Origin of the sequence: Aquibacillus salsiterrae, from assembly GCF_028416595.1 — a bacterium.
Classification (GTDB): Bacteria; Bacillota; Bacilli; order Bacillales; family Amphibacillaceae; genus Aquibacillus_A; species Aquibacillus_A salsiterrae.
Genome location: NZ_JAMQKC010000008.1, coordinates 1 through 115,343 on the forward strand (window position 1 = coordinate 1; position 115,343 = coordinate 115,343).

The 115,343-nt window shown below is 37.0% G+C and carries 114 protein-coding genes, 18 tRNA genes, 2 rRNA genes and 1 pseudogene; 97 read left to right on the forward strand and 38 right to left on the reverse strand.

Features of this window, described 5'->3' with window-relative positions; translation table 11 throughout:
* The 24 genes from NC799_RS10325 to copZ form a co-directional block, all read left to right on the forward strand.
* Window positions 1–153: ribosomal RNA gene (locus tag NC799_RS10325) — 23S ribosomal RNA — on the forward strand; the annotation flags it as partial.
* Window positions 154–499: 346 nt separating this feature from the next.
* Window positions 500–615: ribosomal RNA gene (rrf, locus tag NC799_RS10330) — 5S ribosomal RNA — on the forward strand.
* Window positions 616–630: 15 nt separating this feature from the next.
* Window positions 631–705 (forward strand) — tRNA-Glu (locus tag NC799_RS10335).
* 39 nt (window positions 706–744) lie between these two features.
* A tRNA-Val gene (locus tag NC799_RS10340) sits at window positions 745–820 on the forward strand.
* A 19-nt stretch (window positions 821–839) separates the two neighbouring features.
* Window positions 840–916 (forward strand) — tRNA-Met (locus NC799_RS10345).
* 72 nt (window positions 917–988) lie between these two features.
* Window positions 989–1,062, forward strand: a tRNA-Asp gene (locus NC799_RS10350).
* Window positions 1,063–1,068: 6 nt separating this feature from the next.
* A tRNA-Thr gene (locus NC799_RS10355) sits at window positions 1,069–1,144 on the forward strand.
* A 168-nt stretch (window positions 1,145–1,312) separates the two neighbouring features.
* A tRNA-Lys gene (locus tag NC799_RS10360) sits at window positions 1,313–1,385 on the forward strand.
* Window positions 1,386–1,430: 45 nt separating this feature from the next.
* Window positions 1,431–1,505: transfer RNA gene (locus tag NC799_RS10365), tRNA-Gly, on the forward strand.
* 23 nt (window positions 1,506–1,528) lie between these two features.
* A tRNA-Leu gene (locus NC799_RS10370) sits at window positions 1,529–1,617 on the forward strand.
* Between the two features lie 55 nt (window positions 1,618–1,672).
* A tRNA-Arg gene (locus NC799_RS10375) sits at window positions 1,673–1,749 on the forward strand.
* 5 nt (window positions 1,750–1,754) lie between these two features.
* Window positions 1,755–1,831: transfer RNA gene (locus NC799_RS10380), tRNA-Pro, on the forward strand.
* A 24-nt stretch (window positions 1,832–1,855) separates the two neighbouring features.
* A tRNA-Ala gene (locus NC799_RS10385) sits at window positions 1,856–1,928 on the forward strand.
* Window positions 1,929–2,023: 95 nt separating this feature from the next.
* A tRNA-His gene (locus tag NC799_RS10390) sits at window positions 2,024–2,099 on the forward strand.
* Window positions 2,100–2,108: 9 nt separating this feature from the next.
* A tRNA-Gly gene (locus NC799_RS10395) sits at window positions 2,109–2,182 on the forward strand.
* Window positions 2,183–2,188: 6 nt separating this feature from the next.
* A tRNA-Ile gene (locus tag NC799_RS10400) sits at window positions 2,189–2,262 on the forward strand.
* An 11-nt stretch (window positions 2,263–2,273) separates the two neighbouring features.
* Window positions 2,274–2,348: transfer RNA gene (locus tag NC799_RS10405), tRNA-Asn, on the forward strand.
* A gap of 2 nt (window positions 2,349–2,350) precedes the next feature.
* Window positions 2,351–2,441: transfer RNA gene (locus NC799_RS10410), tRNA-Ser, on the forward strand.
* Window positions 2,442–2,445: 4 nt separating this feature from the next.
* A tRNA-Gln gene (locus NC799_RS10415) sits at window positions 2,446–2,521 on the forward strand.
* Between the two features lie 16 nt (window positions 2,522–2,537).
* A tRNA-Ala gene (locus NC799_RS10420) sits at window positions 2,538–2,610 on the forward strand.
* A 217-nt stretch (window positions 2,611–2,827) separates the two neighbouring features.
* On the forward strand, window positions 2,828–3,877 hold the full coding sequence (locus NC799_RS10425) for a TAXI family TRAP transporter solute-binding subunit (RefSeq protein WP_272446375.1): 1,050 nt from the start codon (window positions 2,828–2,830) through the stop codon (window positions 3,875–3,877).
* Between the two features lie 100 nt (window positions 3,878–3,977).
* Window positions 3,978–4,505 (forward strand): DUF1850 domain-containing protein, encoded by a 528-nt coding sequence (locus NC799_RS10430; protein WP_272446376.1) that lies wholly within the window; start codon window positions 3,978–3,980, stop codon window positions 4,503–4,505.
* A complete protein-coding gene (locus NC799_RS10435) occupies window positions 4,498–6,522 on the forward strand; it encodes a TRAP transporter permease (protein WP_272446377.1) in 2,025 nt (674 codons plus the stop codon). Before NC799_RS10430 ends, NC799_RS10435 begins: the two co-directional genes overlap by 8 nt.
* Before the next feature lie 220 nt (window positions 6,523–6,742).
* Entirely contained in the window at window positions 6,743–6,949 is a 207-nt protein-coding gene (gene copZ, locus NC799_RS10440; protein ID WP_272446378.1) for a copper chaperone CopZ, read from the forward strand.
* A gap of 151 nt (window positions 6,950–7,100) precedes the next feature.
* Here the strand turns inward: copZ and NC799_RS10445 are convergent, their stop codons facing one another.
* Window positions 7,101–7,232: a YpzI family protein gene (locus tag NC799_RS10445; protein ID WP_272446379.1), complete on the reverse strand. Its 132-nt coding sequence runs from the start codon at window positions 7,230–7,232 to the stop codon at window positions 7,101–7,103.
* Window positions 7,233–7,447: 215 nt separating this feature from the next.
* Between NC799_RS10445 and NC799_RS10450 the strand changes: the two genes are divergently transcribed.
* From NC799_RS10450 to sspO, 3 genes are all read left to right on the forward strand, one after another.
* Window positions 7,448–9,271, forward strand: a complete 1,824-nt coding sequence (locus NC799_RS10450; RefSeq protein ID WP_272446380.1) for a MotA/TolQ/ExbB proton channel family protein — start codon at window positions 7,448–7,450, stop codon at window positions 9,269–9,271.
* Window positions 9,264–9,956: an OmpA family protein gene (locus NC799_RS10455; RefSeq protein WP_272446381.1), complete on the forward strand. Its 693-nt coding sequence runs from the start codon at window positions 9,264–9,266 to the stop codon at window positions 9,954–9,956. The genes NC799_RS10450 and NC799_RS10455 overlap by 8 nt, the downstream gene beginning before the upstream one ends.
* Window positions 9,957–10,079: 123 nt before the next feature.
* The gene (gene sspO, locus NC799_RS10460; protein ID WP_272446382.1) at window positions 10,080–10,238 is read left to right on the forward strand and encodes a small acid-soluble spore protein O; all 159 of its coding nucleotides are present in this window, start codon (window positions 10,080–10,082) and stop codon (window positions 10,236–10,238) included.
* 31 nt (window positions 10,239–10,269) lie between these two features.
* On the opposite strand, the gene NC799_RS10465 is transcribed toward sspO, so the two are convergent.
* From NC799_RS10465 to NC799_RS10480, 4 genes are read right to left on the reverse strand one after another with little or no spacing between them, the layout of a single operon-like run.
* A complete protein-coding gene (locus NC799_RS10465; protein WP_272446383.1) occupies window positions 10,270–11,337 on the reverse strand; it encodes a GerAB/ArcD/ProY family transporter in 1,068 nt (355 codons plus the stop codon).
* A complete protein-coding gene (locus NC799_RS10470) occupies window positions 11,334–11,552 on the reverse strand; it encodes a hypothetical protein (protein ID WP_272446384.1) in 219 nt (72 codons plus the stop codon). Before NC799_RS10470 ends, NC799_RS10465 begins: the two co-directional genes overlap by 4 nt.
* Window positions 11,553–11,556: 4 nt before the next feature.
* Window positions 11,557–12,717 (reverse strand): Ger(x)C family spore germination protein, encoded by a 1,161-nt coding sequence (locus tag NC799_RS10475; RefSeq protein ID WP_272446385.1) that lies wholly within the window; start codon window positions 12,715–12,717, stop codon window positions 11,557–11,559.
* A gap of 11 nt (window positions 12,718–12,728) precedes the next feature.
* Window positions 12,729–14,264, reverse strand: a complete 1,536-nt coding sequence (locus tag NC799_RS10480) for a spore germination protein (RefSeq protein WP_272446386.1) — start codon at window positions 14,262–14,264, stop codon at window positions 12,729–12,731.
* A gap of 168 nt (window positions 14,265–14,432) precedes the next feature.
* Here NC799_RS10480 and NC799_RS10485 point away from each other — a divergent pair, with 168 nt between their 5' ends.
* The 7 genes from NC799_RS10485 (at window position 14,433) to NC799_RS10515 (ending at window position 21,525) form a co-directional block, all read left to right on the forward strand.
* Complete coding sequence (locus NC799_RS10485) at window positions 14,433–14,834, forward strand: hypothetical protein (protein WP_272446387.1); 402 nt, start codon at window positions 14,433–14,435, stop codon at window positions 14,832–14,834.
* A complete protein-coding gene (locus NC799_RS10490; RefSeq protein ID WP_272446388.1) occupies window positions 14,831–16,108 on the forward strand; it encodes an ammonium transporter in 1,278 nt (425 codons plus the stop codon). Before NC799_RS10485 ends, NC799_RS10490 begins: the two co-directional genes overlap by 4 nt.
* 142 nt (window positions 16,109–16,250) lie before the next feature.
* Entirely contained in the window at window positions 16,251–16,919 is a 669-nt protein-coding gene (locus tag NC799_RS10495) for a reverse transcriptase-like protein (protein WP_272446389.1), read from the forward strand.
* 445 nt (window positions 16,920–17,364) lie between these two features.
* On the forward strand, window positions 17,365–18,159 hold the full coding sequence (locus tag NC799_RS10500; RefSeq protein ID WP_272446390.1) for a sulfite exporter TauE/SafE family protein: 795 nt from the start codon (window positions 17,365–17,367) through the stop codon (window positions 18,157–18,159).
* A gap of 192 nt (window positions 18,160–18,351) precedes the next feature.
* Window positions 18,352–19,119, forward strand: coding sequence for a SurA N-terminal domain-containing protein (locus tag NC799_RS10505; protein WP_272446391.1), 768 nt, complete (start codon window positions 18,352–18,354; stop codon window positions 19,117–19,119).
* A gap of 370 nt (window positions 19,120–19,489) precedes the next feature.
* Window positions 19,490–20,521, forward strand: a complete 1,032-nt coding sequence (locus NC799_RS10510; RefSeq protein ID WP_272446392.1) for an acyltransferase family protein — start codon at window positions 19,490–19,492, stop codon at window positions 20,519–20,521.
* Between the two features lie 284 nt (window positions 20,522–20,805).
* Complete coding sequence (locus tag NC799_RS10515) at window positions 20,806–21,525, forward strand: 3-ketoacyl-ACP reductase (RefSeq protein ID WP_272446393.1); 720 nt, start codon at window positions 20,806–20,808, stop codon at window positions 21,523–21,525.
* Window positions 21,526–21,690: 165 nt separating this feature from the next.
* On the opposite strand, the gene ytaF is transcribed toward NC799_RS10515, so the two are convergent.
* A complete protein-coding gene (gene ytaF, locus NC799_RS10520; RefSeq protein ID WP_272446394.1) occupies window positions 21,691–22,362 on the reverse strand; it encodes a sporulation membrane protein YtaF in 672 nt (223 codons plus the stop codon).
* A 168-nt stretch (window positions 22,363–22,530) separates the two neighbouring features.
* A complete protein-coding gene (locus tag NC799_RS10525; RefSeq protein ID WP_272446395.1) occupies window positions 22,531–24,087 on the reverse strand; it encodes an ABC-F family ATP-binding cassette domain-containing protein in 1,557 nt (518 codons plus the stop codon).
* 182 nt (window positions 24,088–24,269) lie between these two features.
* On the opposite strand from NC799_RS10525, the gene NC799_RS10530 reads away from it, so the two are divergent.
* The 3 genes from NC799_RS10530 to NC799_RS10540 all read left to right on the forward strand — a co-directional run bounded on the left by NC799_RS10530 (window position 24,270) and on the right by NC799_RS10540 (window position 26,946).
* The gene (locus NC799_RS10530; RefSeq protein WP_272446396.1) at window positions 24,270–25,076 is read left to right on the forward strand and encodes a YitT family protein; all 807 of its coding nucleotides are present in this window, start codon (window positions 24,270–24,272) and stop codon (window positions 25,074–25,076) included.
* 131 nt (window positions 25,077–25,207) lie between these two features.
* Window positions 25,208–25,405, forward strand: coding sequence for a hypothetical protein (locus NC799_RS10535; protein ID WP_272446397.1), 198 nt, complete (start codon window positions 25,208–25,210; stop codon window positions 25,403–25,405).
* A 326-nt stretch (window positions 25,406–25,731) separates the two neighbouring features.
* On the forward strand, window positions 25,732–26,946 hold the full coding sequence (locus tag NC799_RS10540; RefSeq protein ID WP_272446398.1) for an EAL domain-containing protein: 1,215 nt from the start codon (window positions 25,732–25,734) through the stop codon (window positions 26,944–26,946).
* Between the two features lie 163 nt (window positions 26,947–27,109).
* Here the strand turns inward: NC799_RS10540 and NC799_RS10545 are convergent, their stop codons facing one another.
* Complete coding sequence (locus NC799_RS10545; RefSeq protein WP_272446399.1) at window positions 27,110–28,291, reverse strand: site-2 protease family protein; 1,182 nt, start codon at window positions 28,289–28,291, stop codon at window positions 27,110–27,112.
* A gap of 217 nt (window positions 28,292–28,508) precedes the next feature.
* Here NC799_RS10545 and NC799_RS10550 point away from each other — a divergent pair, with 217 nt between their 5' ends.
* The 3 genes from NC799_RS10550 (at window position 28,509) to NC799_RS10560 (ending at window position 31,821) form a co-directional block, all read left to right on the forward strand.
* On the forward strand, window positions 28,509–29,687 hold the full coding sequence (locus NC799_RS10550; protein ID WP_272446400.1) for a DHH family phosphoesterase: 1,179 nt from the start codon (window positions 28,509–28,511) through the stop codon (window positions 29,685–29,687).
* Between the two features lie 348 nt (window positions 29,688–30,035).
* Window positions 30,036–30,815 (forward strand): enoyl-ACP reductase FabI, encoded by a 780-nt coding sequence (fabI, locus tag NC799_RS10555; RefSeq protein ID WP_272446498.1) that lies wholly within the window; start codon window positions 30,036–30,038, stop codon window positions 30,813–30,815.
* 190 nt (window positions 30,816–31,005) lie between these two features.
* Window positions 31,006–31,821, forward strand: a complete 816-nt coding sequence (locus NC799_RS10560) for a ZIP family metal transporter (RefSeq protein ID WP_272446401.1) — start codon at window positions 31,006–31,008, stop codon at window positions 31,819–31,821.
* A gap of 174 nt (window positions 31,822–31,995) precedes the next feature.
* Here NC799_RS10560 and NC799_RS10565 read toward each other — a convergent pair whose 3' ends face one another.
* Entirely contained in the window at window positions 31,996–32,328 is a 333-nt protein-coding gene (locus NC799_RS10565; protein WP_272446402.1) for an ArsR/SmtB family transcription factor, read from the reverse strand.
* Window positions 32,329–32,991: 663 nt separating this feature from the next.
* Here NC799_RS10565 and NC799_RS10570 point away from each other — a divergent pair.
* A complete protein-coding gene (locus NC799_RS10570; protein ID WP_272446403.1) occupies window positions 32,992–34,329 on the forward strand; it encodes an ABC transporter substrate-binding protein in 1,338 nt (445 codons plus the stop codon).
* 82 nt (window positions 34,330–34,411) lie between these two features.
* Here NC799_RS10570 and NC799_RS10575 read toward each other — a convergent pair whose 3' ends face one another.
* Window positions 34,412–35,068 (reverse strand): haloacid dehalogenase type II, encoded by a 657-nt coding sequence (locus NC799_RS10575; RefSeq protein ID WP_272446404.1) that lies wholly within the window; start codon window positions 35,066–35,068, stop codon window positions 34,412–34,414.
* A 198-nt stretch (window positions 35,069–35,266) separates the two neighbouring features.
* Window positions 35,267–36,049, reverse strand: coding sequence for an HAD family hydrolase (locus tag NC799_RS10580; protein ID WP_272446405.1), 783 nt, complete (start codon window positions 36,047–36,049; stop codon window positions 35,267–35,269).
* 171 nt (window positions 36,050–36,220) lie between these two features.
* Here NC799_RS10580 and NC799_RS10585 point away from each other — a divergent pair, with 171 nt between their 5' ends.
* The 3 genes from NC799_RS10585 (at window position 36,221) to NC799_RS10595 (ending at window position 39,375) form a co-directional block, all read left to right on the forward strand.
* Window positions 36,221–36,889, forward strand: coding sequence for a potassium channel family protein (locus tag NC799_RS10585; RefSeq protein ID WP_272446406.1), 669 nt, complete (start codon window positions 36,221–36,223; stop codon window positions 36,887–36,889).
* Window positions 36,890–37,049: 160 nt separating this feature from the next.
* Window positions 37,050–37,961 carry an AEC family transporter gene (locus tag NC799_RS10590; RefSeq protein ID WP_272446407.1) on the forward strand — a complete coding sequence of 304 codons (912 nt, stop codon included), beginning with the start codon at window positions 37,050–37,052 and terminating at the stop codon, window positions 37,959–37,961.
* Between the two features lie 247 nt (window positions 37,962–38,208).
* The gene (locus NC799_RS10595; RefSeq protein WP_272446408.1) at window positions 38,209–39,375 is read left to right on the forward strand and encodes a serine hydrolase domain-containing protein; all 1,167 of its coding nucleotides are present in this window, start codon (window positions 38,209–38,211) and stop codon (window positions 39,373–39,375) included.
* Between the two features lie 291 nt (window positions 39,376–39,666).
* Here NC799_RS10595 and NC799_RS10600 read toward each other — a convergent pair whose 3' ends face one another.
* The gene (locus NC799_RS10600) at window positions 39,667–41,214 is read right to left on the reverse strand and encodes an MDR family MFS transporter (protein WP_272446409.1); all 1,548 of its coding nucleotides are present in this window, start codon (window positions 41,212–41,214) and stop codon (window positions 39,667–39,669) included.
* Window positions 41,215–41,339: 125 nt separating this feature from the next.
* Between NC799_RS10600 and NC799_RS10605 the strand changes: the two genes are divergently transcribed.
* The 10 genes from NC799_RS10605 (at window position 41,340) to NC799_RS10650 (ending at window position 50,207) form a co-directional block, all read left to right on the forward strand.
* Window positions 41,340–41,732: an acyl-CoA thioesterase gene (locus NC799_RS10605; RefSeq protein ID WP_272446410.1), complete on the forward strand. Its 393-nt coding sequence runs from the start codon at window positions 41,340–41,342 to the stop codon at window positions 41,730–41,732.
* Window positions 41,733–41,748: 16 nt separating this feature from the next.
* Window positions 41,749–42,495 carry a sulfite exporter TauE/SafE family protein gene (locus tag NC799_RS10610; RefSeq protein WP_272446411.1) on the forward strand — a complete coding sequence of 249 codons (747 nt, stop codon included), beginning with the start codon at window positions 41,749–41,751 and terminating at the stop codon, window positions 42,493–42,495.
* A gap of 39 nt (window positions 42,496–42,534) precedes the next feature.
* Complete coding sequence (locus tag NC799_RS10615) at window positions 42,535–42,705, forward strand: hypothetical protein (protein ID WP_272446412.1); 171 nt, start codon at window positions 42,535–42,537, stop codon at window positions 42,703–42,705.
* A gap of 11 nt (window positions 42,706–42,716) precedes the next feature.
* Window positions 42,717–43,097 carry a hypothetical protein gene (locus NC799_RS10620; RefSeq protein WP_272446413.1) on the forward strand — a complete coding sequence of 127 codons (381 nt, stop codon included), beginning with the start codon at window positions 42,717–42,719 and terminating at the stop codon, window positions 43,095–43,097.
* On the forward strand, window positions 43,082–44,026 hold the full coding sequence (locus NC799_RS10625; protein ID WP_272446414.1) for an alpha-L-arabinofuranosidase C-terminal domain-containing protein: 945 nt from the start codon (window positions 43,082–43,084) through the stop codon (window positions 44,024–44,026). Before NC799_RS10620 ends, NC799_RS10625 begins: the two co-directional genes overlap by 16 nt.
* 34 nt (window positions 44,027–44,060) lie before the next feature.
* Window positions 44,061–45,593, forward strand: a complete 1,533-nt coding sequence (locus NC799_RS10630) for an alpha-N-arabinofuranosidase (RefSeq protein WP_272446415.1) — start codon at window positions 44,061–44,063, stop codon at window positions 45,591–45,593.
* Between the two features lie 408 nt (window positions 45,594–46,001).
* A complete protein-coding gene (gene treP / locus NC799_RS10635) occupies window positions 46,002–47,438 on the forward strand; it encodes a PTS system trehalose-specific EIIBC component (RefSeq protein WP_272446416.1) in 1,437 nt (478 codons plus the stop codon).
* A gap of 83 nt (window positions 47,439–47,521) precedes the next feature.
* Window positions 47,522–49,201, forward strand: a complete 1,680-nt coding sequence (treC, locus tag NC799_RS10640; RefSeq protein WP_272446417.1) for an alpha,alpha-phosphotrehalase — start codon at window positions 47,522–47,524, stop codon at window positions 49,199–49,201.
* Between the two features lie 17 nt (window positions 49,202–49,218).
* Window positions 49,219–49,932, forward strand: a complete 714-nt coding sequence (gene treR / locus NC799_RS10645) for a trehalose operon repressor (RefSeq protein ID WP_272446418.1) — start codon at window positions 49,219–49,221, stop codon at window positions 49,930–49,932.
* A 131-nt stretch (window positions 49,933–50,063) separates the two neighbouring features.
* Window positions 50,064–50,207 (forward strand): hypothetical protein, encoded by a 144-nt coding sequence (locus NC799_RS10650; RefSeq protein WP_272446419.1) that lies wholly within the window; start codon window positions 50,064–50,066, stop codon window positions 50,205–50,207.
* A 173-nt stretch (window positions 50,208–50,380) separates the two neighbouring features.
* On the opposite strand, the gene NC799_RS10655 is transcribed toward NC799_RS10650, so the two are convergent.
* Window positions 50,381–50,581 carry a cold-shock protein gene (locus NC799_RS10655; protein WP_272446420.1) on the reverse strand — a complete coding sequence of 67 codons (201 nt, stop codon included), beginning with the start codon at window positions 50,579–50,581 and terminating at the stop codon, window positions 50,381–50,383.
* A 257-nt stretch (window positions 50,582–50,838) separates the two neighbouring features.
* Between NC799_RS10655 and NC799_RS10660 the strand changes: the two genes are divergently transcribed.
* The 6 genes from NC799_RS10660 (at window position 50,839) to NC799_RS10685 (ending at window position 57,443) form a co-directional block, all read left to right on the forward strand.
* Entirely contained in the window at window positions 50,839–52,077 is a 1,239-nt protein-coding gene (locus NC799_RS10660) for an L-lactate MFS transporter (RefSeq protein WP_272446421.1), read from the forward strand.
* Between the two features lie 127 nt (window positions 52,078–52,204).
* Window positions 52,205–55,192, forward strand: coding sequence for a formate dehydrogenase subunit alpha (fdhF, locus tag NC799_RS10665; protein WP_272446422.1), 2,988 nt, complete (start codon window positions 52,205–52,207; stop codon window positions 55,190–55,192).
* Complete coding sequence (locus NC799_RS10670; RefSeq protein ID WP_272446423.1) at window positions 55,167–55,664, forward strand: helical membrane plugin domain-containing protein; 498 nt, start codon at window positions 55,167–55,169, stop codon at window positions 55,662–55,664. Before fdhF ends, NC799_RS10670 begins: the two co-directional genes overlap by 26 nt.
* A gap of 8 nt (window positions 55,665–55,672) precedes the next feature.
* On the forward strand, window positions 55,673–55,882 hold the full coding sequence (locus NC799_RS10675; protein WP_272446424.1) for a heavy-metal-associated domain-containing protein: 210 nt from the start codon (window positions 55,673–55,675) through the stop codon (window positions 55,880–55,882).
* Between the two features lie 28 nt (window positions 55,883–55,910).
* Window positions 55,911–56,042, forward strand: a complete 132-nt coding sequence (locus tag NC799_RS10680) for a hypothetical protein (RefSeq protein WP_272446425.1) — start codon at window positions 55,911–55,913, stop codon at window positions 56,040–56,042.
* 915 nt (window positions 56,043–56,957) lie between these two features.
* Window positions 56,958–57,443, forward strand: coding sequence for a hypothetical protein (locus NC799_RS10685; protein WP_272446426.1), 486 nt, complete (start codon window positions 56,958–56,960; stop codon window positions 57,441–57,443).
* An 81-nt stretch (window positions 57,444–57,524) separates the two neighbouring features.
* Here the strand turns inward: NC799_RS10685 and NC799_RS10690 are convergent, their stop codons facing one another.
* Window positions 57,525–58,553, reverse strand: a complete 1,029-nt coding sequence (locus tag NC799_RS10690; protein ID WP_417006676.1) for an LLM class flavin-dependent oxidoreductase — start codon at window positions 58,551–58,553, stop codon at window positions 57,525–57,527.
* A 284-nt stretch (window positions 58,554–58,837) separates the two neighbouring features.
* Here NC799_RS10690 and rlmN point away from each other — a divergent pair, with 284 nt between their 5' ends.
* The 3 genes from rlmN to NC799_RS10705 all read left to right on the forward strand — a co-directional run bounded on the left by rlmN (window position 58,838) and on the right by NC799_RS10705 (window position 62,451).
* On the forward strand, window positions 58,838–59,911 hold the full coding sequence (gene rlmN / locus NC799_RS10695) for a dual-specificity RNA methyltransferase RlmN (RefSeq protein ID WP_272446428.1): 1,074 nt from the start codon (window positions 58,838–58,840) through the stop codon (window positions 59,909–59,911).
* A gap of 608 nt (window positions 59,912–60,519) precedes the next feature.
* On the forward strand, window positions 60,520–60,900 hold the full coding sequence (locus NC799_RS10700; protein ID WP_272446429.1) for an IDEAL domain-containing protein: 381 nt from the start codon (window positions 60,520–60,522) through the stop codon (window positions 60,898–60,900).
* 285 nt (window positions 60,901–61,185) lie between these two features.
* Window positions 61,186–62,451, forward strand: a complete 1,266-nt coding sequence (locus NC799_RS10705; RefSeq protein ID WP_272446430.1) for a glycosyl hydrolase family 18 protein — start codon at window positions 61,186–61,188, stop codon at window positions 62,449–62,451.
* A gap of 122 nt (window positions 62,452–62,573) precedes the next feature.
* Here NC799_RS10705 and NC799_RS10710 read toward each other — a convergent pair whose 3' ends face one another.
* Window positions 62,574–62,984: a hypothetical protein gene (locus NC799_RS10710; protein ID WP_272446431.1), complete on the reverse strand. Its 411-nt coding sequence runs from the start codon at window positions 62,982–62,984 to the stop codon at window positions 62,574–62,576.
* A gap of 285 nt (window positions 62,985–63,269) precedes the next feature.
* Between NC799_RS10710 and htpG the strand changes: the two genes are divergently transcribed.
* The 4 genes from htpG (at window position 63,270) to NC799_RS10730 (ending at window position 68,649) form a co-directional block, all read left to right on the forward strand.
* A complete protein-coding gene (gene htpG, locus NC799_RS10715) occupies window positions 63,270–65,141 on the forward strand; it encodes a molecular chaperone HtpG (protein WP_272446432.1) in 1,872 nt (623 codons plus the stop codon).
* A 199-nt stretch (window positions 65,142–65,340) separates the two neighbouring features.
* Window positions 65,341–66,261, forward strand: coding sequence for an aldo/keto reductase (locus tag NC799_RS10720; RefSeq protein ID WP_272446433.1), 921 nt, complete (start codon window positions 65,341–65,343; stop codon window positions 66,259–66,261).
* A gap of 208 nt (window positions 66,262–66,469) precedes the next feature.
* Window positions 66,470–67,636, forward strand: a complete 1,167-nt coding sequence (locus NC799_RS10725; protein ID WP_272446434.1) for a TraB/GumN family protein — start codon at window positions 66,470–66,472, stop codon at window positions 67,634–67,636.
* Between the two features lie 296 nt (window positions 67,637–67,932).
* Entirely contained in the window at window positions 67,933–68,649 is a 717-nt protein-coding gene (locus NC799_RS10730; protein ID WP_272446435.1) for a YebC/PmpR family DNA-binding transcriptional regulator, read from the forward strand.
* A 181-nt stretch (window positions 68,650–68,830) separates the two neighbouring features.
* Here NC799_RS10730 and NC799_RS10735 read toward each other — a convergent pair whose 3' ends face one another.
* From NC799_RS10735 to NC799_RS10745, 3 genes are all read right to left on the reverse strand, one after another.
* Complete coding sequence (locus NC799_RS10735) at window positions 68,831–69,682, reverse strand: DegV family protein (RefSeq protein WP_272446436.1); 852 nt, start codon at window positions 69,680–69,682, stop codon at window positions 68,831–68,833.
* A gap of 132 nt (window positions 69,683–69,814) precedes the next feature.
* Window positions 69,815–70,636, reverse strand: a complete 822-nt coding sequence (locus NC799_RS10740; RefSeq protein ID WP_272446437.1) for a hypothetical protein — start codon at window positions 70,634–70,636, stop codon at window positions 69,815–69,817.
* A 236-nt stretch (window positions 70,637–70,872) separates the two neighbouring features.
* On the reverse strand, window positions 70,873–72,069 hold the full coding sequence (locus NC799_RS10745; RefSeq protein WP_272446499.1) for an MFS transporter: 1,197 nt from the start codon (window positions 72,067–72,069) through the stop codon (window positions 70,873–70,875).
* A 248-nt stretch (window positions 72,070–72,317) separates the two neighbouring features.
* On the opposite strand from NC799_RS10745, the gene NC799_RS10750 reads away from it, so the two are divergent.
* A complete protein-coding gene (locus tag NC799_RS10750) occupies window positions 72,318–73,340 on the forward strand; it encodes a glutathione S-transferase family protein (RefSeq protein WP_272446500.1) in 1,023 nt (340 codons plus the stop codon).
* A 15-nt stretch (window positions 73,341–73,355) separates the two neighbouring features.
* Window positions 73,356–73,856 carry a GNAT family N-acetyltransferase gene (locus NC799_RS10755; RefSeq protein WP_272446438.1) on the forward strand — a complete coding sequence of 167 codons (501 nt, stop codon included), beginning with the start codon at window positions 73,356–73,358 and terminating at the stop codon, window positions 73,854–73,856.
* A gap of 254 nt (window positions 73,857–74,110) precedes the next feature.
* Here the strand turns inward: NC799_RS10755 and NC799_RS10760 are convergent, their stop codons facing one another.
* Complete coding sequence (locus NC799_RS10760; protein ID WP_272446439.1) at window positions 74,111–74,389, reverse strand: Parvovirus coat protein VP1-like protein; 279 nt, start codon at window positions 74,387–74,389, stop codon at window positions 74,111–74,113.
* 103 nt (window positions 74,390–74,492) lie between these two features.
* Between NC799_RS10760 and NC799_RS10765 the strand changes: the two genes are divergently transcribed.
* Window positions 74,493–75,026, forward strand: a complete 534-nt coding sequence (locus NC799_RS10765; RefSeq protein WP_272446440.1) for a methylated-DNA--[protein]-cysteine S-methyltransferase — start codon at window positions 74,493–74,495, stop codon at window positions 75,024–75,026.
* A gap of 36 nt (window positions 75,027–75,062) precedes the next feature.
* A complete protein-coding gene (locus NC799_RS10770; protein WP_272446441.1) occupies window positions 75,063–75,872 on the forward strand; it encodes an AAC(3) family N-acetyltransferase in 810 nt (269 codons plus the stop codon).
* A gap of 197 nt (window positions 75,873–76,069) precedes the next feature.
* On the opposite strand, the gene NC799_RS10775 is transcribed toward NC799_RS10770, so the two are convergent.
* From NC799_RS10775 to NC799_RS10785, 3 genes and pseudogenes are all read right to left on the reverse strand, one after another.
* The gene (locus NC799_RS10775) at window positions 76,070–76,210 is read right to left on the reverse strand and encodes a hypothetical protein (protein ID WP_272446442.1); all 141 of its coding nucleotides are present in this window, start codon (window positions 76,208–76,210) and stop codon (window positions 76,070–76,072) included.
* Window positions 76,211–76,518: 308 nt separating this feature from the next.
* Window positions 76,519–76,767 (reverse strand): annotated as a pseudogene (locus tag NC799_RS10780) (OsmC family protein); the annotation flags it as partial.
* A 21-nt stretch (window positions 76,768–76,788) separates the two neighbouring features.
* Window positions 76,789–76,989 (reverse strand): hypothetical protein, encoded by a 201-nt coding sequence (locus NC799_RS10785; protein WP_272446443.1) that lies wholly within the window; start codon window positions 76,987–76,989, stop codon window positions 76,789–76,791.
* Between the two features lie 252 nt (window positions 76,990–77,241).
* On the opposite strand from NC799_RS10785, the gene NC799_RS10790 reads away from it, so the two are divergent.
* Window positions 77,242–78,336, forward strand: a complete 1,095-nt coding sequence (locus NC799_RS10790) for a PRK06851 family protein (protein WP_272446444.1) — start codon at window positions 77,242–77,244, stop codon at window positions 78,334–78,336.
* A 303-nt stretch (window positions 78,337–78,639) separates the two neighbouring features.
* The gene (locus NC799_RS10795) at window positions 78,640–78,762 is read left to right on the forward strand and encodes a YjcZ family sporulation protein (RefSeq protein WP_272446445.1); all 123 of its coding nucleotides are present in this window, start codon (window positions 78,640–78,642) and stop codon (window positions 78,760–78,762) included.
* 164 nt (window positions 78,763–78,926) lie between these two features.
* Here the strand turns inward: NC799_RS10795 and NC799_RS10800 are convergent, their stop codons facing one another.
* Window positions 78,927–79,322, reverse strand: a complete 396-nt coding sequence (locus NC799_RS10800) for an SLAP domain-containing protein (RefSeq protein ID WP_272446446.1) — start codon at window positions 79,320–79,322, stop codon at window positions 78,927–78,929.
* A gap of 15 nt (window positions 79,323–79,337) precedes the next feature.
* Window positions 79,338–79,988: a hypothetical protein gene (locus NC799_RS10805; protein ID WP_272446447.1), complete on the reverse strand. Its 651-nt coding sequence runs from the start codon at window positions 79,986–79,988 to the stop codon at window positions 79,338–79,340.
* Window positions 79,989–80,136: 148 nt separating this feature from the next.
* Between NC799_RS10805 and NC799_RS10810 the strand changes: the two genes are divergently transcribed.
* Window positions 80,137–81,291: a DUF5667 domain-containing protein gene (locus tag NC799_RS10810; protein WP_272446448.1), complete on the forward strand. Its 1,155-nt coding sequence runs from the start codon at window positions 80,137–80,139 to the stop codon at window positions 81,289–81,291.
* An 80-nt stretch (window positions 81,292–81,371) separates the two neighbouring features.
* Here NC799_RS10810 and NC799_RS10815 read toward each other — a convergent pair whose 3' ends face one another.
* Window positions 81,372–82,769, reverse strand: a complete 1,398-nt coding sequence (locus NC799_RS10815) for an NAD-dependent malic enzyme (RefSeq protein WP_272446449.1) — start codon at window positions 82,767–82,769, stop codon at window positions 81,372–81,374.
* Window positions 82,770–83,605: 836 nt separating this feature from the next.
* Between NC799_RS10815 and NC799_RS10820 the strand changes: the two genes are divergently transcribed.
* Window positions 83,606–83,740, forward strand: a complete 135-nt coding sequence (locus NC799_RS10820) for a hypothetical protein (RefSeq protein WP_272446450.1) — start codon at window positions 83,606–83,608, stop codon at window positions 83,738–83,740.
* A 63-nt stretch (window positions 83,741–83,803) separates the two neighbouring features.
* On the opposite strand, the gene NC799_RS10825 is transcribed toward NC799_RS10820, so the two are convergent.
* Entirely contained in the window at window positions 83,804–84,217 is a 414-nt protein-coding gene (locus NC799_RS10825; RefSeq protein WP_272446451.1) for a hypothetical protein, read from the reverse strand.
* Window positions 84,218–84,382: 165 nt separating this feature from the next.
* Here NC799_RS10825 and NC799_RS10830 point away from each other — a divergent pair, with 165 nt between their 5' ends.
* The 7 genes from NC799_RS10830 (at window position 84,383) to NC799_RS10860 (ending at window position 87,093) form a co-directional block, all read left to right on the forward strand.
* Window positions 84,383–84,820 (forward strand): Hsp20/alpha crystallin family protein, encoded by a 438-nt coding sequence (locus NC799_RS10830; RefSeq protein ID WP_272446452.1) that lies wholly within the window; start codon window positions 84,383–84,385, stop codon window positions 84,818–84,820.
* 21 nt (window positions 84,821–84,841) lie between these two features.
* Window positions 84,842–85,066, forward strand: a complete 225-nt coding sequence (locus NC799_RS10835; protein WP_272446453.1) for a hypothetical protein — start codon at window positions 84,842–84,844, stop codon at window positions 85,064–85,066.
* A 2-nt stretch (window positions 85,067–85,068) separates the two neighbouring features.
* Window positions 85,069–85,539 (forward strand): hypothetical protein, encoded by a 471-nt coding sequence (locus tag NC799_RS10840; RefSeq protein ID WP_272446454.1) that lies wholly within the window; start codon window positions 85,069–85,071, stop codon window positions 85,537–85,539.
* Window positions 85,540–85,553: 14 nt separating this feature from the next.
* A complete protein-coding gene (locus NC799_RS10845; RefSeq protein ID WP_272446455.1) occupies window positions 85,554–85,796 on the forward strand; it encodes a hypothetical protein in 243 nt (80 codons plus the stop codon).
* Between the two features lie 22 nt (window positions 85,797–85,818).
* A complete protein-coding gene (locus NC799_RS10850; RefSeq protein WP_272446456.1) occupies window positions 85,819–86,031 on the forward strand; it encodes a hypothetical protein in 213 nt (70 codons plus the stop codon).
* Window positions 86,032–86,209: 178 nt separating this feature from the next.
* Complete coding sequence (locus tag NC799_RS10855; RefSeq protein WP_272446457.1) at window positions 86,210–86,470, forward strand: hypothetical protein; 261 nt, start codon at window positions 86,210–86,212, stop codon at window positions 86,468–86,470.
* A gap of 119 nt (window positions 86,471–86,589) precedes the next feature.
* Window positions 86,590–87,093 (forward strand): Hsp20 family protein, encoded by a 504-nt coding sequence (locus NC799_RS10860; RefSeq protein WP_272446458.1) that lies wholly within the window; start codon window positions 86,590–86,592, stop codon window positions 87,091–87,093.
* A gap of 116 nt (window positions 87,094–87,209) precedes the next feature.
* On the opposite strand, the gene NC799_RS10865 is transcribed toward NC799_RS10860, so the two are convergent.
* Together NC799_RS10865 and NC799_RS10870 are read right to left on the reverse strand one after the other, a co-directional pair.
* Window positions 87,210–87,452: a hypothetical protein gene (locus NC799_RS10865; protein ID WP_272446459.1), complete on the reverse strand. Its 243-nt coding sequence runs from the start codon at window positions 87,450–87,452 to the stop codon at window positions 87,210–87,212.
* Between the two features lie 113 nt (window positions 87,453–87,565).
* On the reverse strand, window positions 87,566–87,724 hold the full coding sequence (locus tag NC799_RS10870; RefSeq protein WP_272446460.1) for a hypothetical protein: 159 nt from the start codon (window positions 87,722–87,724) through the stop codon (window positions 87,566–87,568).
* 226 nt (window positions 87,725–87,950) lie between these two features.
* Here NC799_RS10870 and NC799_RS10875 point away from each other — a divergent pair, with 226 nt between their 5' ends.
* The gene (locus NC799_RS10875; RefSeq protein WP_417006677.1) at window positions 87,951–89,558 is read left to right on the forward strand and encodes a ribonuclease J; all 1,608 of its coding nucleotides are present in this window, start codon (window positions 87,951–87,953) and stop codon (window positions 89,556–89,558) included.
* 96 nt (window positions 89,559–89,654) lie between these two features.
* On the opposite strand, the gene NC799_RS10880 is transcribed toward NC799_RS10875, so the two are convergent.
* Window positions 89,655–89,990, reverse strand: coding sequence for a winged helix-turn-helix transcriptional regulator (locus NC799_RS10880; RefSeq protein WP_272446462.1), 336 nt, complete (start codon window positions 89,988–89,990; stop codon window positions 89,655–89,657).
* A 168-nt stretch (window positions 89,991–90,158) separates the two neighbouring features.
* Here NC799_RS10880 and NC799_RS10885 point away from each other — a divergent pair, with 168 nt between their 5' ends.
* The 3 genes from NC799_RS10885 to NC799_RS10895 are packed head-to-tail and all read left to right on the forward strand — an operon-like array spanning window position 90,159 to window position 92,494.
* Window positions 90,159–91,103, forward strand: a complete 945-nt coding sequence (locus tag NC799_RS10885; RefSeq protein ID WP_272446463.1) for an aldo/keto reductase family protein — start codon at window positions 90,159–90,161, stop codon at window positions 91,101–91,103.
* A 28-nt stretch (window positions 91,104–91,131) separates the two neighbouring features.
* Entirely contained in the window at window positions 91,132–91,539 is a 408-nt protein-coding gene (locus tag NC799_RS10890; RefSeq protein ID WP_272446464.1) for a VOC family protein, read from the forward strand.
* Window positions 91,540–91,573: 34 nt separating this feature from the next.
* Entirely contained in the window at window positions 91,574–92,494 is a 921-nt protein-coding gene (locus NC799_RS10895; protein WP_272446465.1) for an aldo/keto reductase, read from the forward strand.
* A 330-nt stretch (window positions 92,495–92,824) separates the two neighbouring features.
* Here the strand turns inward: NC799_RS10895 and NC799_RS10900 are convergent, their stop codons facing one another.
* Together NC799_RS10900 and NC799_RS10905 are read right to left on the reverse strand one after the other, a co-directional pair.
* Window positions 92,825–93,178, reverse strand: a complete 354-nt coding sequence (locus tag NC799_RS10900; RefSeq protein WP_272446466.1) for a hypothetical protein — start codon at window positions 93,176–93,178, stop codon at window positions 92,825–92,827.
* A gap of 59 nt (window positions 93,179–93,237) precedes the next feature.
* A complete protein-coding gene (locus NC799_RS10905) occupies window positions 93,238–93,762 on the reverse strand; it encodes a CBO0543 family protein (protein ID WP_272446467.1) in 525 nt (174 codons plus the stop codon).
* Between the two features lie 216 nt (window positions 93,763–93,978).
* Here NC799_RS10905 and NC799_RS10910 point away from each other — a divergent pair, with 216 nt between their 5' ends.
* From NC799_RS10910 to NC799_RS10920, 3 genes are all read left to right on the forward strand, one after another.
* Window positions 93,979–94,287: a Dabb family protein gene (locus tag NC799_RS10910; RefSeq protein ID WP_272446468.1), complete on the forward strand. Its 309-nt coding sequence runs from the start codon at window positions 93,979–93,981 to the stop codon at window positions 94,285–94,287.
* A gap of 107 nt (window positions 94,288–94,394) precedes the next feature.
* Window positions 94,395–95,891, forward strand: coding sequence for a protein adenylyltransferase SelO (locus tag NC799_RS10915; protein WP_272446469.1), 1,497 nt, complete (start codon window positions 94,395–94,397; stop codon window positions 95,889–95,891).
* Between the two features lie 82 nt (window positions 95,892–95,973).
* On the forward strand, window positions 95,974–96,381 hold the full coding sequence (locus NC799_RS10920; RefSeq protein WP_272446470.1) for a GNAT family N-acetyltransferase: 408 nt from the start codon (window positions 95,974–95,976) through the stop codon (window positions 96,379–96,381).
* A 228-nt stretch (window positions 96,382–96,609) separates the two neighbouring features.
* On the opposite strand, the gene NC799_RS10925 is transcribed toward NC799_RS10920, so the two are convergent.
* On the reverse strand, window positions 96,610–97,065 hold the full coding sequence (locus tag NC799_RS10925) for a CoxG family protein (RefSeq protein WP_272446471.1): 456 nt from the start codon (window positions 97,063–97,065) through the stop codon (window positions 96,610–96,612).
* A gap of 371 nt (window positions 97,066–97,436) precedes the next feature.
* Between NC799_RS10925 and NC799_RS10930 the strand changes: the two genes are divergently transcribed.
* The 5 genes from NC799_RS10930 (at window position 97,437) to trhA (ending at window position 104,354) form a co-directional block, all read left to right on the forward strand.
* Complete coding sequence (locus tag NC799_RS10930) at window positions 97,437–98,726, forward strand: NCS2 family permease (RefSeq protein ID WP_272446472.1); 1,290 nt, start codon at window positions 97,437–97,439, stop codon at window positions 98,724–98,726.
* Between the two features lie 325 nt (window positions 98,727–99,051).
* Window positions 99,052–101,307 (forward strand): S-layer homology domain-containing protein, encoded by a 2,256-nt coding sequence (locus NC799_RS10935; protein ID WP_272446473.1) that lies wholly within the window; start codon window positions 99,052–99,054, stop codon window positions 101,305–101,307.
* A gap of 264 nt (window positions 101,308–101,571) precedes the next feature.
* The gene (locus tag NC799_RS10940) at window positions 101,572–102,381 is read left to right on the forward strand and encodes a glycoside hydrolase family 25 protein (protein WP_272446474.1); all 810 of its coding nucleotides are present in this window, start codon (window positions 101,572–101,574) and stop codon (window positions 102,379–102,381) included.
* 155 nt (window positions 102,382–102,536) lie between these two features.
* The gene (locus NC799_RS10945) at window positions 102,537–103,679 is read left to right on the forward strand and encodes a DEAD/DEAH box helicase (protein ID WP_272446475.1); all 1,143 of its coding nucleotides are present in this window, start codon (window positions 102,537–102,539) and stop codon (window positions 103,677–103,679) included.
* A 36-nt stretch (window positions 103,680–103,715) separates the two neighbouring features.
* Window positions 103,716–104,354, forward strand: coding sequence for a PAQR family membrane homeostasis protein TrhA (trhA, locus tag NC799_RS10950; RefSeq protein ID WP_272446476.1), 639 nt, complete (start codon window positions 103,716–103,718; stop codon window positions 104,352–104,354).
* Between the two features lie 167 nt (window positions 104,355–104,521).
* Here the strand turns inward: trhA and NC799_RS10955 are convergent, their stop codons facing one another.
* Window positions 104,522–105,502 (reverse strand): aldo/keto reductase, encoded by a 981-nt coding sequence (locus tag NC799_RS10955; protein WP_272446477.1) that lies wholly within the window; start codon window positions 105,500–105,502, stop codon window positions 104,522–104,524.
* Between the two features lie 449 nt (window positions 105,503–105,951).
* Window positions 105,952–106,770, reverse strand: coding sequence for a YheC/YheD family protein (locus NC799_RS10960; RefSeq protein WP_272446478.1), 819 nt, complete (start codon window positions 106,768–106,770; stop codon window positions 105,952–105,954).
* A gap of 623 nt (window positions 106,771–107,393) precedes the next feature.
* Here NC799_RS10960 and NC799_RS10965 point away from each other — a divergent pair.
* The gene (locus NC799_RS10965; RefSeq protein ID WP_272446479.1) at window positions 107,394–108,044 is read left to right on the forward strand and encodes a DUF3889 domain-containing protein; all 651 of its coding nucleotides are present in this window, start codon (window positions 107,394–107,396) and stop codon (window positions 108,042–108,044) included.
* Between the two features lie 77 nt (window positions 108,045–108,121).
* On the opposite strand, the gene NC799_RS10970 is transcribed toward NC799_RS10965, so the two are convergent.
* Window positions 108,122–108,532: a VWA-like domain-containing protein gene (locus NC799_RS10970; protein ID WP_272446480.1), complete on the reverse strand. Its 411-nt coding sequence runs from the start codon at window positions 108,530–108,532 to the stop codon at window positions 108,122–108,124.
* 209 nt (window positions 108,533–108,741) lie between these two features.
* On the opposite strand from NC799_RS10970, the gene NC799_RS10975 reads away from it, so the two are divergent.
* Complete coding sequence (locus NC799_RS10975; protein ID WP_272446481.1) at window positions 108,742–111,975, forward strand: DEAD/DEAH box helicase; 3,234 nt, start codon at window positions 108,742–108,744, stop codon at window positions 111,973–111,975.
* Between the two features lie 268 nt (window positions 111,976–112,243).
* Here NC799_RS10975 and NC799_RS10980 read toward each other — a convergent pair whose 3' ends face one another.
* The gene (locus NC799_RS10980) at window positions 112,244–113,392 is read right to left on the reverse strand and encodes a CAP domain-containing protein (protein ID WP_272446482.1); all 1,149 of its coding nucleotides are present in this window, start codon (window positions 113,390–113,392) and stop codon (window positions 112,244–112,246) included.
* A gap of 486 nt (window positions 113,393–113,878) precedes the next feature.
* A complete protein-coding gene (locus NC799_RS10985) occupies window positions 113,879–114,154 on the reverse strand; it encodes a DUF1292 domain-containing protein (protein WP_272446483.1) in 276 nt (91 codons plus the stop codon).
* Between the two features lie 168 nt (window positions 114,155–114,322).
* On the opposite strand from NC799_RS10985, the gene NC799_RS10990 reads away from it, so the two are divergent.
* Window positions 114,323–114,874, forward strand: a complete 552-nt coding sequence (locus tag NC799_RS10990; RefSeq protein ID WP_272446484.1) for an NADPH-dependent FMN reductase — start codon at window positions 114,323–114,325, stop codon at window positions 114,872–114,874.
* A gap of 115 nt (window positions 114,875–114,989) precedes the next feature.
* Here the strand turns inward: NC799_RS10990 and NC799_RS10995 are convergent, their stop codons facing one another.
* Window positions 114,990–115,196, reverse strand: coding sequence for a thioredoxin family protein (locus NC799_RS10995; protein WP_272446501.1), 207 nt, complete (start codon window positions 115,194–115,196; stop codon window positions 114,990–114,992).
* Between the last annotated feature and the right edge of the window lie 147 nt (window positions 115,197–115,343).

The following is a 115,343-nucleotide window of genomic DNA, read 5'->3' on the forward strand; positions in this document are numbered from 1 at the left end:
AAAGCATCTAAGCATGAAGCCCCCCTCTAGATGAGACTTCCCATCATTTTAAATGAGTAAGATCCCTCAGAGACGATGAGGTTGATAGGTCCGAGGTGGAAGCATGGCAACATGTGCAGCTGACGGAAACTAATCGATCGAGGACTTAACTAAAATAAAAAGTGAAGGCGACTGGTTAATAGCGTACGGATAGATAAGACAGCCTGTAGTACTCTGAACTTTGAGTATGAAAGGATGGATTAACTATCCGCTAGCTATTAGGAGCCGGAACTAGATTGAATAAGGAAGCGAAGACGACCGGTTAAATCCGCCGGGATAAGCAAGACCGCGGAAAGGGTGTGAATTTTCACCCTTGGAGAGGTATTGCTTATAACGAGAGGATTTGGGAGTCGTAGCTGAACTGAAAAAAAGTGAAGGCGACTGTTAAATGTCTTGTACCAACTTCTTATCTAGTTTTGAAGGTACATAGGTAATGTTTTACCTTGAACTTCATAAAAGATCTGGTGGCTATAGCAAAGAGGTCACACCTGTTCCCATGCCGAACACAGTAGTTAAGCTCTTTTGCGCCGATGGTAGTTGGGACTTTGTCCCTGTGAGAGTAGGACGTCGCCAGGCTTTTTACATAATAATGGCCCGTTGGTCAAGCGGTTAAGACACCGCCCTTTCACGGCGGTAACACGGGTTCGAATCCCGTACGGGTCACCAAAGTATTTTCATATTTGTCATAATACCTCACAATATCGTGGAGGATTAGCTCAGCTGGGAGAGCACCTGCCTTACAAGCAGGGGGTCGCAGGTTCGAGCCCTGCATCCTCCACCATTCATTTAAATATTGTTATCGCGGGGTGGAGCAGTCTGGTAGCTCGTCGGGCTCATAACCCGAAGGTCGCAAGTTCAAATCTTGCCCCCGCAACCATAATTTTTCTTCGTTAGTAATAGAGAGATAATTATAAGGTAAGATATTTTTTGCTGTCGCAAAAAAATCTAAGGTCCGGTAGTTCAGTTGGTTAGAATGCCTGCCTGTCACGCAGGAGGTCGCGGGTTCGAGTCCCGTCCGGACCGTCATTTGCCGGTCTAGCTCAATTGGTAGAGCAACTGACTTGTAATCAGTAGGTTGGGGGTTCAAGTCCTCTGGCCGGCACCACCGTTTAGCAATATAGTGATCCATTAGCTCAGTCGGTAGAGCAACAAGCATCGCTTCCACCGAATAAGCTACGAGTAACCTCGGAAGCATAAACATCTTTGAATATGCTTGTAGATGCAGAGGTTTTCTTTATGAGCTATCTATAAAAATTAGAGGATTATTCTTTAGGAGCCATTAGCTCAGTCGGTAGAGCATCTGACTTTTAATCAGAGGGTCGAAGGTTCGAGTCCTTCATGGCTCATCAATTTTTTTGCAAAGTGATTCAAAAAAGGTTGAAGAATAAAATGTGGAAGTAGTTCAGTGGTAGAACATCACCTTACCAAGGTGGGGGTCGCGGGTTCGAATCCCGTCTTCCGCTCCACCTGCATTATATTTATATGCCATGCCGGGGTGGTGGAATTGGCAGACACACAGGACTTAAAATCCTGCGGTAGGTGACTATCGTGCCGGTTCAAGTCCGGCCCTCGGCACCAAAGGTTTTTGTGTAAACAAAATACCAAAGGTTTTTTCCTTATAAATAACCCAAATGCGCCCGTAGCTCAATTGGATAGAGCGTTTGACTACGGATCAAAAGGTTAGGGGTTCGACTCCTCTCGGGCGCGCCATTTAACGGGAAGTAGCTCAGCTTGGTAGAGCACTTGGTTTGGGACCAAGGGGTCGCAGGTTCAAATCCTGTCTTCCCGACCATCTTAAATAGTGTTAATGTATCATGGGGCCTTAGCTCAGCTGGGAGAGCGCCTGCTTTGCACGCAGGAGGTCAGCGGTTCGATCCCGCTAGGCTCCATCTTGATTTGGAGGGGGAGTGAACCAAGGACGGTTGTTTACAAATCAAATTCCATCCAGTCCTAGGTTTCTAGTCCTGTCCCTCCACTAGTCTCGGCGGTTGTGGCGAAGTGGTTAACGCACCGGATTGTGGTTCCGGCATTCGTGGGTTCGATTCCCATCAGCCGCCCCAAAAATAGATGCGGGTGTAGTTTAGTGGTAAAACCTCAGCCTTCCAAGCTGATGTCGAGGGTTCGATTCCCTTCACCCGCTCCAAACTGTGGGCCTATAGCTCAGCTGGTTAGAGCGCACGCCTGATAAGCGTGAGGTCGGTGGTTCGAGTCCACTTAGGCCCATTTGTTATTTTTCCACAGTAGCTCAGTGGTAGAGCAATCGGCTGTTAACCGATCGGTCGTAGGTTCGAATCCTACCTGTGGAGCCAGTGGAGAAGTACTCAAGTGGCTGAAGAGGCGCCCCTGCTAAGGGTGTAGGTCGCGTGAGCGGCGCGAGGGTTCAAATCCCTCCTTCTCCGCCATTTATGGGCTATAGCCAAGCGGTAAGGCAACGGTTTTTGGTACCGTCATTTCGCTGGTTCGAATCCAGCTAGCCCAGCCATTTTCATTAAAGATTTGGGGCCTTAGCTCAGCTGGGAGAGCGCCTGCTTTGCACGCAGGAGGTCAGCGGTTCGATCCCGCTAGGCTCCATAAATTGTCTTGTTTGTAAAAATAATTCGAAACATTAATTGCATGCCAGTTAATGTTTTTTGTTGTCTAGAAAACTTCTATCTCTATAAGCTAAAGACCTTACAAAATGAGCCTGCTGGAATGATGCTATCCAGCAATAAATATGAAAAAATTGACATTAATACGGAATAAAGTATAAAATACTCTTGTTAAGAAGAAGTTTTGAAGGGGGTATTTTATGAAAAACAAAAAGTTTTTATTGCTAGTTGGTTTACTTTTCGCACTAGGAATGTTCCTTACAGCGTGTGGCGGTGGGGAAAAGGAAGAAGGAACAGGTTCTGATGGAGGAAATGACACAGGATCTGAAACAGAAAATGATACTGGTGCTGAAGACAATGATGCAGATGCTGGTGATAAACCGGAGTTCTTAAGCTTACTTACAGGTGGAACTAGTGGTACATATTATCCACTTGGTGGTGAAATGGCTAGCATTATAACGGATGAAACAGGAATTCAAACAGATGCTGTATCATCAAATGCATCAGCTGACAATATCGCAGCTTTACAAGCGGGCGAAGCAGAATTGGCATTTGCTCAAACAGATGTTACCGCTAATGCGGTAGAAGGTATCAACTCATTTGATGGCAATCCTGTTGATAATATCCAGGCTATTGCATCACTTTACCCAGAAACAATTCAAATTGTTACGGTAAAAGACTCTGGTATTACTTCTGTGGCAGATTTAGCAGGTAAAACAGTTTCTGTCGGTGCTCCTGGGTCAGGGACATATGTTAACGCAACACAGATTCTGGAAGCTTATGGTTTAAGCATGGACGACATTGATGCACAGAATTTAGACTTTGGTGAATCAACAGGTGGGATCCAAGACGGTAATATTGACGCAGCGTTTATTACTGCTGGTACACCAACTGGTGCAGTCGAAGGCTTAGCTGCTACAACAGATGTAAGCATTGTTCCGATTGAACAAGATAAAATTGACTCACTTATTGAACAGTATCCATATTATGCAGCTGATACTGTAAAAGCTGGTACTTATGATATTGAAGAGGACGTTAATACTGTTGCTGTTCTTGCAATGCTTGTTGTTACAGATAGCCTTTCAGAGGATGTTGTCTATGATATTACAAAGGCAATCTTTGATAATACAGATAAGATCACACATGCTAAAGGAGAATACATTACCAAGGAATCTGCTTTAGATGGTATTGGTATCGACCTCCACCCTGGGGCTAAAAAGTATTTTGAAGAAGAAGGGTTACTTGACTAAACGTATGCTTTAAAAAGGCCGGCTGTTACGCCTATTTATAGGTAATAATGCCGGTCCTTTTATTTGCGATGGTAACCAAGAATTGGTGGGTTGAACACAAATGACTAGAAAAAGATATTTACTTTCCTTAACTTTTCTACTCATTCTTCTTGCTGCCGTCTTATTTGTTCCCTTTAAAACTGCATTGGTCTTTTACGAAGGTAATACAGATACCATGAAAGCTTTTCTTCCTTTAGAGCCTGGGGACACCTTCCAATTGATTTGGAGACATTCGATCCACTTAAAAGATGTTACCGAAAAATATCAGGTAACCAACGATTTAACTATTAAACAATATGAAATTGTTTATGAAGAATTTGGGATTGGAATGCCTTCAAACGCGCAAGAAGGGGAGAAATTCGAGTATAAAGATGGTAAGTACCATATAAGTAACTTAAACAATATCTTTCCCTCGATGAACATTCGGAACGGAAAAACAGTTTCGAAAAATCGACTAGCATGGGGTTCTGGTGATGCCAGTCAAATGGTGTGGTTTAATGATTATTTTAAACCAGGTGCATGGTTTACTGTATTAGTAGAGAGAATAACTCTATGGGAATATTTGAAGGGAGTGAGAATAAGTGAGTGAGAAAGAAATAGAATTGTTAGAAGCAACAAGACAACAGGAATTAATCGAGAAATACGATACTGAATCCAATACGCGAAAATTAACTGGCTTTGCTGGATGGCTTGTATTCTTGATATTAATAGCATTTTCTTTATTTCAGCTATATACGGGTGCTTTTGGAGTATATACAGCATACATTCAACGAACAGTCCACCTTGGATTCGCCTTATCACTTATTTTTTTACTCTTTCCGTCTAGAAGAAAGGGTAAAAAAAATAGTGTCCCTTGGTATGATTGGCTTCTTGTTTTAATAGCCATTATTGTCACGGGGTACTGGCCAATGTATTATGAAACATTAGTACAACAATTTGGTGGTATCGATACCGGTCAAATGATTATTGGGGGAATAGCAATTCTGTTGGTGTTAGAAGCAGCAAGACGCGCTGTTGGTCTACCAATCACAGTTATTGCTCTGTTATTTCTTCTTTATGCAATCTTTGGGCGTCAGATGCCAGGAATGCTTGCACATCGAGGACTTAGTTTGGAACAGTTAATCAAATCGATGTTTTTTACCACAGAGGGTATTTTGGGTACTCCACTACAGGTATCGTCTACGTACATCTTCTTATTTTTATTGTTTGGTGCTTTTTTAGTTCAAACAGGAGTGGGATCCTACTTCAATGATTTAGCTCTTGCAATAGCTGGTCGACGTGTCGGAGGACCTGCTAAAGTGGCGATATTTTCAAGTGCATTAAATGGAACCATTTCAGGTAGTTCTGTTGCTAACACAGTTACAACCGGTTCTTATACGATTCCAATGATGAAAAAACTTGGATATAAACCGAATTTTGCTGGTGCTGTTGAGGCAGCTTCTTCCACTGGCGGGCAAATCATGCCCCCAATCATGGGTGCAGCTGCATTCTTAATGATTGAATTTGCGGGGGTTGGCTATTGGGAAATTGCTAAAGCAGCAGTTATTCCGGCCATTCTATATTTTGCGGGTATTTGGATAATGACACATTTTGAAGCAAAAAGACTAGGACTTTTAGGTCTATCAAAAGATGAAATTCCAAGCAAGATTGAAACGCTAAAGAAAATCTATTTATTGTTACCGATTTTGGCTATTGTCTATTTGCTTTTTACAGGTTTTAGTATCGAAAGAACCGCTATTTACGGGATTATTATTACCATTGTAGTTAGTTTGGTGCGGAAAGATACGAATATGTTTTTAGAAAATGGAAAGTTCACCTTTAGTAAATTAATTGATGCGTTGACAACTGGTGCTCGAACTGCATTAGGTGTGGCTGCAGCAACTGCGTGTGCCGGGATAATTGTTGGAGTAGTTACCAAAACAGGTTTAGGACTAAAGCTCGGTAATGGTCTTGTTGATATCGCAAGTGCGATGACCAATTCACCGCAATTACTCCTTTTGTTGACGTTAGCGTTTACGATGATTACATCTATCATTCTCGGGATGGGCTCACCGACAACAGCAAACTATATTATTACTTCAACGATTGCGTTACCAGCGATTATGGCGTTGAATGATCAATATCAATTTGCCATTCCGGTTCTTGCCGCTCACATGTTTGTTTTTTACTTTGGAATAGTGGCGGACATTACACCCCCAGTGGCACTTGCTGCATTCGCCGCAACAGGGATATCAGGCGGCGAACCTATTCGAACTGGTCTTAATGCATCAAGGCTTGCAATTGCAGCTTACATTATTCCTTATATGTTTGTCTTAAGTCCTCAGTTACTAATGATTGATGCAACCTTTTTTGAAATAACAATTTCATTAATAACGGCATTTTTAGGAATGATATCGATTGGTGCAGGACTTATTGGTTTTTGGTACCGTAAGATAAATTGGATAGAAAGAATAATTACTGTTCTAACAGGGTTGATGCTTGTCTACCCAGAAGGGAATTCAGACTTGATTGGATTTAGTTTATTTATAGTCTTATTTCTCTTCCAGCTAAAGACAAAAGACAAACATAATAAACCAAACAAGAGTGTAACTACAAATGAAGCTTAAAAATTTATGCAAAAACCCTCACTAAGTAAAGTGAGGGTTTTTTTGTCCGAATTCTCATGTAATAAACCATTCTCATAAAATGATAAACGGAGGATAGACTAAATGATGAACCCTTTTGATTGACCGTCAAACAATACCGTGGTAGGGTATAGTAGGGTGGAGTGAAGTATAGATTAAAGCGTGTGAAAATATAAAATAACATTTATAGGAGGTTTTTTAAATGAAAAATATTTCATTAGATGTAAAAGGGATGACTTGTGGACATTGCAAAATGGCTGTCAATGGTGCGCTAAAGGACATTGATGGTATTGAAAATGTTGATGTCAATTTAGAAACTGGTAAGGTAGAGGTTAGTTATGATGAAGCAAAAGTAGATGAGTCAAAAATGAAAGAAGCAATTGAAGACCAAGGATATGATGTAGCATAAAGACGATTACAAGAAAAAGTTGATGTCTAACTTCGAGCAGATTGCCTTGATGTCGGCAAGATAACCGTAACAATGGAAAATAAAAATTAAGCCCCTATAAGGTGAATTACCTTGTAGAGGCTTAATCATTTTCTAAGAGTTGGTTTTTAGCTTACCTTCTTTTTTTACTTGCATGTTCGTCATCTTCTACGCGAGTTGCTCCACCGTAGTGTAATGCTTGATCTCGGTCAGATTCAACCTTTCCTGACTTTCGAAGTTTCTTTTCCTGACGGTCTCGTCCCATCCTTATACCTCCTCGGAGTTAACTTCTCATTTATCTCTCTTTTAATTTTTGTTGTTAACAAGTTATTTATTCATTTAACTTTAAATTTATTGGTCCTTGAACGGTTAATGGGGCTTAATTAATTTAACCAAATCTCTTTCTAAAGCTCATGATTTGGCCAAGCCAAGAATAGACATAAAGAAAGAAGAGTGAAAAAGAAGATAAGGAGGAGCTGAATGTTAGAGACTATTCTCAAACTATTCACAAGTGAACAAAAAGCGGAAGCCATTTTGTCCAATTCAACGATTGAACTTGTCTTTACGATCTTATTTTTAACATTTGTGGTCGCCGTTTTTATTCATTTATCGTTATTTGCGAAATTAAAGAAGATTCGTAACTATTTGAGACACACGAACCGGATGGACGTTGATCCATTGCGTTCGTTTAAAGAAGAATTTGAAAGAAACCAAAAGCAGGAAGCTATTAAAGTGGAGACATTTGTGCAAGACAAATTTTCTGGTTGGCGGATATTCAATGTTCCGGTAGTTAGTCTGATTAAAATGATTCAAGCTACCGTTTCCATCTTTATTTTAATTGGCGTTTTAGGTACGTTTATCGGGTTGACGATGTCTTTAGGTAACATTAGTTCGAGTGGGGACCAATTGGTTGAAAATGTTGCCAATGTATTATCCGGTATTGATGTTGCTTTTTATACTAGTATTGCTGGTATGGGTTTATCGCTTATTATGACCGTGTTAATAAAGGCTTTTAATTCGGAGTATTTATTAACAGATATTATGTTGAAAGTAGAATCTACTTTAAGTGAAGAGGAACAAAATGGGATGGGACGATTAATTACTGTTTCCGAAGCAATTAACCATTCCATCGGAAAACTACAGGAAACAAATCAAGAATCACTCTTAAGTATTGTCACTGCTTTTGATGGTTTTAAGGAATATACAGCGGGACTACAACAATCTGCAGAGGACTTAGCTAAATTTAATGATGGCCTTTCCAAAAACCTCAAGGATTTCCAAGTGTTATTTGACAGTTTAAAAGAGGTGACTAACGGGATTGCAGATGGAACAAATAGGCTGAATGAAAATTTTGGGCAGTTGTTTGATTATTTCAAACAAATGGATAGCCGAAATGAACGGATGGCAAAATTATTTGAAGATACGTATGAGAAGGCAAAGGAGACATCCAAAGCGCAAACGAATACGCTAAAACAATTTGAAGGGTCCGTAGAGGATTTAAAATCTTTCACTGCATCGATCTTAGACAAGCAAGAGGTATCCTCACAATCTTTAGAAAAGATTAATCAAAAGAATTATGAATTAGTCGAAAAGTTGGAAAAGCATAACAAGGAGTTTAAACAAATCTTTGGTTCAGACATTAGTTCAAAACTAGCTGGCATTACTTCTTACCTTAGTGAGCTTTCCGGTGAGTTCAATAAATTTGGCGACTCGATTGTTCATTTACCAGAAGCACTACAAACGATTAATCAAGCTCAACTTGAATATAAACATCTGTTTTCAGACCGTATGGAGGAATTAAAGCAGTTTAATCGTGATTTCCATAATCATTTAAAAGCCCATTCTTCTGACTCGATAGCTTTTGAGAAACACTTACTTGAGGCAACAAATACGTATGAGCAAGTTGGTATAAAAAATAATCAGTTAATACATGAAATCAATGCAACAATCACACAAATGAATCATTCGTTTAATCAAAAGGAAAATCAAATGGAGGCTAGTGTTACGATTCTAAAAGATACACTTTCGAACTATGTGATGAATTTGGAAGGGACACTTGGTGATAAATTGGACAAAGTAGTTCGAAGTTTCCATGATTATATTGACCAGACGAACCAAGGATTAAAGAAGGAATTTAAAGAGTTACGTGTTGTTAATGAGGAAATTCAGCAAAGCAGTAATAGGTATGCCCAACAAACATTTAGTGAACTAAATCAAGAAATCCATAGACTAAATCAACACCTCGAAGGGCTAAGCCGACAAGCAACAGCTACACCAACAGCAAGGTTGGGTCAACATGATTAACAAATACCAAAGGCTTTTTCGTGATGAGCAGGATGAGGGTCACTTTTGGCCATCATTTACCGATCTATTAACGACCATCTTATTATGCTTTATCTTAATTTTTATTACGATGATGGTAATTAAGTCATTGCAAATTGAAGAGATGAATCGAACGATAGATCAACTTATGGGTGTTCGTTCTGAATTGGTCAAAAACTTGAAGCAAGAATTTAGTGATTCTCCACTTGAGATTGAAGTGGATGAAAAAACAGGGGCAATTATCTTTGATACGGAAATATTATTTGAATATGATAAAGCTAATTTAAAGGATCAATCTTTTCAGTTTTTGGATGAATTTGTACCCAAGTATTTAGATGTATTATTAGAAAGCGGATATGAAGAGTATATATCAGAAATTATTATTGAAGGTCATACAGATCGAGATGGAAGCTATCTGTATAATCTTCAATTATCACAGGAAAGAGCGTTTAGTGTTGCAGAATATATTTTAAGTAATCAATTCCCATATAAAAATATTCAACAACAGCTACAAGAAAAGTTAACAGTGAATGGTAAGTCCTTTTCTGACAGCAGAACGGATGAAAACGGCAATTATAGTGCTAGCAGGTCTCGACGTGTTGAATTTAAATTCAGGCTTAAGGATCAAGAGATACTCGAGAAAACAAGGGATATATTAAATAAATAAAATTTCTTAGTATTTATTAAGGGATGGTTAGTCAGTGATGGGCTAACATTTTTTTGCATTCGTGCTAAGGTAGCGGATAACAGATTGAACTTGAGGGAAAATAAAATTGTGGAGGTGTTACTAATGGGAAAGAAAATAAAAAACAGTAAGTTAAACGGTGAATATAGTGATGAACAAGCAGTAAGAAAAGAACTTTCTAGACATTTTGATCACGAATTTGCCAATGAGCCTTTAACAACTAATGAGAAGCACAATAACAAAAAGACAAAAAAAAGACAGTAAATATAAGTAGGGAATAGCTAATCGCTATTCCCTACTCACTATTGTGGCTCGGGAGGTATCTAATGAACAAAATAAACAAAAATATGAATATTTCTAACACAAGACCAATGATCGTCCACGTTAAAAAAGTAAACCTGAGGTGTACCATGCTTGTTTTAAATAATGCCATCGATAATATACCGAGGGTCAAAATAGTTGGAAAAAGAAACATGCTTGTCGGGTTATCCTCTCTCGTTTGAAAAAGGGTTTTATCGATTAAATAAAGGACAATACAAAGTTTGCTTAAAAATACTGGCATCCACAAAATGACGATGACTAAATCTAAACGATCTAGAAAGTCAGTTAAGTGGATCTCTTGGATCATACGATAGTTTGGATAGGTTGTTTTAGAAACGATTTCTTGACCTAAAACAGCAATGTTTAAACTCACTAGGATAGTAAGTAACAAAATGCCAAATCCAACTCCATAGATTGTCATTTTTTTAATGCTCTTGTTACAATTTTTGTTCTCAAGTAACATGATCAAAACGACAAACTCGCCTACCCAAGGAAGTAGTTCAAAAGACGATTTAGTTAAATTAGCAACCATATTGGTTTGGATAATTGGCATATAATTCACCCAGTTTATTTCGTTTGTTAACATTAACGGTAACGATAAAACGATGACACTAAACACAATGAATTGGATAAGCGTAATTCTTGAAATTACTTCTAATCCAGCTGCGCAAATGTAGTACAAGGTTGCTGATATTAACAGCATTGTTACAACAATGGGGGTTTTTGGAAGTAAAGCCTCCATCGTAAAATCAGTAAAAGCACGTAAGTCTCTAATATAAATGGTAATAAGTAGGAAACCAACTGTTACTTTGAGAAGCCGGTGCATCATGGAATGCTGTTTTAATTTTTCTTGCAAAACATTTCCTTTTCCAACTGCAAGTACGACTAATCCCAAAAGGAACGGTGTCACGAGTATAGGTGTTAGCCATGCGTTTTGGTTTGCGATTTGGGTTAAGATTTGCGGCAATGTAATTAATGAAGCTGAGACAATCAAATTCGCAATGAATATCGCTAGTTGAAAGGAAGAGATGACTTGTTTCATTCTGAGATCACCACGCTTGTTAAATCGCCAATTGTGTTGTTAAGGTACTTCGTTAACCATCCAACAGAACTATCTGATAAAAGTAACATGGCAGCCCCTGCACATATGGCAAGGGAAAAGTAAATCCATTTCTTTCTACTATGTTGGTTAATTTGTTTTCTGTTTATAAGTGTGTACAAAAGGACATATACGATGATCCCTATTGTGGCATACATGGAATCACTCCTTAATTGTTATTCCAGGACTTGTGTTACGAATTATTTCTGCATTGATCTTCGTCGTAATTTCAGTATCTTTTAAGATTGTGCGCCAATCATCCGCCCAATATTTATCCCATGTTAAGGAATCAGATTGATATAGATGGTAACCTAATCCAGCTATGTCAATCCCTTCCTCTTGCGAACGATTTAATATAGAAGTTACCTCTTTTTTTATACTGGATTCTAATTTATTAATGGCTAACTCATATTCAGATGGGTTGTCAAAATCTAAATCAGCCTCGTTTTGCTCCACGCGTGCCTCAAGATTAATAGTTATGGTGAACTTTGGTAGATTATTTTTGACTGTATGGTTGATCTTAAGCTTTTCATTTGTCACCCTAATATTCATTTCCTTCGTATCTTTTACTGGATAAGTATAGGTTTGGTCATCCATTTCGCTAATTATCCATTTAATTCCTTTACTTTCTTCAGTTGATGCAAAAAAACCTAGTTGATCATCTTTGAATACTGCAAGCCTACTTATTTCAATTTCTTCTTTTTTGTTTTCTTCGTCATTGTTTTGTGTCATTGATTTCGAGACGATTGGTAAAATAGGGTCTATTCCGGGATTATATATATCATTTATTAGTTCCTTAACCGACCGACGAACACCACCCTTTGCCAGCTCGCGAATCGTTTCAGACGAAAATTGTTCAAAATGTGGGGTGGAGTTTAGAATATCCATGGCTTTTCCTTCGGTAACGAACACAGATGACGATAACCTTGATTGTGGCTGTTCAATAATTACATCCAACGAATCATGAAAGCCATTTCTCGCTAATTCCTCCCCAAAAATAATAATTCTGCGGTGTGAGAAGAATAATTCTCTTGACATTCTGCTCTGAAGATCATCATTACTTTCGCGAATATTCCTACCTTGACCAGAATCTACATAATAAGGAGCACTTCCTCCAGCCCCTCCCCCGCCGCTAGACGATCCGGACTGACCGGAATTACCTGGTAAAGGGACTTGAACAGATGTTCTGTATTTGTTTTTGTCTAACTTGTCAAAACCAGTTCCTAATACAAATGCAAGGTCATTTACTTCTTTTCTGTCCCAGCATCCAGTCAATAACAAAATACAACTTAGAAGAAGAAAAACAAATCGAAAGACTACCATTTTAACGCTCCTCAAGACTTTTTCTTTTCTGAGTAAGGTTTAAAGCTTTTTGCTTTACGTACCGTATTCTCTTTGACGAATTGCTCCGGTCGGCGATCCATCTCCCACCATGGCACGCGGATAAATACATCCTTTAACTCGCTCCAGTCTAATGGTGACAGGGGAGAAAAATACGGTACCCCAAACGATCTTAATCTGCATAAATGTGTCAGTAAAACAATCGACCCTATGACAACGCCAAATAACCCAAAGGTACCGGCCAAAATAAGCATTGGGAATCGCAAAAGTCTAATCGATATGGCCATATTAAATCTCGGGATTGTGAACGAGGCAATACCTGTAAGAGATACGACGATAACCATTGGTGCAGATACAATCCCGGCTTCAACTGCAGCCTGACCAATTACTAAAGCCCCTAATATACTTACGGCCTGACCAATAACTTTAGGTAACCGAATGCCGGCTTCTCTTAATGCCTCAAAGGCAAGTTCCATAATTAAGGCCTCAACCAACACTGGAAAAGGTATTGCCTCCCGACTAGCAGCAATACTTAACAACAAGGTAGTCGGAACCATTTCCTGGTGAAAGGTAGTAACAGCTACATAAAATGCCGGCATTAATAGAGCAAGAAATAAAAGTACTGTTCGCAATAAACGTAGAAATATCGAGATGTGAAATCGTTGGTAATAGTCCTCGCTAGCTTGAATAAATTGCCAAAAGCTTACAGGTAATATTAAAACAAATGGTGTCCCGTCAACGACAATGCAAACTCTTCCCTCTAACAGGTTTGCTGCAGCTGTATCAGGTCTTTCCGTATTCTGAATTTGAGGAAAAAAGCTGAAGGGACTATCTTCTATTAGTTCCTCGATATAGCCACTTTCTAATATCCCATCGATTTCTATCTTATCTAATCTAGCAAGTACCTCTTTAACAAGCTCTGGTGGAGCAAGATTTTCCATATACATGATTGCAACACTTGTCTTTGTTTCTGTCCCGATTTTACGAGATAAAACTTTTAAATTAGACGAATGAATCTTTTGTCTTATTAAAGAAGTATTAACACGTATTGCCTCCGTAAAACCTTCACGTGGTCCGCGAATGACTGATTCTGAATCTGGTTCACCAACACTTCTTTTCGTTGCCCCTTTTGCATCAATAACAATAGCTTTATCAAAAGTATCAACAATTAACACTGTATTTCCGTCTAAAATTTGGTTAATTGTATCTGTCAAAGTAGTTGATTCAGATACGGAATTAATCGATACAATTTTTTCTTCTATCATTTCGGCATCAAGTCGTTGATCGTCTAGGTCCTTAAATAATTGTTCAATTGCATGAAGTTCAATCCGATTAGAATCAACTAACCCATCAATGTAAATGAGATAGGCGTGCCGTTTTCCAACATTTATTTTTCTAAAGATTAAATCAGAAGAGTCCTTAAATTCCTCTTTTATATAATCCACGGTTGTTTCAACATTGGATAAAATGGGTTGCTCGTTGGATTGCTTAGTTTTACTTGTCTCTTTGCCTTTTGTACGAAACCTCATAAAAAAATCCCCTATATCCATTTTTTAATAATTTGCCCTGTTACTGGGTTAATATCCGTGTTAAAGTCAGAAATTAATTTGTTCAGCTTATGAAAGTAGTCTGTACAAATCGTCGAAGTCTTGGTATCATGTTAGGAAACATAACAAACTTACGGCAGGAGAGTTAACATGATTTTACGAGATGAATGGAATCGTCATTTGGATTTAGCTAGTACAGAAATCATTATCATGCTTAAACAGCTCAAGGGTAAGAAAGAAATGGAAATTGAGCAAATAAAAGAAAAAATAAGAAAGTATGAGGACAAACGAAGAGCAGAAGAGGCTTTTTACCAATCGCTATCACCCATTAGAAAACTGTTTGCTAGTCGACAACCAAGTCACCATCAGGCAGTGGAGTATATTGTTCATGTGAAAGAAAGATTAAAGCAAATTGAACGAATAAGACTTAGAATCTATGAATTAAATGGCGCTATCCGTAGATTGCAAGAAGAAAATGCGGACTATATCGAAATTTCTAGTACTTTATTAGATGAGATACTTCTATCACTAAGAGAGGGGAATAGGGCGTGACAATTGATACGTTGAATACGGGGCTTGATACGATATGGATAGTCTTAACAGCTGCCATGATCATATTGATGGAGGGCGGTTTTGCTTTACTCGAAGCAGGATTTGTCCGCCACAAAAATAATGTAAATATAATTATGAAAGTGTTTGCTGACATTACAATAGGTGCTTTAAGTTTTTATCTGATCGGATTTGGATTGATGTGGGGGGCAGATGCGTTTGGTTTGATTGGGACAAATGGATTTACCTTGTCCGGAGATTTGTCGCATTTAAAGTTAAATGTATCCTTAGACACTTTTTGGTTATTTCAAGCAGCGTTTGTTATTGCTGTTATTTCAATTGTTTCTGGTGCTGTTGCAGAACGAATTAATTTTAGAGCGTACCTTCTCTACATCGTCCTTATGACAGCTATTATTTATCCAATTGCTGGGCACTGGGTATGGGGAGGTGGATTTCTTGGTCAACTAGGTATGGTAGACTTTGCGGGTTCCGCTGTCATTCATGGATTAGGAGGATTTGCGGCACTTGCTGCTGCTATTTTTATCGGTCCGAGAAAAGGGAAATTCACTCAAAACGGGACAAGTGCAATAGCACTGCCTAGTAACTTACCATTAGCATCTGTTGGTGCATTTTTGTTGTGGTTTGGTTGGTTTGGCTTTAATGCTGGAAGTACATTAAGCGCAACAGATGGCAGAATTGGCCATATCGCTATTGTTACCATGTTATCTGCTGTCTCTGGTGGGGCGGCGACATTGTTATACACCTTGTTTCGCTATAAACGGTCCGATGCCCCATCTGTCATTAACGGTTCTTTAGCTGGGTTAGTTGGAATTACAGCTGGATGTGCATTTGTTACTGATCAAGCTGCCATCTTAATCGGTGCAATTTCTGGCTTGTTAATGATAGTAGCAACGAATTGGTTAGAATCAAGAAAAATCGATGATCCAGTTGGTGCTTTTCCTGTCCATGCAGTTTCTGGAGTTTGGGGAACGATTGCACTTGGACTTTTTTCGACAGATGGCGGCTTGTTTTACAGTGGAAGCTGGGTACTGGTTGGAACTCAACTTTTCGGACTAGTTGTTTTATGTACATGGGGGTTTGTTGCGACGTGGGGTGGCTTAGCGTTAATCAACAGAATTGTCCCGGTCCGTTCTACCGAGGAGGAAGAAGAGATTGGATTAGACATAAGTTACCACGGAGTTCTAGCTGCATATCAAGAACGTGATTTTATTAACAGTGAAGAACACCTGATTGATTATGACAATAAATATAAATGATTTTTTCATTCATTCAAGCCTCTAAGTAGAAAAACTACAAAGAGGCTTAATTTATTTGAATAACAGAATTCGCTCTCCTTGATAAGACTTAAGTAAAAGGGCATGATAAGATAAAAGATTTCGTAAAAGGAGTAGATTATTCATGAATGTTCGAATCGAATTTACATATAAAACAAAAAAGGGCCTACAGATAAATGCAACTTCAGAGGAAATCAAAGCGGAGGAAGCGATACTCATTGCTGAAGACATGGAGAGAACAGGACGTGTTGGTCAACTTACATGTATTAGCACTCATGATGAGAACGTTTGGACAATCAAAGAGTTAAAAAAAATTCTAGCAGGAATCCAAACAGATCCGCATAATGTAACAGTCTATTTTGATGGTGGTTTTGAAATAGAAAAAAAGAAATCAGGGTTAGGTTGTGTAATTTATTATGAGCAGAATAATAAAAAATATCGATTAAGAAAGAATGCGTTGGTCGAACAATTAAACACGAATAACGAAGCGGAATATGCAGCCCTTTATTTAGCTTTGCAAGAATTAGAATTGTTAGGCGTTCATCATTTGCCAGTGTCGATTGTTGGAGATTCGCAAGTGGTTATCAATCAATTAGAAGGTGAATGGCCTTGTGTGGAAGAAGAGTTAAACCGTTGGGCAGACCGGATTGAAGACAAGATGGAACAGCTCGGGCTTGTTGCCGAATATCGATCAGTTTCGAGGAAAAAGAACCGAGAGGCAGATCAACTAGCGTCACAAGCACTAAATCAGGTAGAGATAATAAGTACGATTGAATTAGAAGAAAAAGCATGAAAGGAAATATTTCATGCTTTTAGCTATTTTCTCGTTTATGACTAAATTGCTTCATTAGCGGTGTTACGATAATATTAGTTGGTGAAAGCATTAAATACCATTCTTATATATTAGTGAAACCAGCGAGCGAGGAGTAAAAAACGTGAGTAATTATCTTACTTATAAAGAAATTCAACAAAAGTGTGAACAATTAAATCAAATCTATCAAATTGATGTGGAAAAACTCTATAGCATAGCTTGAAAAAAGGGCGTATGGGGGCATTAAACGAATTTATGCAATACTTGTATGAAGAAGGGGATACTGCTTTCATTGATTATCCAAACGATGTATATGCACATGATTATTTGTTTAATTGGTGGAAGGAATAATGATCAAATCATGAAATGTTAAATGATTTGTAAGTGTTTTGCTTAAATAAGGATTGTTTACTGAAGAATTTTGGGGATGATAACTATTTTTGTTTTGTATTTTTTTATTGGATTTGTTGCATCAACACTAGGAGCGATGGCGGGTCTTGGCGGTGGTGTAATTATAAAACCTGTATTGGACTTATTTGGTCACTTTGACCTTCCTACCATTGGAGTCTTGTCTTCTGCAACTGTTTTTGCGATGTCGGCGACGTCATTAATTGGGCTTAGGCATACGGAGATAGAAATTGAAAAAACAACAAGTACTCTTTTTGCTATCGGTTCAATAGTTGGGGGCTTTCTTGGGAAAATTATCTTTAACTTCATAGTAATTAACATTGGATTAACCAATGTGATCGGCGCCTTTCAATCTGCCTTTCTTGCTGCTTTACTTATTGTTATTGTTATTTTTGTTAAATACCAAAAGCTATTTACAATGTACGATGTAAAAAGTAAATCAATTATTGTCTTAGTAGCATTTTTTTTAGGTTTGATATCTGCCTTTTTAGGGATAGGTGGTGGACCATTAAATGTCGCGATTTTAACCTGGCTATTTACTATGAATGCAAAAGAGGCCTCGGTAAACTCCATTTTTATTATTTTCTTCTCACAATTAGCATCATTAATTTTAGTGGTAGTTCAAACAGATTTAGCAAACTATAACTTTTCAATGTTAGGCTATATGATAGTTGGGGGGATATTAGGTGGTTTAGTAGGTAGTAAACTAATTACGAGACATTCCAACAAAACAATCCAGCGAATTTTCAATAGTACGATATTAATGATATTGGGGATTAATCTAATTAATTTAGTCAAATTCTTAATCCTATAATCATGTGACAGGCGTTTCACACTTTTTCTATATACATGTAATGTAATTGTAAAATGATGTATTTAAGCCTGCGATGCCAGCGATGCTCGTAATTTTATCCTATTTTCCTCGTTTGCATTCCTTATGGATAGATGTTTAAATGGTCATTACACGCACGCTACAATACAATACAAAGGAAAGAGGGATTTTTTAATGAAACAAAGAATAATGATGATTGCATTCCTATTATTAATCGTAGGGCTTGCAGCGTGTTCTAATGATAAGAGTGAGACGACAGCACCAGAGCAAGAATCAGACTCTGCTAATACTGAGGAAAGTAACGATGAGCAGCAACAGGCCACAGCTGACCAAGAACAGCAGCAAGCCGATATAGAAGAAATTATTTCCAGTAATCAAGTAGACGAAGAAGAAGTTGTTGCTACTGTAAATGGTAAGGAAGTAGCAGGCAGTAAATACAATTTAATGCTTCAACAGACTATCTCAACATTACAACAATATGGACAAGACCCAAGTGATGAAGATCTTGTTAAGGAACAAACGATGAATGCAGTTATTAGTCAAGAAATTCTTGCTCAAGAGTTAGAAAACAAAGGGATTGAAGCAAAAGAAGCGGACATAAATGATCAAGTAGAGAAATTCAAAGGTAATTTTGAAACGGATAAGCAATACAAAGACTATTTGGCACAGTTAAACCTAAGTGAAAGCGAACTACTTGAACAGGTAGCTTATGATATTAAAATCCAACAATATATCGATACTGAAATGGAAAGTGTTGAAGTTTCAGATCAGGATGTTGAAGATTATTACGAGCAATTAAGTAGTCAAGGTGGAGAAGTTCCAGAGTTATCAGAAGTTGAATCACAAATTAGAGAGCAGTTGGCTTCTCAACAAAAGAGTACGAAGTTAAATGAGAAAATAAAAGAGTTAAAAGAAGAAGCGGAAATTGAAACGCTTATCTAACGATAACAGGCAACAGTGAATAAAACGCTTGGGATATCCAGTATCCCAAGCGTTTATTTATTAAAGTGGGCTATTTATTCAAGAAATAAAAATCTAAAGATGGAGTGACATTTTCCTTGTCTAGAAAATTACGAAAATCTGCTTGATTAATAACATGTAAAGTCAGCTACGTTCGATCTGCGCCTATTGCATTTTTATTACATTTAGTTAAATATATTACATAAAATCAACAAGTGCTTACAATTGGTTAACAATGTAGTTAATCGAGCCAAATTTGTCAGTGGATATAATACACTAGTGGTAAGAGAACCATTTGTTTACATGCTTGATAATCAGGGTAAGGAAATAAAAAAATAAAGGGATGAAAAACATGAAACGACGTAATCCATTGATTGACAATGCGAAAGTCGTCTTAATTTTTTTTGTGGTATTTGGTCATGTTATCCAGCCTTTTAAAGCAGAGTTAAAGGAAATAGAGGTATTGTATAACTGGATTTATTTCTTCCATATGCCAGCATTTATTTTATTAAGTGGCTTGTTCGCAAAAGGTATAGCTGATAAAGGCTATTTGGCTAAATTATTTAAACGATTAATTATTCCCTACGTTGTGTTTCACTTCTTTTACACCTTGTACTACTATTTAAGTACTGGGGCAGACGGATGGGAATGGACAGTCTTAAATCCTCAGTGGTCCTTATGGTTTTTGTTGAGCTTGTTCTTTTGGCATTTAATGATTATTGTTTTCAAAAAGATCCCCACAAGTTTAAGTGTCATTATTGCAATTGAAATAGGTTTAATTGCTGGATTTATTAATGAGATAGGGTATACGTTAAGCTTATCAAGAACCTTTGTATTCTTTCCTTTCTTTTTGATAGGTTACTTTCTTACAGATAAACATTTACTTGCTTTAAAGAGAACCTGGATAAAGGGTTTAGCTATACTAATATTAACTAGTGTGGCTGTTGGTCTATTTTTAGCACCGAGTTTTCCACCTGAATGGATTTTGGCGACGACGTCTTATGAACAATTGAATGCAGCAGGTGTAGGTGCATTGGCCCGCTTTGCTTTTTATATACTATCCATTTTAATGATTGGAAGTGTCATTGCCTGGGTTCCGGAAACTAGTAATCGTTTTACCCATATTGGTCAAAAAACAATGTACGTCTATTTATTACACGGGGTATTTATCTATTTATTCAGGTCAAATAACATGTTTAAAATTGATAACGTTATTGACTTATTTGGTCTTGGACTGATTAGTTTCGGTATTGTGCTTCTGTTGTCAAGTAAGCCCGTACGAATGATTACAGAGCCGTTAGTGGAAGCAAAATGGTCGCTAATTAGGCAAAGGTTAAATCAAAATAACCAGAGAAAGACATACTATGAAACAAAATCTAGTTAAAGTAACCGTTGCTGTGCTTGAAGAAAAATATTATTTTTCTTCAAGCTTTTTTTAAAAGACAAGAAAGTAGTATAAAAAAATCCGGCTCTATACTAAATGTGGTGATGCTCTCTATCATAACGGGATTCTAGAGAAGTGCAAAAATATTTATTATGGTGGGGACTAGATGTTAGAATGACATCAGGATTCAAAATCAAGGATCTTTTTGTGATATGAATGGATAGTAATCACGAGGGAAATATTATTAAAGTTTTTGCAAGAGCAAAAAGGAGTGGAAGCAAAAAATGGGACAATCAATTGAGGGTAAAACGGCTTTAGTAACAGGTGCTGGGAAAGGGATTGGTAAGGAAACGGCAATTGCATTAGCTAAAGAAGGTGTAAATATAGCGCTTCTCGCTCGGACAGAAGCTGATTTAAAACAGGTCGCAGCAGAAATTCAATCATTCGGTGTGAAGGTTGCTTATGCAACAGTAAATGTTGCCTCTTTAGATGAAGTAGAAAAAGCAATCGAAAAAGTAACAGGTGAGCTAGGAACGTTTGATATTATTATTAATAATGCGGGTACCGCTAAATTTGGTGGGTTTTTAGAGCTCGAACCAGATGAGTGGAAAAATATCATTGATGTCAACTTAATGGGGGTTTACTATGTGACAAGAGCAGTCCTCCCACAACTTATTGATAAAAAGAGTGGCGACATAATTAATATTTCTTCTACTGCAGGTCAAAAAGGTGCACCAGTAACAAGTGCTTATAGTGCTTCCAAATTTGGCTTGTTAGGTCTGACAGAATCCCTTGCAATGGAGGTTAGAAAACATAATATTCGAGTCACGGCATTAACTCCTAGTACGGTTGCAACGGAGCTCGCGATTAATAATAATTTAACAGATGGAAATCCTGATAAAGTAATGCAGCCCAGTGACTTAGCTGAATTCATTGTTGCTCAGCTTAAGTTAAATCAACGTGTCTTTATTAAATCAGCTGGATTGTGGTCAACGAATCCGTAATTGACAAAATGAATGACAATTGTTACTTAAGATTGACAGGAGTACAAGTGTTTTTGGAGAACGCTTTTACAGAGATTTACCTAATATCCTTTTTAAAAAAGTTATGCACCCTGAAAAGAAATAATTAAAAGAAGTGTCAGGAGATTCAAATCCCTGACACTTCTTTTAATTAATTAATCGTGTAATCCCAATCACAATTAAAATGAACCCCGGTAAAAACGACATAAATCGTAACCACTTGATTTCAGAGAAAATTAAGCCGATTTTCATTCCGGAAAAAATCAGTAAGTAGCTAAAGAAAGTAATGGTTATAGCAGTAATAATTGGTGGGAACCCCATAAATGATGCTCCGATTCCTGCTCCGAAGGCATCAAGTGATAAGGCAATCCCGAGTAATACTGCTTCCCAACCTTTAATTATTCCGGACTTATCAATATCTGCTGCTGAAGGTACTTTCAATATTTCAATAATTAAGCCTAGCGATTGTAAATTTATGCGAATTACTTTACTATTGCTAGTTTTATTGTCAACTTCTTGTTTTGAAGGTTGTTCCTTTTTTTCATTATTTCTAAAATAATTAATTGTTGCCCATAAGCCAATTCCGATTAGGATAAATGCTCCAATTTTATTTGCTATGTCCACACTAGTAAACTTAGTCAACAAGCCTCCAAATTCCATTGCTGCAAAAACCATTACACCGGTACAAATAGTTATAACTAAGATTGATGGTAGAGGAATCTTTATTTTTCTTATCCCATAGCTCAATCCAACCCCAAACCCGTCGAGACTAACAGCTAATCCTAAAATAAACAGATATAAGTAGTCGATACCGATCACTCCTTAATCCTATAGCTAGATTAGGGTATGATAGTAAGCCCGGTTGTGTGCTAAAGGGTAAATGAGAAAAACTCAGGGGCGCTGGAGTTGGATGTAGCTGACTCTACATATTATCCAAAATTAAGCGTATTTGCTAATTTCCTCTGAAAAAAGTGGTAGGCCATCTACTTAAAAGACTTTAGTAGTCCAATCTTCGCAATTCCAAATATCAGTTACAACCCCTTCGTAAAAGTCAGGTTCATGCGAAATCACTAAGACACTTCCTTTGTATTCCTTTATCGCTCTTTTTAATTCCGTTTTAGCATCTTGGTCAAGGTGGTTTGTCGGTTCATCAAGCACTAGCAAATTGGTTTCTTTGTTTATTAATTTACACAACCTTACCTTAGCCTTTTCACCACCACTTAGCACTTGAACCTTGCTCTCTATGTGTTTTGTCGTTAGTCCACACTTAGCTAAGGAGGCGCGAATTTCGTATTGGGTATAGTGGGGAAATTCCTCCCAGACTTCCTCTATACATGTATTCTGACTTACTGTTTTTAATTCTTGTTCGAAGTAACCGATATGCAAATGTTCACCTAACTGCACCGATCCTGAGATTGGTTTAATTTCACCTAAAATACTTCGTAAAAGTGTTGTTTTACCAATTCCATTGGCACCTGAAAGAGCAATCTTTTGACCACGTTCCATTGCTAATGTTAAAGGTCTAGACAAAGGTTCGTCGTAGCCAATGACAAGATCATTCGTTTCAAATAAATACTTACCAGGTGTCCTCGCTTGCTTAAAGTGGAAGGTTGGTTTAGGTTTTTCTGCATCTAACTCAATGACCTCCATTTTATCAAGCTTTTTTTGGCGTGACATAGCCATTTTACTTGTGGCCGCGTTTGCTTTATTTCTGGCCACAAAATCTTTTAGATTAGCAATTTCTTTTTGTTGCTTCTTATAAGCTGCTTCTAGTTGTTGTTTTTTCATTTCATAAACCCGTTTGAATTCTTCGTAGTCGCCAGGATAGCGGGTCAATTGTTGATTTTCCATATGGTAAATTAAATTGATTACACTATTAAGAAACGGAATATCGTGTGAAACAAGAATAAAGGAATGGTCATAGTTAAGTAAGTAATGCTTCAACCATTCAATATGTTCCACATCTAAATAGTTTGTTGGTTCATCCAATAACAAAATATCAGGTTTTTCAAGTAGTAGTTTTGCTAACAGTACTTTCGTTCGTTGCCCACCACTTAGGTCATGAACATCTCGGTCTAATCCATATTCATCTAATCCAAGACCGTTTGCAATTTCTTCCACTTTCGCATCAATCACATAAAAATCATTATTCGTTAATGCATCTTGAATATGGCCAGTTTCCTCCATAATCTTGTCTAATTCATCAGAGTCTACTTCACCCATTTTTAAATAAAGCTCATTCATTTCAGCTTCCATATCATAAAGATACTGAAATGCAGTGCGTAGTACATCACGAATACTCATTCCTTGCCTTAACTCAGAGTGCTGATCTAAATAACCAACACGGGTGCGCTTTGCCCACTCAACCTTTCCTGCATCCGGTTCTAACTTACCGGTAATTATATTCATAAACGTGGACTTACCTTCACCGTTGGCTCCAATCAGTCCGATGTGTTCACCTTGCAATAAACGAAACGATACATCTTCAAAAATTGCACGATCTCCAAATCCGTGACTTAAATTACTTACAGATAGTAAACTCATGTCAAATACACCTTTTCTTTTAAAAAATTAACCCTTTCTATTATATAGATGATTTAGAAAAAACGATAGGTTATTCATCTATGAAAGTGTTGGTAACATGAAAAAGGATTAGTCTTGCAGTATTAAAAGGGGGAGATTTGTCTTATACTAATTTGTATGGTGAAATAGCGGAGGTTTGTTACGTGAAATATTTTATTGTGATTTTAGGTTCCTTGATTATTTCGTTCGCATTTAATTTTTTTCTAGTCCCGTATGGAATCTTAAGTAGTGGAGTTAGCGGCATTGCTATCTTACTAGGCTTAATCACTCCATTTGATATTGGTCCACTTAATTTAGTACTGAATTTACCATTACTTATTTTGGGCTATATGAAGCTAGGTAGAGTTATTGCTGTTAATACAATCACATGTGTTCTCTCACTCTCCATTTTTTTGTATGTGTTGCCAGTTGTCGCGATAACTGAAAATATATTGTTATCGACGATATTTGGCGGCATTATTGGAGGAATTGGAATTGGTCTGATCCTAAAGTATTCTGGTACTTCTGGCGGATTAGACATAATAGCTATTCTAATAACTCGTACGAGCAATATCAGCGTTGGCTTTCTCTTAACAGCGATGAACGGCATTATTGTTTTAATTTCTGGAGCAGTGTTCAATTGGGAAACAGCCTTGTATACGTTATTATCCATCTACATAACAGGTAAAATAATTGATACGATACATACTAATCATATTAAACTTACGATGCAAATTGTCACCACCAATTTACAACCAATAAGAAGCGAATTATTGGAGACTGTATACCGAGGGATGACGGTAATGGAAGGATACGGTGGCTATACAAATGAAAAGAAACAGATAATGATGATGGTTGTAACTAGGTATGAAACACTCCAAATCAAAAAAATCGTTAGGAAACATGACCCAAAGGCATTTATTAATATATTTGAAACAGTCGAAGTAGATGGTGAGTTCGCTAGGAATTAATTAAATCCAGCCAAGACACTTTACTATACGATGCAAGCAACAAATATTTTTGAAAACAAAGATACAGAATAATTAATTCAGGTGTATAATAAAGAAGTAAGCTAAAATTGAATATAGAGGAGAACACTGAAATGTCAACTAATAATGAACAACCTATAGAGCAAAAGAAAAAGTTAAGTACGCAAGAAATCATAAAACAACAATTAGAGAGAAAAAAGCAAGCCCAAGAAACTAGTAAAGGTAAAACTAATGGTGCAAATTCTATGCATCGGATGAAAAGTCAACAATCAAAAAAAACAAGTACAACTAGAAGGAAGATGGGTAGTTAACCACTCTCTTACTACCATTTATAAGAAACGCAAGTGCCTTGTTTACGTCGAGAGAGATAGGCGCTTTGAATTTTTATAAACAAACAGCTCTGTAACAACCTACTGAGCTGTTTTTTAATGGGTAATAAAGTGAAAAAATCAGAAGCAATCTGTTTTGCTTCCTGTGCTACTCCCATATTAGGGAATCAAATAATTCTTCCATACGTGTAAACGTCAAAAAAATCTTACTTTTTTATAATGAGAATGGTACACCATCGTTTATAATAAGATAAGGGAGTAAAATTGAAAGGTTGAAAAAGGCTACTAGGTTAACGAGGTGGGGCATGATGGATCCTTTAGAAATAGTTGGAAATTTACATAATTTAAAGCCAGTATTTCAACCAATCATCAGTGCAATCAGACACGATGTTATTGGTTATGAACTCTTAGGAAGATATAAAAATGGGAAAGAATGGCTTAGTTTGGGAGCGTTTTTCCATGATACGGATGTGCCGGATGAGTTTAAGGTGGACGTCGACCAATATTTGTTGGAATTGGCTTTAGACAATCTGTTAAAAGAAAATAAAGAGGAATTATTATTTATTAACAGAAGTGCTCAACAACTCATGGTTAATGACGGAGAGGACTTGCTTCAATTACTTTTGTTATATGAAGAGAAAGGCTTTTCCTTAAATAGGGTTGTCCTTGAAGTCACTGAGCATGACTTCGACGAAGGATTCGAAGTACTCAGTCATTTACTCTTGTATTATAAAACGTATGGTATACAAATTGCTATCGATCAAGTAGGGGCAAAAAGTTCTAATATCGATCGGATAAGACAATTGGAACCACATATTTTGAAAATTGACACAAGAATTATCCGAAACAACAATCCAGATAGTTTTCAAGATATCATGTATTCCTTATCGATGTTAGCACGAAGAATTGGCGCTGCTATTTTGTTTGAAAACATAGAAGATAATTACCAATTACATTTTGCATGGAAACATGGGGGTAGGTATTATCAAGGCTTTTATCTTGCTAGGCCAGCGTTCGATTTCAAGAGTAAGATCGATTTATCGGTTAATGTTGAGGACAAGGTATCACAGTATATTCAACGAGAAAAAACACTAGTCGAACAACGATTAAAGCATGTTCTTGAGTGGGAAGAAAAAGTGAAACAATTATTACCTCAGTGGGATGGAACGAGGAGAGTCGATTCCTTTATTGAAAATATAACAGCGTCGTTTGAACAAGAAAGTTTTCGTATGTATGTGTGTAACAGTGATGGTCAGCAAGTTTCTGCTAACTTTAGAAAGAAAGATGAAAAGTGGATAATGGAACCGGATAAAAAGGGTTCAAATTGGGCGTTTCGTCCCTACTTTTTAGAGAATATGATGCAGATGAAAACATGGAACAGGGGCACGCTGTCAGACATTTACTCGGATATAGAAACGAGAGAAATGATTCGTACATTTAGTTTTCCTCTTTCGGGCAACCATTTCTTGTTCATTGATATTCAATATTCATTCATCTTTGAGAATGAGTCACTCCTGATTTGAGTTTAAACAAGCTTGCGAGTGGAAAGAAACTTGGCTAACGCTAAAGATACAGACCAATTGTTTTAATCTGTATCCATGGCGGCTTTCTAAGTGTTGATGGCTAAAAGTAAGAGTTCAGAAAAAGACCAAATCGTGTAATTGATTTGGTCTTTTTTGTTTAGACCTATCGAATGATTGGATTTGAACCATTGAGGATGTCCATCGCAAATACTAATAGTAAAGCTAATACGATAGCAAGACCAATATATAAGATAAGAGCTTTTATTTTTGCAGAAATCGATGATTGATAATACGTATTTATTCGCTTTATTTCTGTTTTAAGCTCTTTTAGTCTTGTTTTATTGTTTTCAAAACATTTATCAATGTCAATCCTTAGATTGTTCTCCCCGTAAAACTCGTTTACCTTGCCAAGCTGATTCAACGTATCAGTAATCAGCTCTTTTTCGATTATCCATTTTTTCTTTTGTAACCGTTTCGTATTCGAAAACAAGCTTGATCCTTTTAGGTTTTGCAATCGTTGATTGACGATAGATTTGCGTTTAGTTAATTGATCAAAAAAAGCAGAATATGCATAAACACTTGCATAGTAGCCGGTACTGTACAGCTGGCCAAGCTCACCTTTTGTATAGTCTCTAAGTGTTTGTAAGTCTCTTGTTATTTCGGATAAAACCTTTTCTTCGTATCTCAATACCCCAATTTTTTCATTATCTTTTAAACGGTCCCACCAAGTGAATAATCCAAACAGAAAAATTAAGATTAGTATCGGGTCACGCGACAGAAAGAACATAGGGATTAGTGCAACCAATCCAATGAACCAAATTTTGGTGGACAACACTCCTACAATACGTCCGCCATCCAATGGAGAAACTGGAAATAAATTAAAAAGATTAATTAACGCCCCTAATTGCGTTACGAGTGCCCAATAAGGATCACTTGTCAGAAAATAAAGTCCAATCGCGGGTAGTATGGATAACAAACCGGCAAGCGGTCCGCCATAAGCAATAAAAAACTCAGTTTCTGCGTTTTTTATTTTTTTTGGATCTATCCCGATTGTAGCGCCTAAAAAAGGAATGAAAACTGCAGGACTAGTTGGTATTTTTTTTATTTTTGCTGCTACGAGGTGTCCCATTTCGTGAACAAAAATTAGATATATGATGGCAGCAGCAAACTTCCATCCGTAGAAAAGCGCATAGGCACCGAGTGAAATGAACATAGAAATAAGAGTCGCAAATTTTCCTAACTTTAATAATGTTAGTAACCATTTCATTTTAGATAATAAAAAAACCCCGACGACTGCTATCCAGCCTAAAGCCCCTCTGGAGTTGTTTTGCTTTGATTGGGCCATAAGTTCCCCTCCATCTTAGTTGGTAGGTTATATTTTGATTGTACCATTAATAGCCGATTAAGAGAAAAAACAAGATTCACATCAGTTACATGCCTCAAACAATTAACATTAAACAGAGTCATTTTCTTGCATGCCTTAGGCTGGGCAAGGCGCGACTTGCGCTTTTCTTAATAAAAATGACGGTCTCTACTCATACTAGTTTTGAGGTGAAGAAAATATGTATAAATTACTATCACATAATGATTTGGATGGTGTTAGTTGTGGCATACTTGCTAAATTGGCATTTGGGAACAATGTAAATGTTCGTTACAACTCCATAGCAAGTTTAAATCGAGAGGTTGAATATTTCTTAGCAAACGAGGCTAACGATCAATCATTACTTATCACAGACTTATCAGTTAACGAAACAAATGAAAAAAGGTTAGATGATTTTTACCAATCAGGAGGCAAGGTTCAACTATTGGACCACCATAAAACAGCGATTAGTTTGAATCATTATGATTGGGCAAACGTAACCGTTGAAGATGAACTTGGGCAACTGGCGTCAGCTACATCTTTACTGTATGACTATCTTGTAACAGAAAACCATTTAGAACCCACAAATGTGATAGCTGATTATGTAGAGCTTGTTCGTCAATATGATACGTGGGATTGGGAAAAGACAAATAACCTTCGGGCAAAACGATTAAACACTTTATTTTTCCTTTTCTCTATTGATCACTTCGAACAAAAAATGTTGAACCGTCTAATAAGAGGTGATGTCTTTGAATTTGATGCATTTGAACAGCAAATAGTTGAGATGGAAGAAGAGAAAATAGAAAGATACATACGAAGAAAAAAGCGGGAAGTTTATCAAACAGAGGTAAATGGTTTTTACGTTGGAGTAGTTTACGCAGAGTCTTACCACTCTGAGCTAGGTAATCAATTAGGAAAAGAGTTTCCGCATCTTGATTATATTTTAATCGTCAATCCGGGCTCAAAACGAATTGGCTTTCGTACCATTCATGACCAAGTAGATGTTTCGCAAGTAGCAAGTCATTATGGTGGAGGGGGGCACGAAAAAGCTTCAGGTGGAACATTGACCGAAGAAGCGTATAATCAATTTATTGCAAAGACCTTCCCGATGCAACCACTTCATGAAGATGCAAAACGAAACAAGTTTAATATAGTTAGAAATCAATTTGGAACCCTTTACCAAACCCGTGAGGAAGCTATTTTGCTAATTCGACAAAGTGATAAAGGCTGGTTGTTAGAGGAGAATAAGCGTCCAATAAAGGTTTTCAAGCGGTTTGAAGATGCTGAACACTATATAAAAAGAAAACACCAAGCATGGTTGGCGAAAGACGAATTTTTTGTGCAATATTTGATTAATCAAATAAACCCAAAACAAAAATGATCGATAAGAAAAAGCACAGGTGCCAAAGCTAGATAGCTTCTGGAATTTTAATTCATTAAGTCTCCCCCTTGAAAAAAGCCCTTGAGGTATTTAAGGCAAAAAAAAGCCCCTTCTACTAAAGGGGCATTGGGGGAAGGTTTAATAGTAGTATTATCGAGCGAACTATAATTTATACCTACTGATTGGATTTTAGCAAGCTGATGATTGTTTGTAGCAATTCTCAATTTGCTTAAAAGACAGTAAAAGAAATAGTGAATGATAAACCATAAAAATTTAGCACAATGCTCTATCTATGATAGAATTTACTCATAACTGTGAAAATAAACAATTACTAAGACAATGGAGGCTATCATGGATTTAGTTCAATTAGAAAACAAAATTATCGTAATTATGGGGGTTGCCAATGAAAGAAGTTTAGCTTGGGGAGTAGCAAAATCTTTAGACGCTGCGGGTGCAAGACTAATTTTTACCTATCGCAAAGAACGTTCCAAGGCGAAATTAGAAAAATTACTTGAAGAATACCAGCTAAAAACAGAACTTATTGTTCCGTGTGATGTAAATGATGATGACAGTATTAAGAATTGCTTTGATACAATTGGTGAAAGAGTTTCGGAGATTCATGGCTTAGTACATTCCATTGCATTTGCGCATGGAGAGGATTTAAAAGGCGACTTTTTACAAACTTCTAGAAGCGGCTATGCTTTTGCACAAGACACGAGTGCGTACTCCTTGATTGCTGTAACTAGAGCTGCAAAGCCGTACTTAGCGGAGGGGAGCTCCATTTTAACCATGAGTGCTTTAGGAGCAGAGAGAGCTCTTGATGGCTACAAAGTAATGGGGATTGCTAAAGCTGCACTTGAATCTGCCGTCAAATATTTAGCGCTGGAGTTAGGGGCAGACAATATTCGTGTTAACGCCATTTCTGCTGGTCCAATACGAACATTGGCAGCAAAAGGGATTCCTTCCTTTAATCAAATGTTACGTGATATTGAAGAAAGGGCACCGCTAAAACGTAATGTAACGCAAGAAGAGGTTGGTGATATGAGCATCACTTTACTTAGTAGGCTTTCTCGAGGAGTAACAGGAGAAGTAATCCACGTTGACTCGGGCTATAGTATTGTTGGATAGTGTAGGATGATAGATAAACGTAAACTGGACGTAAGAAAAGCGCTGTAGCTAGACAGTTCTTCCATTTTTTATACTTTTGTATCTTTTAAAACTAAAATGTTTCCTTTAGGAAACATTTTAGTTTTAATGCATACATTATAAGTACGTTTTCTAAAAAAATCTATACCTGAAATTAATGGAGTTGATCATAATGGTTGATTTCTTTTCATCATTGAGCCCGTTTAATCAAACGTTAATCGCTACACTATTTACATGGGGTATGACTGCGTTAGGTGCAACATTAGTGTTTGCGACCAAATCAATGAACCAGAAATTAATGGATTGTATGTTAGGTTTTGCTGGTGGTGTAATGATAGCTGCAAGTTTTTGGTCATTGTTATCACCTGCAATTGAATTAGCGGAAAAGGATCCGATTCCAGCCTGGATACCAGCAGCAGTTGGATTCTTATTGGGTGGCTTATTTTTGTGGGGAATTGATAAAATGATTCCTCACCTTCACCCAAATTCACCAATTGAAAGTGCTGAGGGGAGACATTCCCAAGGTAAGAAGCGTAGTACCTTATTAGTACTTGCTATTACGTTACACAATATCCCGGAAGGACTTGCGATTGGGGTTGCATTCGGGTCCGGGGCAATGGGATTAAATTCCTCATCCTTAGCTGCAGCAGTAACGTTAGCTCTAGGGATCGGTATTCAAAATATTCCCGAGGGTGCTTCTATTTCCTTACCCCTACGTCGAGATGGGTTTTCACGACGGAAAAGTTTCATGTATGGACAGTTTTCGGGGATGGTTGAACCGATATCTGCTTTAGTCGGGGTGTTAGCTGTAACCATGATAGAACCCCTACTACCATTTGCGTTAAGTTTTGCAGCTGGAGCAATGATCTTTTTGGTGGCAGAGGAAGTCATTCCTGGCTCTCAGGAAAATGGCAATAGAGATTTAGCATCCATGTCGGTAATGGTTGGGTTTACGATTATGATGATTTTAGACGTTGCATTAGGTTAATAAATGATAAAAAAACAAGGCTTAATCCGTAGAGATTTGTCCTTGTTTTTTTGAAAATAAGTGTCTAGCGTGTGTTCTACGTTTCGTTTTTGTCTAGATAAATAGGACTAAGGTTCTAATTAGAATCTGTTTCATTAAATTTGCCGTTATTGGTTACTATTTCAAAAAAACGCGTTAGTGATGCAACGCATGTTCAATTGCTTGGCGTAACAGCTTTATAACATGTTCATCATCGTGTGAGTAATACAATGTAGTACCATCCCGTCTGTATTTAACTAATCTTAGGTTTTTTAAAAAACGTAATTGGTGTGAAACCGTTGATTGTCGTAATTTTAACGTTTCGGAAATTTCATTAACGGAATGTTCTTTGTCGAACAGTAGATGCAAAATTCGAATTCTTGTAGGATCGCTTAATGCTTTAAACGATTGCGAGACAACGAATAATGTTTCTTCATCTAATTCGTTATACTCTTCATTTTCACTATATTCATCAGACGATTTATTCATAGTTTCACCTTCTTTGGAAACACTGACTGTTCATAGCGCAATAGTATTCGATACAAGCATCTTTGTCAATTAATTAGCGTTGTTTGCTAGGTGGTTTTTCTTTTTACTTAGTTAACCGGACATGAATTCTGTTAACTATTTTTTTATTAACCGAACTAACTAAAAGGATAAGGTTTATTTTGATATCGGATAAATATATCAGTAGCAAGTGCTACTATAGTATGAAAAACATGTTAATTCTAACTTATAGCTGAAAGGATGTATTAATAATAGTTAATCACCTTCATTTGCACAAGGTTTTAAGAGGTGTTTTTATACATGTAAGTATATGTTTTTTAAGAATATTACTCAATATTTGTGTATTTTTCAAGCGTAAATTTAATCATCCCTGATATTTGGTTGAGATATCCATACATAATTTATGAATTTAAAATGCGTAGTTATTAATAACTTGTTTATTTTTGTCTAAAAATATGTTGACGAATTGATTTTTTGATGCTAATCTAAGTTATATATTAAAAGAACTTCATATTTTAGCGAAATCTGAAAGCGTTATCTTGGTGGTTTGTTTTTACTTGTAGGGGGTGGTGGAATAGATTCTGATGGCGGTTAGTTTAATGTAAACGCTTTATTTCATCCTAAAAAAGCAGGGGGTAAGATACAATGAAAAAGAAGAGTCTTTTGGTTTTATTATTTAGCTTTATGGCGTTAGTATTGATTGCATGTGGAGGGGGAGGTAAAGGATCTTCCTCAGAAGCAGAAGAAAGTGAAGTAACTGGTGGAGATATTGAGAATGCAACGGAACTTTCCTACTGGACATTTGTTGAATTACACATGGAATTTTTTAAAGATGCAGCAACTCGTTGGAATGAACAATACCCGGACAGGCCAATTAAACTAGTTGCTGAAACTTATCCATACGATCAAATGCACAACAACTTACTATTGGCGCTACAATCAGGAACAGGTGCACCAGATATAGCTGATATTGAGATTAGCCGTTTTCCTAACTTTCTACAAGGAGAACCACAAATGCTACCAATGAATGAGTATGTTGAACCCGAAATGGATAATTTTGTGAAGGCTCGTTTTGATATTTATTCAAAGGATGGCAATTATTATGGTATGCCGACACACGTAGGTGCTTCAGTAATGTATTACAACAAAGAAGTCATGGATGCAGCTGGTGTTGACATTGACTCTATTAAAACTTGGGATGATTATGTAGAAGCTGGTAAGAAAGTTGTACAAAATACAGATTCATTGATGACAACAGTTTCAACAGATGATTATTTACCAATGTGGCAAATGATTAGCCAACGTGACTCAGACTGGTTTGATTCAGATGGTAACCCAACACTAAATACTCAGGCAAATATTGATACTTTACAGTTTTTAAGTGATATGATTTACAAAGATAAGATTGCAGAGCTAACGCCAGGTGGGCAACCGCACGCCGAAGAATTCTATGCTGAAATGAACGAAGGGAAATATGCATCAATCGCGATGCCGATGTGGTATATGGGACGTTTTACTGATTATATGTCCGACTTAAAAGGTAAGATGGTTGTTCGTCCGTTACCTGCGTGGGAAGAAGGCGGTAAACGATCAGCAGGTATGGGCGGTACAGGTACAGTTGTTACAAACCAAACAGAAAATGCTGAACTTGCACAAGATTTCCTAGCTTTTGCAAAATTAACAAAAGAAGCAAACGTTAAATTGTGGCAAGTGCTTGGATTTGATCCTCCACGTACGGATGTTTGGGGAACGGAAGAAATTATGGAAGACAACAAATTCTTCCAGTTCTTTGGAACAGATATTTTTGATACATTGGAAAAGATAAAAGACGAAATCAATGCAGTTAACATTACAGAAAATACTCCAGATGTTGCGACTGAAGTGAATACAAATGTATTTAATAATGTATTAAGACAGCAAACGCAAACGCCCGAGGAAGCACTTAATGAAGCTCAGGAAAAAATTAAATCAAATATGAAATAAAAAGGTAAGGCACCTTGTGCCTTACCTTTTTTTCTATGAAAGATAAGAAATTATAACAAATCCAGGCGCCGCTTGCGCTTTTCTAATCAATAATTCCTCGTAGATCATTACAAATAGCATCGGGTTCTAATTGCAACTGTTCGACTGGTAATTTATTACGGTTAATCCAGGCGGTTTGGAACCCGAAGCTCTTAGCGCCTGTAATATCCCAACCATTTGATGACATAAAAAGAACTTCTTCTTTATTTACTTTAAGTGTGTTTAGGCAATATTGATAAGATTCAGAAGTCGGTTTGTACTGTTTAATCTCATCAACACTTATGATGTGATTGAATTTATTATAAATGGCTGCTTGTTTAAGTAAAGGGTCTAGCATTTGATGGGAGCCATTTGAAAACACAGCCAACTTGCTCTCTCTTAATTGATCTAATACTTCAATAACTTCAGGAAAAGTGTTTAAGGTTAAATACTTTTCTAGTAACTTTTTAAGTTGGCTATCGTTATAGTCACCACAGTGTAACTGAATGGCGTAACGTAAGGAATCTTTCGTAACCGCAAAGAAGTCCTTATAATTTCCTGTTAGCTGGCGTAAGAAAGAATATTCTATTTGTTTTTGACGCCATGTTTGACTTATTGCAATTCCTTGATTTGGGAATAGCTCATCACATGCTCGGCTAACTGAATGTACATCAAATAGTGTTCCATAAACATCAAATACGTAGGCTTTTATCTTTGTCATCGTGACACTCCTTCTATAGATTCATTTCATTGTAAAAAAAATATGGAAGACTTTCTTACAAAAGGAAAGATTTGTTAAGCATTCTATGTTAAATTAAAAACATGAACTGGGAGAGAATTTGTAATTCCCTCCTATACTTCATGTTAAAGGTGTCTGCTTATTGTGAAATTTTAAATGGTTCGTCCTCCTGTTCTAAACTTAAATGAGGTTTAATGATTTCAAGCCGTTATATACCCCGGAATTGTTAACGGATGTTGTTGTATTTTTTGCATATTGAAATAAATCTTTGTGTGCATTTCCCATTGCAAAGCTTGCGCCAGTTACCTGAAGCATTTCTTTATCATTCATACCATCACCAAATGCGATTGTTTCTTTAGAATCTATATTTAATAGGTCTAGTACAGCTTTTACAGCACGGCCTTTATTTACAGTATTCCTAATGACATCATAACTATGATGGAGTCCTTCTACATTAACTTGCGATAAGTAAATGTCATTTGTTTCATACAATTGAGCGTCTGTTTCTGATACATTCATAACCGTAATTCCCAATATATCATGGATAACAGCATCTGAAAATAATTCATTTTCCTGTAAGTCAAAGTAGTCAATAAATTGTTTTACTACTGGTGAATTTATCGATGTAAATGTGTTTTTATTACTGGTGTATAATACCATTTCATGGCCGTGTTCTTTAGCAATTTTTAAGTAAGATTGAATGATGTCAATAGGAATGGTCTCATTTACCACTTCTTTGTTTTGGTACAATGCTAGTGCACCGTTATACCCAATAAAAGAATTAATATGAAGTGACTTGGCAATTGGATAAACTTCGTGCAAAGGACGCCCCGTGGCCAAAAATACTTCTAACCCCTTGTTCATAACTTGATTGACGGCATCTCTAGTCGATTCTTCAATCGTGTGGTCTGCTTGTAAAATTGTCCCATCTATATCTAAAAATAGTACCTTATATGTCCCCATGTTTAACTCCTTTACTTAATTCCCAATTATCTTTCATTTTACCACAAAGCAATCAATCAATCAGACATAATGAATCACTATTTTTTTGTCCATACAATGGAATAGGAGGGCTACAAGAATTATTCAATCAGTTTATGTCAACACTGGTAAAAAAAGAAGGGTAGAGAATCGATGAAACATACAAACAAAGAATTCGTAGTTATAGGTTTAGGTCGCTTTGGAAGTAGTCTTTGTCAAGAGTTAACAAGTACAGGTGTGAATGTAATGGCAATTGATAAAGATGGCGAAAGAGTCCAGGATTTCCATCATGTGGTTACGCAAGCCGTTGAATTAGATGCAACTGATGAAGAACAATTAAAAGCAATTGGCATTCGAAACTTTGATTGTGTTGTCGTTAGTATTGGTGAAAATTTACAGTCTAGTATTTTGATAACCTTAATATTAAAGGAACTGGGGATAAAACAAGTTTGGGTAAAAGCTAGAAATGAGCATCATGCAAAAGTGTTGGATAAAATCGGTGCTGACCGTGTGCTTCACCCAGAGCGGGATATGGCGAAGCGAATTGCTCATCATATTGGTTCAGACACAGTTGCTGATTATATTGAATTAACCAAGGACTATAGTATTGTCGAAATTGTAGTTAGTGATAAATTATCTGGAAAGCGGCTTTTGGACCTTGAGATGAAAGAAAATTTTAATTGTGCTGTTGTTGCAGTGAAAAAAGGTGAGGATGATGTAATAGTAACACCCTCAAATAATATTCAGTTGGAAAAGGATGATATTATTGTCACGATTGGAAAAAATCAAGACATAGATAGGTTTGAAGAAAACCAGGTATAGTGCAATAGTTTCCTTATCCATAAGTTTAAGTTATTTTTCCTGGAGTAATCGTAGTATGTCAGGTAAATTCGTTTGTCCGTACAAATATATTAAGTGTGTAAAAAAGATATGATATAGTTAACTAAGAAGAAAATGAACTAAGAAATAGGGGACATTTACGTTGGATAGTTTTAATCATCAATTTATTTATTCCGTCATTATTGTTGGGTTAGGATACATATTAAAACAAACAAAAGTCATTAAAGAGAGGGACGGGGAAGGGATTGCCCGGGTTATCTTTAATCTTACCCTACCGTCACTTATTATTATTACATTCAATAATATGACGATAGACACATCATTAATACTACTTGTCTTTATTAGTATCGGGTATGGTTTAATTTCTGGTTTTTTAGGCCTGCTCTTGTTTAAAAATCAACAAAGACAAATAAGAGGCACAATGGCGATGATGGTCCCGGGTGTTAACATTGGTTTATTTGCTTTTCCACTAGTTGAAGGACTTTGGGGAAAAGACGGCCTCGCATATTTTGGAATGTTTGATATAGGAAATGCGTTTATGGTATTTGGTTTAAGCTATTTAATTGGAAGCTTTTATTCTGTAGAGAGTACTAGTTTTAGTGTGAAGACGATCTTGTTGAAGATGTCAAAATCCATTCCGTTTATGACCTATATTAGTGTATTCGTGATTAATCTTGCAGGGTTACATTTACCTGTACTACTAACAGATGTCTCTGGACTTATTGCCAAGGCAAATATGCCACTTTCCTTACTTTTACTAGGGATTTATTTGAATTTTACATTTGATAAGACATATCTACCATTAATAGTAAGATTTTTGGGGTTACGATATGGAGTAGGTTTAGCCGTTGGGGTCACGTTATTTTACACATTGCCATTCAATGAATTATTCCGGTATACAGTGTTAATAAGCTTTATCTTACCGACTTCGATGTCTGTATTACCGTATTCAGTTGAGTTTAACTATGATCGGAGAATGGTTGGTACCGTATCCAATATGACGATGGTAATCAGTTTTGTGTTGATGTGGGTTATTGCAAATATATTAATCTAGTAAGGTGCTGGTCATGAATCAGGTAAACGTGTTGGTACCGAAAATACTCCCTAAATAGTTGGTCTTGGGCAAGCATGCCAATTAGCACATACATACTTAGCGGAAATGGAGAAGGTAAAACAATTAAGAGAGCTTATTTGTGGGAGCAATTACAACAACTATATCATGAGAAAGTTACTGTGAATGGAAGTACACAGCATAGTCTGCCAAATACACTAAGTGTAAGTTTTAGGTGGGGGAATAAAATATGACAAAATTTAGTAGGTTAGATGAATTACTGGAAAGATTCGTTGAAAATGGACCTCCTGGTTGTGCGTTACAAATACAGTGCAAGGGTAAGAAAATTTATGAAAACTTTATCGGTTATGCAGATTTAGAAAAGGAAAAACGAATACAAGAAAATACGATTTACCGTATTTACTCGATGTCTAAGGTTGTTACTTGCGTTGCAGCCTTAACATTGTACGAAAAAGGAGCATTTTTACTTAACGATCGATTGGAAGATTATCTTCCTGAATTTAGTGACCTCCAAGTTATGATAGAAAAGAATGGCGAGGTTGTACATGAGAAAGCAGTTCGGTCTATTCGTATTAAAGATTTGTTTATGATGACCTCAGGATTGACTTATGGAGGAACCGCGACAGAAGTAGAAAGACAGGTAAGTAAAGTTATGGAATTAGTCAACGAGGGTAACTATCCAAATGATAAGACACCGGTTAGGGCGTTGTCAGAAGCGCTTGCAACAGTGCCTCTCGCTTTTCAGCCAGGGGACAGTTGGAAGTATGGGTTAAGTCACGATGTATTAGGAGCATTGATTGAAGTAATTTCGGGCAAAACGTTTGGACAATTCCTTAAGGATGAACTATTTAATCCGTTGAACATGAACGATACGTTTTTCCTTATCCCAGAGGTGAAGCGTAATCGATTAAGCAAATTATACAATCGAAGTGAAAATGGGAGTTTAACAGTAAACACTACTATGGATGAAAGAGCTGAGCCGGGACCTGTTCCTGAAAGTGGTGGAGCGGGGTTGTTTTCGACACTTAGCGATTATAGTCGTTTTGCTGAAATGCTTGCCAATGGCGGTGAACTTGATGGTTCTCGTATCTTAAGTAGGAATACGATTCGCTTGATGGCAAGTAACCATTTAAGTGAGCAACAAAGAAAAACCTATGATTGGGATTATTTGAAAGGTTATGGGTATGGTCTTGGTGTTAGGACAATGGTTGATTTAGCGGAAGCAGGAAGTAATGGTGCTATTGGTGAATTTGGTTGGTCTGGACTTGCAGGGACATGGGTACTTGTTGACCCTGTAAATCAACTTTCAGCAGTTTATATGCAGCAGATGCTACCGAATTTCGAAGCTATTCATCAGCCTAGACTTCGAAATGTTATATATGGATTAATGGAATAGGGCTTTTCTCTTCATAATAATGGAAGCAATTCTCTTTGTCTTGACAAAAATTTATTCCCCAGGAAATAAAATGTCGATAATTGTCAGGTGCAGAGGACTACACGGAGAAATGCGCACACAATATATCAAGGAGAAGAGAGGATGAAAAAGCCAAGAGCTGTCTAGCTACAGCGCCTAGCCCCTCGGGGTCATAAGTCAATCCCTTTTGTGGCAAAGACCGCCACGTCAGGTCTTGTCTTATGCCTGTCGGGGCTAACCAAGGCGACTTGCGCTTTTCTTAAAAGCACTTGTTTAGGAGTCTTGTGGTTGTTTTCTTACAACTGCTTGGTTGGCTTTTGCCGGAAAGAACAGAATTAACAGAAATGTAACAAATGAGAGAATCACCAATCCTGTATAAACAGCATGTAACGCCTCTGTTAACGATTGTTGGAGTAGGTCAAATGCTTCTGGTGAAAGGTTATTTCTCATTTTTTTATCTAATAGAATATCCGTATTGCTTACGGTGAATTCTAAATCTAATTTTTTTCCATTTTCGGATAATGCTTCGTTCATTTTTAAATTTAAAATTGCTCCTAGTACGGCTGCACCAAGAGCGCTTCCGATAATTCTCATGAACATATTTAAAGAAGTTGCCACACCGCGCATTTTCCAATCTACACTAGCTTGGATGGATACAATAAATGGTGTACTTGAAAATCCCATTCCAACTCCAACTACAAAAGAACTAAATCCAACATATAACGGACCATTTGAGGGGGTTAGAAAATAAAATAATAGACCACCAATTAGCAGTGCAAATCCTCCAATCAATGCAGTTTTGCGAAAGCCAATTTTTAACACTAAGTGTCCGGCAATCGTTGAGGAAACCGGCCAACCAATCGATAATGTGCAAAGGGTAAAACCAGCGATTATACTTGAATATCCCATCACCGCTTGGACGTATGTCGGTATAAAACTCGACAAACCAATAATAATCATCCCAGAAGTTAACGTTGCAAGATTAGCAGTTGTTATTAATTTATTTTTCCAAATAGTTAGGGGCATCATTGGTGTAGCTGCTCGTTTTTCTTGTAAAAGAAAAAATAGTACACTTAGGACAAAAATAGTTAATAATATAACCACTTGTGGTGAACCCCAAGACCAATTAACACCACCTTTAACGAGTACAACAATAAGAGATGAGATGGAAATAAAAAATAAGCCCGAGCCAAGGTAGTCAATTGATTTTTTCTCCCTTGAAACGTTTTCATGGAAGAAAAGAAATACTCCTATCATTGCTACTGTTCCGAGTGGAACGTTAATCCAAAATATCCATGCCCAATCAGAAAAGTTAACAATTAGTCCCCCTGCTAATGGACCAATAACGGATGAAATCCCCCATACACTAGCCAAATAACCTTGGATTTTAGACCGTTCTTCCATTGTATACATATCCCCGACAATTGTTGTTGCAATTGGCTGCACAGCACCAGCACCGATACCTTGAACAATGCGGAAAATTACTAGCATTGTCATAGTTGTTGCTAATCCACACAGAATTGACCCAACCAAAAAGATGATGACGCCGATGAGAAATACTGGTTTTCTTCCGAATAAATCAGATAGCTTTCCGTAAATCAGTGTAGTTACGGCTTGCATCAGCAAGAAAGAAGAAAACACCCAGCTGTATACCGAAAAACCGCCTAAATCTGCGACGATATCTGGCATAGCTGTTGCCACAATAGTTCCTTCAATCGCGGCCATGAACATTGAAATAACGAGAAATGCTAATACAAGAGGTCGCCTCGTTTGTTTTTGTGATGATTGAACGAAGTCTTCCATAATGATCCTTCTTTCCATAAGGTTACTCTTCCAATGTACAGTAAAACAAACAAAACGCAACTTTTTTTTAGTTAATAGTTAAAAGAAGCAGGAGTTTGTGCTAAGTAATTGGAATATATATCTGTTATAAAGGGGGGAAAATTGTGAAGCATACAACTAAAGTGAAGGTGAGATTTTGTGAAACGGATGCGTTAGGTCATGTCAGTAATGTTAGCTATTATGTTTATCTAGAGGATGCACGGCTAGAACTATTTCGACAACTTGGTGTGTCAATGGAGTTAGACAACTGGTCATATATTGTCGCATCAACTAGTTGTGATTATATTCAACAAGCTTACTTCGATGATGAATTGACTGTTGATACAAAAGTGAGCAAAATTGGCACGAGTAGCTTTGAATTGCACCATGAAATTTTGCATGAACGTGGTCAAATTGCTATTGGTCGGGCAGTAATTGTTCATTATAATTTCAAAGTCCAGCATAAAGAAGCTTTACCACAGGATGTTAAAAGACTGCTCGAAAACTATTATATTTAGGTTTGAGGTGATTGGTATGTTTGAATTATCAGTACTAGAATGGGTGATTGTCGCTGTTTGTGCCATGTTTATTGGATTCACCAAGACCGGGGTTTCAAGTCTTGGTATCCTTGTAGTTACCGTTCTAATGTACATTTTTCCGGCAAAAGAATCTGTCGGTATCTTACTACCTATGCTAATTGCAGGAGACATTTTTGCTGTTATCTACTATCGACGAAACGTAGTATGGAAGTATTTGTTTTCATTAATACCTTGGGTTCTTATTGGAATTGTAGTTGGTTATTATGTTCTCAATCAAGTAAATGATCAACAACTTAAACCTATGATTGGTTCACTCGTACTAGCACTAATTATATTACACATTGGTAGAGAAAAGTTAGGCGACAAGTTTAATAGTTTACTTCCAACTTCGTTATGGTTCACGCTATTAATGGGAATATTGGCAGGTTTTACAACGATGATTGGAAATGCTGCAGGTGGAGTGATGGCGATCTACTTACTTGTTAAAGGATTACCAAAAACGGAATTTGTTGGGACAGGAGCATGGTTTTTTTTATTTGTAAACATAATTAAAGTACCGTTTTACATTCATTTAGGTTTAATTACGATTGATTCATTTACTTTTAATCTTTGGTTAATACCAACAATTATTATTGGCGCATTTGTTGGTGTTAAGGTTCTATCACTTATTCCACAAAAAGCGTTTCAGATTCTCATCTTGGGCTTTGCAGCTGTAGGAGCACTAAGGCTATTATTTGTTTAATTTTTTTCTATTTCTTAATCAAAAGGAGAAGATTTTAAGGTGAATAAAATAAAAGTGGAAATAAATCCTGACCGTGTTTTAGGAAAAAGGAGTGAGCTGATTTATGGGCAATTTATTGAACACTTTCATCGTCAAATCTACGGTGGAATATTTGACCCGGGACATCCACTTTCAGATAGTGAGGGATTTCGAACAGATGTGATGCATTAAAAAACATAGGAGTGTCGATTATTCGTTGGCCAGGAGGCTGCTATGTTTCGAACTATCCGTGGAAGGATGGTGTTGGAAAGCGGGTCCCGTTTTTTGATAAGGCTTGGCGTATTGAGGAAAATAATGAGTTTGGTACAGATGAATTTATTTCCTATTCAAAAAAAATAGGTGCACAGCCGTATATTTGTACAAATGCTGGATCTGGAACTTTAGAGGAAATGAGTGACTGGGTTGAGTATTGCAACTTGAAGGATCAAGGTAAGTGGGCTAAGTTAAGAATTGCAAACGGTCATTCAGAACCATTTAACGTTAAATATTGGAGTATTGGGAATGAAAATTATGGTGACTGGGAAATAGACGCCAAGGATATAGTAGAGTGGGGGGGTTTGTAAGAGAGTCAGCAAAAATGATGAAGCGGGTCGACCCAAATATCGAATTATTTGCTGCAAGTATTTCTGATTTAGATTGGAATATTAATCTTCTCCGTGAAGCTGGTAAGTATCTTGACTGGATTTCAATTCACCGGTATTGGGACTTGGTACATGAGGATAACACTCTATCGGACTATGAAACTTGTATGACCTACACGTTAGATATTGAACCTGAAATTGAAAAAACCAAACATATTCTCGGCTCTTTGGGATACCTAGGTAAGATTAAAATCGCCTTTGATGAATGGAACTTACGTGGGTGGCATCACCCTCATGTTAGTTCCGGGACTGAGGATTATTTGACGCCTAGGGATAAAAATGATTGGAATGATAGTTATACCATGGCAGATGCTGTCTTTACTGCATGTTTTTTAAATCAATGTTTAAAACATTGTGATGTTGTAGGTACGGCAAATTTTTCTCCGACTGTTAATACAAGGGGCGCCGTTTATACACATTCAGATGGAATTGTGTTAAGAACAACCTATTTTGTTTTTGAAATGTTTACAAAATATATGGGTGATCAGGTTATTGACTCATGGATAAGTAGTCATGATACGTTTCCTGTCGAAACTAAAGGTGGGATTATCAGTGTGCCATGCATTGATCTCATCGCAACAAAAAGAGAAGAAGAAAACACAATTAATATTTCTGTCATCAATCGCCACCCAGAAGAAACAAGGGAAATTGCAATTGGGATAAAAGATTTATGTCGATTCAATCGTGTGAGAGTCCACCGTTTAGAATCAGAATCGAAGGATGACTATAACGACATAGACCAACCTAATAAAGTTTCTGTGCAAGTATCCGAAATAGAACTTGGTGACCCTGACAAATTTACAATTGGTGTAGCTCCTCATTCTGTAAATGTGTTGGTATTTTCTGTTTAGGCAGAAATAAATTATTCGAAGGAGTTGAGTAAGTTTGTCGTCGATAATAAGTATTGATAAACATGGAGCTAAGTATACAATTAGTAGACACATCTATGGGCATTTTGCAGAACATTTAGGTCGGTGTATTTATGAAGGAATATGGGTTGGAGAGGACTCATCAATTCCTAATACACGTGGAATTCGAAATGATATTGTAATTGCTTTGCGTAATTTAAATATTCCAAACCTACGTTGGCCGGGTGGGTGCTTTGCAGATGAGTACCACTGGAAAGATGGGATAGGTCCGCGGGAACAGCGACCAACAATTGTTAATACAAATTGGGGAAAGGTCACTGAGAATAATCATTTTGGTACCCATGAGTTTATGGATTTATGCGAGCAGTTAGATACAGAACCTTATATTTGTGGGAATGTAGGAAGTGGTACTGTTCAAGAAATGCAGGAATGGGTCGAATATTTAACATTTAATGGGGAGTCACCGATGGCTAAACTTCGCCGTGAAAATGGACGGGAAAAGCCGTGGGAATTAAAGTATTTTGGAATCGGAAATGAAAATTGGGGCTGCGGTGGGAAAATGCGAGTAGAACATTATGCAGATAAATACCGTAATTACCAAACATATGTGAAGGACTTATCCGGCAATGAAATTTATAAAATTGCCTGTGGACCTCAAGAAGCTGATTATCACTGGATGGAAGTAATGATGCGCGAAGGAATGGACAGAACAGAACCTGTACAAGACGCAATCATTGAAAATATTTGGGATTATCATCGACCAGAAATGAATGGAATAAGCCTCCATTACTATACACGTAATCGCACTAATTATGGTTCGGCAACAAAGTTTAACGAGGAACTTTGGTTTGATTACATGAAGCGAACAATGAAGATTGAAGGAATTATTAAAAATCATGCTGAAATTATGGATAAATATGATCCCGAAAAAACTGTGGGCTTAATTATTGACGAATGGGGTACTTGGTTTGGTGTTGAACCTGGCACAAATCCGGGATTCTTATATCAGCAGAATACGTTGCGCGATGCACTAATTGCAGGAATTAATTTAAACATATTTAATAATCATTGTGATCGTATCCATATGGCTAATATTGCTCAAGTGATTAACGTATTACAAGCAATGATTCTAACGGAAGGAGAGAAAATGATTTTGACTCCTTCTTATCATGTGTTTGAAATGTATAAGGTCCATCAAGGGGCAACACTACTTCCAATTTATGTAAGCTCTCCCTTCTATTGTTATGGAAAAGAAAGGTTGCCTAGATTAAATGTTTCTGCATCTCAAGATGAAACAGGAAAAATCCATATTTCGCTTTGTAACATAGATCCGAATTGTACAGAAGAAACTAAAATAGAACTAGAAGGGTTAAACTTGAATTCATTTATTGAAGGAAGGATATTGACTGCCACAGCAATGAACGAGCATAACACCTTCGATGAGCCAGAGAAAATTAAGCCAACAGCTTTTGGCAATTATGAACTTGGCGAAGGTTTCCTAAAGATATCCTTGCCATCTAAATCTGTTGTAGTATTAGAAATAAACTAAACATTCATAAATTTTGTTTTAAGAAATTTCTATTTATCTTGCAGCAGATTAATTTCTACCCAACAAACTGCCGTGTTGCACTATTATGATTTCTTCTATTTTCAAAGTAAAAATACCACAAAAACTATAAGTAAGCTAGTTTAAACGTATGGATGCACAATCATCCATGCGTTTTTGCTTTCAATAATAAAGCATGTAGGTTTGAAAATCCACATTTAACCTTTTGAAATGAATATATGCATAGTATCGGAATTAAAGAAAAAAATAATGAAAGAAAAAAACAGTTGACTATCCTGTATATACAAGATAAAATTGAGAACGAAATTATGACTTGTATATACAAGGTTACCTTATGAAAGCGCGAACAAGGTTCAGCTCTCAGAAGAGTTAAATAAAGGAGGAAAAATAATGAGCAAATATACGGATTCAGCTAAGAAGTTGCTAGAGCTCATTGGTGGAAGTGATAATATTTCAGTTGTTACTCATTGTGCAACTAGAATGCGCTTTGTATTAAACGATCCTAAGAAAGCGGATGTAACAGAAATTGAATCGCTAGATGTTGTTAAAGGAACGTTTACACAAGCGGGGCAATTCCAGGTAATCATCGGGAATGAAGTTCCGACGTTTTATAACGAATTTACCAAAATCGCAGGCGTAGGAGATACATCAAAGGATGAAGCTAAGGAAGCAGCAAAGCAAAATATGAATTTTTTGCAAAGAATGGTTGCCCACCTTGCAGATATCTTTACACCGTTAATCCCTGCCTTGGTTGTTGGTGGACTCATTTTAGGTTTTAGAAATATAATTGGTTCCATTGAAATGTTTGGACCAGATAAAGGGCAGACTTTAGTTGATATCTCACAATTTTGGTCAGGTGTCCATTCATTTCTTTGGTTAATTGGTGAAGCGATATTTTTCTATTTACCAGTTGGTATTACTTGGGCGATTTCTAGAAAGATGGGAACGACACAAATTCTTGGAATCGTATTAGGTGTTACCCTTGTTTCTCCTCAATTACTTAATGCTTATAGTGTGGCAAGTGCAGATGAAATACCTGTTTGGGACTTTGGGTTTGCTCAAGTTGAAATGATTGGGTATCAAGCGCAAGTAATTCCTGCAATTTTAGCGGGATTTGTTCTAGCTTATTTAGAAATTTGGTTACGGAAAGTTGTACCTAATGTAATTTCAATGATTGTTGTACCTTTCTTTGCCTTGATTCCAGCAGTACTAATTGCGCATGTTGTTTTAGGACCAATTGGTTGGTCAATCGGTTCATGGATTTCTGATGTTGTTTATACTAGCTTAACCTCGTCATTTGGTTGGTTGTTTGCAGCTATTTTTGGCTTTGCTTACGCCCCACTCGTAATAACGGGATTACATCATATGACCAATGCAATCGACTTGCAGTTAATGGGTGATTTTGGTGGAACTAACCTATGGCCAATGATAGCACTATCAAATATTGCTCAAGGTTCAGCTGTAGTAGCAATGATTATGTTAAATCGTAAAGATAAGAAAGAACAACAAGTTTCTGTACCTGCTGCAATCTCTTGTTATTTAGGTGTTACAGAACCTGCGATGTTTGGGATTAATTTAAAATATATCTTCCCTTTCTTAGCAGCGATGATAGGGTCGTCTATCGCAGCGGTCGTTTCTGTTGGTAGTGGTGTTATGGCTAATTCAATTGGGGTTGGTGGTATTCCTGGTTTCCTATCCATTCAGTTTGGTGATTGGATTCCGTTCTTTATTGCAATGGCAATTGCAATTGTTGTTCCAATCCTCCTAACCTTTGTGTTTGCTAAAACAAAGATGGGGATAAATGCTTACCAACGACTTGGAAAATAAAAGTAGATAGAAAATGGTGAGGATGTTCTAATTAGAACATCCTATTCCATTTGAACAATTATAATCAGGAAGGTGCGTTACAAATGACACAACCATGGTGGAAAAATGCAGTAGTCTATCAAATCTATCCGAAAAGTTTCAATGACACAACGGGAAATGGTGTAGGTGATCTTCAAGGGATTATTGAAAAATTAGATTACTTAAAAGAGCTTGGTGTTGATGTAATATGGCTAACACCTATCTATGATTCTCCGCAGTGCGATAACGGTTACGATATAAGTGATTATTTTTCAATCTATCAAGAATATGGAACGATGGAGGATTTTGACCAATTATTAGAAGAGGCACATCAACGAGGCTTAAAAATTATTATGGATATTGTTGTAAATCATACATCGACTGAACATAATTGGTTCCACCAATCCATGACATCAAAAGATAATCCATATCGAAATTTTTATATTTGGAAAGACGGGGAGAACGGAGAACCTCCGACAAATTGGCAGTCGAAGTTCGGTGGTTCTGCTTGGCAATACGATGAAACAACAGGTCAATATTACTTGCATTTATTTGATGTAACCCAGGCTGATTTGAATTGGGAAAATGAAGAAGTCAGAAAATCTATCTATACTATGATGGATTTTTGGCTGGAAAAGGGAGTGGATGGCTTTCGATTAGACGTGATTAACCTTATTTCAAAAGACCAACGATTCCCAAACGACGATGGTACAATCCCTCCAGGAGATGGCCGGAAGTTTTATACGGATGGTCCAAGAATTCATGAATATTTACAAGAGATGAATGACAAAGTATTCTCAAAATATGATATTATGACAGTTGGAGAAATGTCTTCTACGACAATTGACAACTGTATTAAGTACACACAGCCTGATCGGAACGAATTAAGTATGACCTTTAACTTCCACCATTTAAAAGTAGATTATCCTAATGGGGAAAAATGGACAACAGCAGAATTTGACTTCCATGCTTTAAAAGAAATTCTTTCTACTTGGCAAATTGAAATGAATAAGGGTGGTGGATGGAATGCCCTTTTTTGGTGTAACCACGACCAGCCCCGGGTTGTTTCAAGGTTTGGGAATGATGAGAACTATCATAATGAATCGGCAAAGATGTTAGCAACAACCATTCATTTCATGCAAGGTACACCTTATATTTATCAGGGTGAAGAATTCGGAATGACTAACCCAAAGTTTGATTCGATTGAAGAGTACCGGGATGTTGAGTCATTAAACATGTATAAAATGAAAATAGAAGAAGGGATGAAGGAAGAAGAGATTCTTGACATTCTTAAGCAAAAATCAAGAGACAATTCCAGAACACCAGTTCAGTGGAATAACCAAGAAAATGCTGGATTTACTAGTGGAACACCTTGGATTAATGTTGCAGAGAATTACCGAACCATTAATGCAGAAGATGCTCTTCGTGACCAACAATCTATTTTTTATCATTACAAAAAACTAATCAAACTAAGAAAAGATTACCAAATCATCACAGATGGAGATTTTCAATTGCTGTTAAAGGAGCATGATTCCATTTTTGCATATATGCGTAAGATGGATAATGAAAAGCTACTTGTGATCAATAACTTTTTTAACAAAGAAGCAGAATTTGTTTTACCACAGTCTGTTAATATGGAAGGACTTAATGGCAATGTGTTACTATCCAATTATTCGGACACACCTAACGATTTGAAACAGTTTACGTTACGTCCTTATGAGTCAGTCGCTATATTATTTAAGTAAGTAAGCGGGGAACGGGAATGAAAAATAAATTTTTAGCCATATATGGTGATATAGAGGCAAAGATAAAAAGCGGTGATATTAAGCCGGATACATTGCTCCCGTCTGAACATGAATTGACGGATTTGTATCATACTTCAAGGGAAACTATCCGTAAAGCTCTACACTTACTTTCACAAAACGGGTACATCCAAAAGGTGAGAGGGAAAGGCTCAGTAGTAATTGATATTAATAAATTCGATTTCCCTGTTTCTGGGTTAGTTAGCTTTAAGGAATTAGCGCAGAAGATGGATGAACCCCCTAAAACAATCGTTAGTAAGCTGCAGTTAAGAAAGCCAGATCAATTTGTGAGGCAACAACTAAATTTAAGCAGTAAAGAACATGTTTGGGAAGTCATCAGGGTTAGAGAAATAAATGGCCAGAAAATTATTTTAGATAAGGATTATTTGGCTCAGCAATTTGTGCCACATTTAACAGAAGTAATTTGCGCAGATTCTATTTATAATTATTTAGAGAATGAACTTGGCCTAACGATAAGTTTTGCAAAAAAAGAAATAGTCGTTGAAGAACCTACGGAAGAGGACGAACTCTTGCTCGACCTAGATGGATTTCACAATGTTGTCATCATCAAAAACTATGTTTATTTAGATGATGCAAGTTTGTTTCAATATACAGAATCAAGACACCGTCCAGACAAATTTAGATTTGTCGACTTTGCTAGAAGAATTCACTAGCAGCCTGATAAACTCATTAAGAAAATTTTAAGATATCCAAAGAAAACAGAACTAGCCAAATTTTGTCTGGTAAATAATCCCCCTGAAATGGAGAGACTAATCATAACTTCATTTAAGGGGGATTAAAAATAATGATTGAGTCATGTTTTTATTGTGGTTCGCATGTAATTGAAGGTGCATTACATCAAATCAACTTTTTTCATAATGATGTTGACCGAGAAGAAATGCTATGTCCGGAATGCTACAAAGACTGGTTAGAAGGGATAAAAGAGTAAATTGAAGTGTGCCCAAATTTACACATGAAAGTCACGATATGAAAACAGCCTCTTTTTGCTAAAGACCTCGAGGGGTAGGTGGTCAGATCAGTTTAGACTCTTGGGTTTTTATACTTTATATTTCAAAGAAAAAAGGCGAACCAATTAAGGTTCGCCTTTATGATAAGCTGTTATTAGCCTTTAACTACGTTAGCAGCTTGTGGTCCACGGTTACCTTCTTCGATTTCGAAAGTTACGGTTTGACCTTCTTCAAGTGTTTTAAAGCCTTCGCCTTGGATAGCAGAGAAGTGAACGAATACATCGTCTTGTCCTTCTACTTCGATAAATCCAAAACCTTTGTCTGCGTTAAACCATTTTACTGTACCTTGTACCATGTAACTATTTCCTCCTAGTGTGGACGTTCCACACAAATGTATTACTATTCTTGCTCTTGCCTCAAAAACGAAAACTTTACGTAACGTATTACTTGAAGGTTGTTCGAACAAAATAGTTAATTTTATTATAGCAGAAAGATATCGAATGTCAACACCTAAAATGTGAAATTACATCTATTTAGTGATTTGTAACTGGTATAATCACGTTTATTCGGGTCAAAATATGCGAAACATGACAAAGGAGAGTGAACAAGATAATGAAACATAAAAATAGATGGTTAATAGCGGTTAGTGCTATTTTTATCCATTTATCGATTGGTTCTATTTATGCTTACAGTGTTTATAAGGAACCTTTTGCAGAAAAATATGGATGGGGGAGTACAGATGTAGCTTTTTCTTTCACTATTGCCATTTTCTTTTTAGGTTTGTCAACAGCTATATTTGGTCGGTTTGTTGAAAAAAAAGGACCAAGAATATCTGCCTTTGTTGCAGCAGTGTTATTTAGTGGCGGAATGATTGGTTCTGGATTTGCCCTAAGTATGGAATCGTTGATTGGTTTCTATATTTTTTTTGGTGTCATTGGCGGTATTGGTTTAGGAATTGGTTATATTTCACCAGTGTCTACATTAGTAAAATGGTTCCCGGACAGAAGAGGGCTTGCGACAGGTATGGCTGTTTTTGGTTTTGGTGCTGGTGCTTTAATTGCAGGCCCACTAGCAGCCCGATTTATGAATACAGTTGGGATTCCTGGAACGTTTTATATTTTAGGGATTAGTTATTTTATTTTGATGTCATTAGGTGCAGCATATATTGCTCGACCAGAAGAAGGGTGGAGCCCAAAAGGCATAAAGGATGTCTCAGGAGAGCAATCAACTAGGGTGAAAAAGGATTTGGCTCAAATGACTGCAAACGAAGCAGTCAAAACAGGGCGGTTTTGGATGCTTTGGTGGATGATGTTAATTAACATTTCAGCAGGTATCATGCTCATTTCTGTTGCATCTCCAATGGCGCAAGAAAAAGTAGGTATGTCTGCAATTGCAGCAGCTGCAATGGTAGGTATAATGGGTCTCTTTAACGGTGGAGGAAGAATTGGTTGGGCGACAATTTCAGATTATGTTGGCCGCTCCAATATTTATATGATTTTCTTTATCATTCAACTAATATTCTTTCTGGTGCTCCCATACATTACGAATGCCCTATTGTTTCAAATCATGATTTTTATAATTTTAACAATATATGGTGGGGGATTTGCATCACTTCCAGCCTTTATAGGCGACCTTTTTGGTACAAAGCAACTTGGTGCAATTCACGGCTATTTGTTAACTTCATGGTCGACAGCTGGTATTCTTGGGCCAATGGTTGTTGCATATATCCGAGAAACTACGGAGAGCTATAACATTACGTTTTATATTTTTGCTTTTCTTCTTGCTACTGCATTAGTTGTGTCCTTTATGATGCGTTCAAGTATAAAAAAACAAAGAAGACTACAAACGTAACGAAAAAGATCGTAAATGTGAAAGAAAACAGTCTTCGTCTTCGAGAGACTGTTTTCTTTTTGTAATAATCTTTCTAATTTAGTAAATACTTGTTTTAACTATGTTTTTAGAGGAGTGTTTGTCTACTATGGAAGAATTAAACTTTTCATTCCAAATAAATGGTAGCGAAATAAAAGCAAAACAAGGCCAATCTATTTTTGAAGCGGCCAGAGATAACAATGTTTATATTCCAGGTATTTGTTCGTCTCAACCAGACCTAGGAGTTGGAGTCATACAGACTTGTGACACTTGCTTTGTTCAAGTTAATGGTGAACTTAAACGTGCTTGTGCAACAGAAGCTGAGCCAGGGATGACAGTTAACTCTGTTTCAGACTTAGCTAAAGAAGCGCAACTAGAAGCAATGTCGCGTATTCTTAAAAATCACGAGCTTTATTGTACTGTATGTGACAATAATAACGGGAACTGTGTCGTACATAACACAGCTGAATATTTGGAATTAGATCATCAAAAATATGAATTCACACCAAAACCATACCCTCCCGACACGACACATCCGTTTTATCGATACGAACCAGACCAGTGTATTCTTTGTGGACAGTGTGTGGAGGCTTGTCAAGATGTTCAGGTGAGTGAAGTGTTAAGCATTGATTGGGAAAGAGATCAACCAAGAGTTATTTGGGACAATGATGTACCAATTAACGAGTCTTCATGTGTTTCATGCGGGCATTGCGTAACTGTTTGTCCATGTAATGCCTTGATGGAAAAGTCAATGTTAGGGGAAGCTGGATTTCTAACTGGAATGGCGAAAAACATGTTAGAGCCAATGATTGATGTTACGAAAGAAGTGGAACCTGGCTATAATGAAATTTTCACGATATCTAATATTGAAGCAACCATGCGGGAAGACCGAATTAAAAAATCCAAAACTGTTTGTACTTACTGTGGTGTGGGTTGCAGCTTTGAAGTATGGACAAAAGGACGAGACATATTAAAAGTCCAGCCGGAAAAAGACGCACCTGTTAATGGGATTTCAACCTGTGTAAAGGGAAAATTTGGATGGGATTTCGTTAACAGTGAGGAAAGACTGACCAAACCACTTATTCGTAAAGGTGATACATTTTACGAGGCTACATGGGATGAAGCATTATCTTTAATGGCGAAAAAGTTTAGTGAGATAAAAGAAAACGAAGGGCCAGAAGCTCTAGGATTTATTTCTTCTTCAAAATGTACAAATGAGGAAAATTATTTGTTTCAAAAACTGGCAAGGTCAATATTCCAGACAAATAATATCGATAATTGTTCTAGATATTGTCAAACACCTGCTTCTGCTGGTTTAATGCGTACAGTCGGAATAGGCGGGGATTCTGGGACAATTGAGGATATAAAGCAGGCAGAATTAATCATTGTTGTGGGGGCAAATCCTGCTGAATCACATCCAGTTCTCGCCACAAGGGTAAAACGTGCCCACAAGTTAAATGATCAAAAACTTTTAGTAGCAGATCTTCGTCGCAATGAGCTCGCAGATCGCGCCGACTTGCATATACATCCAAAGCCAGGAACGGACTTAGTTTGGATAGCGGCTGTTACTAAGTACATTCTAGATCAAGGATGGGAAGCAAAACAATTTTTGGCTGAACGTGTAAACAACATAACTGAATTTAAACAATCGATAGCTAAATTTACATTAGATTACGCAGAAAAGGTTACGGGTTTATCAAAAGAAATGATCATTAAGGTTGCAACAATGATCCATGAATCAGATGGTACGTGTGTTCTTTGGGCAATGGGCGTAACGCAACATTTAGGCGGAACAGACACGAGCACAGCAATTTCAAACCTATTATTAGTAACTGGAAATTATGGTAGACCAGGTGCAGGTGCTTTCCCGTTACGAGGACATAACAACGTACAAGGGGCAAGTGACTTTGGCACAATGCCCAATTGGTTGCCAGGCTACGAACCTGTCGAAAATGATGAAGTGAGAGGAAGATATGAACGAGCTTGGGGAACATCCATTCCGAAACAACCTGGTCTTAATAACCATCAAATCGTTGAAGCTATAACTGACGGTCGAGTAAAAGGTATGTATTTATTCGGAGAGGAAATGGCATTAGTAGATTCGAACATAAATTATGTCCACGAAGCATTTGAAAAGCTTGACTTTTTTGTTGTCCAAGACATCTTTTTCTCGAAAACAGCCCAATTTGCTGATGTTGTCCTACCTGCTGCACCAAGCTTGGAGAAGGAAGGTACCTTTACAAATACGGAACGAAGGATCCAACGCTTCTATCAAGTATTAGAGCCGTTAGGTGATTGTAAGCCTGATTGGGAAATATTCAGAGACTTTGCAAATAAGCTGGGCGCTAATTGGAAGTATGAACATCCGTCTGAGATTATGGCAGAAGCAGCAAAGCTTGCTCCAATCTTTTCAGGTGTCAGTTATGATCGTTTGGAAGGGTGGGAAAGCCAAATCTGGCCGGTAACTCCTGATGGAGAAAGTACACCATTATTGTATAAAGAAAAATTTAAATTTGTTGACGGCAAAGCACGATTATTTCCAGTTGATTGGACGCCACCCCAACAATATAGTGAAGAGTTTGACTTGCATTTAAATAACGGTCGTTTGTTAGAGCAATTCCATGAGGGAAATATGACTGCGAAATCAGACGGAATAAACCATATTATACCAGGGCCATGGCTAGAGGTTTCTGAGGAGCTTGCGAAAGAAAGAAATCTTGAAACAGGCTCGCTTGTCCGCTTAACGTCACCATATGGTAAGGCAAAAGTCCGTGTATTTGTTTCAACTGCAGTTAAAGGAAAAGAATTGTACATGCCGATGAATGCAACAGAAAATGAACGAGCTGTCAATAAACTAACAAGTAGCTATTATGATAAGGATACCCATACGCCAAACTACAAAGAAGCACAGGTTAAAATGGAGATGCTAGAACAAAAAGGTGAGTCACCGATCCCGAAATATAATCATCGGTTTGGTAACCCGCAACCACATATCGGTGTTGAGGTTGAAAAGAAATGGAATCGACCTGATTATACACCAATTCCAGAAACACTAAGGATGGAGGGGTATTATGGCGAGAGCGATCACGCACATTAATCGTAAAGAAAGTAATGTCGAAGAAGAAAGGGCTAACGACCTCTCTGAGATTTTAAAACAAATAGCTGAAAACCGTGAGGCAATTGAGTCTATATTAGTAATAGTTAATGAACTACACAAGAGTGGTGCGCTTGATATCGTTAAAAGCCTATTAAGAACAAGAGAGAAGGTTGGTGTACTTGCTATGGAGCAAATCAATCAACCAGCTATGCACCACATGATTAAAAACGTTTTTGGAAGTGTAGGTTTACTATCTGAATTAGATCCAGATCAGTTGCAAGCACTACTTGATGGATTAACTAAAGGAATTGAAAAAGCATCACAAGTTGATAATGAACAAAACAGTAAACCATTGGGTTTATTTAGTGGATTAAAAACAATGAAGGATCCAAATATCCAAGCCTCACTAAAAACGATGATTCATTTTCTTGAAGGTATGGGTGAATCCTTCAATAGTAATCAAAAGAGGTGAATAGAAACATGATTACACATAAACTACACATTCCAAACATGAAAAAAAATGATGAACAGATGGTTAGTGAGGTGTTACATGATGTATGGGGAGTTCGTAATATTAAAATTAACCCACAAACAAAAGAAGTAGTCATTTCTTATGATGAGAAGGCAGGATCTTTGCAAGATTTTGAACAGGCAATTAAAGAAATTGGTTACAAAGTAGAAACAAATTAGTATAACTTTCTTATTAGGAGGGAAGAAGATGCGTAGAATTTGTGAAGTCTGTGGCCGGATAGAAACTAATGAACAGGATCATCATCCATATGACATTTTGGATGTTTGTCCTGAATGTACCGAACATACAATTAGTTCTTTAGTGGAACAAGAGGATTAGAAGATAAATAAGACAAGCGGCGAGTCGCGGCTCAAGGGGGTAGGCGCCCTGCGCTAGACAGCTCTTGGATTTTTTATACTTTCTTTTCTTTCGAAAAAAACAATCTCATTCATGAGGTTGTTTTTTTCGTTTGATGCTTGATGAACAAGTGCGTATACAATTGTAAGAATTCGCAACAACAACTATGATGCTAGTTTTCCGCTCCAGGCAGATACGTACCTTACCATGCCGAAGCCTTCCTTGTTCTTGTCTGTTCACCACCGGACCATTCCGCCCAAAGAGATTGCCCGGAGCGCAAATCAGCCATTGTAGTTATTACGCATTATATAAAAACTGTGCGGTTTGTAACTATCTTTAGAAAACTGCTGACAAAATGTTTTCATAAATTTAGCATCGATTACAAATACTAAGAAAAATACTCTTATCGTTTGTAGGGATAATTTATGAAGTATATGATAGTTGTTGATATAACCATTCTAATGATTATTACCTTTTTTGTAATTAAAAAAAGTCTTAGTATAAAAAATCTGGTATTCCTTTTCTTAATGTCGGAATTCGTCGTTACTAGTTATTTCTCTATAGTAACGGCTAATAAAGAATTTATTAAGGTCAGGGCAGAGTCGCAATTTGTCATATTATCTGAAATATTTAAAATGATTATCACACCGCTCCTATATTTATTAACTTTCGAATTCGCCTCGAGAACAGTAAGTAAATGGAGAAAAACGGTAATAGGTGTTACCTGTATTGTGGTTGTTTATGGTTTTGAATGGAGACTAGTTCAGTTAAATGTGTACAACTACACTAACTGGAACGAATGGAAATCTTTGATAGGAATAACAACGAATTTTCTGATCATATACCTTTCTTATAGATTATTTAAATGGGTTACTAGAACTGAAGGTGATAATAACAATGATTTTACCAATTGATTTCGATAAGAATGAACTATTCGTTCTTGGTGCGCTTGTTGTAGTATATGGACTATTTTTTCGATTACCAAAACGTTTTCCATGGTCACTAACTATTTTAATTATATTATTTACGGCAACAACTGCTAGAATAACTGATAATTTATTATCAACATCTATGTACAATCTTTATGATGTAATGGATTCACCTAGATATGATTTATTTGATCTGTTAGTGTATTTATTATATGGGCCGTTTGGATACTTTTTAGTGTATTATTTTGATAAATGGCAGCTGAAAAAGATGAGCACCGTCATTTATGTGTTCATTGTTGCTGTTTTTTCTTCATTATTTGAAAGGTTTAGTGTTTCCTTTCATGTGTTTAAATACAAGGGGTGGCAGCTATCCTATTCCTTTAGTTATTATTTAGTGGCAATCCCATTAACGCTTGTGTTTTTTTATTTGTTGAGAGTGAAATTAAAAAAGTAAACAAACTTTCAATTTAAATCTAATCGGGGACCGTCGTAGCCGGCAAGCAGCGTGCTCACCGGTGTCTGACAGTCTAATGCTTTACTTCCCCATCATCTGTCCCACAATCTCAAAGGAACGCAGGCGGTCTTCATGATGGAATATTTGTGAATTGATGATCACTTCATCTGTATTGGTTTCGTGAATAAAATTTTCTAGTTTCTGTTTAACTGTGACTGGGTCACCAATAAGAGTCGACTTTGAATCTAATGTTTTCTCAACAGCAGTCCGTTCGTGAGGTGTCCAAACTTTGTCAATATCATCGATTGGAGGCTGTAACCTCATTGGATTACCTCGTGTTAGGCTCAAAAACTGTTGTTGTTGTGAGGTCGCTAACCATTTCGCTTTTTCTTCGGTGTCTGCTGCAATGATATTAACCCCCACCATAGCATAAGGTTTTGCTAAGAAAGGGGAGGGTTTAAAATTTTCACGATATATACGTAGTGCTGGTATGGTGTACTCAGGTGAAAAATGACTAGCAAAGGCAAATGGGAGCCCTTTTTCTGCAGCAAGGCGAGCGCTAAAACCACTTGAACCTAATAGCCAAATTGGAATTTCTAAACCCTCTCCAGGAAAAGCTTTTACACCCATTGGCCCATTTCCAGTAAAGTATGCTTGTAATTCTTCAACTTGTTCAGGGAACTGCTCAGCACTGCTGTTTAAGGTGCGGCGAAGGGCGTAAGCAGTTGCTTGGTCACTCCCAGGTGCTCTTCCTAATCCGAGATCGATTCTTCCAGGGTAGATCGATTCTAGTGTGCCAAACTGCTCAGCTATGACCAGTGGAGCATGGTTTGGTAACATTACTCCTCCTGAGCCAACTCTAATTTTTTTCGTAGCTCCTGCGATATGACCAATCAAAATAGAAGTAGCTGAGCTAGCAATCCCTGGCATGTTATGGTGTTCGGCCACCCAATAACGGTTAAACCCCATTTTTTCAACATGTTTAGCGAGTGACACGCTATTTATAAAAGATTGTTCCGCAGTACTACCTTCATTAATTGGAGCTAAATCAAGCACTGAAAGCGGAACATTATGGAACAATTTTGTTTCAGGTGAAGTCAATCGATACATCTCCTTTGTGTCTATTTGTTTCACTTCATCAAGAAATATACGCCTTATAAAAGGTCTCGTCTAACTATTTGCTTCCTTATAAAATATCGTAACATTAAATCACACATCTTATACAAAGAAAAGAGCTGAAGCTTGACGTGGCTGTCGCTCTTTCTTATCTTATAATAAAATACACAGCTCATGACAGACGTAGACATTTTATGATAAATCCCTTGATACAGTGGTATAATGTAGGTAGTATAGATAAGTAGTAATCATAGGTAAGACTGAAATGAGGGTTATAAATGGAAAAACAATCCATCTATGGATTAACATTTGATCAGTTAACAACATGGTTGATGGAACAAGGGCAAAAAAAATTCCGTGCTTCCCAAGTTTGGGATTGGTTATATAAAAAACGTGTTTCTTCCTTTTCTGATATGAAAAATGTCAACAGTGACTGTATTGAATTACTCGAAGAACATTTTTATTTGCATACGTTGGAGGAAGAAGTAAAGCAAGAATCAAAGGATGGCACAATTAAATTTTTATTTAAGCTTAAGGACGGAAATCTAATTGAAACAGTGCTTATGCGCTTTAATTATGGCTTGTCTGTTTGTGTAACAACACAGGTAGGCTGTAATATAGGATGTACATTTTGTGCTAGTGGATTGTTAAGAAAAAACCGTGATTTAACTGCGGGAGAAATTGTCGAACAAATTATGAATGTTCAACATCACTTGGATGAGATAGGGAAAGAGGAACGAGTTAGTCACATCGTTGTAATGGGGATTGGAGAGCCGTTTGATAACTATGACAATCTAATGGACTTCTTACGAGTAGTTAACGACCAAAAGGGTTTATCGATTGGAGCAAGACACATTACGGTTTCAACTAGTGGCTTGGCTCAAAAGATATATGAATTTGCAGACGAAAATATCCAAGTGAATTTGGCTGTTTCCCTTCATGCTCCAAACAATGACCTTAGAACACGTATCATGAAAATAAACAAGGCCTTTCCTCTAGAGAAGTTGATGCCTGCAATTGACTATTATTTAGAGAAAACGAATCGCCGAATTACATTTGAGTATATATTATTAAAGGATGTAAATGACCACAAAGAAGAAGCATATCAGTTAGTTAATCTGTTACGAAATAAGAGGTACCTGTCTTATGTCAATTTAATCCCGTACAACCCAGTAGAAGAACATAACCAATACGACCGCAGTACAAAAGATGCAATAGTTTCATTTTACAAAATATTGCTTGAAAATGGTATAAACTGTGGCGTTCGTGTAGAACATGGAACAGACATCGACGCTGCGTGTGGTCAGTTAAGAAGTAAGCAAATCAAGAAGGACAAGGAAAAGGTTCGTTGATGACTTTTATATTATGAAGGTACTATCACAGTGTTGATGGTGCCTTTTTCACATGATGAGAAGGTAAAAACAACAAGCTAACTTTTATCCCTTTGCTTAGCAAAAGATGAAGGAGATTTTAACATCTTTATAGTTTTTCTTCTCAGTTAAGAAAGCATAAAAAACCCCAATAGCCGTCTAGCTCCGGGCGCCGATCCCCTCGGGGTCGTTTTCGGGTAAGGTTGATTACATAAATAACAAGAAAATTGGAAAAGATATATACCATAGATTGGAAAATAATATGGCAAAAAGCGGCTAAAGTCAATTTCAGTATGAAAATTTAGGACTGAATAGACTGTTCCTGGATGTTTTTAAACCCTTTCTAATTGACGGATGAGATATTCAAGATATATCATAGAACACTATAAGAAATGAAATACAACGATGGCATAGAAATTTGCACTGTTTTTGTCGTTTGGAGAACAAAGCGCAGAGGCGCTGAAGCTGACGTGGCCCTCACATGGTATCGATCTATAGAAAATTTATCTTAATCATGTGAAAAAAAGGTGTTTTTCTTCCTTGTGAAGAATTGTATGATATAGTAATTCTAATCTAAGGTGGTGACGAACATGAGTGCCGATAATATAAACATGCGTGTTGGTGATTGGGTTAAAGGAAAGACAAGAAAAGGTGAATTAATTTACGGATATATCGTTGAGAAAGTGGAAGCCAATGCAACGAAAGTAGAATTAAAGGTTATCCAATGTGATAATGCACGAATCGTTGGCAATATCGTACAGTTAGATCGTACAACAGTCGAGAGGTTAGATACGACAGAAACGTTCACACATCAGCAACTAGAGGAATTGATTGATTTAGCCCTTAAAAGTAGAGATGAAGAATGGTTTATGGAGTTAACAGGGCAGTTAAAAAGAAGAAGACATGGTAATCCTGCTACTAATAACTCTAAATTGGTAAAAAACAAAAATTATGAGGAAGCTAGAGATTAAGAACTTTAAAATTGAATAATCGGCTAATTAGTATTTTAGAACTAATTGGATGACATAAGAAAGCTGCCTACCATTGTTAGGTGGCTTTTTAACTGTCTATCAATTTATATAATCCAAACATTAAAGTCAACTACGTCCGGGCTTCTGGCGCTCTCGCTTTTCTTATTGTCTAGCTCCAGCGCCTAGCCCCTCGGGGCTGACCAAGGCGCTCTCGCTTTTCTTATTTAGGGGTTATATTTCCTGCAAAGTTCTCATAAATTGGAAAGAAAGAGAAGGAGGGACATAATGGCGATTCATGTCGTTGCATCAGGAGACACACTTTGGAAAATTGGGTCTCGCTATCATGTTTCTATTCAACAAGTGAAGGAAATGAATGGTTTAACATCAGAAGTATTAATGCCTGGACTTGCGCTATACATTCCAACTCAGTCTTTGCCTGAACGATACTACACGATTCAACCAGGGGATATGTTGTGGCGCATTGCACAACAATTTGAAACTAGTATTGATGCGATTTACCGAGCAAATCCAGGCTTGATTGCAGAAAACTTATATATTGGCCAGGTCTTAACTATTCCAACTAATGTTCGATATCAAATGGAAACACTAGCATTTATTGATGCTTATATTCCTTCTACAATTACGGAAAGACTGGACGCCTATAGAGATCAACTTACTTATTTAGCAGTGTTCACATATTCTGTACACACTGATGGAACTTTAACTGATATCAATGATAAAGAACTTATAGAAGAAATTAAAGATCGCAATATTAAACCATTAATGGTAATAAGTAATTATGAGAGTGGGACATTTAGCTCTTCTCTTGCCAGTACAGTTTTGCAGCCTAGTATTAGAGGTGCTCTAATTAAAAATATCGTAAATAAATTAGTTCAAAAGGGCTATGCTGGAGTGAGTATTGATTTTGAATTCATTCCTCCAAGTCAACGAAACGATTTTACTGCCTTTCTTCAAGAATTGAAACGAGCAATCGGGAATTTGACCATGCAAGTAAATGTATTTTCTAAATCTACAGATATGCCAACTAACCCATTTGCCGGGGCGTTTGATTATGATGCCATTGGTCAAATAGCGGATGTTGTAACCGTGTTGTCATATGACTATGGGTATACGATAGGACCACCAGACCCGGTTGCACCAATATGGTGGATAGATCAGGTCCTTCGCTATGCAATTAGTCTCATACCACAAGACAAATTAACGATGGCGATTCCTTTTTACGCATACAATTGGGCGATACCAGATACAACAGAAGAAAATGCAAAGGCTCTTTCGGTTAATGCAGCTCAAAATCTAGCATTACAAAAGTATGCTATGATAAATTATGATGAAAGGGGCCAATCGCCTTATTTTTATTATAGTCTAGGTAATCAAAATCATATCGTTTGGTTTGAGGATATCCGTAGTCTCGTTGCAAAATATCGTTTGTTAGAGGCCTTTAATTTACGAGGGGTTGCCTATTGGCGATTTCGGTACGATTTCCCCCAAAATTGGGCATATCTTAATCAGAATATTCAGGTTAAAAAATGACAGATAACCTGACCAATTGTTAGATTTATATCCAATTTATCAAGATAGGAAGGAGAACGTAAAGTGGTACGTTCTTCCTTCCCAATTATCTTTGAAAACATGAGACGTTTTGATTTTGTTGTTCAATCAATCATGTCTAGTAGGTCATCTAACTTCTTTTCCACTTGTTCAGAGAGTTCAAGGAGTTTGGTGACATATGGTGATTCTTCTTGGGAAAGAACTAACAGAGGATATAGACTTTTCTCAATGTCATCATATTCTTCTGGATATTTCTTTTCCACTGACTTTTCAATAACTTGCCATTGTTGACCAATCTCTTTACCTAATCTTTTAATTTTGCTCCGATTATTTGGTTCGTCTTCTAAAACATCTTCAAATGTTTCGATGAGTGACAATACCTTTTCAGTTCCTGTTACTATGTCTGCCTCAGCTTTTCCAGTGGTTGGTGTTTTTGAACTATTTGTTTGACCAAACCCAACTAAGAAAGTCAAGATAGCAAACACGGTAATGAACAGCCAGCTGACTTTTTTCATGACGCTCATCTCCTTTCTTGTGTTTCTTTTATTTTCTACTACATTTTTGGAATTATCCTTGTTGAGTCCTTTAAATACGGAATCAATAAAGAGGAATTGACCAACAAGTGCAGAATATTGTTAGGAAAGAAAATTAGGATATTTGTTTCCTCTTCGTTAAAGTTGGCCATGCTTTTAATAGAAAAATGTACACTTATTCTGTTCTTGACATGAAATAAAAGATATGATAAATAAAAAGTGAAATTAGCTAGAATTTAAAAAACATAAAAGGGGAGCTGCATTGATATGAGAAAAAAACAATTTAAAGCAGAATCTAAACGATTACTTGAGATGATGGTTAATTCAATCTATTCGCATAAAGAAATTTTTCTGCGTGAATTAGTTTCTAATGCAAGTGATGCCATTGATAAGATTTATTACAAAGCATTGACAGATGACTCTTTAACGTTTAATAAAGATGATTACTACATAAAAATTATCCCTAACAAAACAAAGCGTACATTGACTATTTCAGATACAGGGATTGGAATGACGAGTGAGGAATTGGAAACAAACCTTGGGGTAATTGCTAAAAGTGGTTCACTATCTTTTAAGGCTGAAAATGAAATGAAACAAGGTCAAGAAATCATTGGTCAATTTGGTGTGGGTTTTTATTCGGCATTTATGGTTGCTGATGAGGTAACTGTTTGTACAAAGCCAATCGGTAGTGAAGTTGCCCATGAATGGAAATCTAAAGGTGCCGATGGTTACACGATTAAAGCTTGTGAAAAAGAAATGGTCGGTACAGATATAACACTGAAAATCAAGGAAAATACAGAAGAGGATAATTATGACGATTATTTAGATGAATTTCGCTTAAAAGCAATTGTGAAAAAGTATTCTGATTTTATTCGTTACCCAATAAAAATGGACATTACTGAACGTAAGTTAAAAGAAGGTAGTGAAGACGAATATGAAACAGTAATAGAAGAACAAACGATCAATAGTATGGTACCGATTTGGAGAAAAAATAAAAGTGAACTTTCGGATGAGGATTATGTAAATTTTTATAATGAGAAACGGTATGGTTACGATAATCCGTTAAAACATATCCATATAAGTGTAGACGGTGCAGTCCGTTACCAATCTATCCTATTTATTCCAGAGCAAATCCCTTATGACTACTATTCTAAGGAATTTGAAAAAGGTTTAGAATTATATTCCAATGGCGTACTAATCATGGAAAAATGTGCAGATTTGCTTCCAGATTATTTTAGTTTTGTTAAGGGTATGGTAGATTCTGAGGACCTTTCTTTAAATATATCGAGAGAAATATTGCAGCATGACCGCCAATTAAAATTGATTGCAAAAAATATTAACAAAAAAATTAAAAGTCAGCTAACAAGCTTGATTAATGATGATCGTGGAAAATATGAACAATTTTTTAAATCATTTGGAAGACAACTAAAGTATGGAGTGTATAGTGATTTTGGTGCAAATAAAGAAACGTTACAAGACTTACTCATGTTCTATTCTTCGATAGAGAAAAAGCTAGTAACACTTGATGAATATTTGTCTCGAATGAAGGAGGACCAAAACTATATTTATTATGCAACTGGGGAAAGTAACGAACGAATTGCAAAGTCTCCGCAAACGGAGTTATTTGCTGATAAAGGCTACGAAATTCTTTATTTTACTGAGGAAGTCGACGAATTTGCTATTAAAATGCTTGGTAGCTATAAGGATAAAGAATTTAAATCAGTTTCTAGTGGCGATTTAGGGCTTGATGATGAAACAAAAGAAGCTGAAATCCAAGAAGAAAATAAAGAGCTTTTTGACTATATGAAAGGAGTACTAAACAATCGGGTCAAGGATGTACGCGCATCAAGGAGACTGAAATCACATCCTGTGTGCATTACTAGTGAAGGGGAAATCTCTATTGAAATGGAGAAAATCTTAAAAACAATGCCAGATAACCAAAACATCCAAGCGGATAAAATACTAGAGATTAACCCAAGTCATGAAGTTTTCCAAACATTAAAAGATGCATATGCGAATAATTTGGACAAACTCACGCTGTATACGAATTTGCTTTATAATCAAGCATTACTAATTGAGGGATTACCAATTCAAGATCCAGTAGAATTTACGAATGACATATGCAAGGTGATGGTTTAACTGGTTAGTAGTGTGCCAACATTAGATACAACAAAGAGTCAAAGAAAGATCCTTTGGTGAGGATCTTTCTTACATGTTGCAATAGCGGATTAAAACTATTTAAAAATCAAATCGATAAAAATTGAAGCAAAAAAGGCGATTATCGTATCGTTTCATGCTAAGATATAACGATATACATACTAGGAAGAGGTGTAGGATTGTGAATAAGCTCAAACTAGGAACAAGTGATTTAGAAGTGAGTGAAATTTCGTTAGGTTGCATGCGAATGAATAACCTGTCGAAACAAGAGGCTAACAAAGTGATTGAAAACGCTTTAGAAAATGGGATTGATTTCTTTGACCATGCTGATATATATGGTGGTGGGACTTCTGAAGAAATATTTGCTGATGCCATTGATATGAATCCTAGCGTTCGTGAAAAAATGATTATTCAAACAAAGTGCGGGATTCGCCCAGGCGTTGCATTTGATTTCTCTAAAACACACATATTACATTCTGTAGAAGGAAGTCTAAAGCGGTTAAATACAGATTACATTGATGTTTTGCTCCTTCATCGACCAGATGCATTAGTTGAGCCGGAAGAAGTTGCTGAAGCTTTTGCTCAATTAAAGGAAAGTGGGAAGGTTAGACATTTTGGTGTTAGTAACCAAAACCCGATGCAAATTGAGCTTCTCAAAAAATATGTGGAACAAGACCTCATCGTTAACCAATTACAGCTAAGTGTCATGTTCACTCCGATGATTGACGCTGGATTAAATGTTAACATGCAGCACGACCCGTCGGTAGTCCGTGATGGAAGTATCTTAGATTACAGTCGGCTAAACGATATGACCATCCAAGCTTGGTCCCCGTTCCAATACGGCATGTTTCAAGGTGTCTTTGTCGGAAATGAAAAGTTCCCTGAAGTAAATGCAAAGTTAACCGAGCTAGCTGATAAGTACAGTGTAACAGAATCAGCAATTGCAATTGCCTGGATTCTCCGTCATCCAGCCAACATTCAGCCAATTGTTGGAACGATGAACACCAAGCGACTTACTGATATCGCAAAAGCTTCTAACGTAAAATTATCCCGGGAAGAATGGTATGAAATTTATATGGCAGCTGGAAATAAGCTTCCTTAACTACAAAAGAGACATTATGCAATGAGAGAAATAGAAGAGGACCTACACCAATACTTGAGTGTGGGTCTTTAGCTTTTCTACTCTAGCTTTAAATTAAAAAAGAAAAGAGGTCATAAAGAAAACATGTGAAAAAACCATCGTTACGGGTCCATATTCGTGTATAATGACAATATGGAGTTAGTGCATACAGATTAAAGGGCGGTAGGATATGATAGAAGAAAATATTACAAGAATTGACTTAGATGGGAAAGAAATAATTCTAGTAGGAACTGCACACGTTTCTAAACAAAGTGCAGAGCAAGTAAAGGAAATCATCGCGCGTGAACGTCCTGACTCGGTTTGTGTCGAGTTAGATGAACAAAGATACCAGTCTATTATCGATGGTAGTAGCTGGAAGGAAATGGACATATTTAAAGTAATTAAAGAAAAGCGGGCCACCTTACTTTTAATGAACTTAGTGATTTCTTCTTTCCAGAAACGTATGGCAAAGCAACTAGGTGTAAAACCAGGACAAGAAATGATTCAAGGGATTGAGTCAGCAAAAGAAATAGGTGCAGAACTCGTATTAGCAGACAGGAATATTCAAATTACCTTCGCTAGAATCTGGAATGGGATTGGTCTGTGGGGTAAATCAAAGTTAATGATGGATATATTCTTGAGTATTTTTAGCAATGAAACCATTTCTGAAGAAGAGTTAGAAAAAATGAAAAGTAAGGATATGCTAAATTCCATGTTAAGTGAGTTAACGGAGTCTTTTCCAAGATTGAAGCGACCGTTAATTGACGAACGTGATCAATATTTGGCTCAAAAAATAAAAGAAGCTCCTGGAGATAAGGTAGTTGCCGTCTTAGGTGCAGCTCACGTCCCAGGTATAAGTAAAGAAATTTATAATGAACAAGATATGGAAGCTATTACGAGGCGCCCACCAAAATCAAAGGTGCCAAAAATAATAGGGTGGAGTATTCCTATTTTAATTCTTGCGATAATTGGCTATACGTTTATTGCCAATCCATCAGCTGGGTTACAACAAACGATTAGTTGGGTACTTTGGAACGGATCATTCTCTGCAATTGGAACAGCTATTGCATTCGGTCATCCATTTGCAATAGTAACTGCCTTTATTGCTGCTCCGATTACTTCCTTGAACCCGTTATTAGCAGCTGGTTGGTTTGCTGGGTTAGTCCAAGCAGTTGTTGCAAAACCGAACGTAGGAGATTTTGAAACATTGTCTGAAGATGTTTATTCAGTAAAAGGATTTTGGAATAATAAAGTAAGTCGGATTTTGTTGATTGTTGTGTTAGCAAATCTGGGTAGCTCTATAGGTACGTTTATTGGTGGAGCTGATGTTATTCGATTATTTATTGAAAATATTTAACTAAAACAGGTTATTCAAAAAGTCCGGGTAAAAATGAGACATATAACTCATCAGTCTTTTTATCCTCCTTTTTAAAACACGCACTTAGAAACCCATTGACCATATTGTCAGTGGGTTTATGGTTACTTTTTTAGTTTCATAAGCTGGTTGTTTAAATTGATGTTTTTTCTTCCTAAATCAAAGAATACAAATGAAAAAAGTCTCTATTTGAGCGAGTTTACGGTATAATGGTTAGGTGATGGGATTAACTATTATAGCTAAAATAGAAGTGAAAATAAAGAAAGAGAGTGAACAGAATGGGTCGTAAATGGAATAATATTAAGGAAAAAAAAGCCTCTAAAGATGCAAATACTAGTCGTATTTATGCAAAGTTTGGCAGGGAAATTTACGTGGCAGCAAACCAAGGAGAGCCGGATCCTGAGGCAAACCAGAACTTAAAATTCGTGTTAGAACGCGCAAAAACGTATAACGTACCAAAAGCAATTATTGAACGAGCAATCGAGAAGGCAAAAGGCGGTTCAGAGGAAAACTACGATGAATTACGTTATGAAGGTTTTGGTCCTAATGGTACAATGCTAATAGTGGATGCCTTAACAAATAATGTTAATCGTACTGCCTCAGAAGTTCGTGCAGCCTTTAATAAAAACGGTGGAAATATGGGTGTTAGTGGATCGGTTGCTTATATGTTTGATGCAACAGCAGTTATTGGCGTTGAAGGGAAAACAGAGGAAGAAGCATTGGAAATATTGATGGAAGCAGATGTAGACGTGCGTGACATTATCGAAGAAGAGGGTACAGTAATTGTCTATGCGGAACCTGATCAGTTTCACGCGGTACAAGAAGCTTTTCAACAAGCCGGAATTACTGAATTCGCTGTGGCAGAATTAACGATGCTTGCACAAAATGAACTGGCGTTGGATCATGACGTACAATTTGAATTTGAAAAACTAGTAGATGCTATTGAAGATTTAGAAGACGTGCAACAGGTTTATCACAATGTGGAACTTTCATAGTTGGGTATAGGCTACGGTCAGATAAGGCTAAAATAATAAAGCTGTAGCATTACTCAGGTACTTGAAAAAGAAGACTAAAATATTTAGTCTTCTTTTTGCTGAATAGATAACACCCAGCCTCAATCGTCTTGCGCTTTTCCTCAGTATTGTACCATTTCCTAGCCCTTCTAAAAGCGGCTAGCTATTTTTCCACCCATGCAAGCCCAATCGTTTCAGGACCAGTATGCACACCTGCAACAGGAATTAATGGCATTTTTTCAATCCTGAGCTCTTGATATGATTCTTTTATTTTAGTAACGAGTGCTTCAGCTGCCTCTTTGTCACCAGCATAGATCACTGCAATCCGGTTATGAATCCCTCGTTCAACTGCTTGGTGAAAGATAGTTAGCAGAGATTTTTCTGCTTTTTTTAATGTGCGGACTTTTTCAACAATAATGACTTTACCTTCCTCTAAAGCAAGAATTGGTTTAATTTGCAATATGTTCCCGATTAAAGAACCGAAATTAGATACTCTACCACTTCTTCTAAGTTGCTCTAAGCTAGAAGGTAATAGATATAATTTACCCTTTTCGCGCATAACGATAAGTTCACTAATTAATTGCTTCATCTCCATACCTTTATGATGTAAGGATAACCCTGTTTCAATTAGGTACCTTAGTGGGAAAGAGCCTATCCATGAATCAATGGGATTGATGGGGAAGCCAACCATTTCCGCAGCCTGTACAGAAGAAGAATATACGCCAGTTAGTTTACTGGATGCATGAATCACAACTGCTTCATCATAATTCTCTTTTAACTTTTCATATAAGTTGATAAAATCTCCTAAAGCTGGTTGAGAGCTCATCGGCTGAGTATCAGTGTTCATCATTTTTTTATAAAATTCATCTACAGTTATATCAATTTCTTCTTTGAATGTCACATCACCGAAGGAGACACCCATAGGAACAACGAAAACATGGTTTTCCTCTAACCATTGTTTATCTTCTTTAGAAAAACTGGCAGTGGAATCAGTAACCCAAGCAATTTTTTTCATTGTTTTTTACTCCCTTTAATAAATTACGTAACTGTCACAAAAAGTCACAGAGACATTAGTATTATAACAAGTTTTTTTCTGTTAAGAAAATGATATAGTTATAGCAATAATTAAAAGGATACCAATAGAAAGTTATTCGTTTAAAGGTAGCAATGACTGAATAAATGATTTAGCGCCCTCTATGTCATTTGACCCTTTTGATATCAGAATAATCTTTGCACCTTCTATATTTGTTCCTTTAAAAAGGTCAGATCCAGATATCTCTATTCCGTATAACCTATTCGTATCATCATCTTCGGTTTTAGAATAATATAAGGAGCTCTGTTCTGTTTCACTTAAATTCAAGTCATCTAACGGGATAAACGAGCCATCATCGACAAAAACCTCATAATTTCGCTTATCGAAAATAAAAACATCAGGATTTGCTTGGGTTAAAGTTGCTTGATTCTTTACGATGGTTCCCATATCAAATTGTGAACGAACTTCTTCTGGTTGATAGAAGAAGTCAAAGTTGGCTATGCCGTTTGGATAAAGATTTGTTAAATTTTCTTCTATTAATGTAACGTCATCACTAGCGTAATTACCCATCATAATAATATTAAACTCTTCTTCTGGGTGGTCAGCAATATCCTCGTTATCATTACCGCCAAGCATCGATACGACTAGATATACGATTAAGAAAAGTCCAATAGTTCCACCTAGTAAGTGGAATTTATAGTAATAGAAAAAGTGACTAACTTGTTCTTTCAATGGGCTATCTTTGATACTAGTAGGTTCAAGCGGAACTCCTGTTAGCTCACTTTTTATTAGTTTGTATGCCTGATTTAACTCATCTATCTGGTTATTTCCTAAATTTCTTTGTCGCTTGATTAACCTTATGTATCTCTCATCTAACTGATCGAGTGTAACGTCATCGGAAACTTCGAGTATTTCTTTGGCTTTTTGTATATCCATCTTGTCCACATCCTTAAACTGAGTCTTCTTATATGTATCCGCTAACAAAGGATCTGCTTTAATGATAACATGTTTTTAGTGGAAAAGGGCTTATCTCATTGAATGTTTTATAATACGATTGGACATGATTGAGTTCTATTATCAAAGCAGCATATGTGGCATCAAATATGCTAGTTGCTGAAAAACACGTCAAACGATTCTAACTTTGGCCTTGTAAGTATATGTGATTCCCTTAACTAGATTACACTATTTTCCTTCTTCAAAAGAATAAAAATGATTAGAGAAAATCCAGCACATAACAAAGCGTTTAACGCAATAAAACTATAACCTGCTTGCATTCCTATGGCGATATTTTTTCCGGTTTCTACATTGTTAAACCAGTTGCTAAATAACTCAATGATATAGCCAATGAGCAAGTTACCAACAATACTTCCAATTCCAATCAATGAAACAGTAAATGTAATTGCCGAATCTGTTCCTTTTGCGTAACGTTTTGCAAGTAATGCCATCATCGTTGGGTAAATTGGGGCAACCCAGATGCCTGCAATGGCGAACAAAATAGCGGCTTCTTCTCCGATTGAAATAGCGGCCAAACTACTAATCCCAGCTAGACCGGAAAAGATAATTACAGATTTTGTATACCCGAACTTGTCCGTTACTGGACCGAGTAATAGTCGTGCAAACATAAATAATAAGAAAAAAACAGACAACAGTTTAGATGCTTCATCTAGTGTCCAATCATAGACTTTTATTAAATAGTTAACCAGCCAGCTGGCCATTCCAAGTTCAGCTACGACCCCAAATGTCAAGGCGAAAACAATGAGCCAAGCAATTCGATCACGTGTTAATCCTTTGATGGATGTTCGTTCCCCTTGAATAGTGTTTTCGTTTGAGAAATTACTCAAGACTACAGGGATAATTGGCAGAAGCGAGAAAGATAACATAATCAAGTACATTCCGCGCCAACCTAACTCCGAATTAAAGATAACCCAGCCCATCATTGATGTAGCAAAAATGGGGGCAACTGTTGATCCTAATCCATAGAAGAAGTGGGAGAGATTAAGCATGGTGCCAGTATTTTTAGTGAAGATTCTCGCAGCAATAATGGCTAAACTTATTTCAAGCATGCCGTTTCCCACATTTAAGAAAAAATAGGAAGCGGAAAGCATAAAAAAGCTATTGGATAAGTAGATAAAATACCCCGACAATGCCATTGCAGAAAATAAAATAATGCTTGTCAACTTGACCCCAATTTTGTTGATTAATGTTGAAGTATATAAACAAGCAATTAGAAATCCCAGAGCATTAAGTGCTAACAGAATTCCTAATTGTGACTCTGATACTTGAAAGTCTGCTTGAATCTTAGGGATGGCCGGCCCCTTAATATTTTCCGAAATACCAAAGATAGTAAATCCGCCGAATACAACGATCATTAACAAGATATAATTTTGTTTAGGTGTGACTTTCAGGAAGACCCATCCTTTCGATAAAAGATTTCTGATAGTAGTATTGTAGTCGCTTTCTATCCATTAGCAAATTTAAAAGGCTTATATGGCTTAAACATAACATCTATGCTGGAATAGAATTTAATAAGATTCAGTTATAAATAGTTTTCTTTGAAAAGAAAAGGAGATATAATCGAGGGGAAATATCTTTGATTCGAGAGAAAGGGTGTCAGCAAGTGTCACTAAAAAATCAAGCTACTAATGAACATACAGCTAATAACAAAAAGCCAAGTGAGATTAGTAAGGATGGATCTTTTGCGAGACAAATAAATCAATTTACAATCCCATTTGGCACAGATTCTTCGGAATTGCCTGTTGAAGCTGATCGATATCGGCTCATTTGGTGTCAAGCTTGTCCATGGGCCCATCGTGCAGTCATAGTTCGAAGTATTCTTGGGCTAGATAAGGTCATCAGTTTAGGAACAGTCAGCCCGCTTCGACCGAGAATAGGACGGGTCGATTGGGAATTTTCGTTAGATGAAAATGGTAAAGACCCAGTTTTAGATGTACAATACCTAAGTGAGATTTATCTAAAAACAGATTCTAGTTACGCAGGGCGCCCAACAGTACCTGTCATGGTCGATATCAAAAAAATGGAAGTAGTCAATAACGACTATTTTAGATTGACTAATTATTTCGAAACAGAGTGGGCACTGTTCCATAAAGAGAATGCCCCAGATTTATATCCTGAATCAATTCGTGAGGACATTGATGCATTAAGTGATGTTATCTTCCATGATATAAACAATGGTGTCTACAAGTGTGGATTTGCCCACTCGCAAGAAGCATACGAGGAAGCGTATGAATCCTTATTCTCAAGGCTTGATGAGCTAGAGAATCGCTTAGCAACAAATCGATTTTTATTTGGTGATTTCATTACGGATGCTGACGTTCGTCTCTATACAACACTCGTTCGTTTTGATGCTGCTTATTTTACGGCATTTAATACAAATCGTAACCTTATTCGAGAATTTCCTAATCTATGGGGTTACGCACGGGACTTATATGAAACACCTGGATTCGGTGATACTACTGATTTTGATGCAATCAAACGACATTATCATTTATCCATTACAATAAACCCTGATAAAAAAGAAGTTGCTATTATGCCAAAAGGGCCTGAAGAAACTATATGGAATACTCCTCACGACCGGGAAAGAATAAGTGGAAAAAAGGAAAAATTCATAATCAGAAGTTAAGGAGACTGACATGACATGATTATCCGAGAAGCAAAAGAAGAGGAATTGTCGTTTATTCGAATGCAAAGAGTAAAGGCTTACCGGGAACATGAACGTTCCGTAAATGAAGAACATTGGCAAGGACTAAAACAAGCTATTTCATCTGAAATAGATGCTGATGAAAAGGTGGAAGTTATTGTTGCTGAAATAGATGGTCAAATTGTCGGAAGTGTCGTATTATTTCCACCTAAAATGGATGTTTACGAAGGACTCGTTACTGAACTAGATAACCCTGAAATCCGAATGTTGGCCGTTGACCCAGATGTCCGTGGACGAGGCGTGGCGAAAGCTTTAATTCAAAAGTGTATTGAAAAAGCTAAGAATGCTGGACACCAAGCAATTGGCCTCCATACAGGAGATTTCATGCACCAAGCGATAGCGCTGTATCAACGATTAGGATTTGAACGTCAACCATCAGCTGATTTTGAGCCTGCGAATGATGGGGTAATTGTAAAAGCATTCCGCCTAACGTTATAACTAAACGGTTGCTGTCTTGCAACCGTCTCTTTTTAAATGATAAGAAAAAAATCCTGGCTCCGAGTGCCCTTCGTTTTTCTTATAATTATAAGATAAGAAATCACCAAAGTATAAAAAACCAAGAGCTGTCTAGCTCCGAGCGCCTACCCCGCCTGAGTTCTTAAGCATAAAATCTTTGTGGCAAAGAGCACCACATAGGTTTTCTGCTTAAGCTTGTCGGGGGTGACCAAGGCGCGACTGGCGCTTCTCTTTTCTTATAAACCACTTTTTAAGCGAATAATATTATAAAAGAATCGTGCGTCTCGTCCTTTCTTTGTAGCTGGATTTATTTTCGTGCGTAAACAAGCTAGAAATTCTGCATCACATTTTTTACTAGGACCGTATTTAGCATAACATGCGTCATGGATACGACAACAATTGTCTACGTCGTTAACGGGCACACCAGGGCCACTGCAACCAGGTCCACAATACCGGTAACCAGGTGCACACAATCCAGGTGGCCTTCTAATGTGTCTAGCTCGCCAATGGTTCATGTTGGTCACCACCTTCTAATCTTTTTGTTATATTCTATGGTTTTGGAAAGGTGTTTTGGCACGGCATATGTGGATGTATCTCTCAAATAGGTGGTTTTCGAATATGGATAAGATTGTTTATTGGTCCCAATTTGAAGTTGGTAAATGGAACTTTAAACTTGCAGCGACCAATGATGGGTTGTGTTATGTAGGAACACCGAATACTACGATCGAAGAATTGACAGGGTGGTTAAATAGTCATTTAAAGACGTATACGATTGAACGAAATGATGAAAAACTTCAGTCATATATTAATCAGTTTATCAATTACTTTTCTCGAAAAAGTACGACTGTTTCTGTGCCGCTTGATGTCAGAGCTACATCTTTTCAACGGAAAGTTTGGGATGCATTAACGCAAATTCCGTTTGGTAAAACTTGTTCATATTCAGAGATTGCAAGTAAAATAGGTAACCCTAATGCTGTTAGAGCTGTTGGCGGTGCAATTGGTGCAAATCCTGTACTAATTACCATTCCCTGTCATCGTATTATTGGGAAAAATGGGTCAATGACAGGATTTCGTGCAGGAGTTGATTTGAAAAAATATTTAATCAATCTGGAGACAAGGAGTACTTTTGGTGACAACTACATGAAAATATAGATGCATTTGTGGCCATCAGTTGTCGAGGTGAATGTTATGAGTCAAAGAAAAATTATCAATGAAACAATTAAACCAAATACACGAACAACGATTGCCCAAGAATTAGCCACCCTTGGCGTTGCAAAAGGGATGACAATAATTGTCCACTCTTCATTGAAGTCGCTTGGTTGGGTGTGTGGAGGCTCCCAAACAGTAGTGCAAGCCTTAATGGATGTTGTTGGTGAAGAAGGAACGATAGTCATGCCTGCTCAAACGGGTGATAACTCAGATCCTGCTGATTGGGTTAATCCGCCAGTTCCAAGAGAATGGTGGGCGACAATACGAGCAGAAATGCCTGCTTTTGATCCTTTTACTACGCCTTCAAATGGCATGGGAGTTATAGCGGAAACGTTTCGTTCCTGGCCGGGTGTTAAACGAAGCAATCATCCTACTTATTCTTTTACTGCTTGGGGAAAATATTCTGATTATATTATTTCGAAACAGCCTCTAGAAGCTGGATTCGGACTAGATTCTCCACTAGCGAAACTATATGAACATAACGGTTATATTTTACTCCTTGGCGTAAATCATGCTAGCAATACCTCCTTACACTTAGCTGAACATGATATTGAAAATAGGGATATAGTGAAAAAAGGCGCTGCGGTAATGGAAGATGGAAATCGTGTATGGAAACGGTATAAAGAAATTGAGTATGATTCTGAATTGTTTCAAGCATTGGGAACAGATTATGAGGAAATCTATGAGACAGCCTCTAGTCACGTCGGGCAAGCAAAAGCAAAGCTGTTTAGCCAACGGCAAATGATCGATTTTGCAAGAGATTGGCTTGGTAAGAGGGCTGAAATGTAAAAAAGGAACTATTCATTTTGAGTGGGATTAAAGGATGCAGATCCAGTCTTCTGTTAAAGACAAGATTCCAGACAGAAAAGTCATGCGTCATAGAAGTGCAATGTTATATGTCAAACCGGTAAGAAGACATTGAACAAGGATAGTTGCAAGTGAATCAAATAATTCCCACATGACATTTCATGTGGGAGCAATTAGAATTATTGCTTATAATATTCCTCCGTGAAAAATCGATACATTTTTTCTTGGTATTCTACAGGTGCGCAATCCACTTTATACCATCCCATGCTTTTTGCAATATTACGATAGGAGGATTGAATAGCAACTTGTTGAAGAGCCATTTCTATGTGGACATCTCGTATGTTGTGATTTCTGATTAATAATGCAGACTTAAAATTCATTAGGGACATTTTTTTCGACAAATGCTCTAGTTCTGTATAAATGATCCACCATCAGCTTACAATCAACTTTTGATAATTTCATCGTTCCTAATGCCTCCTTTTCTTCCTATCACATCATATTAAAAAAAGACAATCATCGTTCATCCATGTGGTTTGATAGCAAGAACTGAACTAAGGCAAAAAAGATCATGGAATATAAAACATCCCATGATCTACAAAATTTGGTTATTTTTTTTGTGAAATCCGTGTTAATATGCCTCAATCGTCCAAGAATTTTTAATTTGGACGGAGCCTTTTAATGTTTGTGCAACAGGACAATTTCGCTCAAACACATTTAGTGCTCGTTCTGCAGCAGCCTGCTTGCCCTCTGGTACTTTCACATGATAATGACAATTGATTTCTGTTATTTTCAGAACACCATCTGGTGCTTCGATACGACCCTGTATATCAGCATGTATTTTGTTTGGTGAAGTTGGAATTTTACGCGCTTCCAGCGCGCCTGATAATGTTCCGACTAGTCAGCCGCCAGCAGCTGCAACAATGTGGTCGAGTGTCGAAGGGTATTCTATTTCCGGATTAGTGCCATAAAAGTCTTTTACACCACCGTGAACACCGAAATATAGCGGTTCCTCAAAATTTCCTATATAAGCTTTTCTAATTTTGTTTGCAGTATCCTCTTGGATAATTGAGATTTTAGTTAACTCAATTGGTTTTCCCATTTCTTCCACCACCTTTACTATTAGAATATGGGACATCCGGCTTTAAATGCAATCAAAAAGCCTTTGCCATCAAGGATTTTGTTCCATAAAAATGAAACCGACGTTTTCAAAAAAATAAGAAAGAACTAGCTTTTGCCCTGATTGCTCTATGTTAAAATTAATGCTGTATGCTTCAAGGTAATTAGGTCATTCACCTAATTACCAACAGATGCATACACTGTTGGTAGATAATCTCACAAAGGAGAGATATTCATGCCAGGAAAAGCTACAAACTATTATGCCGGTGGGAATACGGCAAAAGGATTTTATGATTTGTTTTCATCTAATTTACAAGGACTTGAACATGTCTATTTATTAAAAGGTGGACCAGGTACTGGTAAATCAAGCTTAATTAAGAAGCTTGCTAATGAGTGGCTGTCGAAGGAATACGACGTGGAATTAATTCATTGTAGTTCAGATAATGATTCGTTAGATGGGTTAATCATTCCTGCACTTAAATTTGGCATTTTTGACGCAACTGCACCACATGTGCTTGAACCAAATGCACCAGGTGCAATTGAACAATATGTAAATCTAGGTGTTGCTTGGGATGTTGAAAAATTGAAAAATCATCGAAATGCAATAGTGAACTTTCAAACGAAGTTGGGGGAGGCTTATCAAAAGGCTTATCAGCTATTCGAAGAAGGTTTAAGTATCCATGATGATTTGGAGAAAATATATATTCGCGAAATGGATTTTGATAAAGCAAATAAAGTGACATCAGACTTAGTTGACGCCATATTTCTAGGCAAGAACAGTGAGACTAAACAGTCCATAACAAAACATCGCTTTTTCGGGGCATCTACACCAGAAGGAGTAGTTGATTTTATAGCGAATATAACCGAGGATTTACCAAAGCGCTACTTTATAAAAGGTCGGGCTGGCACTGGTAAGTCTACCTTATTAAAAAAAGTAGCAAATGCAGGAGAAGAGCGTGGCTTTGATATTGAAATGTATCATTGTGGTTTTGATCCGGAGAGTATGGATATGGTCGTTATTCGTAAATTAGGCGTTTGTGTTTTTGACAGCACAGATCCACATGAGTATTTACCGAGTCGTCATGGCGATGAAATTGTGGATTTGTATGAACAGGCAGTTACTCCAGGAACAGATGAGAAATATGAAACAGAGATCAATGATTTTAATACACGATATAAACAACGGATGAAGGAAGGTATTACCTATTTACAAGTAGCAAAAGCTCTCCATGATGATTTAGAAAAAATCTATGTGGAAGCAACTGATTTCTCGGTAATAGATAAAATCTATGAGGAGATAAATGCTGAAGTTGGTAAGTTAACAAAATAACTACGTTAGTCCGTTTGTGACTAAAAGAGTGAAGGGCACACTTTATATACACTCTTCAAATTGTTCCGCACAAACAGTCGGAAAAACCTTGATCTAAGTTTAGATCAAGGTTTTTCTTTCTAACGTTTTAACAATTCCTTCTCGATATCCTTGATAACTAGTACAATATCTAAACTTTTTTTAAATGTTGTGGTGAAAGAATTTCTTAGCAATGCCCTGCATTCGCCTATTTTATGATGAAGGACTTACCAACTACTTTTGTAAAACATATCATATAACAAATGGTTGAAGGGAGGAATAATAATGAGTTTTGCAGGAGGATTCCCACAAGGGGGACACAATGGTTTTATCCTTTTAGTAGTCCTGTTTGTTCTATTGGTTATTGTCGGTAATAATTATCCAATGGGACAAGGTTGGGGTTATTAATGATCTAGGCTAAGGTATCATTGTTGGTTGGTGCTAAGGATGTGATGACAAAACGCATGGATATTATCCATGCGTTTTAGTACTTGTCTAGGAAATTATAAAATCAATGCTTGATGTTGATAACAGTATAGGCATTTTGCTTTTTGAAGGTGAGTTGAAATTTTCTATGCTTGGATTAACATCCATCGAGCTTTTAGTGCTGAGTTTTTGGTCAAGGAGTAATTAGATGGTAAGCATTGTTTAGGGAAAATAAACGTCCACGGCATACTCGTTCCTGGTTGGAGCGTTAAGGTTGGTATGGTAAACGAATGTTCAGCGATGATTTCTTCTTGTTCGGTGTAACAAAGTCGTTTATCTCTAAAAGATAACGGTACATTAGTAGGATTGTGTACTAATACTGTCACAAGCAAATTATTTTCATGATTAATTGCCTGCCATAAAGGTGTAAAAGTAACCTGTTTGTCCAAAGTTTCTACTGATTCCAAAAAAACTTGCTTAATATGCTCCCGGTCCTTAACTGATAAGGTTTTATCCCATTTGGCTTCAAATGTTAACTCCATACATCCACTTCTTTCTTATCCTTCATTCTTTTTTACCATAAACCATATAAACAAAATTGTCCAAATAAACGGTGGGCCGGAAGTGAAGGCAAGAATGAATGGAACGAAATCAATCATTAATAAACCAATAATGATGCCAATCACTCCCGTTATCCCACTTGTTATACCAAAGTATTTAAACCAAAGTGGCAAACCTTTAGAATCTATCGCTATACTGTAAGTAAGTACACCTAACCATATAAAAATAAATGCGATATAACCAGCAAAGAGTGAGAAGCCGAAAACAATGAACCAATCAGCCATTAGCTTCTCAAGCGGATGGCTAATAGCTTTGGTTAACGTGGGAACAATACCTATCTCCAAGATGAGGACAATTACCCAAATCGATAGAGCAATAACCATTATACATGCTCCTATTTGGCTAAACGAATGATGTCTCGTTAAGAAATGGTTGCCAACAATTAGTGCTAGTAGCCAACAAGTTAATCCAACAAGTATTAATATGTGGTCGGTAATCCAAAAATGATGTTCAGAAACTTTTTGATAGGTACCGAGACTATTCCATGGATTAAAGGTGGTTGGATGGAATAGCGATGACAAAATAAATAAACCTGCCCCAAATAAACCAATTATTCCGAAAAAGCGAAGTTGTGAGTGAGCCTGCATAAAATAACCTCTCATTAAAAACTTTTATTCTATATTTTTGCCTATTTACTCCTTCACAAACAAAAAAGAAAATTTTTTTGAAAAAAAAGACATAAACTATATTCTTGTCTCGAAATTTGTAACAAAGAAAACGAGGAGGCAATAAAAAATGGAAAACAAAAAAGTAAGACACTTTATTACCAGTGGACTGGTGGCATCAGCTTTTATCTTAACTACTAATTTTGGAACAGTATTAGCAGAAGAAGATGGTGAAAATAACACGTCCGAGGTAATAACAGAAACCAATCAGGGACAAGTTGACGAACAATTGGCTGATTTAACAGCTGAATTAGATTTGGAAGAACCAAGCTTATTACCAGGTGACTTCTTCTATTTTGCCAAAATAATGTTAGAGAATATTCGCAGTGCGTTTACTTTCAATGATTATGCTAAAGCCAAACTTTATGCTGATTTTGCTGCTGAACGTATTGCTGAAGCGAATGCATTAATCGCTGAAGGGGAAACAGACAAGGCGCAAGAATTACTAAAAGAGGCTATTCAAAGACAAGAAGAAGCAAATGAAACATCCTCAAGTAACGAAGGGGATGAACAAGCCCAGGATACCGCTTTAAGAGTTGAAATGCCGGACCAGGAAGTGACTACTTCAGAAGATGTGGAAATCAGTGATGAAGCAGAAGACAGTGATGACCAAGCAGAAGTAGAGGAAGTAGATGAGCTAGATAATAGATTCGCAAACAATATCGACTCGCTACTGCTTGTCTTAGAAAAAATCGACAATCCTAAGGCGCGAGCAGCTATTGCTAAAAACATTCAAAAGTCTTTCGCAAAACTAGACAAGAAAATGGAAAAGCTAGCAGCACTGGAAATAAAAATCGATGAAAAAATGAAAGAAATCGAAGAAGAAATAGCAAACGGAGAGATTTCTGAAGACGAAGCAGATGAACAAATAGAAAACCTACAAGCTGAAGTAGAAAACGATTTGGATGAAGCAGACCAGGAGGAAGAAAAAGACACTGCTGAAATTAAAGCAGAAGTTACTAAAACAGTTAGTGACACAGCTAAGGAAATAGCAAAAGAAAAACAAGAGGAAGCAAAAGAAAAACGAGAAGAAGCCAAAGAAAAAGCGAAAGAAAAACGTGAGGAAGCAAAAAAGAAACGAGAAGAAGCTAAAAATGCAAGGAAAGAAAACAGTAAGTATGAAAAAGATGGGGAAGAGGAGCAAGACAAATTTAACGAAGATGACAAGGAAGACGAGGAACACAAGAAAGATGAAGATGAAGATGAAGACAACGACGATGAATAAAATTTGAGACAAAAAGCCTGGGTTTTTCCAGGCTTTTTGTCTATATATTAAAAACGTAAGGTTTAAGTTTAAGCAAATTTTTATATCTTTTTAGCAACGCCAGTCTCTTGAGCTGATTTAATAACAGCTTCTCTAATCTTTTCAACCACCTGGGTATTAAATACACCAGGGATAATGTATTCTTCGTTCAATTCATCTTCACTTATAGTTGAAGCAATCGCAACCGCAGCCGCAAGTTTCATTTCTTCATTAATTGCAGAAGCTCGGCAATCTAACACACCACGGAATATTCCTGGGAAACAAAGAACATTGTTCACTTGGTTAGGGTAATCTGACCGACCGGTTGCCATCACTCTAACATAAGGACTGGCATCTTCAGGTGATATTTCTGGGTTTGGGTTAGCAAGGGCAAAAACAATTGGGTCTTTCGCCATTTTCTTAACATCGTCCACTTTTAATATCCCTGCTGCCGAAACACCGATAAAAATGTCAGCATCTTCTATCACGGTAGATAATGGACCTTGTTCGTTATTAGGGTTGGTATGCTCAGCTACCCAGCTCCACGTCTGATTCGTATAGTTTGTTGTTTTATTTATAGCCCCGTTCCGATCGACACCAATAATATTTTGGGCACCGGCATTAAGCAACATCTTTGTAATTGCCGTTCCAGCAGCACCAATACCACAAACAACAATTTTACAATCAACAATATTTTTCTTTGCTATTTTCAGTGCGTTAAAAATACCTGCAAGGACTACAATTGCTGTGCCATGCTGGTCATCATGAAATACCGGAATGTCTAGTTCTTTTTTTAATCTTTCCTCAATTTCGAAACATTGCGGTGAGGCAATGTCTTCTAAATTAATTCCACCGAACGTTGGCGCGAGTGCTTTAATGATACGGATTATTTCTTCAGTGTCTGTTGTGTCAAGACAAAGTGGATAGGCATTAATGTTGGCAAACCGTTTGAAAAGCATTGCTTTACCTTCCATTACGGGCATTGCTGCTTCCGGTTTAATTTTACCTAAACCTAGGACTGCAGTTCCATCAGAGATAACAGCGACTGCATTATTTTTTATCGTTAGGTTATAAGCAAGAAGAGGGTTTTTGTCAATGGCTTGACTAACACGAGCAACCTCTGGGGTGTACACCTGTGATAATTGCTCCCGGTTATTAATATCAAGCTTTGACTTCACTTCTATTTTCCCACCTAAATGAACAAGAAATGTTCGGTCTGAAACGTGCCTAACCGCAACACCATTTAAATCATTAATAGCAGCTACAATTCTTTCTTGTTCCGATTCATTTGCTACCCTAATTGTAATATCGCGTACAGTCGTGGATTGTCCTTCTTTGATAACGTCTATTGCTACTAAATCACCACCGGTACTACTAATCGAAGTGGCAATTTCTCCAAAAGTTATCTGTTTTTTATCAATTTCGATACGTAATATCACGTGCATACTAGATCTAGCCATAAAAACATCCCCTTTAACCAATAATAAGAAATGGAGGCAAGTATTTCCCTAGATGTATTAAGAATATTGTAACATATTAGACACTCATTTTGCCCTTGGACATTTAATCTAACTTCCAGTAGGATACTCTCATGTTTATTTAGTAAGGTGGCTATCCATGAACAAATGAATTAAATAGTTAAGCTAATATCTCCATCGTCATTTATTTCAACAGTAGAATAGCTTGAAAATGTGTCCTTGATGACATCACTATTTATAAAATGAAAACGGTCTTTAAATTCTTCTTTAAACCAGTTTTTAGCTTGTTGGTGGTTTTCAAAATCAGGCATTTGATCACTGATTGTTGATAAATCAAAATTCAGAGTTTATCTACTCCTTTCGTTCTCTAGCTAGTGTTTCCAATTTTTTTACGGAAAATGAATTAAAAAACTAATTTGTCTCCTTTGCAAAATAGCAAGGAATAGTTCACTTTTGGAAACTCGTAATAAAAAAGGGTGGTGCCAAGTGGCAACACCCGTAGGAATAGTGAAATTGGACGAAAGAATGTTTACCTTGCTAAGTAACAAATTCTTTCTTAAGTTCGACCTTACATGTAGGCTTAAGCTTTAGGACGACTTTTAAAACGCAAACACAAATCACACCTTTCTTTCAATCAGTTAATTTTACTGTATGCTAGGCATATACCTAATGTTACACTGTGGTTTGCAAAAATTCTAACGATTTTTCCCCTTGTAACGTGATAACAAATTCAACACAAAAAAGGATAAGAAAAGCACAAATTGTTTAACTTAAGAGGGCAAGGCGCCCTGCTCTTTTCTACAAAAGGAGGTAATCGATTGAATTCTGAAAAATATGCCAACTTAAGTGATAAAGAGTTAGAAAGAATATCGCAGCTAGAAGATGAACTTGGTGTGATTTTAATTGCATACGACGAAACTAATGTTAATACTACAGACGTTAACAACAACTAAGAAAAGCACTAAAAACAAAACCCCTCATTGGAGGGGTTAAAACATCTCATCTTCTACCAGCTTCTATAGGAAACTGATTTTTATTCCCTTATCATTTGTCTCCATTTTATAATTCCAATCCCGTTCATTTGCAGGATGTATGTTATTTCCTTTTCCCTTATGATTTTCCTTTTTTGTACGGGTGGTGGGATGCCTTTCTTTAGTATGAACATTCTTTTTTTTGCGCTCGTCATTATTATCTGTTGTCTTCTGTTTAGGTTGTTTATTTACTGTGGTCCCTAGATTGTTACCGATATTAAGGGCTCCGCTTAGTTCTTTTATATCCAGTTTTTCTAACTTATATATCAATTCCTCAACATTTGCTGTTTGGATTTCTAAATGTTCGATATTTATATAAATAAGTTTGTCATCCGCATGGTTCTTTAGTGATTCGATATCTGCTACATTTTTAGGATGATCTTGATTGTCTTTTGTCATCATGATTACCCCTTTAAGAATTGCCACTGTTTGTACATGTTATGTGGATAGGCCCTGGTTTATGTTTTTCACAGATGTCTACAAGAGAAAATATTTAGAAAAAGTTAATTTTATGCTTTTTCATTCATAGATATGTAGAAAGTAGTTTAAATTGGAGGACTCGGTATGCAAGGACAACAAGATTACAATAAGTGGAACGAGGCGAGAAAGGTTCTTGGAGACGATTTTTGGGACGTAATGTCAGATGTCATGCCAAATGTGGGTCCTAGAATGGATATGGTTCAAGTTAATAATGGATTAAACATTATCTTAGAAATACCTGGCGTTATCGATGAAAATGATATAACCATTCGCCTTAAAGGATTAACATTAATTGTTGAAGGTACTATTTCTAGACCATATATTGTCTCAGAGGATTCGATTATTCAAAGTGAACGGTTTTACGGGCCATTTAAGCGAAAAATTCGGTTGAAAAGAAACCATCTTATTGAAGAAATTAAGGCTAAATATAGTCGTGGCTTATTATTGATTGTTGTACCAGTTTTATCAGATTCAGACGATCCAAGTCCCGATGATCCCTCGGTTCCGATTCAATTTGATTAAACAGAAGGGCGGAATTTTTAAATGACGAAGATTCGTTTTAAAGATTTGAATGTAAAAGAAATTACGAATTCATCCGGTATTTTTTCTGGTGATAACCTGCAAGTAAAATGGACACATCATAAAAAAACATCAGAAGGATTCGGTTCTGTTGGTGGAGAAAAAAATGAAATAAACGGTTGTCAAAATGTTTCTATCAAGATAAATCGTTCAAAGGAAACCAATCAATACTTTAGAAAAGAGGGATAGGTTTGACTGATTCACGTTCATTTTCCCCGAAATTTTATATTGAGACGTTAAGGATTGGTTCCGTCGAAGGAGCTTCTGCGATAAACTTTGGTAATAACACCCCAACCAATTTTGAAAATCACTCCAAACACACTCAAGGATTTGGTACAGTCAGTGGGGACCAAAGCAAAATATCTGGCTCGAAGTCTGTCCTAATTGAAGAGGCGCTTAAAGATTTATTTGAAGAAGAGGATAGTGAATTAGCTGAATGGTTAAAGGAAATGATTTTGGAAAAGCAAGGCGATGTGGAAATAGAATCGGAATCTGATGAAGAGGAAGATGAGGATGAAGAAGACAAGGAAGACGAACTAACGGACGCAACCGTTGAGAAATCAATCGATTGGGAAGAGTCCATTCCATTTGGAGAAAGTGATGCCGACGAAGAATTCAAGATACATGTTGACAAGGAAGATGAAGATGAAGAGGAAGAGTGAGGGGGAAGGGCACTTTGAGAAAAACGATTTTGTTTAATTCAATTGATATAACCATTACGGAATCAAATTCTGCAGTATTCATTGGTAAAAATAAAAATGGATATTGGGACGCAAACAATAAGAATCTAAGTTCTCTTGGTACGATTACTGGGGTGGAGAATAAGTATGCGGATAACGTCAATATCATTAAAGATAATGACTTTATTGATACACCAATTTTGACTAAATCTATCAACAAAAGGGGCGGTTTTTATTAATAAAAACAACAGTAGCCCATTTGTGGCTTTTGATAGTATCAAAGTATTTGCGATTGATACAAACTCAGGAATTTTCATCGGAACAAATCGACAAGGAAATTGGAGTTCTGCAAGTAATAACAAAAGTGGATTTGGGACAGTGAAAGGCTCTCATAATCATACAAAGAGAAACATTAATATATTTAAAGATGATGACATGATAGACACTCCAATTAAGAAAATAAATTACAAATAGCATCACATACCGATTGGCTATCGAGCAGGAATCTCGAAGCCTTTTGTTGTTGTTTCGAAGGCATGCCTTGCGCTTTTGTTCAGACATGTGTGGAAAAGTAGACAAATCATGAATCCTGTCCACAACGATTAATACGTTATACATAGACTATAACTATATTAAGGAAGGAGGAGAAGGTGTGGTTGACTATATTAAATTTGATAGAATTCAAACCGGTGATATGGATGGTAAGGCAGGAGTGTTCATTGGTAATAATAAAGTATCCGGAGGAGGGAGTGGAAAAGCGGTGCAGAGCATTGGTAACATTACAGGTAGTTATAATTCATTTGATAACAGTTTTTTCTATCTTTTTGATGATGATTGGGTAGACGCTCCCGAAGTTAGTAAAAGTGTGAATCTAAAGATGTGTAAACGTAAAGCAAAAAAAGTAAAAAAATAACAAGAAAGAAGTAATTTGAGCCCAAATAACACATTAATCCCTCCTGCTCATAATTAAGAAGTCATACACTATCCTATCCTTGCTCGAATAAGATACCAAAAAGGAAAGGATGGTCGATGATGAATCCGTTTGAATTATTAAAACACTTTAATAATTTCCCATTTCAAAAAATGACAAGTGATCATTTTTCCCCTGAGTATATGGATGATGTGAAAAAAATGATGAAACAATACCAATCTTTTTTCGATTCAGATTTTTTTGAGACAATGAATCAATATCAAGGGAACAAAGACAGACAGCCACATTTTCCGATTGAAATATTAGAGAATGAAAACTTCTTGTACTTAAACATTGTCACACCAGGATTAAAGGACTTAAGAAATTCGAAGCTTGTGTTCAAAAATGATCGAGAAGTTTTGCTTAAGGCAAAGGTTACCCCGAGAAAAACTGGTGAAGCATTGACCTTGATCAAGAGTGAGCTGCCAAGAGAAGTTTATGAAAGAAAAATTCATTTACCAAAACCAGTTGAAGAAACCACTTATTCTTCAAACTATGATGATGGGGTATTAACGTATGTTTTAAAGAAAAAGAAGACACATGCCAGTGACTTTTTCGGGTTTTAAAAAGCGCCACTCCCTGTGATATTCAGGGAGTGGCGCTTTTATGGTGGGATGAAAGGTTAAATAAGATTCGTTATTACTTTCCTCATACCATCTTTAGATTCTTCTTGTTAAATTTCCTATATCTGGGTAGTAGGAGCCTGTATATCATAGTTATAAATTGGTGTATCGATGAAGTCGTTGTCTGTAATAACATTGAGATTTGCTGGGAATGTATTTAAAACGCCAAAAAGTAGTCCAATGGAAAACAAGTTCTTGTTATGCGACTCCCAATTTGAAGCAGAATTATCCCCAATAAAGACACCCGTATTTGTTTCTTGAACGTTAACATTGATTGCATTAAAGATGATGGTTTCTGGCATCTGAAATTCCCCTTTTTTAAAAAGACTAAGAAAGTTTAACATCCAAAGATATTTAGCTTTTCTTAATGCTGTTAGTAGCCATTGTATTCAACCATCATTTTCTTGTGATTACTTTAGTAGTCAATCTCCTCGATATCCTTCGGTTGGATAGATGGGCGCATCTTTTTTAGTTCAGGATTTTCTCTTATTTCTTCTGATATTTCCTCGAATGCTTTTGTTTTTTTATCGTGTCTACTTGTATTTTGAACGTTGTGATGTAAATGTTTATCCATAAACTCCACCTCCAAAACGTGTCATAAATATTATTCCTAACTATGCGATTAATTATCCACTAAACTAGGTGAAGTGTGCCTACCATTCGTTCTCATAAAAGATAATTAATGGTACATACTACCCTTAGAATGTATAAATAATGATATCTAAGGGAGGTTTTAAAAAGTGAATAGTACACAATTGTCAATCTTTGCGCTCGGTGGATTACACGAAATCGGTAAAAACATGTATGCCATTGAGTATGGTAACGATATTTTCCTAATTGATTGCGGAAACAAGTTCCCGGATGAAACATTATTAGGGATTGATTTAATTGTACCAGATATTACATATTTACTTGAAAATAAAGAAAGAGTGAGAGCTTTATTAGTTACACACGGCCATGAAGACCATATTGGTGGGATTCCTTATTTGTTAAAGCAAATAAACGTCCCAGTCTATGCAACACGTTTTACACTTGGATTAATAGAACTTAAATTGCAAGAGCATAAAATTTTAAGGGAAGCAGAATTACACGAGATTAATTCAATGACAAACCTTTCTTTTGGACAAATAAAGGTAAGCTTTTTTAAAGTAACACATAGTATTCCTGATTGCTTAGGCATTGTGATTCGAACACCTGAAGGAAATATCGTCCATACAGGAGACTTTAAATTCGATTTAACGCCGGCAAATGATGAAGCAGCCGAAATTCATAAGATGGCTGCTATTGGTGAAGGGGGTGTATTAGTCCTCCTGTCAGAAAGCACAAACGCTGAAAGGCCAGGTGCAACGCCTTCGGAACAAATAGTTGGAGAACACGTTTTGGAAGCGATAATGAAAGCAGAGCGAAAAATATTTTTATCAACTTTTGCCTCAAACGTAAATCGGATCCAACAAGTAGTTGATGCCTCAATTAAAGCTAACAGAAAACTTGCTTTGATTGGTAGAAGTATGATAAATGTCGTTGATGTTGCTATTAAGCGAGGATATTTAACAATACCGGATGGTATGCTCATAGACCAAGAGGAAATCAATAACGCTGACCCAGAGAAAGTTACAATACTTTGTACTGGTAGTCAAGGGGAACCAATGGCAGCATTGGCAAGACTGTCAACAGGAAACTATCGTGGGGTTGATGTGTTACCAGGGGATACAGTTATCCTTGCTGCTGGTCCAATCCCAGGAAATGAAATTAACGTAACCAGAATCGTCGACAATTTGTATTCCTTAGGTGCTAATGTTATCTATAGCTCTGGTAAATCAACAGCGATGCACGTCTCAGGACATGGGTATCAGGAAGATTTAAAACTGTTGCTCACATTAATGAAACCACAATATTTTATCCCAATTCATGGTGAGCTAAGGATGCTCCACCAGCATCGAATATTAGCGGAATCAGTAGGGGTAAAAGAAGGTCATACATTCATTTTAAATAACGGTGAAGTGGTAGATATTAACCGTGGTGACGCAAGACAAACGCGCAAAGTTCATGCCGGAAATACTTATGTAGATGGTATTGGGATTGGTGATGTAGGTGATGTTGTTTTGCGAGATCGTAAACAGTTGTCTGAAGATGGAATGCTCGTAACTATTTTAACCATGAGTAAGACAAAGAAAAAGTTAATCGGAACCCCAGATACAATTTCACGTGGTTTCGTTTACATGCGTGAATCTGAAGAGCTGTTAGAAAAAATCGACCAAGTAATTTCTAGGACGATGAAAGAATTTGAAAAGTCAAACAAACTTAATTGGGGAGACGTGAAACGACAGATTAAGAAGGCAGTTGGTCAATTTGTCTTTAATGAGACGAAGAAAAAGCCGATGATTTTACCGATAATTATTGAAGTTTGACGGTCCACAAATGTTTTGTTAAATCTCACAGTTGAATGACATTTTACTTTTTGATTGGGAGTGTTGATGTCATTCAACTGCTTACACAGTTATCCTTTACCCCCACTTTGCTCCCCAGTACTTCATTTCTTTAATAATCTTATGTAGGTCTTGACCCTTTTCTGTTAATGAATATTCCACTTTAACAGGAACAGTTGGATAAACGGTTCGAACTAAAATCTCATTTTCTTCCATATGACGTAGTGCATCGGTAAGTGCTTTTGGACTAACGCCATTAATGGCACGCTGTAATTCACTAAATCTTTTTGTCCCAGTAAATAATTCTCTTAAAATGAGAAAGGACCATTTAGAACCGATGATATTTAATGCCTTTTCAATTGAACAGTCAATCACTATTGGTTGGTCTAGTTCTTTTCCTTGTATATTTTTCATATGTTCTTCACCCCATTGCAGTCTATGTTTATATCTTACTATAAATTTTATAGTAGATATACTGTTTGTAATTATCTTTAATAAAATTCACTTCTTTTCATTACCTACAAGCTCCTTTACAATAAAGATAGCGTTATCATATATCCTATCTAGAAGGGAACGATTGGAATGAAATATAGACGTTTGGGAAAGTCTGGATTGAAGGTAAGTGAAATTAGTTTAGGTAGTTGGTTAACATATGGAAAATCAGTGGAAGATAACACAGCAACAAAAACCATCCATAAAGCGTATGAATTAGGAATTAATTTTTTTGATTCGGCAAATGTATATGAACGTGGAGAAGGTGAACGAGTAATGTCGACTGCGTTAAAGGAGTATCCACGAGAATCCTATGTTATCACGACAAAAGCATTTTGGCCAATGGGCGATGGACCCAATGATCGGGGATTGTCACGTAAACATGTGACAGAACAACTACATAATAGTTTAAAGCGAATGAATTTAGACTATGTCGATGTGTTTTACTGTCATCGCTATGATCCTGAAACACCAGTAGATGAAACACTACGTGCAATCGATGACCTGATTCGTCAGGGAAAGATATTATATGCTGGTGTAAGTGAGTGGACTGCAGCTCAAATCGAAGAAGCGATTGGTGTAGCAGATAAATACCTTCTCGATCATATCGTTGTGAACCAACCGCAATATAACATGTTCCATCGATATATCGAAAAAGAGGTAATCCCGGTTAGTGAAAAATATGGAATTGGACAAGTAGTGTTTTCGCCGCTAGCACAAGGTGTATTAACTGGGAAATATAAAGGAAGCAAAGTTCCGGAAGATAGTCGTGCTGCCAATGACTCAATAAATAATTTTATTTCAGGGATGTTAAATGAAGACGTTTTACGTAAAGTTAATCAGCTTGGGGTTGTGGCAAAAGAACTGGATATAACTTTACCAACCTTGGCATTAGCGTGGATTCTACGACAACCGAATGTATCTAGTGCACTAATTGGTGCAAGTCGTCCAAGTCAAGTGGAAGAAAACGTGAAGGCTGTATGCATTAAACTAAGCACGGACGTCCTTGATCAAATTGAGTCCATTTTAGCATAATTGAGCGTAGTTACGAGGAGGAGTTTTGATGATTAAAGGAATTGGACATGTTGCACTAAAGGTAGAAGACATGGAAAAGTCACTGCACTTTTATTGTGAGGTACTTGGTTTCACACGTGCTTTTGACATTCTTGACGATAATAATAACCCATGGATTGAGTATGTTAAAGTGGCACCGGGACAGTTTATTGAATTATTTTACGGTGGTAAAAGTAAAGTAGAATCAGTTAAAAATGCGATTGGATTTGACCACCTATGTTTGGAAGTGGAAGATATAAACGAAATTGCCAACCATTTAAAAGCAAACGGGGTTGCATTAGATGATGAGCCTAAAAAAGGGAAAGACGACAATTATCAGTGTTGGGCGAAAGACCCTGACGGTAATCGAATCGAATTTATGCAATTGATGCCGACTTCCCCACACATGAATTGTTAGTAAGTAAAAAAACGAAAGAAAGGGTGTTAACGATATGAAATATAGACGTTTAGGTAAAACAGACTTAAAAGTTTCTGTTGTTGGTGTTGGAACATGGCAATTTGGTGGTGATTGGGGGAAGGATTTTAATCAATCTGAAGTTGATGCCATATTAAATCGTGCCAAGGAGTTAGGCATTAATTTAATTGATACCGCCGAGTGCTATGGACCAGATCATTTGTCTGAATCTTTTATTGGTGATTTTCTTTCGCGTGACAATCGGGACGACTGGATTCTTGCGACTAAATTTGGTCACCACTGGCACGATACATGGAGCCATGCGTGGAGTGTCGATGACGTAAGAAAACAATTAGATGAGTCTCTTACTGCATTAAAAACAGATTACGTTGACTTATATCAGTTCCACTCTGGTTCAGATGATGATTTTAATAACGACGATCTATGGACAATGCTTGATAAACAAGTACAAGATGGTAAAATCCGGAACCTTGGCATTTCCATTGGCAGTAATAAAAACATCTATCAAACATCCAAGGCAACGGAAGTAAACGCAAAAGCAATCCAGGTCGTTTATAACCGGATTGATAAAGCGCCAGAAGAAGAGGTATTTCCTTCTTGTATCGAGCAAGACCTTGGTGTGTTAGCGAGAGTCCCACTTGCAAGTGGATTTTTAAGTGGAAAATACAAGCCTGGTGCAAAGTTTGACGATAAGGTACGAAAACGCAGAGAGCAAGCAGACATTGACGCACAACTTAAAGAAGTGGAACAGATCAAACAACAGGAGTTGCCAGAAGGTGTCAATATGGCTGAATGGGCTCTAGCCTGGTGTTTGCAACATCCAGCCGTAACGACTGTTATTCCTGGATGTAAAAGTCCAGAACAAGTTGAAGCTAATGCTGCTGCAGCTGATTTAGATATGGTTGAAATGGAACATCGTCTAGCTTGGGTTAAATAAGGTAACCCCTTTTGTCAGATAACGAAATGGAACGTGAATCCGTTTCGTTGTCTGACTTTTTAAATGGTAGTTAAAGGAGGGAAGAAATGGACAAGCCAACAAAGTTTAGCATTTGGTTAGATTGGTGACAAATTCGGAATTTATGACTTAACACAAGACCAGCACCGCTCCAGGATTTGCTTGCTCTAATCATTTATCAGTCAGAGGTAGTCATGGTGAAATTGTTTTAACCCACTAAATGGAAAATAGCAGTTTATCGCGGAGATAAACTGCTGCGTTTGTTCTTGATTTTTCAACCTTAAGTATGTTTAAGTCAACAAAAAACAAAAATTACTGTATATCTCGTTTAATGGTATATTTACCTCTGTCGGTGATCAGTGAGAACTGCGAATGATCATACTTATAAAGTGTTGAATCTTCTAAAGGAATTTCGTAATAAGCGGAAGGAAGCGGTTGATTACTTTGTTGATCAGTTTCAACTGTTCCTGCCCCATTTAAAATTAATGCATGTCTAGGTTCATATTCGTCCACTCTTCTTGTGTTATTCTCATAGGAAATCGAGTGTAATTTCATTATGGTGTTGTCTTGATCATCTAATTCCTGTTTTGATATTTTTATCGTCTCACCATTCCATTCTTGCAATAATTGATTGAATTCTTCAATAGTTAGGTATTGTTGTTCCATGAAATCCCTCCTCAAATTTAGTGTTTCCTGAAAAATTCACGTAATACTAAACGACAATTTCACCTTTTTTCAATCGGGATGTTGACAGGAATATCAAAATACCAGAGCAGTAAGATTGCTACCAGGAAACCAAGCAATAGTGCGACTAATGGCTTTTTATGATGAAGAACTAAAACTGGAAACATAATCGTGTCAAAAAGGGCGCTCCACCATAAAGACCATCCATAATCATAAAGAATGCTACCACTTGCTGCTAAAATTGCTTCCACACCGACATACAATCCAATCCAAAAGAGGTAGTGTCTTGTAATTCGCCACATGCCTTGTCCTTTAGGATAACGAGCTAAAAACATAAGTGCTGTACCTGGGAAGACAATAAATGTGTAGGAAATCTCTAATAAGGAATGATTAAACCAAGTAACATCTGGTGATAAACGCCATAACCAGTGAGAAGCACAAAGGAAATTATAGGTTAAATTTCCTGTTGCAATAAAGAGCATTGTTGGATAATATGTTTCCCACTTTACGTAATCTTTACGAGTCCAAACAGCTATAATACTAATAATTGCGAGAATGATATGCATTAATTTTCTTTCCTTTTACGAGTTTATGCTTTATTGTTCTCATCCCATAAGAAAACATACAAGGTAGGAGTGCTTGTTTCTTTGGGGAAATCAAGAAAAGGCTGAAGCAATCTATAGAAAGCTCTTGCTTTGTAGAACATATTTACTATTGTTGCAGGGAATTGATATTTTTTAGTCGAATATTAGAAATCAACCAGAAATGAAAGGATGATAAAAATGATGTATGAACACATGGTTTATTTTAAGTTTAACGATCAAATAACCTCAGACAAACAAAACGAGTTATTAGATAAACTGCATGCCTTTAAGGGAGTTATTCCAGGAATTGTTGAAATAACTGCTGGAATAAATGCCACAACTGAACAAGAAAGAGCACGAGGCTATTCGATGGGATTAAGAGTGACGTTTGAAAATAAAGATGCATTAGATCAATATGGACCACATCCAGTACATCAAGAGTTTGTTCAGTCGCTCGAAGGGGTCATTGACCATGTTGCTGTTGTTGATTATCCTATTAATAAATAAAACAGCTCACATAAAAGTTCAACTATCCTCTTTTTGCCGAAAAGGGGATATTTTTTCATTTAATAATGACTAGTCCTTTGGATAATAAAATTTGCGATGAAAATACTATGACAAATATAGAAAAAGGAAAAGGGGATTCGATGAAAGAACGAACAACTGGATGGAACATAGATAATAGTTATAGTCGATTGCCAAATACATTTTATCAAAAACAAAACCCAACACCTGTTGAATCACCAAAAATCGTATGTTTCAATCATACGTTAGTAGAATCGCTCGGTTTAGATGCTAAGATGTTGTCAACTAATACTGGTGCACAAATATTCGGGGGCAATCAAATACCAAACGGTTCTGAACCGTTAGCTCAAGCGTATGCTGGGCATCAATTTGGTCATTTTACTATGTTAGGAGATGGACGAGCTGTTTTACTAGGTGAACAGCTAACACCTGATCAAAAGCGGTTCGATGTTCAGCTAAAAGGTGCTGGCAGAACACCATATTCCCGTGGAGGTGATGGTAGAGCGGCCCTTGGACCAATGTTACGTGAATATATAATAAGTGAAGCGATGTATTATCTTGGTATTCCAACTACTCGTAGTCTTGCAGTGGTTACGACTGGTGAGACCATTTCCCGAGAAACTGAATTAACAGGAGCAGTTTTAACTAGGATTGCATCCAGTCACTTACGAGTTGGTACCTTCCAATATGCTTATCAATGGGCATCTACTGAGGAATTACAAGAACTTGCGGATTATGCGATAAACCGTCACTATCCTGAGGTCGTGACTGCGGAGAACAAGTATCTTTCCTTCTTAAGAGAAGTGATTGAAAAGCAAGCGAGTCTGATTGCGCAATGGCAACTAGTTGGCTTTATTCATGGGGTGATGAACACAGATAACATGACAATTAGTGGTGAGACAATTGATTATGGTCCATGTGCGTTCATGAATGAATATGATCCTAAGACCGTTTTTTCTTCGATTGATGTTCATGGAAGGTATGCATATGCAAACCAGCCACCAATTGGGGGCTGGAATCTTGTCCGTCTAGCCGAATCTTTATTGCCTTTAATACATGACGACGATGATCTAGCAGTTGATTTGGCACAAGCAGAAATTTCACGTTATATGGATGTTTTTGAAACTTACTGGTTACAGGGTATGAGGGCAAAACTAGGTATTTTTAATGAGGAAAGTGAAGATAAACAGCTCGTGGAAAATTTGCTTGAGATAATGCAAAAGAATAAAGCAGATTTCACGAATACATTTCGAGCGTTAACATTCCATGGTCCGGATGATTTTGTTCTGTTCGAAACAGTTGAATTTAAGCAATGGAACAATCAGTGGCAAAAAAGATTAAAAAGACAACCACAGTCAGATGAAGCTGTTCGCAAGTTAATGAAGCAATGTAACCCAGCAGTAATACCTAGAAACCATCTCGTTGAGGAGGCAATTGAAGCTGCTGTTGATAGAGATGATTATCGTGTGATGGAACGCTTACTTGAGATTCTTTCGAAGCCTTATGCTCATACAGCTGATCAGAATGATTTTGCCAAACTCCCTCCTAAAACAAATGTACCGTATCGCACTTTTTGCGGGACTTAGAAATGAGATGTCTTAGGCTTTGCCTGCAAAGCATTTTCGCTTTATATTTATAAGGAGAATAACGATTAGGGGATTTTTTAATATGTTTATAGCTGAGATAGACAAGGAAAAGGCCTGGCAGATCAGACAGGAAGTAATGTGGCCACAAAAGGATTTGGATTTCGTCAAATTAGCTGAGGATGAAAATGGAAGCCACTTTGGACTTTTTACAGATAACGATAGGTTAGTTTCGGTTGTTTCCATTTTTTTCATTAATGAAAGTTGTCAATTTCGAAAATTTGCTACCGTTGAAAGTGAGCAGGGGAAGGGCTACGGAAGCACATTGTTAAACTATGTCCTTGTAGAAGCAAAGAAACAAGGGGCAAAAAAAATTTGGTGTAACGCTCGGCTGAATAAGGTAGACTTTTACCGTCGATTTGGATTAGAGGTGACTCATTCTCATTTCAAAAAAGCGGGAGAGTCATACATTATTATGGAAAAATACGTTTGACAAATCGTATGAAAACGTAAACGAAGGCTTCTTTCTTTGTCCTGAAGCCTTCGTTTAAAGATAACAAAGTATAAGAAAATCAAAAATCAGATGTGGCGGTCTTTGCCACAAAAGGGATTGACTTATGCCTGTCGAGTCTGACCAAGGCGCCTTGCGCTTTTCTTAATTGTCTAGCTCCGGGTGCCCTTCGCTTTTCTTAATTCTACAAATAAATATAAGTGCTTAATTTTATTTTGATACTGCTTGAACTTGTAAAAGGTTATCGGCAATGGAGTTGGTTAGTTCTGCTATTTTTTTAGCAATGATATTTTTTAAGACGGGATTGATCATTGGTCCTAACATTCCGCGTGAAGTGACATTAATGTATCCGGTAACGTTTGTTTTGTGACCTTCCAATTTTTTTGCTTCAAAATATCCATTCCCATCAAATTTGTCATCTAGTCCCTTTAATTGAAAAGTCACTTTTGACGGCGCTTGCCACTCTGTAATATTTATCTGTATGTTCACCTTCTTCTGTAATTTACCGAGATCACCTTTAATTTGCCATGTCGACTGTGTTTCACTCGTTACTTGATGATTGACATAGCCTGGAACTAACGGTGCCCACTCATTAATATCACTAACAAATCTCCAAATCGTTTCAATTGGAACATTTAATTCAACCGTGTGATTTCCACTAGGCATGTGTTTGACCTCCTTATTTTAGTTATAGACAGTAACCGTTCTTTTTGGATGTTTCGTGTTACTGTTTCTTACTATATTCATTCGTTAGTTAGTTTAGATTTACGAACGTTGTCCTATGATAAATTTATTAAACACAAACACAATTTCAGGTTTTCTGCATTTCTGTTTTGTTCGGATTGATGAAAAAAGCTTGCTCTATCCATGGATTTAACAAATTATCAGGCTAAACACGAACGATAATTATTTACATATTTGAAAGGTTCGCTTATAATGATTTCTGGGTATTATATTTGATGAGTTTTTCGTATAGGCTTAGTAACCACGAATGGATGGGCAAGGCGCTTTCGCTTTTGTTATTTCAAGGAGGAGCTATGAATAAACTATTTAACTTAAGAGAACTAGGAACAAATGTAAAAACGGAGATTATTGCAGGCATTACAACTTTTATGACTATGGTCTATATTATCATTGTGAACCCTGCGATTCTGTCTAGTGCAGGAATACCGTTTGATCAAGTGTTTATTGCGACAATTGCTTCAGCTGTTATTGGTACAATGATTATGGCACTTTATGCTAAGTACCCGATTGCGATAGCTCCAGGAATGGGAATGAATGCTTACTTTGCAAGTGTTGTCGCAACCAACGGGATTAGTTATCAGGTAGTATTAGGGACTGTCTTTTTGGCGGGGATATTGTTTTTACTTTTATCATTTACGAAATTTCGAGAAATGCTGATTCATGCTATTCCTGATGCCTTAAAGTTTGGTATAACATCAGGTATTGGATTATTCATTGCATTTATTGGACTAAAGGATGCCGGAATTGTCGTAGCTAATCCAGATACAATGGTGGCCTTTGGTAATTTACAAGATCCAATAACCGTGTTGTCATTGGTGGGATTATTTCTTGCCATTATCTTAATTGCTCGGAATGTACAAGGGGCTTTATTTATCGCAATGGTCATAACGGCAATCGTTGGTTATTTTTCTGGAATTCTTCGTTTTGATGGTGTGGTAGCCAAGCCACCTTCACCTGTCTTGTTTGATATGGATATAGCTGGTGTATTCTCTCAAGGGCTTTATACCGTTGTTTTTGCGTTCTTATTAGTAACGATTTTTGATACAACAGGAACAATGATTGGTGTTGCTGAACAAGCCAATATGATTAAAAATGGTAAATTTCCGCGGGCAAAACAAGCGTTTATGGCAGATGCTGTTGCTACGACAGTGGGTTCCGCTTTAGGAACAAGCCCGTCGACAGCTTACATTGAATCTTCAACTGGAGTGGCAGCAGGTGGGCGCTCTGGCTTAACAGCATTTGTTGTTGCTCTTTTATTTATTATTTCGTTATTCTTTTCACCGTTTGTGTCTGCTATTTCTTCCTTACCGGCTATAACAGCACCAGTATTAATTATTGTTGGTTGTTTTATGATGGAGGGATTAGCGAAAGTAAATTGGAAGGCGTTTGATGAGGCTTTCCCAGCTTTTGCAATCATTATAATGATGCCACTAACGTCAAGCATCGCAACAGGGATTGCTATTGGCTTTATCACGTATCCTTTGATGAAACTAGTTAGTGGCAAAGGGAAAGAGGTTCATCCAATTTTATATATCTTTGGAATTATTTTTGTTTTGCAAATGGTATTTTTCCCTACGCATTAAAAATATGGTATCAACAATAATGAGTAATCGTCTAGTTTTAGGCGGTTACTTTTTTTAAAAAGATAAGAAAAAATGCAAGAGCTGTCTAGCTTCGGGCGCCTACCCCCTCGAGGTCTTTAGCTTAAACTTGCCTTAGGACCAGCCGCAAGTAAAATTTTTAACTAAAAAAAAGAAAAACAGGAAAAAAGTGGAACCTTTTCGTTCGTTTAAACGTCTATATATTATCGATGATAATTTGTTATTCTGTAAAGATTGTTTGTAAGAATTCTACCTTTGGACGAATTCTTCAAAATAAAACCAATAGGAGAGGAGAAATGTACATACAATGAATTGGAAAAAGGTAAGTGCATTTACAATTTCTTCAGCAATTATGTTCGGTGGTATTCTACCAACTGTAAAAGCTGAAGAATCAGTCACATCGGAATCTAAAGTAGAATTTGGAGGTGCAAGTGCAACAACTAGTAGTGATATATCGATAGATTCAGAGGTATCAATCGAACAATTAGTCGAGAAAATTAAACAGCTTTTTCCATCAAGGTTTGAATCAGCAAAGGAAGAGGATTTTAATCTAGATTTTGCCCCATACTATCCTGATCAAGAAGATGTTGAAAGATTACGAGTCTATTATTATGATAGGTCATCGAGTAATCCAACCAATGCTAATTTTGAATTTGTTGGAGTTGAATTAGAATTAACAAGTTTTTATTACAGTGTTCAAAATCGATCAGATGCATTATTCCCACCGAAAGTATCTGAAGAGGATGCAGCAAAAATCGCGGAAAGCTTTCTCGACAAAACTGGCTTAACTGGTGATTATCAGTTGAGTGAAGAATCAAATCCTTATTACTATAATTATACAAACCAACCACTAACAGAACCAATTGAATATCGTTTTAATTTTGATAAATTAAAAGATGGAATACCTGTTCAAGGAAGATCTGCAAGTGTGACGGTGCTTGGTAATGGTGAGGTAACACAGTATAATAGTCAACCACAAAATGACAATGCCGATTATGAATCTACAGAGAACGTCTTGGCGAAGGATACGATACTAGAGCAATTGAAACAAGACTTGAACATTGAATTACAATATATCATCCAACGAAATAACAATACCCAAGAAAGTACAGCATATTTGACTTATCGAGAAATTCCTTCTATCATAGGGATCTCAGCAAAAGATGGGAAGTACAATATTAACGGTGACTATGTAAATGACCTTCCAGAAAAATCTGAAATTCAATTGCTTGCTAAGGAAAAAAGGGAAACGAAAGCTATTACAAAAGATGAGGCGAAAGCACTTGCCACTAAATTACTAGAAACGGATGAAGAAGGAACAACCCTACAGATTGAAGGTGTAATCGAACGAGAGAATCCCGATGGTACGAAATATTACGAGGTTCGCTATATGTATCGTACAGGAAATGGTGGTTTTGGTTCAACTATTCGGATTAAACAAGACACCGGGGAATTAATAAGCTATTATGGTGACGTCAATTATAATCCAAGTGAAGAAGTAGAAACAAACATTTCAGAGGATGAAGCATTAAAGCTTGCAGTTGATAACATAAAAGAATATGCAAACACCTCAATGGATGAATATGCATATCCACTTGAATTAGATAACATCGTATATCCCGAAAACGAACCGATGTATCGTTTTACTTTTCCACGTGTGAAAAATGGTTTAATTGTAAATGGAGATAGCATTAGTGTAGGTATATCTAAAGAAGATGGTCGCCTACTTACTTTGAATAGTCAACGAACAGAGATTGATAGTTGGCCAGCGGTTGAGGATGCAGTAAGTAAAGATGAAGCACTTGACGACATTAATGAGAAACTAGATGTTAAGCTCTATTACGTAAACAATAACTTAGACACCAAAGAAGAAAATAGCTTACAATATAAACTCAGTTATTTAAGAAATAATTATAATCCTACCTTCTATAATGCGGTATCAGGGGAGTGGGAAAGCAGTGATCCTTACAGGCAAGAACAGGAGAAACAACATGTTACACATCCGTGGGCAGAAGAAGAACTGAATTTTATGATTGATAATAACATCATTACAGTGGACGATCCGGAAACCTTTAATGGAAATGCTGCAGTTACTAAAGGAGAAGCGTTAGAAATCTTGTCCAAGTCACTAACTCGAATCTATCAATATTACTATGGCGAAGAGAAAGAGGAAAGTCCTTTTACTAATATTGGTGAAGATCATCCGCTCTACGATATCGTTATGCGATCTGTTGAGATTGGAATCATTGATGATGAACAAGAAACATTTGATTTGGATGGTGCACTTACTAGAGAAAATCTTTCTTACTGGTATGTGCGTGCACTTGGACTAGATTCTGTTGCTAAACGCGCAGATATGTTCAACTATGACTTTGCTGACGTCGACCAAATGAGCGATAAATATAAAGGTTATGTTGTTTTAACCGAATCGTTTGGATTGCTTACAAAAAATGATGATAATAACTTTAGACCACAAAATAAAGTAACGTACGCACAGCTAGCAGTAGCTAACCTTCGTCTAGCAAAATTAATTACTTCAGAGGAGTTCAATCGGAGATTTTAAAGAGAACCGAGGATGTTTTTGGTTTGTCATGAATGGCTTACCAAAAGCATCCTTTTTCACCAGGTAAGAAAGTATAAAATCTCCAAGCGTGATAACATCTAGCGACAGCCACGTCCAGTTTCAGCGTCTCCCCTAGAAGGACAGATTCAAGTTCAGATTAACAAAAATCTTAAAAACTGTGCCTCTTAAACCTAAACAATAAACACCAAACAGCCCATATTATACAATTATAGCTTTGAATAATACTAATGAGGTGGGAAGCTAATGGAGCCGAAAAAGGGAATAGATGTTTCTGAACATCAAGGGTTAATTGATTGGGATAAGGTAAAGGCAGATGGAATTCAATTTGCAATGATTCGATGTGGTTATGGAAGCGATTTACAAAAGCAGGACGATAAACAGTTTGAACGTAATGTACAGGAGTGTGAACGGGTAAACATTCCTTGGGGAGCTTACTTGTATAGCTATGCCCTGAATCAAGAGGAGGCGATAAGCGAAGCAAATCACGTCATTCGATTATTAGAAAATAGATTACCATCTTATCCAATTGCACTCGATATGGAGGATGCTGACCAGTATAAAGCAAAAAAAGGCATGCCTGACAATCAACAACTCGTAGCTATTTGTCAGACATTTTTATCAAAAGTAAAACAAGCTGGTTTTGAGGTCATGCTTTATGCGAATAAAGATTGGTTAACGTCAAAATTAAGTGATAAGGGACTAGAACCCTATCATAAGTGGCTTGCGCAGTGGAATAATAAACCTACCTATCAAAAACAATATAGTATCTGGCAATTTAGCTCAACTGGACGGGTACGAGGAATTAAAGGGAATGTAGACCTAAATTGGGCGTATGTAGATTTTGGTAACACCACGAGTCAATCACCTACTGTATACAACGTTACTAAGCCTACTGCTGGATTCATGACCGCTTTTGACGCGAAACATAACATTAATCGTGTATCTACTGTTCGAACAGGAACTTATTACGTTTATAATGTCTCGCAGAAAATGGTTAATGTCACAAAAGTTGAAGGATTACCTGGTAGTTGGATCAATCCTTTAAACGCATAGGAAAAAGCGAAAACGATTGCGCCATTTGTTTTCATAAAATTACGTAAAAGTTGCAACTTAGGTTCTTTTGCCTCATCATAAAAGCAGAAAATATCATCTCGTTGATTGAACAAACTAGAATATAAAGTTTATTCAAAAGAAAGGAAGCATAGAAAATGAGTTTATTACAGGAGCTTTTTCACGAAGAGCCTAAGCAATTTCTGAAGGATGCCTGGGACAAAGCGGGGTTTGAAACAGCTACAGCGATTCAAACAAAGGCTGTCCCGTTGATACAACAAGGCAAAGATGTTATTGCTGAGGCACCTACAGGCACAGGGAAAACATTAGCATATCTTCTCCCAATTTTACAAACAATAGATTTAAAAAAGATTCCTATTCAAGCAATTATTATCGCTTCTTCCCACGAATTAGTCATGCAAATCCACCAGCAAATTCAAGTGTGGGGTGAAGCAAGTGGGATTCGTAGTACTGCACTGATTGGCGGGGCAAACATCAAACGACAAATTGAAAAGTTGAAAAAACATCCCCATGTTGTAGTCGGAACACCAGGGCGACTAGAGGATTTAATCAATCAAAAAAAGTTAAAACTACATGAGGTGAAAACTGTTGTACTCGATGAGGCTGACCAACTTCTCGTTCCAGGTCATGAAAGAACGGTGGAAGGGATCATCAAGCGAACAGACAAAGAAAGACAACTTCTTGTTTTCTCCGCGACTGTTTCACAGGAGATGGAGGAAATAGCGAAGTATTATACAAACAATCCTGAAGTAATAAGAATTACTGAGACCGATACCAATAAACCTTCCGTTAATCATTACTACATTGTTACAGAGGAAAGGGATAAGCTGGAAATGGTTAGAAAATTGTCCAATATAAATGGGATTCGGGCGTTAGTCTTCGCGCGTGACATTGGAAACATGGCAGTAATGGCTGATAAACTCACCTTTAAAGGGGTAAAGTTAGCTACCTTACATAGTGATGTAAGAAAACAGGAAAGACAAAAGGCGATTTCAGCAATTAATAACGGGGAAGTCTCTTTACTGTTAGCTACTGATGTTGCAGCGAGAGGACTTGACATTAATGATGTGACCCATGTTATCCAGCTTGATGTTCCAAAGGATAACGCACAATACATTCACCGCTCAGGACGAACTGGCAGACTTGGTTCTACAACGAACGGGACCGTCATTTCAATTGTTACTAAACAAGAAGCGGAGAAGTTAATGAGAATAACCCGGAAATTAAATATTTCAGTGTCGGAACGAGTTTTTTATAAAGGACAATTGCGAGAACGGTGAAGGTAATCTAGATCACTTAAACGGAGGGGGAGTTAGGTGGCTGAGACACATACATTTACAAAAGGCGAAGAAGTAGCCAATGCAATCACACATGGTGTTGGTGCATTGCTTAGTATCGTTGGTTTGGTCGTATTAATTGTATCGTCTACATTGTACGGTACAGCATGGCATGTAGTTAGCTTCACGGTGTTTGGCGCTACTATGCTAATTTTATATACGTCTTCGACCATGGTTCATGCTCTTCCACCAGGGAAGGCAAAAGATTTGTTTGAAATATTTGACCATTCGTCCATCTACTTATTTATTGCAGGGACATATACACCCTTTACATTTCTAGCAATAAAGGGAGCCCTAGGTTGGACATTATTTGGTATTGTTTGGGGTTTAGCTATTGGTGGAACCGTGTTTAAAGTTTTTTTTGTGAAAAAATACCTATTTACCTCAACAATTCTTTATGTGGTAATGGGTTGGTTAATTGTGTTTGGTTGGAATCAAATTGTTGATAATGTAGCGCGAAATGGCGTGATATTGCTCGTATTAGGGGGAGCGTTTTACACAATTGGTGCTTTGTTTTATGTATGGAGAGGTTTTAAGTATCACCACGCCATTTGGCATCTATTTGTAATTGCTGGTACAATCGCACACTTTTTCTGTGTATTAATCTATTTGCTTTGACAACAAGGCCACTCCACTCATCTTCTCAGATTTTGAAAAGATGAAGTCAGAGTGGCTTTGTTTAATCCTTAAATAGTTTGAGGGTTTTGGAACTACGATGTTTCAGCTTGTTGAAACGAGTCCGCTTGGAACATTAGTCAGGTTAACGATTGCTAAGTTCTAGAGGTTTATGAAAACCCAAGTATAGGGTGTGGCACATATGGTTTTTCGAGCTTTGCTCTTTCCTCATCGGACAATTTCACATTAACTGCAGCGACTGCGTCCTCAAGGTGGTGAAGCTTTGTTGCACCAACAATTGGTGAAGTAACAGGCTTTTTGTCTAGGACCCATGCCAGGGCAACCTGTGCACGAGGGATGCCACGATTTTGTGCAACCTCTTTTACCTGTTCTACAACTTCACGGTCTGCTGCTTCCATTTGCGAATAAAGCATTTTCCCAAACTCATCACTTTCTTTTCTAGAGCTTGATTCTTCCCAATCTCGTGTTAAACGACCACGAGCCATTGGACTCCAAGGTAAGACACCAATGTTTTCTTCTTTACATAGCGGTAGCATTTCTCTTTCTTCCTCGCGATATAACAGGTTTAAGTAATTTTGCATAGTAACAAAGCGTGTCCAACCATTTTGTTGGGCAATATGATTTGCTTTTAGAAATTGCCATGCAAACATGGAGGAGGCCCCTATGTATCTTACTTTTCCAGCTTTAACTAGATCATGAAGTGCCTCCATTGTTTCCTCGATAGGAGTGTGGTAATCCCAACGATGGATTTGATAAAGGTCCACGTAATCAGTACCTAGCCTTTGTAAACTGTTGTCAATTTCAGCCATGATTGCTTTGCGGGATAATCCAGCTCCATTTGGACCCTTTCGCATGCTCCCGTGAACTTTTGTTGCTATCACAACTTCTTCCCGTTTTGCGTAGTCTTTCAATGCGCGCCCAACTATTTCTTCACTAGAGCCATTGGAGTATACATTAGCTGTGTCAAAAAAGTTTATGCCAAGCTCTAGAGCCTTTTTTATAAATGGTCTACTTTCCGCTTCATTGAGTGTCCAAGCGTGATTTCCTCTATTAGGTTCACCGTAACTCATACAACCAAGGCAAATCCGTGATACTTCTAACCCAGTTGATCCAAGTCTAACATATTCCATTTATTCCAACTCCTCTATTAAAATTTACTATCACTAGTTTACTACACCAACAATGGAATGGGAAAAGATAGCTTTGTTTATCTTGTTTTTAGAAAACAGTGAACCGTCTCACTGAACAGAGAATAATCAATGAATTGACATCGCGGAAACAAGATGTCGTCTTGTTTCGACGGTATGGCATGGTGTATGGGTTACATAAAAGGAATTTATAGGGATGAGGGTAGGGAGAGAATGTTATGATTTTCTGGAGTAAACAATAACGAAGAGTATAAGGAAAATGACTGTTTTTCCAACTTCAAGCAACAAAATTTGTGTGAATGTGTTCATCATAACCAACTTCCTTCATTTGGCGCAACTTGTCTGAAAATGTAAATATATGTAATACAGTGTCGACAAAAATTATTGTGATAAACATATAAAGAATAAAAAGCTAAGAGCATCGCCCTTAGCTAGTTTTTTTTCTTCCAAAATCGTTTTCTTTCTTTGTCTTTTGCTACCATTTGTTTGTGCATTGTTTTATTCGGAAGCTCTTTAAAAAGGTCATAGGAAGGTCGACCGTTTTTGTCATTTGTGTTAACCTCCAACAACCATAAGTTTCCCTCGTGGTCAACGCTGAAATCAGCACCAATATCAATAAAATGGTAATAGTAATCAAGAAGGTTGGCGATAGCAAAGCCTGATTTTTTAAGATTCTTTTTTATTAGATTGACTTGGTAGTAATTAAACATGTTACTTAAGACAAAATTAGTATCGGCGACTCCTCCGCCTTTGGAAAACAAATTAGATACAATTGCATCTTCTCCACCAATGCGAACCAAATCACCTGCATATAACCAATAACCACTTTTATCACGTTGCATATGAACACGAATATCGATTGACCTGTTATTAAAAGGAAGAATCGGCGCATGTTCTTGAATGATTGTGTGCGTGTGTGAATAATAGTGTAGTAATTGTTGCAGTAATTCTCCCTCACTAGGCAAATAATGACTATCCCCATTCGGTAGCTGAAAGGTATATCCACCATATTCTGGTGTAATTCGTGCTATTTTCTTACCTGCCCACGTGTCTATTGGCTTTATATAAAATGGGGCCTGTTGGTAGACAAAATAATGCAGCGATTGTTTGGAAAATAATGCTGTATATGGGATTCGAAAAGGAAGTCGATGTGGAGCTAATAATTTATACATTTCCCATTTATTAAAAAAGAGACGATTTTTATCTAGGTGAACGTTACTATTTAAATAATTTGATGGTTGATAATCCATGATAAGCCCACTGTTCCTTTCTACAGTTATTATGATATATCATATGAATCAATGGGCATTAGGTGAATTGGTAATCTTTCGAAAGAAACATATCGATGAGCGTGAAGGTAATTAGATGTTGAAGAGACAAAGGTGGAGAATCTTTTCAGCAAATATGCGGACAGATGAAGAAAATAATTGGGATAGGAGGTGACCCCTTACGAAGAATGTCAAAGACACAGTTTGGTGGTTTTGTTTGTTTTGGGGAAAATCCTCTAAATTTCATGTAACAGCCGTTCGGGTACTGCATTAAGTATTTTAAATAACTTGCGCCTCCGATCAGATCTTTCTCTCCGATGTCTGTGAAAAGCGCATTTTGCATTATATCCACTCCTTTTAAAGTTTGGGGTTACTATATAATATGGTCCAACCTTTGAAACTAGACCTAATTTTTTTCTAACCAGATAGGAAAGAAAATTAAAGGAGATGCAAAGCATGGCGTGTCTTGCGCTTTTGTTTAAAGTTAAGGAAGTAAAAAAAATCCAAGGGTGGATATCATCCAGCTTTTGTTAAATAATAATCGTCTCCAATTTTCATGTTTAAACATAGGCTATAGTATGCTAATAAGAACAGGGGGAAGGCTTATGTATTGGAACAATTATTACCCGAACGGGACCGCGATTAATCCATATGTTTCACCAGGTTATACAAAATTTTTTAGACATCCGTATAACATGGAGGAATCTAACTATCTACGCGTTGTTAACGGTCAAGCAACATGGACGGAAGGTGGGCCTATCACACAATGTGGCATTCCTTGGTCAACAAATGAATATATGACTGCTTCTGTCGGTACAGAAACAACCTATAGATGTGGTCAAACGATAAAAGTAAGAAATAGTCATCTCCCACAAAGGGAGGTTATCGTTACAGTTGTAGATAAAGTACCAGGATTTCCGCGCAATAAAATCAATCTTCATCGTCAAGCATTTGAGGCATTAGGCGCTGATCTTTCGGTTGGAATACTAAATGTTACATTGGAACCAAATCCACAGCTTGAAGAGGAAAGGTGGGGGAAGTATTTATTAGAGATAACCCAAACTGCGTATCCAAACTACAATGTGACAGACTATAATTTTATAAAGAGAGTGAGCCTTTCCGAACGTCAAATAAAGGAGACTTATCACTTTTTCTTAAAATCGCAAGCAACACAGGAAATAAAAAGAATTAAAGGGAATGTTATCTATAATCCTGACACTGACCATATAAACTCATTTGATATACAAGAAGTATAGAAAAAAGCCAGACTTTGGCTGTCTGGCTGTCTAGTTTCAGTGCCTTAGGCTGGGCAAGGCGCTCTTCGCTTTTCTTACTATACAAGATTTAAGCTTTTACCAAATGGGATTTTTGGTTTGAATTGATCCGGAATCAACCAAAAAATGTCGTAATCCACTTTAAGATCTTCCCAAAAATACCCTGTGACATCTGTAATATAAAATAATTTATCAATTTTATTTTCTTTTGCCCACTCTAAAGATTCAGTGTAAGATGCCTTTCCATGGTTCATAAATGGAATTTGTTTTGCATGTCCAGTATCGGTAATTTCCCTTATTTTGAAATCAGCGAACACAAGAGGAGTGTTTGCTTTCACTTCATTAAATAGTGAAATAATATTTCTGATGGTATCAATAGGATATTCATTTGTTGAAGTATCAACAGCTACTGCGATATTTTCATCTTTAGCTTTTGTTATTATACTTAACAGTTGCTTTTGCCAAGACAATCGTTCATCTCTCCCTCTAAAAATTAGTTACTCTTATTGTGTCACTAGATGTTAATCTTACTATCGTTACTTCTAAACCTATAGGTATTTTACTTTAGTAGGAACAGTAAACTTCAGGAATTTCTGGCAAAAGCAATGAGTTAGTAGATAATGTAACATTTATCTTGTATAATCAAAAGTTAACATGGTATGAAAGTAGAGATTATTATATGACAATTCATTTAGAAGACATTCGCAATCATTTTGACGAAGTGTTTTTCCGCCGTGGTCAAAGCTATTTTAAACAAGGACGTGTCAAAGATCTTCACTATAATAGTGATGACCGAACTTGGCAGGGCAAAGTCGTTGGAACGGAAACATATAATGTCATTGTTACAGATGACGAAGCAAGGATTAATTATAACTGTAATTGTATGGCCATATATCAATATGGTGAATGCAAGCATGTTGTCGCTTGCCTTTTAGCAATCGAAAATAAGCTTAAAGCCAATCCTTTCCTTGCTAATTCTTATTTGCAGGAAAAAAATCACGAAGCAATTAATTATTTCGTCAATGCTTTTTCTAGTTTGCAACAAACCGATGCTTACCATCGACAGGAGTTAGTACAGAAACAACAGCTTCAAGCTGAATTTATCATTAAAACACAATCCCAATATATCAAACCAAGTTTATGGACAATTGAAATGAAAATAGGACCTAAACGCACCTACGTTGTAAAGGATTTGCGAGGCTTTTTGTCTGCGGTAGACCAACGTAAATCCTATTTTTTCACAAATAGCTTTTCCTACGACCCTACAGAGCATGCCATTAGCGCTTCAGATATGGCTGTAATGACGATGTTGCACAGTATGGCTATGAATGAGTTAGCCTATACTGGTTCAAATTTTCAAAAGGATAACCGAGAAGTGATTATCCCGCCGATGTTAGTGGATGATCTCTTAGCCAATTTGCAAAACACAAATTATAGTTTCCACGAGATTAGTAAAGGCGTTTTTCCGCGTATTCCACTAATGGGAAGTGAGCCACCTTTTACATTTAAACTGGATAAAGGGGCAGCGGACGATTTTTATTTCGATGCAACAGAACTAATGGAAGCTACTATGTTTGAGGCTTATCGTTATGTGCTTGTCAACGGGGCTCTTTATAAATTAACAGCGGATCAACAATCAATTTTACAGGAACTTGAAAATGGGTTGGTGAGGTCTAGTGCGAGGTTCTCTGAGCGAAAGTCGATTTCGATAAATAAAGAACAAATGGAGTCCTTTTTATCTATTGTCATTCCGCACTTGAGAAAAGTAGGGAGTCTTGAAATAACAGACGAGGTATCTAACCAAATAAGACAGTATCCGTTAGAGGCGAAAATGTATGTTGATCGTGAGGAAGATACTTTGCAGGTAGAAGTGGAGTATCATTATGGAGACATAAAAATTAATCCGTTTCAGCAAGACATAGCGGAGGTAACGGAACAAAATCAACTAATTATTCGCGATGCTATGCGTGAACAAGAAATTATGACAGCAATTGAACATGCATCGTTAAAATACAACGGGAAGAAGCTATATGTTGATGGCGAAGATGAAATATATTTCTTCCTTTTTCATACACTACCTTACCTTGAGCAAAAAGTAGATATATTTTTAACTAGCCAAGCAAAGGGGTTCCTGTTACCGGAAAGTCAGACACCTGAGACGACGTTCGATTTTAATCCAGATGGTGGTTTTTTGAATGTCAGTTTTGACATGAAGGATATCGATCCAGAACAAATCCAACAAGTACTACAATCAGTTGTAGAAAAGAGAAAATATTACCGGTTACCGTCCGGTGCATTCGTTGCGATTGAGGGAAATGAGCAATTCGAACAAATCGGTAAGCTATACACAGATTTAAACATCAGTAAAGCAGATATTGTTGACCAAACAATGCAACTACCAGCATATCGTGCCCTGCAGGTTGAGGATATCCTTAATGAGGGGAGTAAGCACAGGGTTCGGTTGGGCAAACAATTTCGTCGTTTGATTCAACAATTGAGAAACCCAGACCAATTAGATTTCAATATACCTGAGCAGCTACAGGCGGAATTAAGAGATTACCAAGAGGTTGGTTTTCAATGGCTGAGCACGTTAGCTCATTATTCCCTTGGCGGAATTCTTGCTGATGATATGGGATTAGGTAAAACACTACAGAGTATTGCATTTTTATTAGCAGAGCGAGAACGTCAATCAGAACAAGAAAGAAAATCAGCATTAATTGTTGCTCCTGCTTCTCTTGTCTACAATTGGCAGGCTGAGTTTGAAAAATTTGCACCTAGCTTACATGTGGAAGTCGTAATTGGAACACCTACAGAACGCCAAGCAATTTTGTCAAAAGAAGTAATGCCGGATGTATGGATTACTTCTTATCCGACATTAAGGCAAGACATTGATTGGTATAAAGAGCATCAATTTAGTACGTATTTTCTCGATGAAGCACAGGCGATTAAAAATGCGGCAACAAAAACGTCTAAAGCGGTACGAAGTATTAAGGCGAATAAACGATTTGCATTAAGTGGAACCCCCATTGAAAATTCACTTGATGAGCTATGGGCCATATTTCAGGCAATTTTACCTGGTTTTTTCCCAGCCCAAGCAACATTCCGTAAACTTGACGAGGGTAAAATTTCCCGGATGGCCCGACCGTTTATCTTAAGGCGGTTGAAAAAGGATGTCTTAACCGAACTACCAGATAAGATTGAGACTACCAATATATCTGAACTAACTAATGAACAAAAAGGATTATATATTGGATATTTAGAAAGAATTCAACAAGAGACTAAGGAATCTTTAGATAGTAATGGATTAAATAAAAGTCGAATTAAGATTCTTGCTGGATTAACGAGACTAAGACAGTTATGTTGTCACCCCTCACTCTTTATTGATAATTACCAGGGGACCTCGGGGAAACTTGAGCAATTAAAGGAAATTGTCCTTAATGCCAAAGAAAATGAAAAGAGAATGCTGATTTTTTCACAATTTACTAGCATGCTCCATATTATTCGAGAAGAATTATTAAAAGAAGGGATTGATTTCTTTTATATCGACGGCCAGACACCATCTAAAGAGCGTCTTGAAATGGTCAATCGCTTTAATCAGGGGGAAAAGGATGTTTTTCTCATTTCCTTGAAAGCAGGAGGAACAGGACTAAATCTTACTGGTGCAGATACTGTTATTTTATATGATCTATGGTGGAATCCGGCAATTGAAGAACAAGCTGCTGGTAGAGCACATCGTATGGGTCAAAAAAACGTTGTGCAAGTTATTCGATTGTTAACAAAAGGAACAATTGAAGAAAAAATCTATCAGCTCCAACAACGAAAAAAAGAGTTAATTGAAAAAGTAATTCAACCAGGTGAGGAAATGCTTTCAAGCATCACAGAGGATGAAATTAGGGAAATACTAAGTATCTAATCATCATAATACTTATTTTTAGCTGAACTAATGTTTAAGGCACGACATACCGGAAAAAGGATTTATGGCATGCAACGTTCTGGACGTAAAAGTTAACTATAAATAGTAGTAAAACGCTTGGATAGAAATATTTCTATCCAAGCGTTTATGCTTTAAAAGCATTCATTAAGAGCTGTTTACTCCGTTTATTAGCAATAAATCCAGCACTAAATTTTCAACTAAAGAAATAGTAATCGTACAACAAACTGGACAATACAGCGTCATTATTCTATTCTGCGTAAAAGGTTTCAGTATAGTATGGTTGGTCTTCTTTGTTAAAGGCAACTCCAACAGAAAGCATTTCAAAGTCCTCTTTTAAAATGATTTTCCTATGCCCAGGTGAATTCATTAAGCCTTCATTAGCAAAAATACTACTTGATTGTCCCATGGCCAAATTCTCTCCAGCTGTCCAAAAGGATATATTATCCTCATCCATTCGATTAAAAGGGGATTGACCTTGCGGGTTGGTGTGTCCAAAGTAATTGTTCTCCGCCATATCTATACTATGATTGCGCGCAGTCTTTCTTGCTGGTTCTGACCAAGTTAATGGAGACAGACCATTTCTCACTCTAATTGCATTAGTTAAATCAAAAAGCTGGTATTCAAATCCTTCTCTTAGTTTGTTGCTCGGGTCTCCAAAAAAGCCTTGTTTTTCTTTTTCAAGGTTGCCATCAATAATTTGAATAGCAGTAACAGTTGTTTCGTTTTGTATATCATAAAAAATCGTAACATAATTATTATCAAGTAAAAATACGTCATATTCTTGTTCATTTTGAATTTGGTACAGGGTCAAGCCTTTTTTAATACTTTTTAAAGGTTCACCAAACGCTTTACGTACATTATCTCTCGTACTAAATAATTTAATTCCAGTACTAGAAGCAATTAAATCTTGATTAGTGTACAAGCCTACAACTTTATTTTCCTCATTGTAAGCAGCCATAAAGAAATTTTGGTAGTTTTCGTGATAGGTAACCCAATTCACACCATACTCGTTTAATGTTTTTCGTTTCGGTTGTCCTGCCTCTTGTTCTACTTCTGAACGTGGAGTTCCTAGTTCAATATTATGAACGGAGAAGGTCTGACTGCGTGGTTCACTTAATGCTGGTTTTTTTGGATTAGGTTGATTCGTCTGATTAGTTTGTTCATTTTCATCGTTTGCTTTATCCTTTATCCATCCAAAAACAATTTGGAATTCTCGATTCAATTGTTCAATAGTTCCAACTACATTTGGGTTAGTCTTAAAGTCATTGATATCACTGCCGATTTCTTCAAGTACACCAGTCGCACCAGAGCGATTAAAGGTGTCTCCATAGAAATTCCAAAAAGTTGCGGCAATTAAAGCCAATACAATGATGTTGCGGATTTTTTTCAGGACCAATCCCTCCACTTTGTATAAGTTACGTATTACTTATTTTATCATTATTACTAGGATGGACAAAGCAAAAATAACGAAAACAGTTAGGGGGGAGAAACCTCTACTCTTATAGAGAGCATTTGCTTCTTTTTGGGGTGAGGATTGTACGCTCGGAGCGAGTGTATTTCAACTTTATTTTAATTAGGCTGTTTTTTTAAAAGATTGTTGTTTTCTGAACAATAGTTATTAACTCCATAATGACTGTTGTGTTGATTTGCGCTCCAGGCAGTCATTCGTGACCTTAGGAATAGGAATAAAACGGTGAAGGGGTGTATCATCAACACTTTTAACAAATCTGAACTCAAATCTGTCTATGAAGGTTTATTCAACAGGTAAAACTAGGCAAATGACGTATAAGAGAACCATATTTATATTTCCTGTATGATCTAATCCGTCGCCTATGTAAAAAGACTAAAGGCTACGCTAAAGCGGAAACCTTTAGTCTTCGTGCTATTCCTCATTTTCTTCAGCTAATATATCATCAAATGCCTTAGATACTTTTTCAAATTCCTCATCATTATCAATTGCGTCCAAATCACCATCGTTATCTACTTTTAGAAAGAAAATATCAATATCATCTTCGTGTCCATCCTGTAGGTCTTCCAAAAAGCTTACAGCGATATAGTCAATTTCATCCAAAGTAACGATAGCGATAACTTCGACGGTTTGTTCCTCTTCTGTTTCATCTGTTATCGTGAAAATTTCACCAACTTCAATTTTATCCATATCATTACCCCTTCCATCATGAGTTATCAGAGAATATCATGTCCATCTTTTTGTTATTTATTTTAAAAAAGTTATCGATAGACAAGCAAGCACGTTTAAGATAGAGCTGATAGGGAATACTTTAGTTTGTGTTTTAAACAAAAAAGAGAAATTAGGAGGTCACTACATATGAACATTGGTATTATTTTAGGTAGTACACGACCAGGACGGAATTCAGAGGCAGTAGCAAAATGGATCTATGAATTGGCACAACAGCGAGAAGACGCTAAATTCGAACTTGTTGACATCGCAGATTATAACCTTCCATTGTTGGATGAAGCTATGCCACCATCGATGGGGCAATATCAAAACGAGCATACCAAAAAATGGGCTGAGAAAATTGATTCTTTTGACGGATTTATTTTTGTTACCCCGGAATACAACCATGCAACAAGTGGAGCATTAAAGAATGCCATTGATTATTTGTATAAAGAATGGAATAACAAAGCTTGTGGTTTTGTTGGGATTGGTAGCTTAGGAGGTGCTCGTGCAGTCGAGAATTTACGGTTGGTTATGGGTGAGTTACAGATAGCAGATGTTCGTTCACAAGTAGGATTATCCCTATTTACAGATTTTGAAAACTTTAGTGTCTTTAAGCCTGGAGATCATCACCTTGATGCAGTTAATAGTATGTTTGATCAAGTGATTGCATGGAGTAAGGCATTAAAAACATTACGCTAAAACCTGATTTTTAATCTTTAAAAAGGGACAGTCAAAAGACTGTCCCTTTCCTAGTTGGATAAGATTGAAAAAATCAAAGAGCTGCCCCTAGATCAAGGCGCGATTTTCACTTTTCTTATTGTGTTACGAAGGATTTAATTTCTTCTTCGGTTGCTTTGCCCAAAAGTCGGTCAATTTCTTTACCGTCTTTAAATAATACTAAAGCAGGGATACTTTGAATATCGAACTTTTGTGCGATATCTGCTTGCTCTTTCACATCAACATTATAAAACTCTGCCTGGTCTGCTAATTCTTCAGAAACTGCATTGACAACTGGAACCAGTTGTTGACACGTACTTCATAAATCAGCCTTGAATTTTAATACAATTGCCTTTTTGTTGTTTTGAACTAGTGTGTTAATATCTTGTCCGTTTAGTTCTTTTAACATGTTAATCTCCTCCTCGGTTATTTAACATCCACATAATCCCAT

Coding starts and splice junctions, on each gene's coding strand:
- NC799_RS10425 (WP_272446375.1), top strand. CDS start 2,828: ATGAAAAACAAAAAGTTTTTATTGCTAGTTGGTTTACTTTTCGCACTA.
- NC799_RS10430 (WP_272446376.1), top strand. CDS start 3,978: ATGACTAGAAAAAGATATTTACTTTCCTTAACTTTTCTACTCATTCTT.
- copZ (WP_272446378.1), top strand. CDS start 6,743: ATGAAAAATATTTCATTAGATGTAAAAGGGATGACTTGTGGACATTGC.
- NC799_RS10445 (WP_272446379.1), bottom strand. CDS start 7,232: ATGGGACGAGACCGTCAGGAAAAGAAACTTCGAAAGTCAGGAAAGGTT.
- NC799_RS10450 (WP_272446380.1), top strand. CDS start 7,448: ATGTTAGAGACTATTCTCAAACTATTCACAAGTGAACAAAAAGCGGAA.
- NC799_RS10455 (WP_272446381.1), top strand. CDS start 9,264: ATGATTAACAAATACCAAAGGCTTTTTCGTGATGAGCAGGATGAGGGT.
- sspO (WP_272446382.1), top strand. CDS start 10,080: ATGGGAAAGAAAATAAAAAACAGTAAGTTAAACGGTGAATATAGTGAT.
- NC799_RS10465 (WP_272446383.1), bottom strand. CDS start 11,337: ATGAAACAAGTCATCTCTTCCTTTCAACTAGCGATATTCATTGCGAAT.
- NC799_RS10470 (WP_272446384.1), bottom strand. CDS start 11,552: ATGTATGCCACAATAGGGATCATCGTATATGTCCTTTTGTACACACTT.
- NC799_RS10475 (WP_272446385.1), bottom strand. CDS start 12,717: ATGGTAGTCTTTCGATTTGTTTTTCTTCTTCTAAGTTGTATTTTGTTA.
- NC799_RS10480 (WP_272446386.1), bottom strand. CDS start 14,264: ATGAGGTTTCGTACAAAAGGCAAAGAGACAAGTAAAACTAAGCAATCC.
- NC799_RS10485 (WP_272446387.1), top strand. CDS start 14,433: ATGATTTTACGAGATGAATGGAATCGTCATTTGGATTTAGCTAGTACA.
- NC799_RS10495 (WP_272446389.1), top strand. CDS start 16,251: ATGAATGTTCGAATCGAATTTACATATAAAACAAAAAAGGGCCTACAG.
- NC799_RS10500 (WP_272446390.1), top strand. CDS start 17,365: ATGATAACTATTTTTGTTTTGTATTTTTTTATTGGATTTGTTGCATCA.
- NC799_RS10505 (WP_272446391.1), top strand. CDS start 18,352: ATGAAACAAAGAATAATGATGATTGCATTCCTATTATTAATCGTAGGG.
- NC799_RS10510 (WP_272446392.1), top strand. CDS start 19,490: ATGAAACGACGTAATCCATTGATTGACAATGCGAAAGTCGTCTTAATT.
- NC799_RS10515 (WP_272446393.1), top strand. CDS start 20,806: ATGGGACAATCAATTGAGGGTAAAACGGCTTTAGTAACAGGTGCTGGG.
- NC799_RS10525 (WP_272446395.1), bottom strand. CDS start 24,087: ATGAGTTTACTATCTGTAAGTAATTTAAGTCACGGATTTGGAGATCGT.
- NC799_RS10535 (WP_272446397.1), top strand. CDS start 25,208: ATGTCAACTAATAATGAACAACCTATAGAGCAAAAGAAAAAGTTAAGT.
- NC799_RS10540 (WP_272446398.1), top strand. CDS start 25,732: ATGGATCCTTTAGAAATAGTTGGAAATTTACATAATTTAAAGCCAGTA.
- NC799_RS10545 (WP_272446399.1), bottom strand. CDS start 28,291: ATGGCCCAATCAAAGCAAAACAACTCCAGAGGGGCTTTAGGCTGGATA.
- NC799_RS10550 (WP_272446400.1), top strand. CDS start 28,509: ATGTATAAATTACTATCACATAATGATTTGGATGGTGTTAGTTGTGGC.
- NC799_RS10560 (WP_272446401.1), top strand. CDS start 31,006: ATGGTTGATTTCTTTTCATCATTGAGCCCGTTTAATCAAACGTTAATC.
- NC799_RS10565 (WP_272446402.1), bottom strand. CDS start 32,328: ATGAATAAATCGTCTGATGAATATAGTGAAAATGAAGAGTATAACGAA.
- NC799_RS10570 (WP_272446403.1), top strand. CDS start 32,992: ATGAAAAAGAAGAGTCTTTTGGTTTTATTATTTAGCTTTATGGCGTTA.
- NC799_RS10575 (WP_272446404.1), bottom strand. CDS start 35,068: ATGACAAAGATAAAAGCCTACGTATTTGATGTTTATGGAACACTATTT.
- NC799_RS10580 (WP_272446405.1), bottom strand. CDS start 36,049: ATGGGGACATATAAGGTACTATTTTTAGATATAGATGGGACAATTTTA.
- NC799_RS10585 (WP_272446406.1), top strand. CDS start 36,221: ATGAAACATACAAACAAAGAATTCGTAGTTATAGGTTTAGGTCGCTTT.
- NC799_RS10595 (WP_272446408.1), top strand. CDS start 38,209: ATGACAAAATTTAGTAGGTTAGATGAATTACTGGAAAGATTCGTTGAA.
- NC799_RS10600 (WP_272446409.1), bottom strand. CDS start 41,214: ATGGAAAGAAGGATCATTATGGAAGACTTCGTTCAATCATCACAAAAA.
- NC799_RS10610 (WP_272446411.1), top strand. CDS start 41,749: ATGTTTGAATTATCAGTACTAGAATGGGTGATTGTCGCTGTTTGTGCC.
- treP (WP_272446416.1), top strand. CDS start 46,002: ATGAGCAAATATACGGATTCAGCTAAGAAGTTGCTAGAGCTCATTGGT.
- treC (WP_272446417.1), top strand. CDS start 47,522: ATGACACAACCATGGTGGAAAAATGCAGTAGTCTATCAAATCTATCCG.
- treR (WP_272446418.1), top strand. CDS start 49,219: ATGAAAAATAAATTTTTAGCCATATATGGTGATATAGAGGCAAAGATA.
- NC799_RS10650 (WP_272446419.1), top strand. CDS start 50,064: ATGATTGAGTCATGTTTTTATTGTGGTTCGCATGTAATTGAAGGTGCA.
- NC799_RS10655 (WP_272446420.1), bottom strand. CDS start 50,581: ATGGTACAAGGTACAGTAAAATGGTTTAACGCAGACAAAGGTTTTGGA.
- NC799_RS10660 (WP_272446421.1), top strand. CDS start 50,839: ATGAAACATAAAAATAGATGGTTAATAGCGGTTAGTGCTATTTTTATC.
- fdhF (WP_272446422.1), top strand. CDS start 52,205: ATGGAAGAATTAAACTTTTCATTCCAAATAAATGGTAGCGAAATAAAA.
- NC799_RS10670 (WP_272446423.1), top strand. CDS start 55,167: ATGGCGAGAGCGATCACGCACATTAATCGTAAAGAAAGTAATGTCGAA.
- NC799_RS10675 (WP_272446424.1), top strand. CDS start 55,673: ATGATTACACATAAACTACACATTCCAAACATGAAAAAAAATGATGAA.
- NC799_RS10680 (WP_272446425.1), top strand. CDS start 55,911: ATGCGTAGAATTTGTGAAGTCTGTGGCCGGATAGAAACTAATGAACAG.
- NC799_RS10685 (WP_272446426.1), top strand. CDS start 56,958: ATGATTTTACCAATTGATTTCGATAAGAATGAACTATTCGTTCTTGGT.
- NC799_RS10690 (WP_417006676.1), bottom strand. CDS start 58,553: ATGTATCGATTGACTTCACCTGAAACAAAATTGTTCCATAATGTTCCG.
- rlmN (WP_272446428.1), top strand. CDS start 58,838: ATGGAAAAACAATCCATCTATGGATTAACATTTGATCAGTTAACAACA.
- NC799_RS10700 (WP_272446429.1), top strand. CDS start 60,520: ATGAGTGCCGATAATATAAACATGCGTGTTGGTGATTGGGTTAAAGGA.
- NC799_RS10705 (WP_272446430.1), top strand. CDS start 61,186: ATGGCGATTCATGTCGTTGCATCAGGAGACACACTTTGGAAAATTGGG.
- NC799_RS10710 (WP_272446431.1), bottom strand. CDS start 62,984: ATGAAAAAAGTCAGCTGGCTGTTCATTACCGTGTTTGCTATCTTGACT.
- htpG (WP_272446432.1), top strand. CDS start 63,270: ATGAGAAAAAAACAATTTAAAGCAGAATCTAAACGATTACTTGAGATG.
- NC799_RS10725 (WP_272446434.1), top strand. CDS start 66,470: ATGATAGAAGAAAATATTACAAGAATTGACTTAGATGGGAAAGAAATA.
- NC799_RS10730 (WP_272446435.1), top strand. CDS start 67,933: ATGGGTCGTAAATGGAATAATATTAAGGAAAAAAAAGCCTCTAAAGAT.
- NC799_RS10735 (WP_272446436.1), bottom strand. CDS start 69,682: ATGAAAAAAATTGCTTGGGTTACTGATTCCACTGCCAGTTTTTCTAAA.
- NC799_RS10740 (WP_272446437.1), bottom strand. CDS start 70,636: ATGGATATACAAAAAGCCAAAGAAATACTCGAAGTTTCCGATGACGTT.
- NC799_RS10745 (WP_272446499.1), bottom strand. CDS start 72,069: ATGATCGTTGTATTCGGCGGATTTACTATCTTTGGTATTTCGGAAAAT.
- NC799_RS10755 (WP_272446438.1), top strand. CDS start 73,356: ATGATTATCCGAGAAGCAAAAGAAGAGGAATTGTCGTTTATTCGAATG.
- NC799_RS10760 (WP_272446439.1), bottom strand. CDS start 74,389: ATGAACCATTGGCGAGCTAGACACATTAGAAGGCCACCTGGATTGTGT.
- NC799_RS10765 (WP_272446440.1), top strand. CDS start 74,493: ATGGATAAGATTGTTTATTGGTCCCAATTTGAAGTTGGTAAATGGAAC.
- NC799_RS10770 (WP_272446441.1), top strand. CDS start 75,063: ATGAGTCAAAGAAAAATTATCAATGAAACAATTAAACCAAATACACGA.
- NC799_RS10775 (WP_272446442.1), bottom strand. CDS start 76,210: ATGGCTCTTCAACAAGTTGCTATTCAATCCTCCTATCGTAATATTGCA.
- NC799_RS10785 (WP_272446443.1), bottom strand. CDS start 76,989: ATGGGAAAACCAATTGAGTTAACTAAAATCTCAATTATCCAAGAGGAT.
- NC799_RS10790 (WP_272446444.1), top strand. CDS start 77,242: ATGCCAGGAAAAGCTACAAACTATTATGCCGGTGGGAATACGGCAAAA.
- NC799_RS10795 (WP_272446445.1), top strand. CDS start 78,640: ATGAGTTTTGCAGGAGGATTCCCACAAGGGGGACACAATGGTTTTATC.
- NC799_RS10800 (WP_272446446.1), bottom strand. CDS start 79,322: ATGGAGTTAACATTTGAAGCCAAATGGGATAAAACCTTATCAGTTAAG.
- NC799_RS10805 (WP_272446447.1), bottom strand. CDS start 79,988: ATGCAGGCTCACTCACAACTTCGCTTTTTCGGAATAATTGGTTTATTT.
- NC799_RS10810 (WP_272446448.1), top strand. CDS start 80,137: ATGGAAAACAAAAAAGTAAGACACTTTATTACCAGTGGACTGGTGGCA.
- NC799_RS10815 (WP_272446449.1), bottom strand. CDS start 82,769: ATGGCTAGATCTAGTATGCACGTGATATTACGTATCGAAATTGATAAA.
- NC799_RS10825 (WP_272446451.1), bottom strand. CDS start 84,217: ATGACAAAAGACAATCAAGATCATCCTAAAAATGTAGCAGATATCGAA.
- NC799_RS10830 (WP_272446452.1), top strand. CDS start 84,383: ATGCAAGGACAACAAGATTACAATAAGTGGAACGAGGCGAGAAAGGTT.
- NC799_RS10835 (WP_272446453.1), top strand. CDS start 84,842: ATGACGAAGATTCGTTTTAAAGATTTGAATGTAAAAGAAATTACGAAT.
- NC799_RS10860 (WP_272446458.1), top strand. CDS start 86,590: ATGAATCCGTTTGAATTATTAAAACACTTTAATAATTTCCCATTTCAA.
- NC799_RS10865 (WP_272446459.1), bottom strand. CDS start 87,452: ATGCCAGAAACCATCATCTTTAATGCAATCAATGTTAACGTTCAAGAA.
- NC799_RS10870 (WP_272446460.1), bottom strand. CDS start 87,724: ATGGATAAACATTTACATCACAACGTTCAAAATACAAGTAGACACGAT.
- NC799_RS10875 (WP_417006677.1), top strand. CDS start 87,951: ATGTATGCCATTGAGTATGGTAACGATATTTTCCTAATTGATTGCGGA.
- NC799_RS10880 (WP_272446462.1), bottom strand. CDS start 89,990: ATGAAAAATATACAAGGAAAAGAACTAGACCAACCAATAGTGATTGAC.
- NC799_RS10885 (WP_272446463.1), top strand. CDS start 90,159: ATGAAATATAGACGTTTGGGAAAGTCTGGATTGAAGGTAAGTGAAATT.
- NC799_RS10890 (WP_272446464.1), top strand. CDS start 91,132: ATGATTAAAGGAATTGGACATGTTGCACTAAAGGTAGAAGACATGGAA.
- NC799_RS10895 (WP_272446465.1), top strand. CDS start 91,574: ATGAAATATAGACGTTTAGGTAAAACAGACTTAAAAGTTTCTGTTGTT.
- NC799_RS10900 (WP_272446466.1), bottom strand. CDS start 93,178: ATGGAACAACAATACCTAACTATTGAAGAATTCAATCAATTATTGCAA.
- NC799_RS10905 (WP_272446467.1), bottom strand. CDS start 93,762: ATGCATATCATTCTCGCAATTATTAGTATTATAGCTGTTTGGACTCGT.
- NC799_RS10910 (WP_272446468.1), top strand. CDS start 93,979: ATGATGTATGAACACATGGTTTATTTTAAGTTTAACGATCAAATAACC.
- NC799_RS10915 (WP_272446469.1), top strand. CDS start 94,395: ATGACAAATATAGAAAAAGGAAAAGGGGATTCGATGAAAGAACGAACA.
- NC799_RS10920 (WP_272446470.1), top strand. CDS start 95,974: ATGTTTATAGCTGAGATAGACAAGGAAAAGGCCTGGCAGATCAGACAG.
- NC799_RS10925 (WP_272446471.1), bottom strand. CDS start 97,065: ATGCCTAGTGGAAATCACACGGTTGAATTAAATGTTCCAATTGAAACG.
- NC799_RS10930 (WP_272446472.1), top strand. CDS start 97,437: ATGAATAAACTATTTAACTTAAGAGAACTAGGAACAAATGTAAAAACG.
- NC799_RS10935 (WP_272446473.1), top strand. CDS start 99,052: ATGAATTGGAAAAAGGTAAGTGCATTTACAATTTCTTCAGCAATTATG.
- NC799_RS10940 (WP_272446474.1), top strand. CDS start 101,572: ATGGAGCCGAAAAAGGGAATAGATGTTTCTGAACATCAAGGGTTAATT.
- NC799_RS10945 (WP_272446475.1), top strand. CDS start 102,537: ATGAGTTTATTACAGGAGCTTTTTCACGAAGAGCCTAAGCAATTTCTG.
- NC799_RS10955 (WP_272446477.1), bottom strand. CDS start 105,502: ATGGAATATGTTAGACTTGGATCAACTGGGTTAGAAGTATCACGGATT.
- NC799_RS10960 (WP_272446478.1), bottom strand. CDS start 106,770: ATGGATTATCAACCATCAAATTATTTAAATAGTAACGTTCACCTAGAT.
- NC799_RS10965 (WP_272446479.1), top strand. CDS start 107,394: ATGTATTGGAACAATTATTACCCGAACGGGACCGCGATTAATCCATAT.
- NC799_RS10975 (WP_272446481.1), top strand. CDS start 108,742: ATGACAATTCATTTAGAAGACATTCGCAATCATTTTGACGAAGTGTTT.
- NC799_RS10985 (WP_272446483.1), bottom strand. CDS start 114,154: ATGGATAAAATTGAAGTTGGTGAAATTTTCACGATAACAGATGAAACA.
- NC799_RS10990 (WP_272446484.1), top strand. CDS start 114,323: ATGAACATTGGTATTATTTTAGGTAGTACACGACCAGGACGGAATTCA.